Source organism: Cyclobacterium sp. SOCE241, from assembly GCF_056867545.1.
The window spans coordinates 2,422,198-2,537,540 of the sequence record NZ_CP149779.1 but is presented as its reverse complement, the minus strand read 5'-3'; the positions used below and the strand labels follow the sequence as shown (position 1 = coordinate 2,537,540).

At 37.8% G+C, this 115,343-nt stretch carries 99 protein-coding genes and 5 pseudogenes (1 of these 104 running past the window's edge); 60 read left to right on the top strand and 44 right to left on the bottom strand.

Annotation, left to right across the window (positions count from 1 at the left end):
• The 8 genes from WG932_RS12610 to WG932_RS12575 all read right to left on the bottom strand — a co-directional run.
• Positions 1–1,456 carry the 5' portion of an oligosaccharide flippase family protein gene (locus WG932_RS12610; RefSeq protein WP_483088190.1) on the bottom strand. It extends 29 nt beyond the left edge of the window, so only the first 1,456 of its 1,485 coding nucleotides appear in the window; the start codon lies at positions 1,454–1,456; the stop codon falls past the left edge of the window.
• A 63-nt stretch (positions 1,457–1,519) separates the two neighbouring features.
• Positions 1,520–1,963, bottom strand: a complete 444-nt coding sequence (locus WG932_RS12605) for a glycosyltransferase family 4 protein (protein ID WP_483088189.1) — start codon at positions 1,961–1,963, stop codon at positions 1,520–1,522.
• Between the two features lie 257 nt (positions 1,964–2,220).
• Positions 2,221–2,541 carry a hypothetical protein gene (locus WG932_RS12600; RefSeq protein ID WP_483088188.1) on the bottom strand — a complete coding sequence of 107 codons (321 nt, stop codon included), beginning with the start codon at positions 2,539–2,541 and terminating at the stop codon, positions 2,221–2,223.
• Between the two features lie 19 nt (positions 2,542–2,560).
• Complete coding sequence (locus WG932_RS12595) at positions 2,561–3,274, bottom strand: SAM-dependent methyltransferase (protein WP_149392564.1); 714 nt, start codon at positions 3,272–3,274, stop codon at positions 2,561–2,563.
• On the bottom strand, positions 3,267–4,124 hold the full coding sequence (locus WG932_RS12590) for a hypothetical protein (protein ID WP_483088187.1): 858 nt from the start codon (positions 4,122–4,124) through the stop codon (positions 3,267–3,269). The genes WG932_RS12595 and WG932_RS12590 overlap by 8 nt, the downstream gene beginning before the upstream one ends.
• Positions 4,100–5,035, bottom strand: a complete 936-nt coding sequence (locus WG932_RS12585) for a hypothetical protein (RefSeq protein ID WP_483088186.1) — start codon at positions 5,033–5,035, stop codon at positions 4,100–4,102. The genes WG932_RS12590 and WG932_RS12585 overlap by 25 nt, the downstream gene beginning before the upstream one ends.
• Positions 5,026–5,715: a hypothetical protein gene (locus WG932_RS12580; RefSeq protein WP_483088185.1), complete on the bottom strand. Its 690-nt coding sequence runs from the start codon at positions 5,713–5,715 to the stop codon at positions 5,026–5,028. Before WG932_RS12580 ends, WG932_RS12585 begins: the two co-directional genes overlap by 10 nt.
• Before the next feature lie 238 nt (positions 5,716–5,953).
• Positions 5,954–6,649 carry an NAD(P)H-binding protein gene (locus WG932_RS12575; protein WP_483088184.1) on the bottom strand — a complete coding sequence of 232 codons (696 nt, stop codon included), beginning with the start codon at positions 6,647–6,649 and terminating at the stop codon, positions 5,954–5,956.
• Between the two features lie 474 nt (positions 6,650–7,123).
• Between WG932_RS12575 and WG932_RS12570 the strand changes: the two genes are divergently transcribed.
• The 3 genes from WG932_RS12570 to WG932_RS12560 are packed head-to-tail and all read left to right on the top strand — an operon-like array spanning position 7,124 to position 8,846.
• Positions 7,124–8,284 (top strand): SulP family inorganic anion transporter, encoded by a 1,161-nt coding sequence (locus WG932_RS12570; RefSeq protein WP_483088183.1) that lies wholly within the window; start codon positions 7,124–7,126, stop codon positions 8,282–8,284.
• 23 nt (positions 8,285–8,307) lie between these two features.
• On the top strand, positions 8,308–8,568 hold the full coding sequence (locus WG932_RS12565; RefSeq protein WP_483088182.1) for a hypothetical protein: 261 nt from the start codon (positions 8,308–8,310) through the stop codon (positions 8,566–8,568).
• On the top strand, positions 8,565–8,846 hold the full coding sequence (locus WG932_RS12560) for an STAS domain-containing protein (RefSeq protein WP_483088181.1): 282 nt from the start codon (positions 8,565–8,567) through the stop codon (positions 8,844–8,846). Before WG932_RS12565 ends, WG932_RS12560 begins: the two co-directional genes overlap by 4 nt.
• Positions 8,847–9,115: 269 nt before the next feature.
• Here WG932_RS12560 and WG932_RS12555 read toward each other — a convergent pair whose 3' ends face one another.
• The 4 genes from WG932_RS12555 to WG932_RS12540 all read right to left on the bottom strand — a co-directional run bounded on the left by WG932_RS12555 (position 9,116) and on the right by WG932_RS12540 (position 15,381).
• The gene (locus WG932_RS12555) at positions 9,116–10,090 is read right to left on the bottom strand and encodes a PorP/SprF family type IX secretion system membrane protein (RefSeq protein WP_483088180.1); all 975 of its coding nucleotides are present in this window, start codon (positions 10,088–10,090) and stop codon (positions 9,116–9,118) included.
• A 3-nt stretch (positions 10,091–10,093) separates the two neighbouring features.
• Complete coding sequence (locus WG932_RS12550; RefSeq protein ID WP_483088179.1) at positions 10,094–12,496, bottom strand: T9SS type B sorting domain-containing protein; 2,403 nt, start codon at positions 12,494–12,496, stop codon at positions 10,094–10,096.
• A gap of 83 nt (positions 12,497–12,579) precedes the next feature.
• Positions 12,580–14,460 (bottom strand): hypothetical protein, encoded by a 1,881-nt coding sequence (locus WG932_RS12545; RefSeq protein WP_483088178.1) that lies wholly within the window; start codon positions 14,458–14,460, stop codon positions 12,580–12,582.
• A 426-nt stretch (positions 14,461–14,886) separates the two neighbouring features.
• Positions 14,887–15,381, bottom strand: a complete 495-nt coding sequence (locus tag WG932_RS12540) for a DUF6508 domain-containing protein (protein WP_483088177.1) — start codon at positions 15,379–15,381, stop codon at positions 14,887–14,889.
• Between the two features lie 270 nt (positions 15,382–15,651).
• Here WG932_RS12540 and ffh point away from each other — a divergent pair, with 270 nt between their 5' ends.
• On the top strand, positions 15,652–16,989 hold the full coding sequence (gene ffh / locus WG932_RS12535) for a signal recognition particle protein (RefSeq protein ID WP_149392560.1): 1,338 nt from the start codon (positions 15,652–15,654) through the stop codon (positions 16,987–16,989).
• 142 nt (positions 16,990–17,131) lie between these two features.
• Here the strand turns inward: ffh and WG932_RS12530 are convergent, their stop codons facing one another.
• Positions 17,132–18,112: a pyruvate dehydrogenase complex E1 component subunit beta gene (locus WG932_RS12530; RefSeq protein WP_014018507.1), complete on the bottom strand. Its 981-nt coding sequence runs from the start codon at positions 18,110–18,112 to the stop codon at positions 17,132–17,134.
• 300 nt (positions 18,113–18,412) lie between these two features.
• Here WG932_RS12530 and WG932_RS12525 point away from each other — a divergent pair, with 300 nt between their 5' ends.
• From WG932_RS12525 to WG932_RS12505, 5 genes and pseudogenes are all read left to right on the top strand, one after another.
• Positions 18,413–18,913, top strand: a complete 501-nt coding sequence (locus WG932_RS12525) for a metallophosphoesterase family protein (protein WP_014018506.1) — start codon at positions 18,413–18,415, stop codon at positions 18,911–18,913.
• Between the two features lie 349 nt (positions 18,914–19,262).
• Entirely contained in the window at positions 19,263–20,639 is a 1,377-nt protein-coding gene (hisS, locus tag WG932_RS12520; protein ID WP_483088176.1) for a histidine--tRNA ligase, read from the top strand.
• A gap of 126 nt (positions 20,640–20,765) precedes the next feature.
• Positions 20,766–21,097: pseudogene (locus tag WG932_RS12515) on the top strand (YbaB/EbfC family nucleoid-associated protein).
• Positions 21,097–21,504, top strand: a complete 408-nt coding sequence (locus WG932_RS12510; protein ID WP_483088175.1) for a glycosyltransferase — start codon at positions 21,097–21,099, stop codon at positions 21,502–21,504. Before WG932_RS12515 ends, WG932_RS12510 begins: the two are co-directional and overlap by 1 nt.
• Positions 21,505–21,548: 44 nt before the next feature.
• Complete coding sequence (locus WG932_RS12505; protein WP_483088174.1) at positions 21,549–22,106, top strand: glycosyltransferase family 2 protein; 558 nt, start codon at positions 21,549–21,551, stop codon at positions 22,104–22,106.
• Here WG932_RS12505 and WG932_RS12500 read toward each other — a convergent pair.
• Positions 22,103–22,321, bottom strand: a complete 219-nt coding sequence (locus WG932_RS12500) for a PspC family transcriptional regulator (protein ID WP_014018501.1) — start codon at positions 22,319–22,321, stop codon at positions 22,103–22,105. The two genes, WG932_RS12505 and WG932_RS12500, sit on opposite strands and share 4 nt — an antisense overlap.
• 69 nt (positions 22,322–22,390) lie before the next feature.
• On the opposite strand from WG932_RS12500, the gene WG932_RS12495 reads away from it, so the two are divergent.
• The 6 genes and pseudogenes from WG932_RS12495 (at position 22,391) to WG932_RS12470 (ending at position 27,290) form a co-directional block, all read left to right on the top strand.
• On the top strand, positions 22,391–22,651 hold the full coding sequence (locus WG932_RS12495; protein ID WP_483088173.1) for a hypothetical protein: 261 nt from the start codon (positions 22,391–22,393) through the stop codon (positions 22,649–22,651).
• Between the two features lie 35 nt (positions 22,652–22,686).
• On the top strand, positions 22,687–23,925 hold the full coding sequence (locus tag WG932_RS12490) for a TPR end-of-group domain-containing protein (protein WP_483088172.1): 1,239 nt from the start codon (positions 22,687–22,689) through the stop codon (positions 23,923–23,925).
• 16 nt (positions 23,926–23,941) lie between these two features.
• Positions 23,942–24,829 (top strand): ROK family protein, encoded by an 888-nt coding sequence (locus WG932_RS12485; RefSeq protein ID WP_483088171.1) that lies wholly within the window; start codon positions 23,942–23,944, stop codon positions 24,827–24,829.
• A 39-nt stretch (positions 24,830–24,868) separates the two neighbouring features.
• Positions 24,869–25,380, top strand: a pseudogene (locus WG932_RS12480) (cupin domain-containing protein).
• 765 nt (positions 25,381–26,145) lie between these two features.
• The gene (locus tag WG932_RS12475) at positions 26,146–26,586 is read left to right on the top strand and encodes a heparan-alpha-glucosaminide N-acetyltransferase domain-containing protein (protein WP_483088170.1); all 441 of its coding nucleotides are present in this window, start codon (positions 26,146–26,148) and stop codon (positions 26,584–26,586) included.
• Complete coding sequence (locus WG932_RS12470) at positions 26,583–27,290, top strand: acyltransferase family protein (protein WP_483088169.1); 708 nt, start codon at positions 26,583–26,585, stop codon at positions 27,288–27,290. Before WG932_RS12475 ends, WG932_RS12470 begins: the two co-directional genes overlap by 4 nt.
• A gap of 194 nt (positions 27,291–27,484) precedes the next feature.
• On the opposite strand, the gene WG932_RS12465 is transcribed toward WG932_RS12470, so the two are convergent.
• Both WG932_RS12465 and WG932_RS12460 read right to left on the bottom strand, forming a co-directional pair.
• Positions 27,485–27,742, bottom strand: a complete 258-nt coding sequence (locus tag WG932_RS12465) for a DUF2442 domain-containing protein (protein ID WP_483088168.1) — start codon at positions 27,740–27,742, stop codon at positions 27,485–27,487.
• A gap of 284 nt (positions 27,743–28,026) precedes the next feature.
• Complete coding sequence (locus WG932_RS12460; RefSeq protein WP_483088167.1) at positions 28,027–28,941, bottom strand: DUF5996 family protein; 915 nt, start codon at positions 28,939–28,941, stop codon at positions 28,027–28,029.
• Positions 28,942–29,669: 728 nt separating this feature from the next.
• Between WG932_RS12460 and WG932_RS12455 the strand changes: the two genes are divergently transcribed.
• The 11 genes from WG932_RS12455 to WG932_RS12405 all read left to right on the top strand — a co-directional run bounded on the left by WG932_RS12455 (position 29,670) and on the right by WG932_RS12405 (position 42,557).
• Positions 29,670–31,220, top strand: coding sequence for a sulfatase family protein (locus tag WG932_RS12455; RefSeq protein WP_483088166.1), 1,551 nt, complete (start codon positions 29,670–29,672; stop codon positions 31,218–31,220).
• Positions 31,221–31,589: 369 nt separating this feature from the next.
• Positions 31,590–33,548 carry a SusC/RagA family TonB-linked outer membrane protein gene (locus WG932_RS12450; protein WP_483088165.1) on the top strand — a complete coding sequence of 653 codons (1,959 nt, stop codon included), beginning with the start codon at positions 31,590–31,592 and terminating at the stop codon, positions 33,546–33,548.
• On the top strand, positions 33,521–34,807 hold the full coding sequence (locus WG932_RS12445) for a SusC/RagA family TonB-linked outer membrane protein (RefSeq protein WP_483088164.1): 1,287 nt from the start codon (positions 33,521–33,523) through the stop codon (positions 34,805–34,807). The genes WG932_RS12450 and WG932_RS12445 overlap by 28 nt, the downstream gene beginning before the upstream one ends.
• Positions 34,808–34,833: 26 nt before the next feature.
• Complete coding sequence (locus tag WG932_RS12440; RefSeq protein ID WP_483088163.1) at positions 34,834–36,312, top strand: RagB/SusD family nutrient uptake outer membrane protein; 1,479 nt, start codon at positions 34,834–34,836, stop codon at positions 36,310–36,312.
• Positions 36,313–36,399: 87 nt separating this feature from the next.
• On the top strand, positions 36,400–37,875 hold the full coding sequence (locus tag WG932_RS12435) for a glycoside hydrolase family protein (RefSeq protein WP_483088162.1): 1,476 nt from the start codon (positions 36,400–36,402) through the stop codon (positions 37,873–37,875).
• Positions 37,876–37,964: 89 nt separating this feature from the next.
• Complete coding sequence (locus WG932_RS12430; protein WP_483088161.1) at positions 37,965–38,909, top strand: hypothetical protein; 945 nt, start codon at positions 37,965–37,967, stop codon at positions 38,907–38,909.
• On the top strand, positions 38,906–39,109 hold the full coding sequence (locus WG932_RS12425) for a hypothetical protein (RefSeq protein WP_483088160.1): 204 nt from the start codon (positions 38,906–38,908) through the stop codon (positions 39,107–39,109). Before WG932_RS12430 ends, WG932_RS12425 begins: the two co-directional genes overlap by 4 nt.
• Before the next feature lie 349 nt (positions 39,110–39,458).
• The gene (locus WG932_RS12420) at positions 39,459–40,016 is read left to right on the top strand and encodes a fibrobacter succinogenes major paralogous domain-containing protein (protein ID WP_483088159.1); all 558 of its coding nucleotides are present in this window, start codon (positions 39,459–39,461) and stop codon (positions 40,014–40,016) included.
• Between the two features lie 324 nt (positions 40,017–40,340).
• Positions 40,341–40,880, top strand: a complete 540-nt coding sequence (locus WG932_RS12415) for a hypothetical protein (RefSeq protein WP_483088158.1) — start codon at positions 40,341–40,343, stop codon at positions 40,878–40,880.
• 20 nt (positions 40,881–40,900) lie between these two features.
• Positions 40,901–41,659 carry a hypothetical protein gene (locus tag WG932_RS12410; protein WP_483088157.1) on the top strand — a complete coding sequence of 253 codons (759 nt, stop codon included), beginning with the start codon at positions 40,901–40,903 and terminating at the stop codon, positions 41,657–41,659.
• A gap of 214 nt (positions 41,660–41,873) precedes the next feature.
• Complete coding sequence (locus WG932_RS12405) at positions 41,874–42,557, top strand: DapH/DapD/GlmU-related protein (RefSeq protein ID WP_483088156.1); 684 nt, start codon at positions 41,874–41,876, stop codon at positions 42,555–42,557.
• Between the two features lie 914 nt (positions 42,558–43,471).
• Here the strand turns inward: WG932_RS12405 and WG932_RS12400 are convergent.
• Positions 43,472–44,023 carry a helix-turn-helix domain-containing protein gene (locus WG932_RS12400; RefSeq protein ID WP_483088155.1) on the bottom strand — a complete coding sequence of 184 codons (552 nt, stop codon included), beginning with the start codon at positions 44,021–44,023 and terminating at the stop codon, positions 43,472–43,474.
• A 26-nt stretch (positions 44,024–44,049) separates the two neighbouring features.
• Complete coding sequence (locus WG932_RS12395; protein ID WP_483088154.1) at positions 44,050–44,349, bottom strand: cupin domain-containing protein; 300 nt, start codon at positions 44,347–44,349, stop codon at positions 44,050–44,052.
• A gap of 967 nt (positions 44,350–45,316) precedes the next feature.
• Between WG932_RS12395 and WG932_RS12390 the strand changes: the two genes are divergently transcribed.
• The 16 genes from WG932_RS12390 to WG932_RS12315 all read left to right on the top strand — a co-directional run bounded on the left by WG932_RS12390 (position 45,317) and on the right by WG932_RS12315 (position 64,933).
• Complete coding sequence (locus WG932_RS12390; RefSeq protein WP_483088153.1) at positions 45,317–45,490, top strand: hypothetical protein; 174 nt, start codon at positions 45,317–45,319, stop codon at positions 45,488–45,490.
• Between the two features lie 20 nt (positions 45,491–45,510).
• Positions 45,511–45,876, top strand: coding sequence for a hypothetical protein (locus WG932_RS12385; protein ID WP_483088152.1), 366 nt, complete (start codon positions 45,511–45,513; stop codon positions 45,874–45,876).
• Between the two features lie 1,333 nt (positions 45,877–47,209).
• Positions 47,210–50,383, top strand: a complete 3,174-nt coding sequence (locus tag WG932_RS12380) for a SusC/RagA family TonB-linked outer membrane protein (protein ID WP_483088151.1) — start codon at positions 47,210–47,212, stop codon at positions 50,381–50,383.
• Between the two features lie 28 nt (positions 50,384–50,411).
• The gene (locus WG932_RS12375; RefSeq protein WP_483088150.1) at positions 50,412–52,169 is read left to right on the top strand and encodes a RagB/SusD family nutrient uptake outer membrane protein; all 1,758 of its coding nucleotides are present in this window, start codon (positions 50,412–50,414) and stop codon (positions 52,167–52,169) included.
• Between the two features lie 457 nt (positions 52,170–52,626).
• On the top strand, positions 52,627–54,006 hold the full coding sequence (locus WG932_RS12370; protein ID WP_483088149.1) for a neutral/alkaline non-lysosomal ceramidase N-terminal domain-containing protein: 1,380 nt from the start codon (positions 52,627–52,629) through the stop codon (positions 54,004–54,006).
• 77 nt (positions 54,007–54,083) lie between these two features.
• On the top strand, positions 54,084–55,379 hold the full coding sequence (locus tag WG932_RS12365) for a neutral/alkaline non-lysosomal ceramidase N-terminal domain-containing protein (protein WP_483088148.1): 1,296 nt from the start codon (positions 54,084–54,086) through the stop codon (positions 55,377–55,379).
• 50 nt (positions 55,380–55,429) lie between these two features.
• Positions 55,430–56,434: a hypothetical protein gene (locus WG932_RS12360; protein WP_483088147.1), complete on the top strand. Its 1,005-nt coding sequence runs from the start codon at positions 55,430–55,432 to the stop codon at positions 56,432–56,434.
• Positions 56,410–58,086: a hypothetical protein gene (locus tag WG932_RS12355; protein ID WP_483088146.1), complete on the top strand. Its 1,677-nt coding sequence runs from the start codon at positions 56,410–56,412 to the stop codon at positions 58,084–58,086. Before WG932_RS12360 ends, WG932_RS12355 begins: the two co-directional genes overlap by 25 nt.
• Before the next feature lie 179 nt (positions 58,087–58,265).
• Positions 58,266–58,970: an amidohydrolase family protein gene (locus WG932_RS12350; protein WP_483088145.1), complete on the top strand. Its 705-nt coding sequence runs from the start codon at positions 58,266–58,268 to the stop codon at positions 58,968–58,970.
• A 90-nt stretch (positions 58,971–59,060) separates the two neighbouring features.
• Positions 59,061–59,360, top strand: a complete 300-nt coding sequence (locus WG932_RS12345) for a hypothetical protein (protein WP_483088144.1) — start codon at positions 59,061–59,063, stop codon at positions 59,358–59,360.
• 56 nt (positions 59,361–59,416) lie between these two features.
• Positions 59,417–59,845, top strand: a complete 429-nt coding sequence (locus WG932_RS12340; protein WP_483088143.1) for an amidohydrolase family protein — start codon at positions 59,417–59,419, stop codon at positions 59,843–59,845.
• A 130-nt stretch (positions 59,846–59,975) separates the two neighbouring features.
• Positions 59,976–60,446 carry a DUF4235 domain-containing protein gene (locus WG932_RS12335; RefSeq protein WP_483088142.1) on the top strand — a complete coding sequence of 157 codons (471 nt, stop codon included), beginning with the start codon at positions 59,976–59,978 and terminating at the stop codon, positions 60,444–60,446.
• 131 nt (positions 60,447–60,577) lie between these two features.
• Complete coding sequence (locus WG932_RS12330) at positions 60,578–61,870, top strand: aminopeptidase P family protein (protein ID WP_014018484.1); 1,293 nt, start codon at positions 60,578–60,580, stop codon at positions 61,868–61,870.
• 119 nt (positions 61,871–61,989) lie between these two features.
• Positions 61,990–62,352, top strand: a complete 363-nt coding sequence (locus tag WG932_RS12325) for a hypothetical protein (protein WP_483088141.1) — start codon at positions 61,990–61,992, stop codon at positions 62,350–62,352.
• 1,199 nt (positions 62,353–63,551) lie between these two features.
• Positions 63,552–64,367 (top strand): AraC family transcriptional regulator, encoded by an 816-nt coding sequence (locus WG932_RS12320; protein ID WP_483088140.1) that lies wholly within the window; start codon positions 63,552–63,554, stop codon positions 64,365–64,367.
• 71 nt (positions 64,368–64,438) lie between these two features.
• A complete protein-coding gene (locus WG932_RS12315; RefSeq protein ID WP_483088139.1) occupies positions 64,439–64,933 on the top strand; it encodes a VOC family protein in 495 nt (164 codons plus the stop codon).
• Positions 64,934–65,295: 362 nt separating this feature from the next.
• Here the strand turns inward: WG932_RS12315 and WG932_RS12310 are convergent, their stop codons facing one another.
• The 5 genes and pseudogenes from WG932_RS12310 to WG932_RS12290 form a co-directional block, all read right to left on the bottom strand.
• A complete protein-coding gene (locus tag WG932_RS12310; protein WP_483088138.1) occupies positions 65,296–66,711 on the bottom strand; it encodes an efflux transporter outer membrane subunit in 1,416 nt (471 codons plus the stop codon).
• 11 nt (positions 66,712–66,722) lie between these two features.
• A pseudogene (locus WG932_RS12305) lies at positions 66,723–69,874 on the bottom strand (efflux RND transporter permease subunit).
• Between the two features lie 17 nt (positions 69,875–69,891).
• The gene (locus tag WG932_RS12300) at positions 69,892–71,073 is read right to left on the bottom strand and encodes an efflux RND transporter periplasmic adaptor subunit (RefSeq protein WP_483088137.1); all 1,182 of its coding nucleotides are present in this window, start codon (positions 71,071–71,073) and stop codon (positions 69,892–69,894) included.
• Positions 71,070–71,702, bottom strand: a complete 633-nt coding sequence (locus WG932_RS12295; RefSeq protein WP_483088136.1) for an MATE family efflux transporter — start codon at positions 71,700–71,702, stop codon at positions 71,070–71,072. Before WG932_RS12295 ends, WG932_RS12300 begins: the two co-directional genes overlap by 4 nt.
• An 88-nt stretch (positions 71,703–71,790) precedes the next feature.
• A complete protein-coding gene (locus tag WG932_RS12290; protein ID WP_483088135.1) occupies positions 71,791–72,522 on the bottom strand; it encodes an MATE family efflux transporter in 732 nt (243 codons plus the stop codon).
• 128 nt (positions 72,523–72,650) lie between these two features.
• On the opposite strand from WG932_RS12290, the gene WG932_RS12285 reads away from it, so the two are divergent.
• The 4 genes from WG932_RS12285 (at position 72,651) to WG932_RS12270 (ending at position 75,609) form a co-directional block, all read left to right on the top strand.
• Positions 72,651–73,082 (top strand): hypothetical protein, encoded by a 432-nt coding sequence (locus tag WG932_RS12285; RefSeq protein WP_483088134.1) that lies wholly within the window; start codon positions 72,651–72,653, stop codon positions 73,080–73,082.
• 20 nt (positions 73,083–73,102) lie between these two features.
• Positions 73,103–73,543, top strand: coding sequence for a helix-turn-helix domain-containing protein (locus WG932_RS12280; protein ID WP_483088133.1), 441 nt, complete (start codon positions 73,103–73,105; stop codon positions 73,541–73,543).
• A gap of 395 nt (positions 73,544–73,938) precedes the next feature.
• The gene (locus WG932_RS12275; RefSeq protein ID WP_483088132.1) at positions 73,939–74,388 is read left to right on the top strand and encodes a lysoplasmalogenase family protein; all 450 of its coding nucleotides are present in this window, start codon (positions 73,939–73,941) and stop codon (positions 74,386–74,388) included.
• A 42-nt stretch (positions 74,389–74,430) separates the two neighbouring features.
• Entirely contained in the window at positions 74,431–75,609 is a 1,179-nt protein-coding gene (locus WG932_RS12270) for a sialidase family protein (RefSeq protein WP_483088131.1), read from the top strand.
• Between the two features lie 41 nt (positions 75,610–75,650).
• Here the strand turns inward: WG932_RS12270 and WG932_RS12265 are convergent, their stop codons facing one another.
• The 7 genes from WG932_RS12265 to WG932_RS12235 all read right to left on the bottom strand — a co-directional run bounded on the left by WG932_RS12265 (position 75,651) and on the right by WG932_RS12235 (position 83,147).
• A complete protein-coding gene (locus WG932_RS12265) occupies positions 75,651–77,318 on the bottom strand; it encodes a UvrD-helicase domain-containing protein (RefSeq protein WP_483088130.1) in 1,668 nt (555 codons plus the stop codon).
• Between the two features lie 32 nt (positions 77,319–77,350).
• The gene (locus WG932_RS12260) at positions 77,351–78,244 is read right to left on the bottom strand and encodes a hypothetical protein (RefSeq protein WP_483088129.1); all 894 of its coding nucleotides are present in this window, start codon (positions 78,242–78,244) and stop codon (positions 77,351–77,353) included.
• Between the two features lie 59 nt (positions 78,245–78,303).
• Positions 78,304–79,161, bottom strand: coding sequence for a helicase-related protein (locus WG932_RS12255; RefSeq protein ID WP_483088128.1), 858 nt, complete (start codon positions 79,159–79,161; stop codon positions 78,304–78,306).
• Positions 79,056–80,090 carry a DEAD/DEAH box helicase gene (locus WG932_RS12250; protein WP_483088127.1) on the bottom strand — a complete coding sequence of 345 codons (1,035 nt, stop codon included), beginning with the start codon at positions 80,088–80,090 and terminating at the stop codon, positions 79,056–79,058. Before WG932_RS12250 ends, WG932_RS12255 begins: the two co-directional genes overlap by 106 nt.
• Positions 80,091–80,178: 88 nt before the next feature.
• Entirely contained in the window at positions 80,179–80,508 is a 330-nt protein-coding gene (locus tag WG932_RS12245; protein WP_483088126.1) for a hypothetical protein, read from the bottom strand.
• A gap of 237 nt (positions 80,509–80,745) precedes the next feature.
• Positions 80,746–81,534 carry a hypothetical protein gene (locus WG932_RS12240; protein ID WP_483088125.1) on the bottom strand — a complete coding sequence of 263 codons (789 nt, stop codon included), beginning with the start codon at positions 81,532–81,534 and terminating at the stop codon, positions 80,746–80,748.
• Positions 81,535–81,821: 287 nt separating this feature from the next.
• Positions 81,822–83,147 (bottom strand): APC family permease, encoded by a 1,326-nt coding sequence (locus tag WG932_RS12235; protein WP_483088124.1) that lies wholly within the window; start codon positions 83,145–83,147, stop codon positions 81,822–81,824.
• Between the two features lie 318 nt (positions 83,148–83,465).
• Here WG932_RS12235 and WG932_RS12230 point away from each other — a divergent pair, with 318 nt between their 5' ends.
• Positions 83,466–84,005 (top strand): GNAT family N-acetyltransferase, encoded by a 540-nt coding sequence (locus WG932_RS12230; protein ID WP_483088123.1) that lies wholly within the window; start codon positions 83,466–83,468, stop codon positions 84,003–84,005.
• Positions 84,006–84,242: 237 nt separating this feature from the next.
• Positions 84,243–84,878: a hypothetical protein gene (locus WG932_RS12225; protein WP_483088122.1), complete on the top strand. Its 636-nt coding sequence runs from the start codon at positions 84,243–84,245 to the stop codon at positions 84,876–84,878.
• 63 nt (positions 84,879–84,941) lie between these two features.
• On the opposite strand, the gene WG932_RS12220 is transcribed toward WG932_RS12225, so the two are convergent.
• Complete coding sequence (locus WG932_RS12220) at positions 84,942–85,481, bottom strand: YfiT family bacillithiol transferase (protein ID WP_483088121.1); 540 nt, start codon at positions 85,479–85,481, stop codon at positions 84,942–84,944.
• A 270-nt stretch (positions 85,482–85,751) separates the two neighbouring features.
• Between WG932_RS12220 and WG932_RS12215 the strand changes: the two genes are divergently transcribed.
• Both WG932_RS12215 and WG932_RS12210 read left to right on the top strand, forming a co-directional pair.
• Complete coding sequence (locus tag WG932_RS12215) at positions 85,752–86,003, top strand: VF530 family protein (RefSeq protein WP_014018469.1); 252 nt, start codon at positions 85,752–85,754, stop codon at positions 86,001–86,003.
• A gap of 171 nt (positions 86,004–86,174) precedes the next feature.
• A complete protein-coding gene (locus tag WG932_RS12210) occupies positions 86,175–87,641 on the top strand; it encodes a Gfo/Idh/MocA family protein (protein WP_014018468.1) in 1,467 nt (488 codons plus the stop codon).
• A gap of 159 nt (positions 87,642–87,800) precedes the next feature.
• Here WG932_RS12210 and WG932_RS12205 read toward each other — a convergent pair whose 3' ends face one another.
• The 3 genes and pseudogenes from WG932_RS12205 to WG932_RS12195 form a co-directional block, all read right to left on the bottom strand.
• Complete coding sequence (locus WG932_RS12205) at positions 87,801–88,556, bottom strand: hypothetical protein (RefSeq protein WP_483088120.1); 756 nt, start codon at positions 88,554–88,556, stop codon at positions 87,801–87,803.
• Positions 88,442–88,879, bottom strand: coding sequence for a hypothetical protein (locus tag WG932_RS12200; protein WP_483088119.1), 438 nt, complete (start codon positions 88,877–88,879; stop codon positions 88,442–88,444). Before WG932_RS12200 ends, WG932_RS12205 begins: the two co-directional genes overlap by 115 nt.
• A pseudogene (locus WG932_RS12195) lies at positions 88,876–90,241 on the bottom strand (Gfo/Idh/MocA family protein). Before WG932_RS12195 ends, WG932_RS12200 begins: the two are co-directional and overlap by 4 nt.
• Positions 90,242–90,470: 229 nt before the next feature.
• On the opposite strand from WG932_RS12195, the gene WG932_RS12190 reads away from it, so the two are divergent.
• From WG932_RS12190 to WG932_RS12160, 7 genes and pseudogenes are all read left to right on the top strand, one after another.
• The gene (locus WG932_RS12190; protein ID WP_483088118.1) at positions 90,471–91,565 is read left to right on the top strand and encodes a sialidase family protein; all 1,095 of its coding nucleotides are present in this window, start codon (positions 90,471–90,473) and stop codon (positions 91,563–91,565) included.
• A gap of 4 nt (positions 91,566–91,569) precedes the next feature.
• A complete protein-coding gene (locus WG932_RS12185; protein ID WP_483088117.1) occupies positions 91,570–91,887 on the top strand; it encodes a hypothetical protein in 318 nt (105 codons plus the stop codon).
• Complete coding sequence (locus WG932_RS12180) at positions 91,845–92,801, top strand: FG-GAP repeat domain-containing protein (protein ID WP_483088116.1); 957 nt, start codon at positions 91,845–91,847, stop codon at positions 92,799–92,801. Before WG932_RS12185 ends, WG932_RS12180 begins: the two co-directional genes overlap by 43 nt.
• Positions 92,802–92,932: 131 nt before the next feature.
• Positions 92,933–94,528, top strand: coding sequence for a fucose isomerase (locus WG932_RS12175; RefSeq protein ID WP_483088115.1), 1,596 nt, complete (start codon positions 92,933–92,935; stop codon positions 94,526–94,528).
• Between the two features lies 1 nt (position 94,529).
• Positions 94,530–95,698, top strand: a pseudogene (locus WG932_RS12170) (sialidase family protein).
• A 60-nt stretch (positions 95,699–95,758) separates the two neighbouring features.
• The gene (locus tag WG932_RS12165; protein ID WP_483088114.1) at positions 95,759–96,691 is read left to right on the top strand and encodes a dihydrodipicolinate synthase family protein; all 933 of its coding nucleotides are present in this window, start codon (positions 95,759–95,761) and stop codon (positions 96,689–96,691) included.
• A gap of 114 nt (positions 96,692–96,805) precedes the next feature.
• Positions 96,806–98,287 (top strand): sodium:solute symporter family protein, encoded by a 1,482-nt coding sequence (locus WG932_RS12160; RefSeq protein WP_483088113.1) that lies wholly within the window; start codon positions 96,806–96,808, stop codon positions 98,285–98,287.
• Positions 98,288–98,292: 5 nt separating this feature from the next.
• Here WG932_RS12160 and WG932_RS12155 read toward each other — a convergent pair whose 3' ends face one another.
• Both WG932_RS12155 and WG932_RS12150 read right to left on the bottom strand, forming a co-directional pair.
• Positions 98,293–98,934, bottom strand: coding sequence for an MCP four helix bundle domain-containing protein (locus tag WG932_RS12155; RefSeq protein ID WP_014018459.1), 642 nt, complete (start codon positions 98,932–98,934; stop codon positions 98,293–98,295).
• Between the two features lie 297 nt (positions 98,935–99,231).
• Positions 99,232–101,349 carry an ATP-binding protein gene (locus tag WG932_RS12150; RefSeq protein WP_339677316.1) on the bottom strand — a complete coding sequence of 706 codons (2,118 nt, stop codon included), beginning with the start codon at positions 101,347–101,349 and terminating at the stop codon, positions 99,232–99,234.
• Positions 101,350–102,030: 681 nt separating this feature from the next.
• Between WG932_RS12150 and pgi the strand changes: the two genes are divergently transcribed.
• Positions 102,031–103,677: a glucose-6-phosphate isomerase gene (gene pgi, locus WG932_RS12145; RefSeq protein WP_149392525.1), complete on the top strand. Its 1,647-nt coding sequence runs from the start codon at positions 102,031–102,033 to the stop codon at positions 103,675–103,677.
• A gap of 267 nt (positions 103,678–103,944) precedes the next feature.
• Here pgi and WG932_RS12140 read toward each other — a convergent pair whose 3' ends face one another.
• Complete coding sequence (locus WG932_RS12140; protein ID WP_483088633.1) at positions 103,945–104,901, bottom strand: DegT/DnrJ/EryC1/StrS family aminotransferase; 957 nt, start codon at positions 104,899–104,901, stop codon at positions 103,945–103,947.
• 331 nt (positions 104,902–105,232) lie between these two features.
• On the opposite strand from WG932_RS12140, the gene WG932_RS12135 reads away from it, so the two are divergent.
• Positions 105,233–106,084, top strand: coding sequence for an alpha/beta hydrolase (locus tag WG932_RS12135; RefSeq protein WP_483088112.1), 852 nt, complete (start codon positions 105,233–105,235; stop codon positions 106,082–106,084).
• A gap of 152 nt (positions 106,085–106,236) precedes the next feature.
• Here WG932_RS12135 and WG932_RS12130 read toward each other — a convergent pair whose 3' ends face one another.
• Positions 106,237–106,584 (bottom strand): hypothetical protein, encoded by a 348-nt coding sequence (locus tag WG932_RS12130; RefSeq protein ID WP_483088111.1) that lies wholly within the window; start codon positions 106,582–106,584, stop codon positions 106,237–106,239.
• Between the two features lie 26 nt (positions 106,585–106,610).
• A complete protein-coding gene (locus WG932_RS12125) occupies positions 106,611–107,684 on the bottom strand; it encodes a hypothetical protein (RefSeq protein ID WP_483088110.1) in 1,074 nt (357 codons plus the stop codon).
• Positions 107,685–107,985: 301 nt separating this feature from the next.
• Between WG932_RS12125 and WG932_RS12120 the strand changes: the two genes are divergently transcribed.
• Complete coding sequence (locus tag WG932_RS12120; protein WP_149392521.1) at positions 107,986–108,657, top strand: FAD-binding oxidoreductase; 672 nt, start codon at positions 107,986–107,988, stop codon at positions 108,655–108,657.
• A 57-nt stretch (positions 108,658–108,714) separates the two neighbouring features.
• Here the strand turns inward: WG932_RS12120 and WG932_RS12115 are convergent, their stop codons facing one another.
• The 5 genes from WG932_RS12115 to WG932_RS12095 form a co-directional block, all read right to left on the bottom strand.
• On the bottom strand, positions 108,715–109,107 hold the full coding sequence (locus tag WG932_RS12115) for a DUF302 domain-containing protein (RefSeq protein WP_149392520.1): 393 nt from the start codon (positions 109,105–109,107) through the stop codon (positions 108,715–108,717).
• A 999-nt stretch (positions 109,108–110,106) separates the two neighbouring features.
• A complete protein-coding gene (trhA, locus tag WG932_RS12110; RefSeq protein ID WP_483088109.1) occupies positions 110,107–110,451 on the bottom strand; it encodes a PAQR family membrane homeostasis protein TrhA in 345 nt (114 codons plus the stop codon).
• Positions 110,448–110,753 carry a PAQR family membrane homeostasis protein TrhA gene (trhA, locus tag WG932_RS12105; RefSeq protein ID WP_483088108.1) on the bottom strand — a complete coding sequence of 102 codons (306 nt, stop codon included), beginning with the start codon at positions 110,751–110,753 and terminating at the stop codon, positions 110,448–110,450. Before trhA (WG932_RS12105) ends, trhA (WG932_RS12110) begins: the two co-directional genes overlap by 4 nt.
• 503 nt (positions 110,754–111,256) lie before the next feature.
• Positions 111,257–113,533: a hypothetical protein gene (locus WG932_RS12100; protein ID WP_483088107.1), complete on the bottom strand. Its 2,277-nt coding sequence runs from the start codon at positions 113,531–113,533 to the stop codon at positions 111,257–111,259.
• 6 nt (positions 113,534–113,539) lie between these two features.
• Positions 113,540–115,315, bottom strand: coding sequence for an SGNH/GDSL hydrolase family protein (locus WG932_RS12095; RefSeq protein WP_483088106.1), 1,776 nt, complete (start codon positions 115,313–115,315; stop codon positions 113,540–113,542).
• Positions 115,316–115,343 lie beyond the last annotated feature (28 nt).

Here is a 115,343-nt window from a genome sequence, read left to right as displayed (position 1 = left end):
TTTTTCGGAAAACCATCGCTTCAGTTTCTTGGGCAGCCTTAAAAAGGTGAATCAACAAAAGGTAAAAAGCAGTTACGATGCCACTTCTGATTAGTATATCAAGCACCACATAGGCAGATTCGGGAATTAAATAGTAGGACAAAGCCCAGCTCAGTACACCGGCCAAGAGAATTAAAAACACCCCAGTTGTAAAAGGATTGAATCCCAACCTTATCTTTATGTAAATGTACTTTACAAGATTGTAACAAAACATGGCTATAAGTGAAGCTAGTGCAGCTCCTTCAATGCCATACAGAGGAATAAGCATTAAGTTAAAAATTATAACTGCTGCACACATTAACAGCGTAGCTGTAATATTAAAAGTATAGAACCTTGAGAAAACGATTATTTCACCATTGACGGAGAAGATAACATCGGTAATTTTGCCCAATCCGATTAGAAGGACCACCCATTTTCCTTGTTCATAGATGGATCTGTTAGGAACAAAGTGGTAAAGGTTTTCGATATTGACCCATATCAAAAGGAACACCAACAAACATATTAAAAGTTGGTTTACTGCTATTTTTTTATAGAGGGCATTTATTTCTGTCAATTGATTTTTTGCAAACATTTCTGAGATAACCGGCATGGCTACCTGGGAGATTGCCCGTCTGGGCATTTCTATAACCACAGCTATGGAAAAGCCAATTGTGTAGATCGCATTGGCGTCTAACCCTATGATTGAACTGACCATAATGCTGTCAATTTTCATAATTAGCAGGGCCCCAGCAGTACCCAATAAGGTGATTAATCCATAATGAAGAAACTCCTTTTTAAAGGATTTATTAATACCCTTCCAATCCCATTCGACTTTTATTATTCCCTCTATTTTCATATAGGAAATCATACAAATCATGGCCAACATATAAACGATACCCATGCCCCATATCATGTTGGTGAAGGTATATATGGAGAAGTAATAACCAATAACCAATAAAGCCATGAAAAACCTTAAGAATACATCCCGAATTAAAGATGGGATTGCGATTTTTAAAAATGACCTGCTAAAAGCTTCGAGTAGAGAATTCATTAAAGAGAAAAAGGTGATCAGCAGAGCCACAATTAAGAAGTGGTTTACTTCAGGAGCCTTTTCTGCAAATGCGTTTATGATTGGAGTTTTGAAAACAAAAAACAGGGAAGCTACGATAAAAAAGCCTAAGGTAGCCATCACTAAACTAAAGGTAAAAAAGGCAAACTCATTTCCTTTTATTCTAGGGAAAAAGCGTGTAATACCGTGACCTATACCTAGTTGGGCAAAAGGAACTAGAAGGAGAGCTATGTCTTGCACGGTTTTAAATAGGCCAATTTGTCCAGGGCTGAGTACATATGGAAACAACCATAGTAGGTTGACATACCCCACAATTACTCCCAAATAGGAGAAAATAGTGGTGAGTACACTTTGTTTCACCCCTGCCATGTAAAGTCGACTTTATTCAATTCAAAATTATCCAAAGTTGGAGATGTTTTTCAGGTGTTAAAATTAGGTTAAAACCGCAATTAACTTTTTCTTTCTTAGGTTGTAATTAAATTTGTTTTTAACTCTTTGGGTACTAGCCTTTCGAAGCGATTCTAAATCTTTTTCTTTCAATGTGGAAATCAGGTTATGGAGTAGCGCCAAATCCTTATGAGCTAAAATAAAGCCTGTGTCACCAATTATTTTAGAAATTTCACCAACATTACTGCCAATTGGAATACAGCCACAAAGCATGGATTCTGCCAAGGCATTTGGAAAACCTTCAGAATAAGAAAGCTGTAAATAAAATTGACTTTGTCTATATACCTCCCTAATCGCTTTCTGATTTAAAGGAGGCAATAAAGTTACATTGGGCAGGGTTGTTTTAAATTCGCTGTCTCCGATAATTGTGAAAGTATAAGAAGGAAAGGCTTTAGCCATTTCCAGTACCAAATCTATTCCTTTAACCATGGCACGGTTCTTTTTGGATATTCCGGTCGCGACAGTAACAAAAGAGAAAGGAAATTTTTTCCTTTGATCATCAGTCCAAAATTCAACGTCAAACCCGTTATATATTACTTGTATTTTTGTTTGAAGGTCGGGTATTAAATGTAGTAATCCTTGATTTTTTGGTGAGTCCTTATCATAGGTGTAAGTGGATTTTACTAGAGAATAGGATACCGGAAGAATTAGTGAACAATTTTTAAAACTATAAATTGTAGCTTTTTTTAGCCATTTTTTCGGTAGTTGCCATAATCAATTTTTGGGAGGTTCATGGCATCTGTGCCCCCACATTCTATAATCACTTCTTTTTTAAAAATTTTCCCGAAGAAAACCGGAATAACCGTATGATACCCGGCAAAAAAACAAAGGTATTTGCTTGTAAGAGGTAAAAGGATCAATAATTGAATAAATTGAAAAATAAAATATACCGGCAGCAAATAAGGGTTGGCCGTAAAATTAAGGTGAATGATTTTAAAAGTAGGACGAAGCATCTCAATATCCCTTTGGATAAAAGCTGTAGGAATAGGAGAGATATAAAGGATCATATAAGGGTCAATTAATATTTTAAAAAGCAGAAAGCTTCTGTTTTACCTTGATCCATAACCTTTCTTTTAATATGGTATATTTATCCCTGTGATTGGTTTTTTTAATGGCCTGTTTCTTTTTAAATACAAAATATTGGTAATCTTTTTCTTTGTAAAAAAGGGCATAGGTATCCATTTTTTCAAGGTAGAAATCATTAGCAGATAGCTTACTTACCAATTCACCGGTGTCTAGAGGTTGATCGATCACTTGAAGTTTCTCAGGTTCATTGGTGATCATCCATTCAAGAAACCTTGGAGAGGGGATATGAATGAAAATAATAGTATCCGAATGACTATGATTTTTTATGGTTTCAAACAAAGCAAAATGGTCTTCAACGGGAATGTGTTCCAATACGTCCGGAAATACAATAGTGTCAAAAAATGTTTCTTTTTTATGAAAGTTTTTCATATCAGACACTTCAAATTTAAGGTTATCCAAACCTTTCCAAATGGAATTTGCTTGCTCAATACTTTCTGGACTTATGTCTACAGCAAGAACATCTCCTTTAGGTGTATTTTTGGCTATTAATTGACTAACAGTACCAATTCCGCAACCTACTTCCAATACCTTGTGATTCGGTTTGAGTCCAGCTTTTTTCAGTTTAGAAATAATACTCAAATGCCTTGAGTTTACTCCTGTTTTGATTTGCTGGTTGGCAAATTGATCATAAAATTGAGCAACGTCTTTAGTCATTTTCGGTTGTAAAGTCTCGTTTTGAATTCAAATTTTTATATACAGCAAATAATAATGATAAGACGACTAAATATTGAATTATCACTGAAACCATTTCCCAACGGAAATAAGAACTAGGCTCAAAGCGCATCTCTACAGTATGCTCTCCTTCCGGTAGCACTAGCCCTCTTAACAAATAATCAACTCGTAAGATCGGTGTTTCTTCCCCGTCGATAAACGCTTTCCAGCCTTTTGGGTAGTAGATTTCGGAAAAAACGACCAATCCTGCCTTTTCTACAACGGCTTTATAAATCAATGCATCTGGAGCGTAATTTTCTAGGTTAATGGTCCCGCTTCCGGTAACTATGCTTTGATTGCCATTGTCCTGCGCATTATAGGTGGCTGTTTCTTTGGTGTTTATTTTCGCCAATGTTTCTATTTCCTCCTCATTTGAACTTGTTTTGGCAATATTCTCCGGAAACCAAGCAGGACCATTGGCCTCAGGGTTTAAGAATACAGCGTTTTCAGCTCTTCCTGCCAATAGGTATTTCGTGTTAAGCATATTTAATCTTTGAATGCTCTTATAGTCAAAATTTCCTTCTTGGGCTTTTTTGACAAATCCATTGATTTCTGGAAGAAGAATGTGATCAATTAAATCACCATATCTACTCATTTTAGCACCATGGTATCCTCCGATACTATTGAAACGGTAACTCGTTCTGGCATCATTGAATGGGTTTTGAATATTTAACACACGAAAATACCCTTTGTCTGCACTTATTTTATTGTCTGCCGGTGTTGCGGCAAAATGTTGTTCACTTGGATTGTCAATAAAGCTGTCTGTATCTAAGTAACGACTATTGACTCCCAAAGGTCTATTATTAACACCAAGCCTATACCTAATAGGGCAAAGTTAATTTTTAATTTATTAAGATAGACCATGCCTAATAATATAGCTGGTATCAAAATGAAGATAGCAGACCTTAGCGCATCTGTCCTCAAAAGGCTTTTTCTATCAGATTTCAACGCTTCCATTAACCAGTCCGGATATCCGGGATTACCTGCGGAAGATTGGTAACCGGCCCAAGATGCAAAAACAATCCCAACTAGAATTAAGCCTAAACTTATACCTGTACCAATTAAGAATGGTTTCAAACTTTCTTTCTTTCCTATTCTATCAACTACATTTTCTAGACCTATGGCACCAAATAAAGGAATAACGAAAAGCGTCATTCCTAAGGCCATGGATACGGCTCTAAATTTATTGTATCCGGGTAGATAGTCGAAGATCGCATAATTAAACCAAGCAAGGTTTTTACCCCAAGAAAGCATTAGGGTTAGGACTACCATCGATAGGAATACATTTCTATAGAGTGGAGGGGAAAAGATAATAGCTAGAATAAAAAGAAAAATCATCACTGCTCCACCGTATATCGGACCTCCTGTAAATGGTTGATCTCCCCAATAGGTGGGGGCTCCATTTAGAAATTGGTTTACCTGAGCATTGTCCACACCATTGGATCGAAGGGCTTTCTCCGATGCGGAGTTTTTAGGGACTTCTCCCTGGGATGCCCCACCAAAGTAATTTGGAATAAGCAATGTAAAAGTTTCAAGCTTGCCATTAGACCAATTGAAAGCATATTCCTTGTCTAGACCAGTGTCATTTTGTTCGTCCAGAGGGAGATTTCGCTCTCCTCTAATAGAGTAGGTTCCATATTCCAATACTGAACTCAGCCGCGCGGCATGGCCCATCGCTCCAATAACAGCGGCCATTAGAAGCATAGCAGTGATTTTTGCGAAATCCGGTAATTTTTTTGTTGATAGGCCAGAACCAATTGGCCTAGGCCATAAACAATGACGAGTAGTAAGGTATAATAAGTAATTTGAAGGTGGTTGAACTTTAACTGCAGCAATACAGCGAATGCTGTCATAACGATGCCCAGTAACTTTTTGCCGCTGAATGCCAAGTGTACGCCTGCCAGTAATAATGGTACAATTCCTATGGCCCAAATTTTAGCGTTGTGGCCGGCCTCCAGACTTAAGAAATTAAAAGTATTCAGTGCAAAAGCCCAAGCTCCTATTATGGCAATATATGGTCTAACTTTAAAACAGATCAGGAGTAAGTACATAGAGACCATTCCAAAGAAAAGTGCACTTATAGGATGGGGAAGGCCGAAGGTAAATACTTTGATTAAGAAATTAGTAATGTCTCCCTTGGGATCCAAATGGATCAAATAGGCCGGCATTCCTCCAAACATTCGGTTGGTCCACAGCGCTTGTTCCCCTGTGCTTTCTCTATGGTCTAAAATTTCCTTCGCAGAACCTTCCCATTGAAGGATATCTGTTTGGAAAATCATCTTCCCTTCAAAAACAATGGGAGAAAAATAAAGTACAACGATCAGGTAAAAGGAAGAAATCGCTAAAAAATGAGGCAATACATCTGCTTTAAAATCAAACTTCATGGTCTAATCGTCTGGAATTAAGTTAGGTTTAAATTCAATACGCAAATTAACAAAAAACACCGGATAATAGTAAATGACTCATGGTCTGCTTAGGTGTAAAGTTTAATAATTAGAAAGTGATTTCTTGAAAATTCTTCATGCTTGCTCAAAAATCCTTAGTTAGAAAAGCCACTTTTTATAATTAAAGATTAGGATTGGTCAACGTGGTAACTTGAAAATCGTACCAATTTAAATGTTTTTAAGGTTTGTTTGATTTTTCAATTATGGAATAAAATTGATCCCAGTGAAAAGTTTCGTAATTCTTGCCTGCTATAAAAACATTTTTAGCCATAGATTGACCCAAGACAGAAACAGGAATTCCCCTGTATTTACGTAAACTTCCCATTAAAAACGGTTTTAGTAGTGGGAAAACTTTTAATACTATTGCTTGAGAAATTCCATACCTGTTGGTTGGGGTCAAAATCATTGAAGGTTGAAAAATACTCAATCGTTCAAATTTCAACGCTTTTAATTCATCTACCAATTCACCTTTAGCTCGCAGGTAAAAAGAACTCGACTTTGAACTTATACCAACGGAAGCCAATAACTCAAAATGCCTGACGCCTGAATTCTTACAGGCTTTCGAAAATTCTAGCACAGCTTGTTTATCAATTTTTATAAATTCCTCTTTACTAACCTTACTAGGCTCTCCTACACCCAATGTGCAAATTGCAATGGTATGACCGGGGAGGAATTCTTTATAGCTATCGGGATCGCTTACATTGATCTGATGTTGAAAAACATAGTCTTTGTTAATGCCAGAAATGGGGGTTCGCCCAAGCAAAGTTAATTGATGTAAATCCTTATGGTCCAGTAGCGATTTTAAAGCTTCCGAACCAACCGCACCACTGGCACCCAACATGACAATCGAATTTAGGTTGGTTTTTGAAGTCATGATATTTCTAAAATTATTAAATGGATTTCTTTATTTGGCATTTAAGCAATATAGTTATTTTATATCAATGGGTTATTTCGGCCTAAGGCTAGTATTCAATAATCATTTTCATTTACCCTGTTTACGTACTTTAGGCTTGGCTGGCTATGCTAGTTTCAGGCAATTTAGAATGGAGGTCTAACAAATTTTTAAAAAGATGCTGGAAATTTATTAATTTATAAGATATTCCTACGAAAGGTTGTCAGTTTTAATTAATGTTTATGATGTTGAAAATCAGGTGGTTTTACCAAATGAAAATTGCAAGCTAGGGTTACAATGTGAAAAATTTTCCTGGATGTATTCCGGGCACACTGCTGATCATTTCGGTATGAAGGATGGCCCATAATAATGCATTGCAGTGTCTGCTGGATCTTTGTGACCATTGTTACTGTAACCTAATTTGTTCTACAGTACTTTTGGGTATAAATTAAAGACATGTTGAAACAATACTTTCCCATTTTAGATTGGCTTCCGGATTACAAAAAATCCTATCTCTCAGGAGATATCGGAGCAGGATTGACTGTAGGTATCATGCTTATTCCTCAAGGAATGGCCTATGCAATGATAGCCGGATTACCGCCTGTTTTTGGACTTTACGCTTCTTTGATCCCCCAGATTGTTTATGCCTTGATGGGCACCTCCAGACAATTGGCTGTAGGTCCGGTAGCTATGGATTCCCTTTTAGTTGCCTCTGGCCTTGGTGCACTTGCCCTTTCGGGGATTGATGAATACATTGCCATGGCTGTTTTTTTGGCCCTATTTATGGGTTTAATACAATTAGGTCTGGGGCTGTTACGTATGGGGTTCCTGGTGAATTTCCTGTCAAAACCCGTTATTAGTGGATTTACCTCTGCTGCAGCCATTATTATTGGATTAAGTCAGTTAAAGCATCTTTTAGGAACTGATATTGAGGGAAGCAATCAGATCCATATATTGTTGATAAATGCCCTAGCTACACTATCTGAAACCAATTGGATTGCCTTGGCTATAGGCATCTTTGCCATTGTGGTTATAAAATCGATCAAGCATTTTAATAGCCGAATACCAGCTGCCTTGGTAGTGGTGGTTTTGGGAGTTTTGACTGTTTATTTTTTTAACTTAAATGAGCAAGGGGTTAAAATTGTTGGTGAGGTTCCAAGTGGTTTGCCATCTTTTAAATTACCTGTTTTAGGTTTTTCCAGAGTTACTGAGCTTTTGCCCATAGCCTTAACACTCTCATTGATTGCATTTATGGAAGCCATATCTGTAGCCAAAGCCATTGAGGAAAAGCATTCAGATTATAAGGTGGATTCCAATCAAGAGTTAATTGCTCTTGGAACAGCTAATGTTTTGGGGTCTTTATTTCAGTCCTATCCCACAACTGGGGGCTTTTCTAGGACAGCTGTCAATGACCAAGCAGGAGCTAAAACCGGTGTTGCTCCTGTGGTAAGTGCATTGGTAGTAGGTTTAACTTTATTGTTTTTAACACCTTTATTTTATTATTTACCCAATGCCGTATTGGCTGCTATCATTATGGTTGCTGTATTTGGGCTAATTGATATTAATTACCCGGTAGAACTTTTAGAAACAGAAGAGATGAGTTTTATCTCTTGCTAGCAACTTTCTTAATCACTCTTACTGTGGGTATCAAGGAAGGGATATTACTTGGCGTACTAATTTCATTATTGTTATTGGTGTACAGGACTTCAAGGCCTCATATCGCTGTTCTTGGAAGAATTAGAAACACGGATTATTTCAAAAACATAGCCCGGTTTCCTGAAGATACCGAAACCTATCCCAATATTTTAATTATTCGATTTGATGCTCAGTTGTACTTTGGAAATAGGGAATATTTCAAAAAGAATTACAAAATCAACTCGAACAAAAAGGGAAGGAATTGAAGTTTATTATTCTGAATGCAGAGGCCATCAATTATATTGACAGCAGTGCCATTCATATGTTGCGTCAGCTAATTCAAGAATTAAATAGTAAAGGAATTAAACTCTTGGTAGCAGGGGCCATTGGTCCTGCGCGAGATATCTTTTATAGCAGTGGTCTTATCGATGCCATAGGAAAGGATAATTTTTTCGTTCAGACCAATGAGGCATTTGAACATTGTAACCCCTCGCATGAAAAAACAGCTATTGAAGACAGAATCTCCCTTCAATCCAAAACATAAATTCGTACTAATGATAAATTGGTTGGTGGGTTACAAAAAATTTATACAGTGCTGAATTTATTTGATCTATCTCCAGCTAGGCTGGTAGGGGGTGGAGAACCTTAATTTCAAACGAATTAAAATTGCAGTAATAAGCCTCATTTCTAATTAGAAAATTAATTATAAAGCAGATATGGGACATCAATTTTTATTATACTAAAGTAATGAAGAAAGCAGAAGACTTAAATGACCAGCTGCTATTATCTTAGCCATAATGCTTTTAGAAAGAGCTAAAAATTTCTTTGGGAGGGTGAATCAAACCATTTGTTATTGATATAATATCCCAGTGAAAGCTCATGGCTATTATTGGTGTAATTGCTTTTGCTATTAAGGTTAAAGTCGTAAGCATAACCCATTCTGAGTTCTTGAGTAATAAATATATCCAATAACAAAGCAAGGGCTTTCCTATTGTTTCCAATTTCAGAAATGGAAGCCTGGTTTTTGACCAACCCTGACCTGAAGGAAGTGCCTATCCAATAATTTTCTCTTAGGAGAAACATCGCATTGATATCAAAACTTGTTGGACCATTCAGTTCTTCACGAATTAAAATTGAAGGTTTAAGGGAAACTGCATTGGATAAAGGCAATAGTGCCCCTAATTGATAATAAAAATGGTAATTGTGTGTGGCTACTGCCAGATTTTTGTTTTCTAATATGTTTTGCCCCACTAAATTATAAGCACTTACACCGGTGAAGAACTGTGGCGTATGAAAAAATATGCCAAGGTTTAAATTGGGAGTAATGGCACTTATTTTACCTTGAGGTATGCCAGGGTCACTTGGGTCATCCGGTTGATATTGACTTGCGTCAAGGCCATAAGAAGCAATACCTGAGCTCACGCCCAAGCTTAAATAACTACTATAGGACAATTGGACACTATAAGAGTAAGTAAGGAGTAAATTCTGAATATCACTTGCTCCAAATTTGTCTGAATTAATTTGTATACCAAAACCCATGGTTTGCTCTAAATTTCCAATATCTGCAGCAACAGAAAAGGTTTGTGGGGCACCTTCAAAGCCACTAAACTGACTTCTGTAAGTAGCTTGAACAAAAGGGTCTATTTTGTATCCAGCATAGGCGGGATTGATATGTAAGGGGTTAAATACATACTGACTATACTGAGGAAGTTGTTGTGCCTGAGTGGCGGTTAGTGAAAAGAAAACACTAATGGTTAAAAGAATGCGATGTAAAGTTATTGGCTTCATAATTTATTTAATCACTTGTACCCAGCCCTTGTATTGTTTCTCTTTCTTATCAAAATCTACGCCTTTAACTTGATAATAATAAGTTCCAGGCAATAAACCTTCAGCATACCAATTGTTTTGATAATCTTTAGAAGAATAAACGATGTCCCCCCAGCGGTTAAATATTACTAATTCAAGCCGTTCAAATCTATGGGCGGCCCTAATTACAAAAGTTTCATTTTTTCCATCTCCATCTGGTTTGAATACATTAGGAATAAATAGGGGAAGGATTGTTTTTACTTCAATTGATGTGTTGTTCTCTGGTAATATATCTTGTCCATCAGCACTCACCTCGGCCCTGTTTCTGATCCTTCCATCGCCAATAGCCTTGACAGTTAAGGTGATGGTTAGGGTTGCATCCACATCAAACTGAGGTACATTCCAAACCAGTAAATCATCCGCTTGCGTAAAAGTAGGTGAAGAAAGTAATCCTTCAGTATCAAACACTGCTGACTCGTAAGCTAATTGTGCAGGTAAAAAATCCACAATCCGCACATTGTCAGCTGGGTCAGGTCCGTTGTTGGTCACTGTTATTTGGTAATCAAAAGAACTACCATCATTCACTGTGGTGTTAAAGGAAGTCTTTTCTATGGCCATGTCAATCATTTTGGGCCTTACCTGTAACTCTTCACTTTGAATTGTTTGGTCATAATTTTCTACCTTAATGTTAACTTCATTCGTAAAGTTTCCATCTATGGTTGGCATTACCGACAATCCCAACTCAACCGTTTCTTCAGGTGCAAGATTACTTATTTCCCAAGTATTGGAAGGACTTAAGGCAGGACTGGCAGAAAGAAGCATCAGTTCTTCAGGTAATATCTCTGTTAGAATAATTTTGTCAAGACTAAATGTGCTGGTGTTTTTTAAGCGAACGGTATAATTTACTATATCACCCGGCAATGCCTGTGTTCTATCAATTGTTTTTGCTGCATCAATAGAAATGCCAATAACGGATAGGATTATATTGGCTTCACTGCAATTGGCAGGAACATCTTTTTGGCAAATGCTGTAACGAACGATGTAATTACCTGCTGTGATGTCTTCAGGTAATGAAATAACACCTTCTGTATCCATACTGTACCTGTTATCCAATGTAACATTATTCCCATCTTCATCTTTGATGCTTAAGACGCTAATTCTTATATCTTCAGGTAGGATTGGTTTATTTTTAAGGCTGTCATTCAATAATATTGTAGGTAGTAAGTAAGATTCATAATTAATTAGTGGCCCATAATAATCATCATTTGCTACAATAGGAGCAACTAAAACTTCAATAGTTAGCTCATTGCTTATAAAATCACCACATAATTCATCAGAGGTTGTCCTTCTAAAGCTTGTTGTTTCTAAGAGCGGCTTAGGTGAATAGTCCTTCCTTTTAGCGCCTTCAATAATTTCCCATTCCGAGCCTTCTGTTTTCTGTTCCCATATATAAGTGAATTTCCCGGAACCTCCTTGCGGTTCAGTGCCAATGATTTCTTCCGGTTTTTCCATCTGATACAACGATTGTTCAGCGGAAATCATATTATTATCAACCTGAGTATGTATCAATACTTCTACTGCTAACCTTTCATCCGAAAAACAAGTGCCATTGGATTGTGTGGCATAGTATGTCCTACCATTTTGGAGAATTGTTTCCTCGGGGAGTATTTCTTCACCAAGAGGGGAAGTATGCCATTGAATATTTGTACCCTCAACCACAAGTGATGCCAAGGTGTACTGGCCAGGGCTACAAAATTCTTGAATAGCATTGCCTTTTGGAACCTCCGGCACATCAGTCAAATTAATTGTAACAACTGTGCTTTTTTCACCTGAGCATATTCCTGTAATAGTGTATTCAAAGGTATAAGTGCCGGGGGTCAGATCATCCGATGACCAAGCGTTTTCTATTAAATTACCACTATTAGTGATTTCTTTCCAAGTACCATAATTGTCATATGGCCCGCTCAAATAATCAAATAAGTTTATTATTTCTCCTTTACAAATCTCAACTTCCTGACCTTCTCCGGCATCAGGATTTAGACTTGAGGTATCAATAGTAAATTCAAGGGTTTTGTTTACACAAGACTCAGGATTGTTATCGCTGATCTGGACATAGTATGTACCTGCATTTGCTGATAAATTAAATGATGGAAATTCCAGACGAGAATTTGTGCTTAAAATGTTTTCTGGAGCACCCTCTTTGTACCATTCAAATTCGAGGAAATCCAGGTTTTTAATTAAAAGTGCTCCATTTTCACCTTCACATAGGTTTTCAGGAATGATTTTAGGTAAATTCTCTCCTTTTACTTGTACTGAAGTGTTGGTCAGGTTCCCACAAGCATCTTCTAACTGCAGTTTATATCGGCCTGATTCAAGCCCCTTAAACAATGGATCTTCCCCATTGTCAATGATAAAAGGGAGGCCATCTTTTTCAACGATCTTATAGGTAATGGGAAGGTAGCCTTCTGCATTTACTGAAACCTCGTAGTTATCTCCGCTACATTTAAAGGTATTGATACTATTGAAGGTGCTTTTTCTTTAATCTCAAAGGTTTTTAATGTTTCCAAACAATATGTGATCTGGGGCCTATTTACCATCATGTCTTCACCCATTTTCCAGATGTTCAATGACTTTACCAATCTTAATGTTCCCGAATAATTTTGATTGATATTGGTAGCTCCATTGACCAATAAAATTGCGTTCTCATTTGTCAATGGATCTGTAGGGTTATATACTTGGCCGGTTTCAGGATGGCCCCATTCACCGGATGAAGGATCTAATTTTTGGATTCCGAATAGCGGGGATTGGCCATTGGTTGAATTGTCTTCATGTTTCAAAAAGATGTTAAAGGCCCCACAATTTTCAATAATATCAATTTGATTATCAATTACCTCAATTCCTTCAATGGTAACCTTGGTGAGATGGGTGGTTTTGCAGCTTGTATAGGAGGTGAATTCATATTCTCCTTCTGGAAGACTGTTCATATAAAACCTTCTGGGATCTACACTACTGATGTTATTGGTGACATCTAAGGGCAAAGAGCCACTAAATGAAGCCGGTGCACTTGTTAGTTCTACGGTGGTAAATTCAAAATCAAAGCTGTTCAATTGTACAGAGCCCATATCCGGCCCACAACCTTTATAAACCGTAGCCCCCGGGCCGCTTAATTTGTCTAATAGTTCTTTAGAAATACTTGCAGTATGCCCACAAGCATCTTCTAATGTAAAGGCATAATTCCCTGTAGGAATAGGCATATCAGTAGAGCCGAAAAAAATATTTTCTTCGGTAAAAGGACCTGGATATTGGGAATTAAAGATTTCAGGGTCAAATCCATCCGGAAATTCGGTAAAATTTATTGTAAATGGTGCGGTGAAATTGGAAGGTTTAATGGATAGTCTTCTTTTACCACAAGACCCTGCACCCCACAAAAGGTCATTTGAAATCGTCAACTTTCTATCAATTGAAATTCCCTCTAATGTGGAAACTTGCCCGCAATTATCTGTGATTTTCAGGTCATATGTATAGGCTTCGTCATAATAGAAAGGGAGGGTATTGAAAAATATGTTTTCTGAAGGATCACCGGTTGTGATTTCTGTATTGATTTCTTCGGTTGTCCCCATCGGTGTATGGACCACATAATTGACATATAATGGGTATGATATACTAGCTCCAACGGATTTTACTAAGTGGCCAACATTAATTTCGTTACAACTATTAAGCGTGTTTTCAAACCCTTGATAGTTTTCATCAATAAAAAACGCAGCCTTTTGAATCTCAAAAGATTGAGAAAGTCTATCTCCACATTCATCGGTAACAATTATTGTATAAGCTCCTTCCATAAGGTCTTCAAACACATTGCTTTCTTGAGCAGGTCTTTCAGAGGGACCTAATAATTCATATGAGGCAGGCGCTCCTTCATTAACAAATACTTCTATACTACCCAATTCGTTTTCACAGATTGTTTTTGAAATTACGGTAAATGACAACGGGTTATATACAGAATTTAATGTTTCCTCCACGGAAATTTCTTGAGGGCTGTCATCGATTGTAAAGTTGGCACTTAGCTTATATAAACCTGCATCTAATCCTTCGAAAAAACCATTTGCGTTGCTTGCTAGAAGCGTTTCACTTGGAAGCTGAAATAAGTTGTAGACCAAATTCCCCGCATTGTCTGAATTCTGAAGCAATGCTGTGATGCGTCCATTGCCTGAGCAGGAAGGGTCTTGCTTTTCTAAATCTATAGTGGGTTCTGTTTGTGCCATTAAATTGGAATGAAGCCCAATCGCAAGCAAAAACAAATAAATAAGGTGCACATTCTTTGAATGTGGGGTGATCATTTGATTGATTTTCATTAACACTGGTTTTACCTAGTGATGTTTTAAAGGATCGATTAAACTATTTAGTTTTTTAATTAAACTGAAAATTATTTTGCAACAGGGTTAAATTGCTTCAAATTCAACAGCTTAATTGGTTTTGTCAATTTAAAGGAAACGCATTATTTTATGCTTCCTTCTTATTCAATATTTCTAAGGTGTCTATTGAAAAGCGCGGCACCTAAATTTATTTTCGTTATAAAGTAACGCAAATAAATCTCATTTGGATTACACTGCTTTACAATATAAATATCTCTTCCAACCTATATCATTTACGCTATTAATAATTTATCAGTTGAACCTGTATTCACAATTATAAGGCCAATAATAAAAAAAATAGAGGGCGTTAAGCGTAAAAAATTTATACTATACTAAAAAAATCAATAATACTGGCGGTTAATTGGGTTAATCTACAACATCTGTATTTATATATCCGGAAACATTCGTAGTGTCTAAAGAATTTACGATAGCTTTTAATAAGGCAAGCACAAACTTGTCTTTTATCTTTGACTCAAGAAATGTCGGGCCATAAATTGTCTGAGACCTCAGCAATACTGTCATTATTTTGCCAAGGGTCACGGTATCTTGACTTCTTAATAATGAAGGGTTTTGATAAAATCTTTCAGCTTCGGACTTCCAAGAAAGCCAATCAAAGAGAGGGACTAATCTTAATTTCAATACGGCATCCAATAACTTCACATGAATTCCGTTCAAGCCGATACCACTTAAAGTAATACCACTTAAATCGTTAATTCCGTGAAATTTTTCAGTTTTATAGAAACTCATTTCCATTTCCTGAATAAGATTTACCAAGGGCATCAGTTTTCTTCCGTCAAGGCTGTTACAATGATCAGAAAAATTTCCAATTGGAATAAAAAGCGGGGTTTGGTCCTTTATCATTATTAAATAGTTTATAGTTTAAATGATAATTGTTTGATACTGTTTGAATTGAGTTTGTAAGTAACAACATTTTTTGATCAATAAAATACCCTGATCAGGGTATTTTTGTATACCAAATGCAACATTTTGTCTTTTTCCTAATGAAAAAGATAAAATTTCATGACTTATGCTATTATAAACGTCTTTTAAAGAATGTACGTATTCTTTTAAGGTATTAGATGTACTTGCTTAAAAAAATCTCTATTTTTGTTGATTCTAAACGAAAATGACATGTTCGATAATCTCAGTTTTAAATTAGATAGAGCTTTTAAAACCTTAAAAGGTACAGGGAAGATTACAGAAATAAATGTAGCTACCACTGTTAAGGAAATTCGGAGAGCCCTGATCGATGCTGATGTAAATTATAAAGTAGCCAAAGAGGTTACTGACAAAATTAAAGAGGAGGCATTAGGCAGAGATGTGTTGATAGCAGTTTCTCCGGGTCAGTTGTTGGTTAAGATTACTCAGGAAGAATTGACCCAGTTGATGGGAGGAGCTAAGGAGGAAATTAACCTTAAGGGAGACCCTTCTGTAGTGTTAATTTCTGGTTTGCAAGGTTCAGGTAAAACCACATTTTCTGGAAAATTAGGGACTTATCTTAAAAAACAAGGTCGTCAAGTATTATTGGTGGCCTGTGATATTTACCGTCCTGCTGCAATTGAGCAATTAAAAACCCTTGGTGAGCAAATTGGTATAGAGGTTTATGCCGAGCCGGGTAATCAAAATGCTTTAGAAATTGCTTCTAATGCCATTGAATATGCTAAGAAATCAGGGAAAAAGACTGTTATCGTAGATACAGCAGGTCGTTTGGCTGTAGATGAGGTAATGATGGATGAGATTTCTGCTTTGAAAGAAAGCTTGAATCCTTCAGAGACATTATTCGTAGTCGATTCAATGACCGGTCAGGATGCTGTCAATACTGCCAAAACCTTTGATGAAAGGCTGGACTTTGATGGTGTAGTACTAACCAAATTAGATGGTGACAGTAGGGGTGGGGCAGCCATTTCAATTCGTCATGTTGTTAATAAGCCAATTAAGTTTATTTCAACAGGCGAGAAGATGGAAAACCTTGACCTGTTTTACCCTGATCGTATGGCTCAGCGAATTCTGGGTATGGGTGATGTGGTTTCCTTGGTTGAAAAAGCCCAACAATCATTTGATGAGGATGAGGCCAAAAGACTTAATGCGAAAATCAGGAAAAACCAGTTTGATTTCGATGATTTTCTTTCCCAACTTGATCAAATCAAGAAGATGGGAAATATTAAAGATCTTTTGGGTATGATACCGGGTATGGGCAAAGCTATTAAAGGTTTGGATATTGATGACGAATCTTTTATTCCTATTGAAGCTATCATCCGAAGTATGACTCCGGATGAAAGAGGTAACCCATCAATAATTGACGGAAGTCGCAGGAGAAGAATCGCAAAAGGAAGTGGACGGACTATCCAAGAGGTTAATAATCTTATGAAGCAGTTTGCTGATATGAGAAAGATGATGAAACAAATGAATAAAATGGGTGGCGCTCAAAAGGCATTGGGTGCCCTAGGTGGAAATATGAGAAGAAGATAATTCTCATTAAATTATAGAAATAAAAGAGGGCTGAAAACATTGTTTTCAGCCCTCTTTTATTTCTATAATAGGTTTTTTTCATTGGTGATAAAAAAGGCAACATCCATGGATGCTACCTTTTTTATTGGAAGCCGGAATATGATTACTTCTTATAAGTAACAGATTTCACAGCATCAATTGTCCTTTTTACGTTTGGAAGCGTTGCTTCAATATAGGTAGGTGCATAGCTCAATGGAACGTCCATTGAATTTACACGTATAACCGGTGCATCAAGAAAATCAAAGGCTTGTTTTTGAATGTTGTAGGCAATGTCTGCAGACAACGCCGCAACAGGGTTTGCTTCTTCAACAATTACACATCTGTTGGTTTTCTTAACAGAGGCAATAACAGTTGGGTAGTCAATTGGTTTTACTGTTCTTAGGTCTATAACCTCAGCATGAATATTGTCTTTTGCCAATTCATCAGCTGCTTGGTAAGCTACCTTCATCATTTTACCAAAGGAGACAAGGGTAACATCATCTCCCTTTCTTTTGATTTCGGCCACCCCCAAAGGAAGCAAATATTCACCTTCAGGTACTTCACCTTTATCGCTATACATTACTTCTGATTCCATAAAAATAACAGGGTTGTTATCTCTGATGGAAGCTTTCAATAATCCTTTGGCGTCATATGGGTTGGAAGGAACAACAACTTTTAATCCTGGGGTGTTTGCAAACCAGTTTTCAAAATTAGAAGAGTGGGTAGCACCCAACTGACCAGCATTTCCAGTTGGCCCTCGGAAAACGATGGGAACACTGTATTGACCTCCCGACATGGCGAGCATTTTGGCTGCTGAATTTACCAATTGATCCATTGCTACCAATGAAAAATTAAATGTCATAAACTCTATTATAGGTCTAAGACCATTCATGGCAGCACCTACGCCTAATCCTGAAAATCCAAGTTCCGAAATAGGAGTGTCTAATACACGGTCCGGCCCAAACTCGTCCAGCATTCCTTGGCTTGCTTTGTAAGCACCGTTGTATTCAGCAACTTCTTCTCCCATAAGAAACACATTTTTATCGCGTCTCATTTCTTCGGACATTGCATCCCGAACGGCATCTCTGAATTGTATTTCTTTCATTTATATACAAAATTTTCTATCCTCGTAAAAATAGAAAGGAATCTTTCAATTAACAAGTTTGGCATCTTTTAAAGGTTGTTTTCTTATAATTAAAAATAACTGCTCACAAACTTTGATAAATTCATAAGTCGCTAAAGCATTAATTGATAGGTGGCAGATAGAGGAATAAAAATAAAAAGTGCGGTTTTTTTATTTTTATGAAATAATAATTTTATCTACAATGAATTGGGAAAGGAGGTTTGTTTTTCATTGTCAATTGTCTTTGATTTGCCCTCCAAATAAGATGAAAATTTACATTCTATGGTCAAAATAGCTTTGATTAGTGATACCCACAGCAGCCTTCCTGAAAATGCAATTCAATCATTGGAGGAAGTAGATGAAATTTGGCATGCTGGAGATGTTGGAGACCCCATGATATTGGAAAAATTACCAAAAAAACCATTATTAAGGGCAGTATTCGGGAATATCGATGACCAACACCTAAAGAGAGAACTTCCTGAAGAAGTGCTTTTCGAAAGTGGAGGAGTGAAAGTGTTTATGATTCATATCGGCGGAACACCACCACGATATGCAAAAGGAGTAAAAGCTAAAATCAAAAATCACCAACCCAACTTATTTGTATGTGGACATTCTCATATTTGCAAGGTGGTGCAAGACAAAGAATTGGGTGTGCTATATATGAATCCCGGGGCTATTGGCAATCACGGATTTCATCAAATAAAAACAATGTTGACTTTTGAATTGGATCAAACCGTCAAAAACCTCAAGGTAATTGAACTAGGAAAAAGAGGCAGGATATAAAAAAACCCGATGTTATTCGGGCTTCTTTATTTTTTTATTTGCTTGAAGAAAATTCTTTCTTAATTTCTTCTACATCTACATTTTTGAGGACAGGCTGAGCACTCAATAATTTGATTTTTGTACCCTTGCATTCTGTGCCTGTCTTTTTCTTCTTAATTTTCTTTTTAAAGTAGTAACAGCCATTGTATTGTTTGTTTTTTGTTCTCGCTTGAAATGAAGGGCAAAGGTAAGTAAAATATTAATTAAATACAGGAATTAATTAAAGAAGTTGGGTTTAGCCCCCAAATTGCCCTGATAATATCCTCCAATATACTTTTTAATTTTTTAACTTTGGCCAAAATTCCAGAGGATGAGCAAACAAAAACCAGGGATACCTAAAGGTATGCGCGATTTTGGCCCTAAAGAAATGGCCCGAAGAAACTATATTTTTAATACCATACAGGATACATTCAAATTATTTGGGTACCAGCAGTTGGAGACACCAACAATGGAAAACCTTAGTACCTTGACGGGGAAATATGGAGATGAAGGAGACCAGCTTTTGTTTAAAGTACTAAACAGTGGTGCGTTTTTAAAGAAGGTGGATTCTGAAACTTTTAAAGCCGGAGAAAGCAAAGTGTTACCTAAGATTTCAGAAAAAGGTTTGAGATATGATCTCACAGTACCATTTGCAAGGTATGTGGTCATGAATCAAAATGAAATAACTTATCCCTTTAAGCGTTTTCAAATGCAGCCCGTTTGGCGAGCTGATCGACCACAAAAAGGGCGATATAGGGAGTTCTATCAATGTGACGCAGATGTGGTGGGTACTGATAGTTTAATTTGTGAAACAGAAATTCTTTGCATGATAAAAAGGGTTTTTTCAGATTTTAAACTAAATGACTATGATATCAAGATCAACAATAGAAAGATTCTTACCGGAATTGCTGAGGTGATTGGCGCTTCCGGAAAAGAGGCCGATTTATGTGTGGCCATTGATAAATTGGATAAAATTGGATGGGAAAAGGTGAAAGTAGAATTGAAAGAGCGAAACTTTTCTGAAGATGCCATTGAAAAATTGTCACCGATCCTTTCACAAAATGAAAAAAACAATGTGGATTGGTTACAGTTTTTGAAAAAATACCTTGCGGAAAGCGAGATTGGTTTAAAGGGAATTAATGAACTTGAGGAGGTGTTTTCCTACCTAAGTAAGATGGGAGAAAACCAACATCATGTGGTGTTTGATCCTGTTTTGGCCAGAGGCCTGTCTTATTATACTGGAGCGATATTTGAAGTGAAGGTCAATGGAGTTGGGATTGGTTCTGTAAGTGGAGGAGGTAGATATGATGATCTTACTGGTGTTTTCGGCCTAAAAGGAGTTTCCGGCGTTGGTTTCTCATTTGGAGTGGATCGGCTATATGACGTGCTTGAAGAGTTAAATATCTTTCCTGATGATGAAGTAGAACGTACACAAATAATGTTAGCCTATTTTGGTGAAGAAGAAAAAGAGGCTTGCTTAGGTGTATTGGCTGCTTTAAGAAAGGAAGGCATTGCTGCTGAAATTTATCCTGATTTGGTAAAAATTAAAAAGCAGTTTAACTACGCAGGCAAAAAGGGTATTCCATATGTAGGCGTAATGGGTTCGGAGGAAATAGAGAACAATACCATTAGCTTGAAAGACATGACAAGTGGTGAACAAGAAAGTCTAAGTCTAGTAGATGTTGTTAAAAAAATAAAGAAGGTCTAAATAAATGACTTATTGCTTAACATCATTCCTTCCATTTGATGGTGGGGAAATTTACTTTGTAAAGGAGTTTAAGCTATAAATAAAATAGGTAATAAAATAATATTGATTTAAAAGAAAGGAAAGCATATGTTTGACATGATGAATATAATGAACAAGGTGAAGGAGGCTCAAGCCAAAATTAAAGCCACCCAAGCTGAATTGGTGCATTTACAAGCAGAAGGTGAAGTGGGGGCCGGTATGGTCAAGGTAATCGTAAATGGTGAAAGAAGAGTGTTAGACATAGAAATTGATTCCAGTTTGGTCAATGAAAAAGACAAGGATATGATGAAGGATCTGATTGTTGGGGCAACCAATAAGGCCTTGGAGAATATAGATGTGAAAATCAAAAAAAAATGAGTTCTGCCACCGCAGGTATGATGCCTAATATTCCGGGTATGGATTTTGGAAGCATGATGTAATGAAAGAGGCTGCTATTGTTATTTTAAATTACAATGGGGAAGCCATGCTGCAGAAATATTTGCCTCAAGTAATAAGCAATAGTGTTTATGATATTGTTGTCATAGATAATGGTAGCAATGATGGATCCATTTCTTACCTTCAAAGAGATTTTCCTGAAATAAGATTGGTATTGCTAAGTGAAAATCACGGGTACAGCAAAGGGTATAATCTAGGGTTAAAGGAATTAAAAGATGCCTATTCCTTTTACCTGCTTCTCAATTCAGATGTGGAAGTTTCAGATGGCTGGGACCAAACTCTAGTTGGCTATCTTTTACAAAATCCGAAAGTGGCAGCCTGTCAGCCCAAAGTGCTTTCTTTGAAGAAAAAAGGTTACTTTGATTATGCAGGTGCTGCAGGTGGTTTTTAGATCAGCTTGGCTATCCATTTTGTCGAGGAAGGATTCTCCATTTATTGGAAGAAGATCAAGGGCAATACGATGATTCTATTGAAGTAGACTGGGCCTCGGGGGCCTGTTTTTGTGTTAAATCAGCAGTTTTCCATGATCTTGGAGGTTTTAATCCTTTTTATTTCTCTCATATGGAGGAAATTGATCTGTGTTGGAGGATGAGGAATAAAGGTTATAAAATTCATCACTGTGGAGCAACGAGTGTTTATCACCTTGGAGGCGGCACCTTGTCTCAAGTAAACCCTTTGAAAACTTACCTTAATTTTAGAAACAGTTTATATATGCTGAAAGGTAATCTAGAGTTAATCGGTTTTATTAAAGTTTTGATTTTGCGAATGATTTTGGATGCCGGGGCTTTTATGCATCTGCTATTGACCAAGGGAGTGCCCCACAGTTGGGCAATAATAAGGGCCTATCGGGACTTTGTTATCAATCGTGATGCATTGAGATATCGCCAGTCTCAAAAGGTAAAAAAACATACTTCAGCAAAACCACTTGCTGTTTACTGCATCATATGGTCTTATTATCTCAAAGGAAAGAAAAAATATTCTGAGATGAATTAATCAAATAAAGCCGGATTATTCATTCTCCTTAAATAAGTTCTTATTTTCATTAGCATCCCAAGTGTCACATACAGAATGATGGGAGAACCCAATGTAATGAAAGAACTGTAAATAAAAAACAATCGAATGCTGTCAATAGGGAAATGAAGTTTTTCTCCTAATTTTGAGCAAACCCCGAAGGCTCGTTCTTGGAAGAATAATTTTATATTTTCCATGTTAATGACCATTTAAGCGTTCTAAGAATTAAAATTAAAGCAACTTATTGATAATAAATTGGTTAACCTATGAATATGGTAAAAAAATACATTGCCTTTTTTATCTTATGTACGACAATTGCAAGCTATTCTTGTAATGTTGTACAAGTTAAAAAAGCAGATAACCAAAAAATTTATTTAGACCCAAATAATTTAGAGCGTTTAGGTGATTCAGTAAGGTTTGATTTAACTGTAATTCTCCCAAATGCCATGCTATTAAGGAATGAAACCTACGCTTTATTTCCTTATTTCAAGTATGATAATGAAACGTATTTTTTGAGAAAAAGTTAAGGGTAAAAGGGGATACCCTTGATGTTTATTCGAGCGTGAAGTTAACAGAAAGCTATACCATGCCTTTTGTGAATGGTATGGAAAATGGCAGTTTATATGCCAAAGGAGAAGTTTCAAATAACCAAGGTGTGAGGCAGTATGAGACAGAGGAAGTTCTTGTTTCAACAGGGATAATAACTACTGCCTCTCTTTCCCAGATAGGACAATATCGCGGTCAGGAACAATATCCCGTCTTGGGTTTATGGATAGAACCCTACCAACAGGAAACCGTTGGCATGCTTTCAAAAAATAACTTTAAGGATTTGAAGGATGCTTTTTCTTCCTATAGTGGGATACCATTTACTGCCAAAGCTCCCTTTTTAAAGGTTTTGGAAGGTCCGGGCGATTGGACCTATAAATTAAAGAAATTAAAAGCTTTACCCTCATTTGGTAAAGTCCAGCGAGAGGTCTTGAACCCATTTGTCCAAAAGGCAGTTCGTGCACCCTGGGACGGTGAAGGTATATCTGATCTTCAACTTTCTATTTTAAGTAGAAGTATTCGCAAAGGACAGGTTCCTGCCGATACCTTGTCTGAAAATGATTATATTCGGGCAGTGGATATGGAACCTGGATGGAATGAAAAAGAGGAGATTTTAAGGGCCATGGTAGAAGTTTATCCAAGTGCTTTTGCTTTTAATAATCTCGGTTTTGTTTTTGCCAATAAGGCAAATAGAACCAGAAATACCAAAGACAAAAACCAGTTGCTGGAAAATGCACTTTTTGCCTTCAATCGGTCTAATGCTATTTTTGAGAACCCATATGCGGTTTATAATTTAGGGATAGTATTTTGGTTATGGGAAGATAAATTTAGTGCCTACAATAGTTTTTATCGGGCTTTTACGCTTACGGAGTTTGATGAAATTAAAAAAGTACATCAAGCAGCTTTGGGAGCAGTTTCTATATTCAATGGAGATTATAGATTGGCTGTAATCCACTTGAACAATGCTGAGAAAAGTCCGGTAAACCTTTTTAATCAGGGTTTAGCAAATGTTTTGTCAGGAGATTATTACAATGCTACAATTCAATTTGAAAATAGTGCCATACAAAATATGAGCAATGGCTTTCCTTTTTATGGCTTAGCAATAATTGCTGCCAGAAATGGTGAGGAAACAAAGCTTTATGAAAACCTTAAAAAAGCCATTACCCGAAATCAATTTTTGAGAGATCGGGCGGCCGCTGACTATGAATTTGCAGCCTACCATAATAAAGAAGGTTTCAAAGAGGTGATTAGGTGAAATGAAAAAAATTAAAATGAAACAGATTGTTGGTGTAGACATTGGAGGATCACATATTAGTGCAGGGCTTTTGGATAACCAAAGTTCAAGTATTCTGGATGAAAAGATTTCAAGAATGCCGGTGGATTCTTTAGGTACCAAACAGGAAATCTTAAATGCTTGGATCGACTGTATATTGTCTTTGAATATCAAAAAAGATGCCTGTCTAGGCATTGCAATGCCTGCCCCCTTCGATTATGATCAAGGGATTTCTTTGATTTTAGATCAGGGGAAATACAGGTCTCTTTATCAGGTTAATCTTAAAGAGGCACTTGCTCAAAGACTAAAACTTCCTGTGGAAAATATCGCCTTTATTAATGATGCTGCTGCTTTTTTACAAGGAGAGGCTTTTGTAGCCGGTTGGCCTAACCAAGAGAGGCTGATGGGAATCACCTTAGGTACAGGGCTAGGAGGTTCCTATAAGTTTGGTGATAAAGCTGAAGATGGTGCATTTTGGTCGGTGCCTTTTAAAGGAGGTATTGCAGAAGATTTAATTAGTACGTCATTTTTTGTAAGGTGGGCAAAAGAAACCTTTGACATTGAAGTGGATGGTTTGAAAATACTGCTGGCAATGCCAGAACGGAGATCGGACACTTTAAATGTTCTCAAAGAATTCGGTCAAAATTTGGCCGAACTGATGCTATTGCAAATGGAAGGAAAAGCGATCGATAAAGTTGTGATCGGAGGGAATATGGTAAAAGCCGGAGATTTATTTTTGCCTGAAGTAAAGCGAGTTTTGAGTGCCAATAAGGCCAATCCGGAAATTTTTATAAGTAAATTGGGAGAAAAAGCGGCGATGATAGGAGCCGCCAGTTTGTTTGAAAAAAAACATAAAAAAAATCATTATCTTTTGAGCATTATTTAAAAGAGCAATTTTTATTACTTTGTTTAATTATAGAATAGAATGAAAATAGAGAAAGATTTATCTAAAGCAGCTATTTTTAAAACGGTTGATGATTGGTTAGCAGCCGAAGGCTTTCAAATTATAAACCAAGACGAAACCAGACCCTGGGGTGGTTTTTTGTTATCAATGAAGACCAAATCAGCAAATTCAAGGAAAAGTTTTTTCCTGAAGTAAGCTTGTCACCAGAGCAATTAAAAAATAAACTAAGTCCAAAAATTTTGCTCGTTGGGCCCGGTAAAAGATTGTCTTGGCAATACCACCACAGAAGGGCAGAGATATGGAAGTTGGTAGAAGGAGAAGGCGGATTGATAACCAGTGACAATGATACTGAAGGAGCGTTGCAAAAAATGGCGATAGGAGAAGTGCAACGCCTAAAACAAGGTGAAAGACACAGGTTAGTAGGTTTGAACAACTGGGGAGTGGTTGCAGAAATTTGGATGCATACAGATCCTGAAAACCCATCAGATGAAGAAGATATTGTACGTGTTCAAGACGATTTTTCCAGAAAATAGAATAGTTTTTGAAGTGCATACCCAGGTTAGAAATCATGACTTCGATGATTTTCAGACCTACAAGTACTATTGATTCCTATTTGAAAAAGCCATTCAGGACCATATCCTACAGGTACTGAATGGCTTTTTCTATTTTCGGTAGTGTAGGTGATTTGAAATTACCGAATATGATTTAGTGACTTTTGAATAAGGTATTGATTAATCTTTAGTAAAGGGGTATCTATTTCCGATTTTTTAAGGGGTTCATAAAAAAGATTGAAAAGAAAGCCCATTGATTCAGATATTTTTCTTCTAGGGCCTGATTAATATCATAATAAGTGGCTATACTTTTGTTTTTTGATTGGGTTGATAGAAATTAAGGGCCGAAAACAATGGTTTTCTTGACCAAGCCATTGGCTACAGGAGCATAAACATGCTATTTATTGCTCTTTTATTCATTTTGCATATTAAACCCTCAATAAACTTAGCCTAAATTTTATGATTTGACAGATAGGAACTGTGAAGTCTATAATTGATGCTTTGATTAGCTACTCGTTTTTCCAAAGGCTGGAAAAAACACATTGATTATTAAAACTTTGTTACCTCAAAATTTAACTCGAAATATGGAATAGACAATCTATTACGTGTTGAAAGCGCTTCAAAATCAACTATTTCGTTGCTTCTTTCAATTTTACCCTAACGGTGCTATACTAAAACCTCATCAAGTTGGTTTTCTTGAATTTTATTTAGCGTTTTTCACTATTAAAAAAATAACATAGCTATACGATGACAAATACATTGGATTCCATAAAGCCCCACACAAGGTATCAATCCCTAGATGTTTTACGGGGATTGACATTGGCCTTGATGGTTATAGTAAATACTCCGGGAGATGGAAGTACCAGTTTTGGCCCTTTAACACATGCTGATTGGCATGGATTAACTTTAACAGATTTGGTATTTCCTTCTTTTTTGTTTGTAGTAGGCAATGCGATGAGCTTCAGTCTCGGTAAATTTAAATTGAAAGGGGGCAAAGCCTATTTTAGTAAAGTATTTAAGAGAACAGCCTTAATTTTTATAATTGGCCTGCTTTTGACAGCTTTCCCCTTCTTTAGAGTTAACGACAGCGGAGTGGTCCCCTATGATTTTACTAGCATTAGAATTTTAGGTGTTTTGCAGCGAATAGCTTTGTGTTATGGACTTGGTGCTACCTTGATCTATTTTTGAGTCCTAAAAAGATTCTGATTACAAGTGGTCTTATTTTACTCTCCTATTGGCTGGTAATGTTTCTTTTTGGCGTTCCGGGTATGGATCCCTTTTCCTTGGAAGGCAATGCAAGTGGTCGATTGGATCTCTGGCTTTTTTCACCTGATAACCTCTACAAGATGAATGGGTTTGCCTTTGATCCTGAAGGTCTGTTAAGTACTTTTCCTGCCATGGTCAATGTATTGTTGGGCTATTGGGTAGGTCTCCAGATACAAAAGAGAGGAGGGGACATTGAGACTGTTCTTTGGTTGGCCATGTTTGCAGTGATTTTACTTGTCCTAGGTTACCTTTGGGATTATGGTTTCCCAATTAACAAGAAGATTTGGACCAGTTCTTTTACGCTGGTTACGGTCGGATATTCCACCCTTACCTTAGCTCTATTAATGTTTTTATTGGAAGTACGGTCTGTCAAAGGTTGGGCCTACTTTTTCGAAGTCTTTGGCAAAAACCCCTTGGCTTTGTACATCTTATCAGGTGTTTTGGTAAGAATCTTGGGAATGATAAGGATTGAAGGTCAATCCATCCGAAATCTGACCTATAAAACCCTTTATGAACCGGTATTTCCCGAAGGGTGGGCAAGTTTATTGTTCTCAATTTCTTTTATGCTGATCATATGGCTGATAGGTTGGTGGATGGATAGGAACCGCTGGTATGTAAAGGTTTAGGGGGATGGTTGAGACGTGCCCGTATCTGGTCTAAGTTTGGCGAAGCGTAACTTGGACCAGTAATGCCGAATGTTTTCAACTTTCTTTAGACAGAGGAGTGAGCCTTGTGTTGACTGAAATAGCATTGCGAAAAGCTCATGAAACCTACGTGCGGTACTCTCCGCCAGAGAAATCTTGAGGGCCTGTCGACACGATTAAGGTTTAGTGAATTTCGTGTCAATCTGGCCATTATGTAAATCAGAAATTGGAAAAATCAAATCATAATCATTCCAGTTTAAATTTCCATCAATCAATGAGAAGTTGGAAAATTTATTTTCATCTAAATATTTTTTAATAGATGGATGAAGGGATTTTGATAGAAATGGTTTAAAGTCAATAAACCTCTCCTTACCATCGTTTAAAACAATCCGAATCGCATAATCCCACAAATACTTAGCAGAATCAATTTTCAACTATTTAACTCCAGACTCAGAATCTTTATAGTCAACAATTATTTTCATTTTAATTTTTAAGTAATTTTATCGAACTCAACATCTTTATGGTATACAAAATAGCTAATCCATTTTTCAACTATTTTGTCAGCATATTTTTCTAAAAAGACCTCAAAATCCTTAAGGTTTAAATACTGCTTTAAATTACAGTTTACGAATAAAACCCTCAAATCAAGAGGCAGTGCCTGTTCCGGCAGAGTAGGGAGGGGTTAACACATCTACAAAACCATCTAGCTATTCCCTCTTTACTTTTCCAAAGCATCTCGGTCCCAGTTTGAGGTATTGGCTGCTGCCTCGTAGGTGGTCTGTAAAAAATCCATTAAGGTTTTCTCCGGATCCGAAGCAGATTGTACGTCCTCATATTTAAGGAAAAACTCTCCCATTTCAGGACTGTAAAATGCTTGTTCGGGTAAAACCTTTTGCTTTGCATACGCTTCATTACCGGGATAGGCATAGGCATAAAAAACGGGCACGGGCGAATCTTTGGACCCCGGCCAGAATCCCGCACTACTTACTTCATGAGAATAGGCTTCCTGCATTACGTCGAGTGGCATGTTGGGTACGCCTCCCTGATGTAGGGGCGCAGGTCTTCCGGAAAATCGGGTTACAGCCAAATCAAAAGCACCCCAGAATAGGTGAACAGGACTGGATTTACCAATAAAGTCACTTCGAAATTTATTGAATACACCATTTGACTTGAGCATGGCTTTCCAAAGTAGGTTGGCAGCTTCAGGATCGTAGGTACTGATGGCCGTATTGCTGGCAAAAGGGATGGCCGGTTCCATTTCATTTGGACTGCCATGGATTTTTACGTTAATTCTCAAAGCGGCTAATTTCTCAAAAAGTGCTTTGTAAAAGTCAGCTACACTCATTGTTTTTAGCGCAAAGTGTTGCGTTTCAGCATTTGAAGATTTGATGTGCAGTTGATGGTGGATAAAATCCAACTCTATTTCAAAAATACCACCATCAAAACAAATGGCCTGAGTAGAATAACCTACTGGAGAGAGGTACAATGTTGTGTGCCAGGAGTGGTTTTGCCAAGGCATGGTTTTTAACCGGATTTTACCTATTATTTGTAGCCATTGGTGCATGGTTTCAACAGTCTCCTGCATTGCTGAAAAATCTAAAACCGGCCATTCAGTTGATAGGGGCTTACTCATGATGTTTTTTGGTTAAAATGTATGGGTAGGAATAGTGAAGCAAAAGAATAAAAGATCGTCAAAAGTATTTTCCTATGCTGTCAATTGAAACTCAAAATACGAAAAATAAAAGGTAAATCCATACTCAATATCTGGGTTCAACCAATTGAATTTCAGTCTTCTCCGATCTGGTCCAAGTTTAACCAAGCGTAACTTGGACCTATAATGCGGAAAGTTTTCAACTTTCATTGAGTGTTTTCGACAGGCTCAGCCACAGGTGTCTAGTCGCCCATTAATCTCCAGCAAAGCTGGGGCAATTGAAAAGATGTGTTTGTTATTCTTTCTCTCAGGGTTGGGTTTGGGCAATTGAATTCAATAGGAATGGGTTTTAGCCCATTTATAGGATTGCTTCGTTGCAGGTGGCTTTAGCCAAAATTAGAGTTAAGAAGGTTTTTTTAATAATCTGCCTTATCAAATGGATAAGGGATTTTAATTGTAGAACGGTACGGTCAGTTAATAAAAGATCCATTGCCTATTTCGAGGTGGATGAAAATGCTAGATTATTCTTTTTGTGGGAGTTCTATTTTTAGTTTTTTCGAATGGGGTAAATAATTGAGTTTTCCATTTGTTGAAGTTTTTTCATGATATAATACCAGTAGCTTGGAAGATATTATAGGTGTTTTTGTTTTAAAATCCATATTTTTATCATTCCGCAAATCGGTACTTCGACTTATTAAATGCTTAATAAAATGGAAATCTTTTCTAATTTACTTCAAAGGAGCAAAGGGTATTGCCTTTCCATTTATTTAGCTTGTTTTTTCTTATTGCTCATGAGCTATGCTCAGCTTAATGCTAAAGTGTTGAAAGCAGGGGTAGGGAATAATCATAAGGTCCTGGAGCAAATCGATACCTTAAAAAAGACACCTAACTTTATTATAATATTCTGCGACAACTTGGGCTATGGAGACATTGAGCCTTTTGGCTCAAAAGTGATCCGCACTCCGGAATTAAATCGGATGGCCAAAGAAGGCCGGAAGTTTACCCATTTTTTGGTTACTGCAGGAGTTTGTACGCCTTCTAGGGCTTCTATTATGACAGGCTGTTACTCTCAGCGGGTAGGCATGCATGTCAATCCTAGAGATGGGCTGGTTTTGCGTCCTATTTCACCTTATGGATTAAATCCTGAAGAAGTAACTATAGCAGAAGTGCTAAAAAGCGTTGGCTACAAAACAGGCCTTATAGGGAAGTGGCATTTGGGAGATCAGCCAGAATTTTTACCAAATAATCAGGGCTTTGATTATTTTTATGGCATACCTTATAGTGATGACATGACCCAAGAGGTCGGTCAGCGGATTGGGACAAAATTTAATGGATCGAATTGGCCTCCATTGCCTGTAATGGAAAATAGTAAAGTAGTGCAGGCAGGAGTTGATAGGAATTTGTTGACCAAAGACTACACTGAAAAGGCTTTGGAATTTATAGACCAAAACCAAAATACACCATTTTTTCTTTACCTGCCTCAAGCCATGCCGGGAAGTACTACCAAACCCTTTGCCAGTGAGGCTTTCAAGGGTAAAAGTAAAGGAGGGCCATGGGGCGACAGTGTAGAGGAGTTGGATTGGTCGGTTGGTCAAATAATGGATAAGCTAGAGCAGCTTGGGATAGATGAAAATACAATCGTAGTTTTCACTTCAGACAATGGTGCCCCAATGACTAGTGATCCTGAAAGTACAGTAAGAGGAACGAACATTCCTTTATCAGGTCGAGGCTATACTACTGCTGAGGGGGCGTTTAGAGTACCAACGATCTTCTGGTGGCCGGGTACAGTTCCAGCGGGAAGCGTAAGCGAGGAGATGGCGACGACTATGGATTTTCTACCGACCTTTGCCTTTCTTTCAGGAGCCAAGGTTCCCCAAGATCGGATTATTGATGGTAAAAACATTCTTCCACTGATTCTAGGAGAAAAGGATGCAAAAACCCCTCACGATGTTTTTTATTATTACTATATGGATCAACTTCAAGCCATAAGATCCGGTCAGTGGAAATTATTCCTGCCTTTAAAGGAGTTTAAGGTTCATCCGTATTTTAAAGAAGGGGAAGAGAACCAGCCACTTTTGTTTAATGTCGTGAATGATGAAACTTCTTCTCATAATTTGGCTGCTGAAAAGCCTGAGATAGTAAAAAGGTTGATGGAATTGGCAGCCATTGCCAAAAATGATTTGGGAAATAGTGGTCAGCCCGGTCTTAACCAAAGAAGCCCTGGGAAAATGGATCACCCAGCTCCAGTGCTCATGAAGTGAAGGTAATCATAGACATTTTTTCTTTGAGTTTAGCCCGAAATTGGCAATTGTTTTCCTTTAACTTGGTGGTCGAGCGTGAGGGATAATACCGACCACTTTCCTAATGTATTCAACTTCACCATGGTAGAGCTAGGTATCAGTCTCTATGTGTACTGATTTTCTTTTGGTTATGCCTATTCCTGAGAAATGCCAGAGTGTGGAATAAGAATCCTTTAACAAAATTCATAATTAGAAGGAGAAGACAATTTTCTCTTCTAAATGCTTATGTATAATTGTATTATATATGTATAAGAAAGTAGAAGCCTCTATTTTTTTGTTATGGTATCTTTGGAAGGATAAATAAAAGTATTCTAATAAAATCATTTCCCTATGAATGTAATTATACACATTCCACCTATGTGGAAAAGAGTTTTAATGTTTTTCGGGTGCATGTGTTTTCTGCTATCCAGTTATGGTCAGGAAACCAAGACCGTCAAAGGCACCGTGACAGAGAATGAAGACGAATCTATACCAGGGGTTAATGTATTAGTTAAAGGAACCTCATTGGGTACAATTACTGATATTAACGGAAGCTATAGTATCAATCTTCCGGAAGGTAGCAATACATTGGTATTTTCCTTTATAGGGTACCAAACTCAGGAGGTAGTTATAGGGAACAGTACTCAGGTGGATGTTTCATTAGTTCGTTCCTTATCTGATATGGAAGAAGTGGTGGTGATAGGTTATGGAGAACAATCTCGAGAAACATTAACCACTTCTGTTTCAAAATTGGATGATAAGGTTCTTGATAATTTAACCTTTGCCAACCCCGCTTCAGCATTACAAGGTAATATTGCAGGTCTAAGGGTACAAAGTACTTCCGGCCAACCCGGAGAAAGACCTAGGGTTGTTCTACGTGGAGGTACCTCTATAAACAATCCCAATGGATCTACCCCATTATATGTAATAGATGGGGTAATTAGAAATGATATGGATCATATTAATTCTAGGGATATTGAATCGATTCAGGTTTTAAAAGATGCTGCTGCGACCTCGATCTATGGGTCAAGAGCTTCAAATGGTGTAATTATAGTGGAGACCAAATCTGGTAAATCTGGTGAAACACAAGTTAATTACAGTTACAATCTTACTTCTTCTGATGTAGGACAACTTTATGACTTGGCAGATCCAAAAGATTTTATTTACTTTATGAGAAAGGGGATTGCGGCTAGTGGTGTAAAGTCTCCTAGTGTTTTGGGTTTTCTTACTCAAGCCAATGCAGGGGGAACAGGTAATGACTTAACCAACAATACTGCCTTTACAACCATGTACCTAACCCCAGAAAATCAATATTTACTAGACCTTCCGAAGGATGAATGGGGGGCAGTTTGGGAAACCATTCCGGATCCACTTGATCCTACCAAAGATTTGATTTTCAAGGGGATGGATTTTCAGGAAACTGTGTTTAGAAGGTCCTATACCCATGATCACAATTTATCGGTTTCAGGAGGTTCTGAAAAGGTTCGATTTAATATGGGATTAGGATACCTTAATAACCCAGGTATAGCAATCAATACCGGTTATGAAAGGGTAACGTTGAATTTAAATGGGGATGTACAGGCAAGTGAAAATCTAAACTTTTTTGCACGCTTGAATTATGCCAATGTAACAGACTCTCAGGTTCCAAGTGTTGGGGTGGTTTTCAAAAACAACATCAATACTGCGCAAACTTCCAAATATAAATTTGAAGATGGATCACTAGCTCCCGGAAGACTTTTTACCAATGGAAATCCTGCCTATTACATAAGTAGGTATGATTCAAAAAGGGAGCGTGCCAATTATATGTTTGTAGTAGGGTCAAATTGGGAGATACTTCCAGGGCTTACATTTCGACCACAATTGTCAATTGTAAATAACAGTTTTTTTAGTAGGAATTTCCTTAATTCTTACCTTAATGGTCCTTTGGTGCTAAATGAAGACCGTCAAGCCCAATCATCCCAAATCACTACTGTTGATCATCAGGCAGATGCCGTGTTGAATTATTCTACAATTTTTGGAGATGGACATAATTTCAAAGCAACAGCAGGCTATTCCTATTATAAATCTATGGAAAGAGATATTACTGCAGTTGGCAGGAATGCTGCTACAGATATTATTCCTACTTTAAATGCTTCTGCCACTCCTTGGAGTGTAGGGGGAGCGGAATCTGAGCTTTTGCTGTATGGTTATTTTGCAAGGGCCAATTATGATTTCAACCAAAAGTATTTAATGACTATAAATGCCAGGTATGATGGTGCTTCCAACTTGGGAGAAAATTACAAATGGGTTTTTTCCCAGGCGTCTCCCTAGGATGGAACATTCATAGAGAGAATTTTTGGGATATTTTTCCAGAAGACCTTTTCACCTTAAAATTAAGGGCAAGTTATGGTATCAACGGAAACATAAGTGGACTTGGTCGTTACCAGTCTCAAGGGGCTTATCAGGTTGGAGAAAGGTATTTTGGCGATGCTGCTATTTATAATTCTACTTTGGCAAATGCCGAACTTCAATGGGAAAGATCAAAGACTTTTAATTTAGGTTTTGATGTTGGGTTTCTCAGCAATAGAGTAAATGCTATTTTTGATATTTATAGAAGAGTTACAGATAATTTACTTACTGATCTTGCATTGCCTAGGTCAACGGGTTTTACAAGTATTTTAACCAACTTAGGTAGTCTTGAAAATAAAGGATTTGAAGTGGAATTGAATGCGTTTATAATCCCGGAAACTTCAAATTTCTCTTGGGCAACCTCATTAAACGCCAGCTACGTAAAGGTTGAAATACTTGAATTACCGGATAATGGAATTGAAAATAACCGAATTGGAGGAATATACATATGGGATGAGAGTTTAGGTGATTATTCATGGCAAGGGGGCCTGCAAGAAGGAAGTAGGATTGGAGATCTTTTTGCTTATGAGCAGCTAGGTATCTATGCCACGGATGAGGAAGCCTTAGCTGGACCAACTGACATGTTGGTGGTTGGGGCAGATAAGACGAAACACGGTGGAGATGTTAACTGGTTGGACGCAGATGGCAATGGAATAATTGATGATAGAGATCGTGTATTTATGGGTAATACCTTTCCTGATTGGACCGGAGGCTTTACAAACAGGTTTGGATATAAGAACTTTGGGCTTACTATTCGAATGGACTACACTTTAGGCCATATGATTTACAATGAGACTAAGGCTAGGGTTTTGGGGAATTTTTCAGGACAAAATGCTATTTCTAGTGCTGTTACTCGTTCATGGCAAAACCAGGGAGATGTTACAGATATTCCTAGATATTACTGGGCGGATCAAAACCAAAAGCAAAATTTATGGAGAGGGAATTCTCAATATTATGAAGCGGGGGATTTTTTATGTCTTCGAGAGGTTACTCTTGCTTATAATTTACCTACCAAGCCATCGAGTAAATTAGGCAATGTAAGATTGAACCTCACGGCTAATAACCTAATTTATTTTACCAAATTCACAGGTTTGAATCCAGAAGAAGGAGGGACAGATTCGGGAAGATATCCAATGCCTAGAAATATAACCTTAGGTTTACAAATTAGCCCTTCTTTCTAAAAAATAATTACTTAAATATACTGAATATGAAAGAATTACTTAGAAATCTGACATACTCCTCCTTTTTCTTATTGATGTTTTCCGCTTGTACTGAGGACCTTACATTAGATCCGATCAGCCAAATAACAAATTCCTCTTTTTGGCAGTCCCCGGAGGAGGCTGAAGGGGCATTAAATGGAATGTATGTAAGAATGAGAACTCAAGCTACCTCCAATTTATTTATTTGGGGAGAAGGGAGAAGTGAAATATGGGTTCAAAATTTTGGTTTTGATCCATCTGTAAATTTCCATGTTTTTACCAATAATTTAAGTAATGTCAATGCCGGACCTGATTGGACTACAATGTACTCTGTAGTACATGATGCCAATTTGATTTTGAAATATGTTCCCACTATTGATTTTGTGAGTGAATCAGATAAAAATGATATTCTGGCTCAGGCTTATGCCATGAGGGCTTTTATTTATTTCACGATGACAAAAACATGGGGAGACCTTATTTTGATTGAAGAACCTACTGAGGGTTTTGATCCCGAAGCAATTTATAAGGAAAGGGCTTCACAATCCGAAGTATTTACATTGATTAAAAACGATATTGAAAGTGCGATAACGCTGTTTTCTGATAATACCTTTCCAACAGGGAGAAATAAATGGTCAATGTCTGCTGTAAATGCGCTCAAAGCAGATGTGTTTTTGTGGACTGGTAAAAGATTAAATGGAGGGGAGTCAGATTTTAATACGGCATTAACCGCGATTTCCCAGATTGAAGCAAGTAACGTCGAATTATTGGAAGAATATCATAATGTTTTTGATTTCGACAACAAAGGAAACAATGAAATCATAATGGCAGTTAGGTTTGAGGAAGGAGAATCTCCCACCAGAACCGTTTATGGTGGAATTACCGCGCTTGTAGCCCCGACATATCCTTTCACTGACATGGAAACAATTGAAAAAGTTTCTCCATTTTCTGGGAAGAATGCTTATTGGCAAGTTGCACCATCTGTGGCCAATCAGTTTAGCGAATTGGACGCTAGAAAGGAAGGTAATCTTATTCAGGTATATCAGACCATAGATGGAGAGACTAGCTTTATGTACAATACTGATCTCAAATGGCCAGGAATAATTTCCGGAGGAGTGAGGGTTATGTATGATGATTATATTGTCTATAGGTATGGAGATATTGTGTTGATGAAAGCCGAAGCTAAAAATGCACTTGGTCAAGATCCTTCCGAAGAAATTAATAAAATAAGAAGACGTGCATACGGGGATAATTTTGATGAATATATTTTTACAAATGGTACTAAAGAGGAAAATGATGAAGTGATTTTACAAGAGAGATTATTTGAATTGTTGCATGAAGGCAAACGTTGGTGGGATTTGGTCAGATTTGGAAAAGCGTTTGAAAAAGTCCCACTACTTGAAGGTGGTAGTGAAGACCAATTATTATTTCCAATAGACCAAGACATTCTTAGTTTGGAACCTTTGGTGGAACAGAATCCGGGTTATTAATTGAGCTAAGCTTACTGATACGGATTTCATTTTCTAATCTAATATCAAGCTAATGATGATGAACAGGTTTAAAGAAATAATATTAGGATGAAACAAAAATATTTAAGTAAACTTCTTTTCTTAGGTTTGCCAGTTATCCTTTTTGGATTCATGGATGCTGAAAAGTCAAATTATCTACGTGAAGATATCATTCAAATGGAAGATAAAAGAGAGATCTTTTTAGACTATTATTTAATAGATAAGATGGATGGGCTCAGTTTGGTTTTACATACTCCGGTTGATGAAGGAATTGCATTTAAGTACGATTTACCATGGGAAATTTACTCTCCTGCATATGTAACCATTTTAAAGGATGAGAGCCTTTTTAAGGCTTACTACAGGTCAGGAATCAGAGGAGAAAGGAAACCATATACCAATGAAGAATGGACATGTTATGCAGAATCAAAGGATGGGATAAATTGGGAAAAGCCTGAGCTGGGATTGTTTGAATTTGAAAGTTCACGCCAAAATAACATAGTTTTGGCAAATGAAGCCCCAGTTCACCATAACTTCAGCCCATTTATCGATAAAAATCCAAATGCATTACCCGATCAAAAATACAAAGCTTTGGGTGGAACAAGTAGAGAATCAATTGGGCTAATTGCTTATACTTCCGCAGATGGCATAAATTGGAAGAAACTACAAGAAGAAGGGGTGATTAAAGGGGGAGCTTTCGATTCTCAAAATGTGGCTTTCTGGTCTGAAAGTGAAGGGCAGTATGTTTGTTATTTTCGTGTTTTTACAAAAGAAGGGAGATTCCGATCCGTCAGTAGGACAACTTCAAAGGACTTTATTCATTGGTCCGAACCTCAAGAAATGACTTATGGCGATGCGCCTTATGAACATCTTTATATTCAGCAGACCAGTCCTTACTTCAGGGCGCCACATCTTTATGTTGCAATTGGTGCAAGACTTTTGCCTAAGAGGCAGATTGGGACCCTTCAAGAGCTCACTGATTTGAAGGTCGATCCTAACCAACATAAAGGATTGGCAGAGCCTTATATAATGTCTACTCGTGGAGGTAATGCGTATGACAGGACCTTTATGGAGGCATTTATTCGCCCAGACATAGGGTTAAACAATTGGGTAGCTCGTACTAATTTCCCCGCGCTAAATGTTGTTCAAACTGGTCCAGAGGAAATGTCTGTTTATGTCAGCCAGGATTATACACAGCCAACAGCTCATCTCAGAAGGTATTCTATGCGATTGGATGGATTTTCTTCCATCCAAGGAACTTATAAAGGAGGAACGGTCATTACAAAACCATTTGTTTTTAAAGGTGACCAGCTTGAGGTGAACTTTTCAACTGCTGCTGCGGGTGAAATTAGGGTAGAAATTCAGGACGAAAAAGGTATTCCAATTTCTGGATTTACAATGGAGGAATCTCAAGCGTTAATCGGAAATGAAATTGCTAGGATTGTTACTTGGAAAGATGGTAAAAATCTTATCGATCTGGCATCCAAACCGGTTCGGTTGCATATTTACATGAAAGATGCTGACTTGTATTCTTTAAAGTTCAATTAAAAATTAAAAGCTAAGCAAAATATTTTGGCAGATTTTATTTGATTATTAAGCCGGCTGAAAACTTAATCTTAACCTACAAATTTAATTAAATGAACAAGCATAAATCCATTAGTATTTTCTTTCTGTTTAACTGTTTTGTACTCTTCAGTTTTATAGGGTTAGAAAGATACTCAACCAAGGAGATTATAGAATTGGGGAATAGGAGAGAAGTTTTTGTTGATAATTTTCTTATAGAAAATTTTGAAGGGGCCAAATTGGTTAAACATATTCCTATAGATGAAGGACCTGTCTTTTATTTTGATAAGCCGTGGGAAAGTTTTGCCCCTGCCTATATTACAGTTTTGCATGATGGAGATTTATATCGAGCTTATTATAGAGGAGGTCATGATATTGGGAATGGGAAAACTACTCAAAATACTTGTTACGCAGAATCTAAAGATGGTATAACCTGGGAAAAGCCAGGGTTGGGGATTATTGAAATAAATGGCGTCAAATCAAACAATGTTCTTCTGGATACCGAACCTGAAACCCATAATTTTAGCCCCTTCATCGACAAAAATCCAAAAGTGGCTCCTGAACATAAATACAAGGCTTTTGGAGGTAGCTCTAAAACTGGACTTATTCCCTATGCCTCTGAGGACGGTATCCATTGGAAAAAACTTCAAGAGGATGGTGTATTAAAAGATGGATATTTGGATTCTCAGAATGTCTCTTTTTGGTCGGAGAGTGAAGAAAAGTACGTTTGCTATTTTCGTTCCTGGACTGGAGGAGGTACAAGGGGTTACAGATCTGTAAGTAGGGCTGTTTCCAATGATTTTATACATTGGTCAGAGCCCGAAGAAATGACCTACGGTAACACTCCATTTGAGCATATTTACACCCAACAAACAAGTCCTTATTTTAGAGCTCCCCATATTTATGTGGCTATAGGATCCAGGTTTATACCCCATCGACAAATAATTACAGAAGAACAGCTTTCTGAATTGGATGTAGATCCAAGCCAATATAAGGGGCTTTCTGAACCCTTTTTATGACCAGTCGTGGAGGTAATACTTACGACCGTACTTTTATGGAGGCCTTCATTCGGCCAGGGATTGGATTGAATAACTGGTCTGCAAGAACCAATTATCCTGCACTTAATGTAGTTCAGACAGGATCGGATGAAATGTCGATTTATGTCAACCAGGATTATGCCCAACCCACCGGACATCGCGCAGATACTCTATGCGTTTAGACGGGTTTACTTCCATTCATGCTCCTTATAAGGGTGGGACTGTTCTTACCAAAACTTTCACCTTTTCAGGGGTGAACTTGAAGTCAATTTCTCTACCTCTGCAGGAGGAGAGATACGGATTGAAATACAGGATGAATTTGGAAATCCATTACCAGAATATAGTATGAACGAATCTTTGCCACTTATCGGGAACCAGATCGCAGGAAAAGTATCGTGGAAGAATATGCAAAGTGTTAGCCAACTTGCCTTAAAGCCTGTTCGGTTAAAATTGTACATGAAAGAAGCTAATCTTTATTCCATTCAATTTAAGTAATAGGAAAGGTAGAATAAAATTGTAAGACCAAAGAAGATGAAAAACAATCCTACATCCAAACCCATGAAAAACACATTAATTAAGGCTTTAATTGTTTTATTCGCTTTACCTGTGAATGTTATTGCTCAGCAAAAAAAGGGAGAACCATTTGAAAGCTCACAAATCGGTAAGCAGGAATGGGCAAAGAAAAATCTAGATGTTACCCATTTTAATAATGGAGATCCCCTATATGAAGCCAACACTTTTGAGGAATGGGAGCATGCAGCTATTAAAGGTTTACCAGCGTGGTGTTATTACAATAATAATCCCGAATATGGTAAAAAATACGGTAAATTATACAATTATTGGGCTTTAGTGGATCCTAGGGGACTTATCCCGGAAGGTTGGCATATTCCTACTGAGAAAGAATGGGCTGATTTAGCAGATTACCTAGGTGGAATGGAAATAGCAGGTGAGAAAATGAAATCGACAAATGAATGGAATCTAGCATTTGCAGGTGAGAATTTAAGTGGGTTTTCGGGACTCCCGGTGGCTACCGTACTCATGAAAGTGCTGGTGTTGGGGGCGGGCCATTTTATGGAGCTGGTACTATAGGGGTCTGGTGGAGTACTTCCAGGTATCTTGTGGATAATGTGTGGTCCTTTGGGCTCTCTAATCAAAATCATAAATTGGATAAAAAAGTTTTGTTAGGACGGCAGGTATATATGTCCGTTTCTTAAAAGACTAAGTGATAATAAAATTATTCAGAGTAAAAAAACACATGATTAGACTAAAATTAATTTTCTTACTATTAATTCTTTATTCTACTAATGGTATAGCTCAAGTAGAACAATTGGAAATAGCTGCCTATACTTTTTCAATACATCCAAAGGTCGGCCTCCTAGTGGGCATTCCAGAACAGGACATAAAATTGAAGAAGTGTATGGAGATTTAAAAAACACCCTTATTTTATTCCGTCAAGGGGATAAAAAACTTTGTCTTTTTACCTCCCCGCTAGGGATTGAAAGAGGGGCTTTTCACGATTATTGTGTCAATGAACTGTCAAAAAAACTTGGAATCCCTCTAGAAGCTATTGTTACCAATTCTTCACACAATCACACCATTCCTTTTCCTGATGTGAGGGATGTACCAATGCCGGAAAAAGGAAGTTCTGCGTATCTTACCTGGGAGTTGGGAAGGGAATTTAGACGAGAGTTTTCAAAAGCAGCAGATGAGGTTTCTAGTAAGCTTAAACCAGTCTCTGTGGAGTGGGGGGTTGCAGAAGAAAATAGAATTACCTACAACAGAAAGGGTGTTCGCCTAGATGGAACTACTTATTTTATGAGAGAAGAAGATGAACTCAACCTAAAAGGTGAGGGCTATCATGGGCTCATTGATCCTGATGCAGGTGTGGTTATATTCAAGGATAATGATGCCAAGCCCGTAGCTGCAATTTCTTTTTTACAGGTCATCCTGTAGCTGCTTACAGTCCTGAAAAAATGATAAGTTATGGTCAGTTTCCACAGGAAGCTTCTGAAATTCTTTCTAAGCATTTAGGTGGTATTCCAGTTGCATTTGTTCAGGGCTGTGGAGGGAATATTAACGCCAAACATATGCTTACTGGAACTATTGAACAAGCGAGGGAACTTGGGGAGCAATTAGGAGAATCTTTTATTGTTGCTGCTAATAACTTAAAACCATCAAAAAGAATAGGGTTGGAATGGAGCAGGGAACAAGTGAAAATTCCTCTATCGGAATTACCTGATGAAAAAAGTCTGAAGAAAGATTTGAAGGAAATGGACGATTTTATCAAACGGGGAAATGAAGGAGACGAAAATACGCTTGAGTGTATAGGTATGAATTTTCCTAAAGCCTTAACTCCACCTTACCGAGCAAGACTTGTGGAAATGGTAAGGCCATGGTATGTATGGGCTCTAGAACAACACCAAACCTATAATTTGGTCAATATACCCGACTATTTGCCCATAGAAATTGTGGTGGCGCGGTTTGGAGATGTAGGCTTTGTAGGATTGCCTTACGAGGCATTTGTTGAAACAGGCTTGAAAATAAAAGCCAATTCACAGCTTCCCTTTGTGCTTACATGTGGGTATACAGATGGTATTTATGGGTATATTCCTGATGCCTCTGGTGTAGACGATAGAGAATACATGTCTGGAAATTACAGGTACAGGGGTAGCTTTGGTTCTTTTATAGATTGGAAGGATAAAAAGATCATATGCCACACGAGCAATATGTAGCAAGAGAATTTATTCCTCCCTATAAGGCACCTGCTGGAGATGCTTGTGCAGACGTTGCAATTCTGAAATTGGCTGAATTTGCCAAGTAAATGAAAAACGATAAATAGAGAAGTTAAAGGTTTAATAGCTCCGGTTGATGAGGCTGGAGCTATTGCCATAAAATCAAACGAATCTTCCACATAGTAGTAAGGTAGAATTTGGTCAAAATGAAATTATGGAAAATATTCCTGAAATGAGAAATTGTGTTATTGGGAAAGATAGCGAAGTTGCTCCCAATGTAATGTTAGGCTATGTTTACAAAGGGTGGCGAGAGGCAACTACCATAGGAGGAAAGGCAAAAATTCATAGTGGGACAGTAATCTACGCAGACACGAAAATCGGTGAAAGGTTTACCAGTGGCCACAATGTTACCATTCGAGCAGAATGCACCATTGGAGACAGGGTAGTTATTTTACATGGTTGTACTTTAGAAGGGAAAATTGTCATAGGGAAAGGTGTGAAAATTATGGCTAATGTATACATCCCAAGCGGGACCACAATTGGAGAAATGGTCTTTATAGGGCCAGGAGTAAATATATTGAATGCGAAATTCCCAATGAGGGAGCCAATTGTAGCAAAAACTAAAATAGGCAACAATGTAATTATAGGAGGAGGGGTAACATTAGGTCCTGGAGTAAATATAGGTGACAATGTTTTTATTGGAGCAGGCAGTACTGTTTTAAATGATATCCCGCCAAATTCATTGGCTTATGGGGTGCCGGCTAAATTCAAACCACTTCCTGAAAAATATGGAAAAAGAAACGATCCGAAACAAATTTTTACGGGACTTGATCTTTGGGACAATTCTGGTGATGATGGATCTTGGGAAGAAGAGGAGTATTTTGGTAAAAAATGGTGAAAGAGAAATGGACATAAAATCATCACAACCAAATTTCTAATGCTTTAAAATAAAATTCACCAATAATACAATAATAAATGAATAAGGAATGAAACATTTTAAATATTTGATTCATGTGTTGTGGGTGTTTTTTAAATAATACCACCTGCAAGGGACAAGTAATGCCTATTAAAGGCAAATAATTTTGTGTAAAGAAAAAAGAAATGGCCATTTTTAAGAATGACAACTTCTATCCTACTTTTCCTTCGGTAATAAAAAATAAGAATGATGGAAAAATTATGGTGGCATTTCGTCGCGCTCCTGAATGAAAATTATTCTTGAAAAGTAATAGCAATCTATCCTAAAAATAACCTAGTTCAAGATAATTCTTTAGATAACGGGAAAACCAAGACTGAATATCTTGAGTTAATTAATTTTTTTATCAGTTGGTTATATGTTCCGTGACCTTTTTTATCCCAGTAAAGTATCAAATCTTAGGTTTTAGTTATGGCGGATTTTATGTAAATCCTAATTTGGTTGGTAGTTGATCATGGATTAATGTTTTGAAAACCCTTTTTTAACAAAAAAAATTCGATTTCTTTCTGAAAGGTATTTTGAATTTAATGTGTGTCCCAAGTTTGTGTGAAAAAAGGAATATATGAATGGTATATTAGGTTAGAATAAAGGTTTTGCAAGGAGCTTATTGGAGGTAAATCAATCTAGATAGGTAGTCATTCCAAATTTTCAAGGTTTGAAATATAGGTTATTTTGGGAATTGGGATTTTATAAGGGGAAGAACTTAAATTGTATCCTTTTTTTACAATAAAAGTTAAATTGTATCCGGATTATATTAATAAGTTCAAAATGTTTGGAAAGGTGTATTTGCTGAAGTAAAATGCGCTAAAGGAAATTAAATTCTGAAAAATATATTTTTGCTAAATAACCTCTTGTGCATTCATGATTTTTCGAAAATTAGTAGGTGTCATTTTCTTATATTTTTTAAACTGTCTGTTAAAGTTAGCCAGATTATTAAACCCACATTCATAAGCTACTTCAACGATATACTTATCTGTTTCGGATAGCATTTTACACGCATGTCCTAGGCGGACCTTGTGCAGGTATTCTACAAAAGTAATACGGTACTTCTCTTTAAAAAAATTACAAAAAGTGGTTACTGCCATATTTGCTAGTGAAGCTACTTCTGGCAATGAAATGTCTTTGTCGAAATTTTCATGAATATAAGTTTTTATTTTGTCGATCCTGTCTGAGCCATGAGGCTCAATTTGATATAAATAGCCTACACTAGCAAGTGATTCATATTCTACTGTTTGAGAAAGTATGTCAAAAATAGAAAGTAGACTAGATAAGCGTTGAATACCATTCATATCGATCATGTCTTTCATTAAAGCAATAATTTGTTTTTTACTCTTACCGTGGAGGGCTACTCCCCTTTTGGAAATTTTAAAGAAATTTTTTAAAGTTTCCATCTCTGGGATTTTAAGAAAATTATCTCCTAAAAATCTTCTTGAAAATGGATTACTATAGCCTCTGCATCATAACAAGCAAGCCCATTGACAAAATTTGATTCATTTATCCATACATGGGGGAGGTTGGGTCCCATACAAACTAGATCTCCTTCATGAAAGTATCCAATATGGTCACCTACCATCCTTCTGCCTTGGCTTTTGAGTACAAGAACCAACTCGTATTCAGGGTGATAATGCCAGGGGCAAGGGAAGTATTGCCCTTTTTCTTTAAATACCGTAAAGGATTTGTCGAAATCCTTTGGTAGTCTTACTTCGATCGATTTCATAATGTCCTCATTTTACTTAATAATATTAATTAAAGTATGATTAGATAAAAGGGATGGGCTTTATTGCTAAAAAATATACTATAAATATAAAAAAATATAATAGATGATCTTAGTCTTTATATTACTTTATTGATGCCCTCAAAATAAAAAAGTAAGGCAATAGTTTTTTTAATTACATTCGACATCTTAAGGAAACTAACCATTAATTTGGGTCAAATTATTTTGAAGTGACCTTTTTGGTTCCATTCTCAAAAATTTACTGAAAGGACACTTTTGTATTTGTTTGATTACCTAATTACAAAAAAGTATTTAAGTTGAATTTTTACTAATCAATAGGCATTCCTATCAGGGCTATATCACTACCGGAATTTTATGGCTTTCGGTATAGGTATTAATTATAGCGATTATATTCTATTAAACTAAATGGGTAAAATAATGTCTTTCTTTATTTGGACGTTACCTTTCTTAAAAGGTATCAATTTCTATTTAGTAAAATTTTATTTGTTAAATTATTGTTACAGACGTAATTTTAAAGTTTTTAAAAGGCGTTTATTTACAAATATTCTTATTTTTTAATATTGGGCTTAGGTCCAGTTTTTTGATGATTTTCCTTTTGGTGTAATTATATGCTTTGCTTCAAGGCATGCCATTAGCGCAAAGCCAATACATTGTGCTCTAATATCCCAAACTGATTATGCCTGCATAATCATAAGTAGAAAGTGCAAGTTTATCTAAGATTTTTTCTCCTTCACACAACCAACAATTGCATTCACGAATAATTAGCCACCCTTCACGAATTCTAATTCTCAGTCTATTTATTTAACAATACATTTGAATACAATTAGAATCGCATAGGTGTCACATTATAAGGTAATTATAATAAATTTTATTATAAGGATTGCTGTGTTTTGATTTTAAATAAATGATTACAAACCCCAGACTCAACAAAAACTAACTAAATATGAAAATGATCAAAATTAAAATTCTAATCCTGTTGCTACTGGTTGGAACGGTAGCTGTGAATGAAGAAGTAAATGCTCAAACTGAAAAAGATGGTACATTTTATACCTTAGCAGTGGATCCTACTTTTGGAGGTAATCGTGTCACCAATCTTACAATTCCCCCGTTGCCTTATATATAGAACGTGGTATAGCCAACTTTATGAGCGTCGGAGTCGCTGTAGGGACAGATTTAAGAAACCCTTCCTATGTAGATGAAACTTGGGTAACCTTGGGCTTGACACTTAGAGCTGTTGGTTACGCCTTCCAGGCAGTTGAAGAGTTTTCCGGTGACGATATTAGTGTTGCCGGGTTGGAACCCTATTTCGGTTTTACTTTCGGTCAATATTGGCCTTCGATTGGTCACAGTTATGGCTCATTTGTTAGTCATAGCAAACTTGGAATTGTATTGGGAACAAGATGGTACCCCGGTGATAAAAAGAATTTTGGAATCATGGCAGAATTTGCCTCAGCAGGAAATACAGGATGGGGCTCAGGAATTAACTTAGGGGTGACTTTTGGTCGTTAATGAGGCAAGTAGTATTAAAATAGCCATTATCCTCTGCTCTACCAAAGCGAATTACTTTGGTAGAGCTTAAACGAAATATGCAATTGACAAACATTTACCAGCTGAAACCGCTTCAAAATCAGCCACTGCATTGCGGTTTTCAATTTCACCTTATCAGTGCCATGTTAAAATTACCCAACAAGCTGATCTACTTGCGATGGCAATACTTCACGTGAACACGGGACAGGTTTCCACTCCGGCTATTGTCAGAAGGTGAAATCTTATTACATAATATGGGTTAAATCTTTGTTTAGAATAGGTTATTATTCAATTTTTTTTCGACTTTATTTTATAGAAATATCAACTGAACTGCCTTAACCTCATATAAAAACAAAGAAATTCATTGGCGAAGGACTGATCGCAATAAAAATAGCACTCGAATTGGACAATAAAAGTTCCGACAACTTCTAGTTGTGAGCATTAGGTAAGGAGACCGTTTGGTTTTGTTCAAAGTGGAAAAGAACGTTTGTGAGAAAAAGGTTTCATTGACGAGCCCACTTTAAATTGCCAGGCTAATCATTTAATTTCAACTTCCATTTTGTTGTTTTAGCTGCGCGAAATATGATATGCCAAGTTGTATTAAATACGAATCTATTAAGGGATTTTATGTTTTGGTTTATTGAGAGAATAGGGTGTATTTTATGTCTAAAAAAAATGAAATGAATAAATTATTTAAAAATGAGATTTATATGAAATCAAAATATTAATAGAATGCGGAAAATATGATGAATATAGGTTGAAATCTAACCAAGTCAAAAATTGTATTTTAATTATTTAATATTTAAAATATCAAATAAATTGTGATGGTGAAGCGTGGATTTTAAGGAGGGAAGTTCCAATAATTTTTAGTTTCTATTGCGCATTTTCAATAGTCGGTTTTTAACCATTTTTAACTAAGTTGTTTAAGGGATAAAGTTTATGAGTGATTTTTCTTGTATTTAATGGTATAATTATTTTTAAACTAATAATAGGTAAAAAACATATTTTCAATAAGTGTTTAATTTTATTTTTGATAGAATTAATTCAAAAATATCTTTTGTTTACCAACTAAACTGGCGGAATTCTTAGCCATTCATATAAAATAATAGAAACTTATTTTTTTAGTTTTATCAGTATTAAAAATAATTGTAATAACTTTTAAGCGTGTTTCGAAGGAAATACCTGTTAATTGTTGAAATATGGTTTAAAATTTAACGAAAAAATAACCTGCTTACTCTTCCTTTTCTTTTAAGCCTTTCAGATGATATTTGACTCAGAAAGTTTTAAAGGTAATCACAAACCAAAATTTAATGTTATGATAAAAATTCTTACCAATTTTAAAAAGCACATTGATGCTTTTTCAAAACCTAATTTCCAGCCGGGCAAGGTTAAATTGCGTGGTTTGGCATTTAGTCTAATAGCAATGTTTGCCCTCACTTTCACAGGGATTTCAAACGCTAATGCACAGAATGAGATCACCGTTACCGGTGTTGTAATGGATGCTGCTTCAAGTGAAACATTACCTGGAGTAAATATTCTTTTGAAAGGTAGCGGTATCGGTACCATTACGGATATTGATGGTAGTTATACCATAAATGTTCCCAACAATGAAGCCGTTTTGGTATACTCATTTATTGGGTTCTTAAACCAAGAAATTACGGTAGGAAACCAAACAACAATTGATGTTCGGTTAACCACAAGTGCTACAGACTTAAACGAAGTAGTAGTTGTAGGTTATGGTACCCAAAAGAAAAGTGACCTTACAGGTGCGGTAACCCGTGTGGATGCAGCTACATTTAAGAACCAACCTTTGACTCAGGTTTCTGATATGTTAGCAGGAACAGTAGCCGGTTTTTACGGTACTCAAGGTACTTCTGCTTCTGGTGGTACTTCTTTAGAGGTAAGGGGGCCTACATCTCTTACTGGAGGAACATCTCCTCTTATTGTGGTTGATGGTGTGATCTTTTATGGAGAACTATCCGATATTAACCCAAATGATATTGAGTCAATTGATATCTTAAAAGACGCGAGTTCTGCTGCAGTTTTTGGATCTAAGGCAGCTTCAGGTGTGGTAATGATCACTACGATAAAAGGTAAGTCCGGTGCTCCATCCATTAACTTCTCAGCTAAAACAGGTATCAATACATTTACGAATAAAGATTTTGGACCAAGAAATGCTGAACAATATGAAGAATTTAGAAGAGATTTCTTTAGGACTTTAGGTGTTGCTGATCGCCCGGACTATTACTGGGATGACCCTTCTAATCTTTCTGATGGGGTGACACTTGATCAATGGAGAAGTGCCAATGCCAATTCTAATACAGACAATACATTGGAGTATTTGAATAGACTTAATTTCTTTGATACAGAAATTGATCAATATTTAGCAGGAAATACTACCGATTGGTTGAAAGAAACGACACGTAACGGTGTACGTCAAGATTATGATTTGAGTATCAGTGGTGGTGACGAGAAATTCCAATACTACTGGTCTTTAGGGTATGTAGACAATCAGAACTACCTAGTTGGGGATGACTTTAGCTCCATCAGGTCTAGGCTAAACTTAGACTTTAAAGTAACCGAATGGTTGAATGTGGGTACGAACACGCAATTCTCGAATACCGATAATAGCTCTGTACCTGCTAGTACCAACTATGCTTCCATAAGCCCTTACAGTACCGTGTATGATGAAGATGGTGGCTTAAGCTGGTATCCTCACGGGTATCCTATTATTTCAAACCCTTTGATCAATGCTACTTATCAGGAGAGACTAAATAAGACCACGGGTATTTTTGCTTCTTTGTATGCCAATGTGAAATTGCCTTTTGGGATTCAATATAAATTGTCCTACCAGCCTAGATTTAATTTTCAGAAAGACTATAACTTTTGGGGTCCTGAAACACTTGTTGGAGGAAGAGACAGGTTAGATGGCTATGGTACGAGAACGGATTACTCCTTAAATGCCTGGATGGTAGATAATATTTTAACATGGAACAAAGAATTTGGCGAGCATAATTTCAATGTAACCTTGCTATATAATGCAGAGCAAACCAAAACTTTCAGTTCTTATGGTGAAAACCAAACTTTCCAACCTAACCAAGCTTTAGGATACAATGGACTTCAGTTTGGTTCAAGACCATTGGTTAGTAATGAAGATACTGAAGCTGGTGGAAATGCTTATATGGCTAGACTTAACTACACCTATTTAGATAGGTATTTGTTAACTACTTCTGTTAGAAGAGATGGTTACTCTGCTTTTGGGGCAGACAACAATGTAGCAACATTCCCTGCAGTGGCTTTGGGTTGGATTGTTTCTGAAGAACCTTTCTTCCCTCAAAATACCGCCATCAGCTTATTGAAACTAAGAGGTTCTTGGGGTGTTAACGGTAACAGAGACATTGGAATCTATTCTTCATTGGCACAAATTGGTACCAACTTGTACTATGATGGCACAAGTGTTCAACTTGGATTATATAACAATACTTTGGCCAACCAAGGCTTAAGATGGGAGAAAACTGAATCTTATAACATTGGTTTAGACTTAGGTTTGTTAGAAAATAGAATTGATATTTCTGCAGAATACTATGACATGACTACCACTGATCTGTTGATGAATAGGCAATTGCCTGAAATTACCGGATTCTCTAGTATTACTGCCAACCTGGGAGAATTACGTAACAAAGGGTTTGATGTAACCATCAATACAGTTAACGTAAACCGTCCTAATATTTTATGGAAATCCAACTTCGTATTTTCATTGAATAGAAATGAAATTGTAAGTTTATTTGGTGATACGGAAGAAGTGATCATCAATGGAGAAACTGTTACTAGACAAGTACCGGACTATACCAACGAATGGTTCCCAGGTGAGGCTATTGATGTAATTTGGGATTATAATGTACAAGGCGTTTGGCAGTTAGACGAATCTGATGAAGCCGCTGTTTACAATATGCAGCCTGGTGATTATAAATCAGAAGATGTAAATGATGATGGAGTATATGATGCCTTGGTTGATAAGCAATTTATTGGTTACACCAGACCTAGATATCGTTTGGGTTTGAGAAATGATTTTACTTTCCTAAAAGATTTTACCGCAACCATCTTCTTAAGAGCTGACCTAGGTCATCAAAGAGAATTTACTTATGCCACACATGAGTCTTCAACCTATGATAGAATCAATATCATGAACATTCCTTACTGGACTCCAACCAACGGAGAGACAGAATATGCGCGTACCTCTGAGGTTCATGGTGCATATGGAGGTGGATTGAGAGTATTTAAGCCTACAGGGTTCTTGAGAGTTCAGGATGTTTCCTTGTCTTACAATATTCCTTCTTATATCGCAGAAAAATTGCAAACAAAAAGTATCAGAGTGTTTGTGTCTGCAAGAAACTTAGCAACGTTTACAAACTGGCCAGGTTATGATCCTGAATCAGGAAACGTACCGATGCCAAAATCGTTTTCTGCAGGTATCAACCTTTCGCTTTAATGTTTAGTACCAAAAAGATTTAAATATTATGAAATATATAAAACAATATTTGTTCCTTTTTCTGGTGGGTTTATTAGCATTTTCCTGCTCAGAAGACTTACTAGAACAAAAACCAAAATCGTTTTTTGCACCCGAAAATGTTTTTATTGATGCATCCGGGTATGAAGCAGGTTTGGTTACTATGAGAAAAGCCTTAACAGAGGGCGTTACAGGTAGTAGAAGGCATTATATGGTAGGTGAGTGGTCTGCGTCAGAGGCCGGAACGCCAACCTTCCAAATGGATTGGTTTCAAACCACTCCTTTCTTTGATAGGTATTATACCTTCCTTCCTCTTTTTACAGAGTCCTTTGAATTTATCAAGAATGCCAATGTTGTAATTGGTAGAATTGATGACATTGAATGGGAGGATGAGTCTACAAGAAATGCCATCTTGGCTGAAAGTTTGTGGCACAGGGCTTTCTGGTATTATTGGTTAATCAACTCTTATGGTGATGTTCCATTTGTAGGAGAAGAAGTTAGAGGTGTAAGGTTAGATTACCAGACGCATAGCCGATGGGCAATCCTTGATAAAATTCAATCAGATTTGGAATATGCTGTACAGTGGTTGCCAGAAACTGCAGTGCCGGGTGCTATCACAAAAGGGGCAGGAAATCATTTGTTGACCAAGGTTTACCTTGCCAATTTGGAATTTGATAAAGCCATCGAATCTTCTTCAGCCATAATCAATGGAAATTATGCTTTGGTAAAGGATCGATTTGGAAGTGAAGGAGATATCGCAGAGAAAAATGTAATCTGGGATCTTCACCGTCCTGAAAACAAGAATATTGGGGCAAATACTGAAACCATTTTAGCAATGGTTGATAGATTTGAAGCTCCTGCAGGTGCACAAACAGCCGGTTTGTATACCATGAGACATTTCCATGGCTCTTGGTGGCATTCTTCTATTCGTGATAGCCAAGGTTTAAGAGGTACATTTGATAGTGGCCCTAGATATGATTCACTAGGAAGAGGAAACCCGGATATGATTTCTACTCCTTACGGATTTTATGATATTTGGGAAGAAAATGGTTTCGATTACATGACTACTCCTGACCTTAGAAGAAGTGATGTAAACTGGATTGATAAGCATGAATTGGTATATACCAATCCTGAATCTGTAGACTTCGGAAAGCCGGTTAATCCTATGTACATGACCGCTCCACAAGATTCAGTTTATAAACATTTCCCATTTATTTTCTATAAGACATATCAGCCTCAACAATCTCCTACTGCTGTACCTATGGGAGGAAATGGCGACTGGTATATATATAGACTTGCGGAAACGTACCTACTACGTGCCGAAGCTTACTATTGGAAAAACCAATTAGATGCTGCTGCTGCTGATATCAACGAAGTGAGAACAAGAGCAAATGCATTACCAATTGATGCCTCTGATGTAACCATTGAATACATCTTTGATGAGAGAGCCCGTGAGCTATTCTTAGAATCTCCTCGTCATTCAGAAATGGTTCGAGTTTCCTATATCATGGCTTCTCAAAATTTGGGAGGTTATAGCCTTGAGTCTTTTTCAGACAATAACTGGTGGTATGATAGGGTCATTGAGAAAAACATCATGTATACAATTAAGCCAATAGTGATAGGGAATACTCCTGCGATTGCCCCTTTCCACGTACTTTGGCCAATTGATAATAATGTAATAACAGCAAATACCTTAGGGACCATTAACCAAAATGAAGGTTATGTGGGTGCTGAAAACAACGTTGCTCCTTTGGAAGTCGTTGAATAATTAATGAATCCCTCTGTTTAACCAAACAGAGGGATTTTTTCTTTTATTTGAACCGAAACTTATCTTGACCCTTAGGTTTTATTATACTTGCCCTGTCTGAATAATGCATTGCACTTTTTATAAGTCCATCTGGGTGAGCAATGGAAAGTAGCCTTAAATCTCATTGTGCCTTTTGGTTAAATAATTGCTAAGGGTTCAATTAAACTTGCTCCAAAAACTACCACCAACTTACCATTGCACCTATATTCCTTTGCTTCAATCTCCAACTTTTCTTAACTTCTAGTGGTGATAATAATTTCCACGAAAAAATATGGACAGACTATTTCGAGTTTTCCTTTTGGGATAGTAAAAAGTGACTTGATAAGTAAGCAATAATTGTTTCCGGTCACTATTTCCAAACCAAAACGATTGTATACGGTAAACAATTAAACATGAAGAGTAAATTCCCAAAATCTTATTGCACAATTTTTTTGGATTAGCAATTTGGCTGTTTAGTAACCCCTCATTTTCACAACAAAGTATAAACTTTTGGAAAGCCGGAGTAGATAAAGTTGAAATCACACCACATGGCCCTATATGGATGGGAGGCTATGCTGCAAGAAATCGTCCTTCAGAGGGAATAAGACATTCGGTATGGGCAAAAGCCCTTGCCATCGAAGATCCTAATGGTAATCTTGCTGTTGTAGTGACCGCTGATTTGTTGGCTTTTAGAAAATTTTTATCTGATAATATAAGAGATCAACTGAAAGCTAAATATGGTCTCTCCAGAGAACAAATAATTCTCAACAGTTCACATACACATACCGGACCGGAGACGGACCATCCGCGATATCAATTCCAACTTAGTAAAGACGAATACAATAAAATTCAAAATTTTGCCGATCGAGTAGAGAGAGAAATAGTTGAATTGGTTGGCCAAGCCATAGCATCGCTTGAACCGGTAACTCTTTCTTCCGAAAATGGAATTACCCGATTTCAGGTCAATAGAAGAAACAATAAAGAAGCCCAAATAAACGCACAAACTGAATTAAATGGTCCCAATGATTATGCTGTACCAGTGATTAAAGTTGAAGACCCGGAAGGAAACCTTAAGGCGATTCTTTTTGGCTATGCCTGTCATCCTACCGTTTTATCAGATTATAAGATTTCAGGAGACTACGTAGGTTTTGCACAGATGGAATTGGAGAAAATTTATCCGGGAACTACAGCCTTGTTTTTTCAAGGAGCAGGCGCTGATCAAAACCCTTTGCCCAGAAGGTCAGTAGCCTTGGCCCAACAGTATGGCAAAGAATTGGCTGCAGCTGTTGAACGGGTAGTGAATGAGGACATGAAGGTATTGGAAGGAAACCTTTCCACCGCTTATTCGGAAATTGACTTGAAATTTGCCAAGGCAGTGCCCACTAGGGAAGAATTGGAAGATATCATTAGCGGTGAAACCCCCGGTTATCCCAACTACTTAAAGGAAAATGCAAAAGTGCTGGTTTCAAGATTGAACAATGGAGAACATTTAAAATCAACTTATCCTTATCCTGTTCAAGTTTGGAAATTAGGTGACCAAGCAATTTTTGCTTTAGGAGGGGAACTTCTGGTGGGGTATTCGCTTGAACTTAAAAAGATTTTTGGTCCCGATATATTTGTAATGGGCTATTCCAATGATGTGATGGGATATATTCCCACCAAGATGGTGCTCTCTGAAGGCGGATATGAAGCCAATAGATCCCCTTATTTGACTTCGCAATGGGCAGCATCAATAGAAGATGATATCCTTTATGAAGCGACCAAACTAGCGGAAAATGTAGGTATTCAAACTATAGCATACCCTCTTATATCGCCATGAAAAACTACATATCCTATTTAAGACCCCTTCAATTTCCAAGCTTCTTGCTTTTTCTTAGTTGCTTATTGATTCCAAACTTGCTAAAAGCTCAGGTGGATTCAATCGGGTGGAAAGCCAACGTAGCAAAAATCAATATTACTCCCAAAGCCCCTATGTGGATGGCCGGTTTTGCTTCAAGAACCAAGCCTTCTCAAGGAGTCATTCACCCGATCTGGTCCAAAGCCCTTGTTATTCAAGACAAAGACAAGAATACGGCTGTATTGATTACAAATGATCTTTCCGGCATGCCGAGAGACATGAGCACTCGAATAAAGAAGAAAATCAAAACAAGGTATGGCCTAAATGAGGATGCTGTATTATTGAACTTTTCCCATTCTCATTCCGGACCCGTGCTCAAAGATTATTTGTACCATGTCTACCCATTGAGTGATGACGAAATCGATAAGGTAAATACCTACTCGGATTGGCTGGAAGATCAAATTGTTGAATTGGTGGGGCAAGCCTTAAAAGGATTGATTCCTGCCAAAATTTTTACAGAGAACGGACTTACCAGGTTTCAGGTAAATCGAAGAAACAATACAGAAGCTGAATTGGGAGCCACCACCACTACCAATGGCCCGAATGATTATGCCGTTCCGGTATTAAAAGTGACTGATAGAAAAGATAACATCATGGCAGTTGCCTTTGGATATGCTTGTCATGCAACAGTCTTATCAGTAACCCAATGGTCTGGGGATTATCCGGGATTTGCACAGGTTGAATTGGAAAAAATGTACCCGGGTGCAACGGCCATGTTTTTCCAAGGGGCAGGAGCCAACCAAAATCCTTTGCCCAGGCTGTCTATTCCTTTGGCCAAGAAATACGGTAAAGAATTGGCAGTCGCGGTTGAAAATGTGCTTAACGAAGAGATGAAACCGCTGGCGTCCACATTAAAAACTACTTATGCTGAAGTAAATCTTGAATTAAATGCCCCACCTTCCAATGAGGTTTTGGAAAAAATGATCAAAGAGAGTACGGGTCATTATCAGCGATGGGCAAAGATGATGCATGAGAAAGTCAAAAACAATAAAGTAGTTCAATCCTATCCATACCCCATTCAAATTTGGAAGCTTGGTGAGCAAATGATGGTTGCCCTTGGGGGAGAACCGGTGGTAGATTATGCTGTAAAGTTAAAAACCCAATACGGCAGCAACTTATTTGTTCTGGGATATTCAAATGATGTCATGGCCTATATTCCCTCCAGGACAGTGCTTGCAGAGGGAGGTTATGAGGGAGCCACTTCTCAAATCGCTTTTGGACTTCCGGGAACGTGGAAACCCACATTAGAAACTAAAATATTTAAGTGCATCAATGACATGATGGATCAATTCTAAACTTTTTTGCTACCCTATGCTAAGAAGGTTAAGAGCAATAACTAATATTTATGAATAATAAGACTCATCGAAGGGAATTTCTTAAACAAAGTACCCTATTGGGCTTGGGATTGTATATCAATCCCATCAATTATCCTTCAAAATATTTAAGCAAAAATAATTATCCGGATACTGAACAATTGATGGATTGGTCAGACTGGGAAAAATATAGGAAAAAAGTTCATCATCCTTGCCTAACCATCAAACAGGAGAACAAAGAACTTGCCCTAAAAAATATTCAAAATCACGATTGGGCAAAGGATCATTTTGAGCGGATAGAGCAAGTGATTCAAAATCATATTGCTAAGATTACTCCTGAGTTTCTGCTTGAAATGATAGAGGAAACTACTCCCGGTGATCCACTTTGGACACCATGCCCTTCTTGCAGGGATAAGGGTTTACCGGTGCATCCACATGGATTGTGGGCTTGGGATGTTGATAAGCCTCATGAGATCCAATGTACTGCCTGTCAGCTGGTTTTTCCCAACAGTGAGTATCCTGAGGAAATAGTATTGGAGACCAAATGGGGTAAGCCTCAAAAGATTTCCTATTGTGGTGGTGAGCCTTTTGTGATTTTCAGATACAAAGAAGGAAGACCTAGTTTTACAGCAAATGTCAGGGCGCGAAGAGTTCAGTGGATTGCAGGTTTTTGCAAAACTTTGGCGGAGGGATACCTACTCACCGGAAACCTTTACTACGCCGCCAAATGTAGGGAAATACTGCTTCGTTTGGCAGAATGTTATCCTGGATGGTTGGTTCATGTGGGGTATGGGGAGTATGCTGACATGGCTCCAAAAACGGCCGCACTAAATATAATGAATTTGCCTGAACCTGAACTTTGTCCTCCTCCCAATAAACCTGATCATGCGCTTTGGACTGGATTTTGGAGTGCCGGGAGAGCTAGTGGGGTTGGTTTAGAGGCTGATTTTGTAAGAAAAGTAGTGACAGCCTATGACCTTACCTGTCAAGCAAAAAAACAGATGGATCTTCTTTGTTTTCAGAAGCTGAAAAAATAAAAATAGAAAAGGAGTTGTTGTTGGAAAGCACCCTATTGCTGGTTTGCGACAAGAAACTGAACAATAAATCTGTTAGTAACCGGACTTCCGTGGCTTTGGTAGGAATGTGTGTAGGTCATCCGGGTTTGGTTCGGTTTGGACTTGAAGGGTTCGATATGACCATTAACGGGTGGTATTTGCCTGATGGCACTACCAGTGAATCCCCTTTTTATGGTTTGATGACTTTGGGAGGTATTTGGGACATGGCTCAAGCAGGCCAGGGGTATTCAGATCCTGAAGGCTATCGGGATTCCGATGGTAAGCGAATTGAAAGGCTGGATCTATATCATGCCACCAATTATAAATCCGTTTGGGAGGCTTTTTATAATGGTCTTCAGGGGGATTTGAAATATCCTCCTTATGCGGACTCCTTCGTAAACACTACACTTGATGTAGCTTATGTAGACTTAATGGTCGCCAATTATCAGGAGAAAAAATCCTACTTGGCTTTACTGAAGGAAATGTGTGGAGATGCACTTTTATTGCATAGCGGATCTCAGAGATTCAATAGTGAATTTACTGAGAGTGAAGTGGAGCCGGTGTTGCGGCTTCCTTATGACCTTACCAAGCCCAATGGCGCTTTGTCTTTCTCCTTGTATTACAGAAAACCACAGCTGAGTCAAGAGAGTAATCCCGTGTTAAAATTCACGGATTGGTGTCCACCCAATTTACAAATTGGACATTTTAGAACAGGGGTCGATGGAAGAGAAAGTTTGGTGCTCCTGAGTGCCAGTCCTTGGGGTACTCATCATGAAAATGACAGCCTTAATCTTTATTATTGGAAAAAAGGTACAGCCTTACTATCGGATTTGGGCTACTTATGGGATCACCCTCAGAAGCCCAATAATATCAGGGCACTGGCACACAATACAGTTCTCTTGGATGAGCAAAATCAAATTAAAAAAGGGAGGGGAGGAGAAATTTTATTGTTTAAAACTTTCCCGAAGGTGAAGGTAATGGAAATGGCTTCGACCGCATATTCTCAGGCCTTGGTTTACAAACGAACCACAATCTTAGTGGACCATGGAAATGGGCAGAGTTATGTGGTAGATTTTTTTAGAGTGCAAGGTGGGGAGATTCAGGATTACGTATTCCATGCATCAACCAATGATATGGAAATTCTAGACATAGCTCCAAATCCTGATCAAGAACTGTCACTTTATGATTTTAGTGACATCAGAACGGCTAAAGGTAATAGGACTTGGAAAAGCCAATGGAAAAGTGAAACAGGTGTTTACACCAAGGCTTGGTGTTTGGGGCAAGAAGGTGAAGAAATGTTTGTGGGTACCGGATGGGGACAAAAAGATTGGAAAAATGCCGATATTGGAGCTACTATTCCTTACTTTGTTCGGAGAAAAAGGGGAAATGAGCTTCAAACTTTTGTTTCTGTCTTTGAAGGCTTTGAAAAAGGGACGTCCATTGTCAAGAATGTAGAGTTGATAGACAAGCAGGGACTTGTAAGGGTTGAGACTACTTTGGGGGTTGATTATATCATGTCCTTGCATAATAAAGGTGAGGTAAGCATTGAATCGGACAAGATCAAGTTAAGTGGACATTTTGCTGCTGCCTCGGTTCAAAACGGGGGATTGGTTTGGAAGGAAACACTTTCTTAATGCTAAAATTTTATACTTGCGACGCGCTTTAGTCGTCGGTCACGTATTAATAATACCACTTCGAAAAAACAATTTGAAAACATGAATAGAAGAAAGTTTTTTCAACCAGTGCTGTTTCTGTTTCAGGAATTGCATTGGGTGCACATCTGTCGGGCTTTAAAAGCAAAGAAAAGCCCGTTATGGAGAATGACCTGATGAAGGAGGTCATGAAATACAAAAAGATTGATTCCCATGCCCATGTCTATTTTACTTCGGATAGCCCGGAAACACAGATAGAATATGCGGATAGGTTAGGGATAGATAAATTGGTGATTTCAAGGCCAATGAGGCCAGGAAGTAAAGGTCTTCCGGAAGAGTTTATTGCCTGCAATGATTTGATTCTTAAGTCTGTAAAGAAGTATCCTGACAGGTTTATTGGTCAGCCTACGATCAATCCTACATTTGCCAAAGAATCTTTAGATGAAATTGACAGGTGTATAGATCAGGGAATGACCGGCTTAAAGCTTTACAACCATGTGAAAATAAGTGATCCCTTGTTTTATCCCATTATAGAGAAATACATAGACATGAAGATGATCATTTTGATGCATATGGGGATAGGCAAGTCTAGGGTGATATTTGATGCTAGAGAACCGGAAAATGTCTCTACACCGGAGGATTTTGTAATAGCAGCCAAAAGGTATCCTGAGGCCATGTTTCAATTGGCCCACCTTGCCGGTGGTGGAGACTGGATGGATGCCTGCAAGGCTGTCGCTCCTTTTCCAAATGTATTTGTAGATGTTTCAGGGAGTAATAATGAAGGAGATATCATTCCCTATGCCATGGAGTATATTGGCGAGGATAGGATCTTCTTTGGTTGCGACAATAGCTTTTTCAAGGTGTAGGCCATATGATGGCTGCTACCCTTACAGATAGTCAAAGAAAAAAGCTCTTCTTTGATAATTATAACAATGTACTAAAAAAGTCAGGAAACCATGTGGATAGATAGTAATGCATATATAGGACACTGGCCCTTTCGTCAGGTAAAAAATAGTAGCTGTAGGGATCTTATAGAGAGAATGGATGCCAATAATATTAGCGCTTCGGTTTTGACCAATATTAATGGAATATTTTATAAAGATACCCAAGCTGCGAACAAGGAAACTTACGAAGAGATCAGGTTTAATAGGAAATGGGAGGAGCGATTGATTCCTTTTGCAGTAATCAACCCTGTCTATTCAGGTTGGAGAGAAGATTTGCATGAGAGTATAGAAAATTTAGGAATGAAGGGGTAAGAATATTTCCAAAATACCATCGTTATGGACTTGACTTGCCGGCCTGTGTTGAATTGGTGAAAAGGTGCAGAGATCTGGAGGTGCCGGTTGGATTAACACTTAGAATGGTGGATAGCCGCCCCAGCTCATGGCTGGATATTAGCAATGAGTGGAAGCTAAGTGATGTGATGCCTATTGTTAAAGCTGTACCTGATGCCAAGTTTATGGTGCTGAATTTGTCCGGTAGCACCCACCTAGAAACTGAGGATTTGGATTTGTTTAAGAAAGGGGATGTGTTTATGGATACCTCAGGAAGAAATGTGTTGGACCTAAGGGGGTTGATGGATACTTTCGGTGAAGAAAAGTTTGGCTTTGGTACGCATTCTCCTATCCTGGACTACAAAACTGGGGCCTTAAGGATTGCCTCTTTGCGAGAAGATGAAGCAGATGCTCAAACCAGGGCGAACTTACAGTCCGGAAATATCAAAAGGTTTTTAGGGCTGTGAGAAAGTTACTGGTTTAAAAGCTACAATTGGTTTGCAGTTTACGTAATAAATCCCCCTTTGCCCAATTGAAGGGGGATTTAGATTCGTTCGGATTAACAGTTACGGTAAATGCATTAGTCTATTCATCCCGATGGGTGATACAAACTCAGCATCAAACCCCATTTCCCTAAAATTCCCCTTAGTCAAAGTTGGATTTTATGAAGAATTGGCATCTTTAAAAAAGTCAACCAATTACCCTTCAAAGTGTACCAGTGCAAAAAAATCCAAAATATCGCTTAAAATCTTAAGGGTTTGGCATGATTATTTAATGGTAGTAAGTGTAAAAAACTTATCCTATCATGAAACAACAAAACAAAGAGTATCTGCAATCTTTAGTAATTACAGGAGGAACCATCCTTGGCGCTTTTTAGTGCGGAAAGGACTGGAACAATTGTATGAGAAAAAGACAGGTGAGGAAGCTCCAAAAAACCCTTATCCGGAAAATAATTCCCTAAAAGAAGCATTGTTATGGACTGTAGCCACAGGTGTTGTAGCAAGTGTAACAAAAGTTCTGCTTCGCTATACTTTTACAGCCGGTTCCGAGAAAGTGATAGAAAATTAGATTTAAGGATATTAGCGGGAATCGGTCAAAACTATCTTGTTTTAGCAGGCAGGGCAAAAAATGCCATTTCCTTGGCTAGTTAAATTTGTGATCAAAGTATATTTTTTACCTTTGTTAAAACCCAATATTTTATGAGATACGAACCTGCCAAAGCATCCCTCTATATCAAAAATAGGGCAAAAGTTGCCAATAAATTGCCGTCCAATTCTTTAGCGGTTTTAAATTCCAATGATATCATGCCTACCAATGCAGATGGGACCATGAAGTTCAGGCAAAACAATGACCTTTTGTACCTCTGCGGAATCGATCAGGAAGAGACTATCTTGGTGATATGTCCTGACTTTCCGGATCCTGCATTGAGAGAGGTGCTTTTTATCAAACCTACCAGCGAACATATTGCCATCTGGGAGGGACATAAATTCACCATGGGAGAAGCTACTGCCCTTTCCGGCATAAGTACTATCAAATGGACGACGGATTTTGATAGTATCTTTAATACTTTGATGAACCTTAGTAAGCATGTTTTCTTAAATACAAATGAACATCTCAGGGCTGTTGTGGAGGTGGAAACTAGGACTGCTCGGTTTATTAAAGAATGTAAGGCCAGGTATCCGCTACATCAATACCATCGATTGGCCCCCATGATGCACAAGTTTAGGGCGGTAAAAGAAACGGAAGAGATTGATCAGATTCAAAAGGCCTGTGATATCACGGAGGCGGGTTTTCGAAGGGTATTGGATTTTGTAAAACCTGGGGTACTTGAATACGAAATTGAAGCGGAATACCTACACCAGTTTATAAAAAGTGGCAGCAGGGGTTTTGCTTATGAGCCCATCATTGGCTCAGGAAGAAATGCCTGTGTGCTGCATTATTTGGACAATAGTGTGACTTGTAAGGATGGGGATCTGATCCTTATGGATGTAGGTGCTGAATATGGCAACTACAATGCAGACATGACCAGAACCATTCCTGTCAATGGTCGCTTTACCAAGCGACAAAGGCAGATATATGAAGCTGTCTTAAGGGTGCAGCGACAAGCAATGGCCATGCTAAGACCGGGAGTGGATATACAATCCTACCATAAGGAAATAGGTTTGATAATGGAAGGTGAGCTCTTAAGTTTGGGCTTGATTGATCAGACGGATATAAAAAACCAGGATCCCAAAAACCCGGCATATAAAAAATATTTTATGCATGGTACTTCTCATCACTTAGGGCTGGACGTGCATGATGTAGGTACCATGTATGAACCGATTCAGGCGGGTATGGTCTTTACCGTGGAGCCGGGCATCTATGTGTTGGAAGAAGAAATAGGCATCAGGCTGGAAAACAATATTGTGATCAATGAAAAGGGCTATACCGACCTGATGGGAAATATTCCAATTGAGCCTGATGAAATAGAAAGCCTAATGAATGAAAAATAATTGTTAAACCTTCACGCTTATTTTTCATAGATGGAAAGTACCTATAAAGCCGGCCTAAAAAATGCTGTACTGACCTTAATGGCAGAGAAAAAGAAGATCTTAATTCCCAATTACTTGCCTTGCAAGAAGCCTCCAATGCTGATACCAAAAGCAGTATGGGAGACAAATATGAGACAGGTAGAGAGAGTATCAACCAAAGCAGGGATTTATTAGAAAAGCAAAAGGTTCTGTTGGATCGGGATGAGAAAATGGTAATCCAGACCTCTGTGGATCCTTCTGCTACCGTATGCCTCGGAGCCTTGGTTAAGGTTCAACTTGGCTGGCTATGGGTGGCTGCTTCCATTGGCAAGGTCATGCATGAGGGGCAGGAAGTTCAGGTGGTATCGGCTGATTCTCCCTTGGTGATTGCCTTAAAAGGTAAATGTGCAGGAGATAAGGTGGATTTTAGAGGCCGAGCCATTGAGATTCTGCAAGTAGTTTGATGTGTCGTATCGTATAAAACCCTTGAAGGCTTTTAAAGCCTTCAAGGGTAGTTAGATTCGCTCAAAGGGTGAAGACTAGAAGAACCTTTTGGGAGACTGTTGAAAGCTCGCAAAGGTGCAATGACGCTAAGGTTAGGAAATCCTCTTTTTGCGTCTCTGCGACTCTGCGCGAAATTTTTTTATGGTTCATATAAATTTTTTATCACCATCGCTCAAAGTCAAACGAGTAGAAGAACCTTTTGGGAGACTGTTAAAAGCTCGCAAAGGCGCAAAGACGCTAAGGTTAAGAAATTCCCTTATTGCATCTCTGCGACTCTGCGCGAAATTTTTTTATGGTTCATATAAATTTTTTATCACCATCGCTCAAAGTCAAACGAGTAGAAGAAGCTTATGGGATACTGTTGAAAGCTCGCAAAGGTGCTAAGATGCAAAGGTTAGGAAATCCTCTCTTTGCGACTCTGCGACTCTGCGCGAAATTTTTTTATGGTTCATATAAATTTTTTATCACCATCGCTCAAAGTCAAACGAGTAGAAGAAACTTATGGGATACTGTTGAAAGCTCGCAAAGGTGCTAAGACGCCAAGGTTAGGAAATTCCCTTATTTCATCTCTGCGACTCTGCGCGAAATTTTTTATGGTTCATATAAATTATTTATCACCATCGCTCAAAGGTAAACAAGTAAAAGAAACTTGTAATATACTGTTGAAAGTTCGAAAAGGTGCTAAGACGCCAAGGTTAGGAAATCTTCTCATTGCGTGTTTGCGACTCTGGGCGAAATTTTTTTATGGTTCATATAAATTTTTTATCACCATCGCTCAAAGGTAAACAAGTAAAAGAAACTTGTAGGATACTGTTGAAAGTTCGCAAAGGTGCAAAGACGCTAAGGTTAGGAAATTCTCTCTTTGCGACTCTGCGACTCTGCGCGAAATTTTGTATGTTTCTTATAAATTGTTTACTACGCTCGGTCCTCCTTGTTTTATTAAGGATCAATGGTAAATTTGAGTTTGTAATACAACTAGATAGTGCACAGGGGAAAATCTAAAGAGGTAATGTTATAGGGTATTAGGTGTAGCCTTATTGATATAGAGTGTTCGGTGGTAAGGTTGTATGTCAGGTGAATAAAAATCATGTTTTATCACAATAAAATTAAACCATTTTGGGCTATTCAGAGCGATTAAGCCTGTAAAATTCATTCATTAATGAACTATCAAACCTTCCAACCCCATCCGGATTTAGCCTCTCTTATATGTTGTTATTGGACTTTGGAAGTTCCTGCTGAAGGGGAAGCCAAAAGGCAACGGATTATTCCCGATGGATGCATTGAAATGGCATTTATTCTTGGAGATGATATCAAGCGGTACATTTCTCAGGATGAATTTATCCTACAACCTCGGGCAATGGTTCTTGGACAAACCGTGGACCCGTTTTTTATCGAGCCTTTGGGCCAAGTAAATACTTTTGCGATTAGATTTTATCCTTATGGCTTTGCCAATTTTGTGAAGATACCCATTAAAAATTTGGTAAATAAAGAAACACCTTTAGCTCAATTGTTTGAATGGCATGCAATTAAAGCCTTGGAACAAAGTATTATTCAGGCTAGGGATAGCCAAAATAGGATTGAAATCATAGAACAATTCCTTCTGAATAAACTGAATAATAAAGATACCATTGACCACATTGTAAAACAGACTGTCGATGCCCTGATATCCTCCAATGGAACAGAATCGATACGCGCAATTCTCAAAAAGGACTTGTCCAAAAGAAGGCAACTAGAGCGGAAGTTTAAAAAGCAAATTGGCGTTAGCCCAAAACAGTTGGGCAAAGTAATCCGCCTTCAAACAGCTATAAAAATGTTGCTAAACCAAGAGTCGGATAGTTTAACTGCCATTGCCTACCAAACTGAATATTACGACCAAGCACATTTTATCAAGGATTTTAAAGAATTTACAGGTATCAACCCCAAAGAATTTTTAGGCCATGAAAACATGACCCTTTCAAGGCTTTTTTATCAGTAAAGGTGTCGCATTTTTACAATTTTAGCTGAGGTTCCTATTTCATATTTGTATGGTGAACATACACAGAAAATATGAAATATTTAATACGCAATGGTGTGGTTTTACTTGGCTTTTGGCTGGCCGCCTGTGAGGGTCAGGACCAATCAAATACTGTAAACCGCCCCATTGATTTAAACGGAACACAAAAGAACATTCCTATGAACAGTTTTATTTCAATTTTTGAAATTCCCGCGACAGAGATTTCAAGAGCAGTTGATTTTTATCAGGCAATTTTGGACATCCACATTGTGAAGATGGAATTCCCGGAAATGCAAATGGGAATCTTCCCATACGAAGAGCAAATGGTTACGGGGGTGATTATGAAGGCAGAAGGTTACACTCCCTCGGCCTCTGGGGTGACCATCTATTTAAATGGAGGTGATGACCTACAAGTAATTCTTGATAAGGTCGAGAAAAATGGGGGAGAAATAATTGTTCCAAAATCCCTCCATGCAGATGAGAGTGGGTTTTTCGCCATCTTCCTTGATTCAGAAGGGAATAAAATGGGGCTGCATTCTCCAAACTAAGTCCGGTATGGTTTGATTACTTTGGGTGAAGTTTAGTACTCCTTTCCAAAACTTTCTCTTTACGTATGGCCCTACCCAATGTTTTAGCTATCCTGAATTTTAAATGCTTGATTGTACGATTACTCTATTGTGCATTTGGAAAAAGGGCGGCAATAGAGAATATATTATCTCTACTGCCGCCTCATTTAATAATTAAAATCAATTGATTTAACCTGAAGGATCCAATACAAAACCCATTACCTGTTATAATCGTTACAAAATCAGCAGCTTTGTTGCTGTGTGGGGTTTCAAAATCAACACTATCTAATTAAGCTCAAGAAATCTGATTATATGATCGGGAGTTTAAACAGCTTGATTGCTTTCTAATTATTTATCCATCCTCCCCCAAGGGCTCGATAAAGTTGGACCACGGCCTGCAACTCCTGTAATTTGTCGCTAACACCATTTAATTGAGCAGACAAAAGATTGTTTTTAGTGGTCAGTACATCTGTATAATTAGTGGAAGAAGAATATTCCAAAAGGGCCTCGGTAAACTCCACTGATTTTTCCAAAGCTGAAATTTGATTGGCTCTTGCTTCCTGTTTTTCTTTGGCTTTATTATAAAGAAAGAGTGCATTCGATATTTCTTCCCCTGCTTCTAGCCAAGTGGCTTTATAATCATAAAAGGCTTGTTGCTGCAATGATTCATTAATTTTTAATCGTGCCTTATTTTCTCCCTTTGCAAAAATGGGTTGTGTTAAGCCGCCAATTAAATTGTAGAATATGGAATTGTCAAAAAAACCTGTTAAAGACAAAGATGAAAGCCCACCATTAGCAGTAATGGTAAGAGAAGGATAGAAATAGGATTTTGCCACATTGACATCTTCAAAAGCACTTCTAAAAGCCAATTCAGCTTCTTGTATATCAGGCCGATTTCTGAGAAGTGAGGCCGGGAGCCCAATTTGTAAATCGGAATAGGCCTTTTGCTCAGTCAGTGAAGACCTTTCTATGGAACCGGGGGATCTGCCCAAAAGAATAGAAAGGGCATTCTCTCCTTGCTGAATACTTAATTCAATATCTGGTATACTGGCTTCTATTTCGTATCTACTTGCTTCGCTTTGAACAACAGCCGCACCATCTACAATTGCTGATCTATTAAGGTATTTCATGGTTTCTTGATCTCCAATTCTGTTTTGAAGGGTTTGCTGAGCAATGGCCAATTGTTCATCGAGTGCTAGCAAATTATAATAGGACACAGCTATATCCGAAATCAGTTGGGTTTGGATAGCTCTTGCTGCTGCTTCCGTTTGTAGGAAGGAAGCTAGGGCACTTCTTTTGCTACTTTTTAACTTACCCCAAACATCTATTTCCCAACTACTGCTTAATTGACCTAAATATGAATCTGTATTTAAGTTGATACCTTCTATATTACCAAAATTTAGTGCTGCTTGGGATGTTTTTGAATTACTTATTTGAGCAGTTCCTTCCAAACTTGGTAAAAAAGATAGCTTAGCCTGCATCAAACTTGCTTGCGCCTGATTGATGTTTTCCAGGGCTATTTTCAAATCAAGATTGTTTTCCAATCCTTCCCTAATTAGCTCTTGTAGAATAGGATCAGTAATTATTTCCTCCCATTTCAGTGAAGCAATAGTGGTGGAATCCGTTACATTTGAATCCCTATATTGTTCAGAAAACGCTGTCGCTGGTGCTTGATAGTTTTTATTTACCACGGCACAGGAATTCAATATTATAAGCGAAAAGGCTATTGGAACAATATATTTTAAAGCTCTATTTTTCATGTCCGTTTTATTTATTTGTTCAATGTTATGGCTTCTTCTTCCCCCCAATCGTCATCCGGTATACCCACAATTTTTTCTTGGAGCGTTTGGAAAATGATATAAAGTGTTGGAATAATTAAGACGCCTAAAATGGTTCCAATTAGCATCCCGCCAATGGCTCCTGTGCCTATGGCTCTATTTCCTATAGCGCCTGCACCCGATGCGATCATTAAGGGGGATAAACCGAAAATAAATGTAAATGAAGTCATCAATAAAGGCCTAAGTCTGGCTGTGGCACCATCTATTGCGGACTGTACAATGGTTTCACCTTCACGCCTCCTCTGCAGGGCAAATTCTACAATTAAAATGGCGTTTTTGGCAAGTAACCCGATAAGCATGACGAGTGTAATTTGGATGTAGATATTATTGCTGATACCAAATAGATTCGCAAATATCAACACACCTGAAAGTCCGGCTGGGACAGACAATAACACTGATAAAGGTAGTATGTAACTTTCGTATTGAGCACTCAGAAAAAGTAGATAAAAATGAAACAAAAAACAAAAATGTAAACAGTCTGACTACCTGCAGAAATTTCTTCTCTTGTCAGTCCTGAATATTCATAGCCATAACCTGTTGGCAGTGTTTCTGCAGCCACTTCTTGAATAGCGCTAATGGCATCACCAGAACTATAACCATCATTGGGAGCACCGTTTATACTAGCAGATGTAAATAAATTAAAACGTGATATACTCTGAGGGCCGTAAACTCGCTCGAGGGTAACGAACTGAGTTATAGGAGCCATTATACCATTGCTGTTTTTTACTTTGATGGCATTTAAGCTTTCAGTGTTTGTTCTAAAATTCGCATCAGCTTGATAAATGACACGGTATTGTTTTCCAAATTTGTTGAAGTTGGAAGCATAGACACCACTAAAATACCCCTGCATTACACTTAGAATGTCATCAACATTTAAGCCTGCTTGTTTGGTTTTGGCTACATCTACTACAACTTCATACTGAGGAAAGGTTGGATCTAACGTGGTGGTTGCATATTGGATCTCAGGTCTTTTGTTTAAAGCTGAAATAAAATCCTGACTCACAGCATAAAGTTCATCCACAGTTCCGCCACTCTGATCCTGTAATTGTAATTGAAATCCGTTACTTATACCGAAACCCGTTATAGTGGGTGGTGTAAAAAAGATGATACTAGCATCTTTAATGTGTGCAGTCTTTCCAAACAATCTTTTGATAATTGATTGCGCGTCTTGATCATTGCCTGATCGCTCATCCCAATCTTTCAATCTGAGGATAAGCATACCATAATTTGAACCTGCACCACTGATCATTCCACGGCCTGTAGATGTGAATACTGTTTCTATTTCTGGAATATCTGCCGTAATTTCTTGTACTTGGTTTACTACTTCAGCGGTTCTTTCCAGAGATGCTGCTGCAGGCAAGCTAATATTGGACATAATAACACCTTGATCCTCATCTGGGACAAAACCGGTTGGGGTAGTATTCAAAAGGTAAACGAACAATCCAAAAAATAGGAGGAGTGTACCAATGGCTATTGCTTTCTTTCGAATAAGGAATGAAATTGACTTTTTATACCTTAAAGTTGTCTTCTCAAAAGCTGTGTTAAATGCAATATGAAAACGTTGGATAAATCCCTTTTCGGTTTGATCATCCTGGTGTGGTTTTAACAATAAGGCGCACAAAGCCGGACTCAAAGTCAATGCATTAATTGACGATAAAATAATTGCGATAATGAGGGTAAATCCAAATTGTTGATAAAACACTCCAGAGGACCCACTGATAAAGGTTACGGGTACAAATACAGCAGCCATGACCAATGTAGTGGAAATAATAACTCCGGTAATCTCATTCATGGCATCTAAACTAGCCTTTCGTGCTGATTTATATCCACTGTCTAGCTTGGCATGCACAGCTTCTACCACCACAATGGCATCATCTACTACAACACCAATAGCCAGCAATAAGGCGAACAATGTCAATAAGTTGATGGTGAAACCAAAGAAGCTTAAGAAGAAGAAGGTGCCTACAACGGCTACCGGCACTGATATTGCTGGAATCAAAGTAGAACGCCAATCCTGGAGAAAGATAAAAACCACGAGAAATACCAACAAAAATGCTTCTATGAGTGTCTCAATTACTTTAGTAACAGAAGCATCCAAGAAATCATTGGCATTGAGCATTTCGGTATAATAGATTCCATCAGGAAAATTAACTGATGCTGCTTCTAGAGAAGCTCTAGCATTTTCAACAACTTCCTGCGCATTAGATCCAGCAGATTGTGCTATAGCAATTCCAACTCCAGGGTGTCCATTCAATAAGCTTGAAGTACTATAAGATTGCGAGCCAAGCTCAACTCTTGCGACATCTTTTAACCTTAGAATTTGACCACTTTCGGTTGTTTTTATGATGATATCTTCAAACTCTGAAACGTCTTGTAATTTACCTTTGTACTTCAAAGTGTATTGATATGCCTGATCACCTTGAAGTCCTAGTTCTCCGGGTGCAGCTTCCAGGTTTTGGTCTGCCAAGGCAAGGCTAATATCTGAAGGAACCAAACCGTAGTTGGCCATAATGTTGGCTTTTAGCCAAATACGCATGCTGTACTCTCTACTACCGAAACTAGTAGCGCTTCCTACTCCATTAATTCTTTGGAGAATGGGAATAATGTTGATATTGGCATAGTTCTGAATAAATGCTTCATCATAATCGCTATTCTCACTGTAAAGGCTAACAATCAAAACATTACTGCTTTGCTGTTTTTTAGTAGTTACACCAGATTGTGTAACTTCTGATGGCAACAGATTCGATGCAGTAGAGACGCTATTTTGAACATTTACTGCGGCAATATCTGGATCAGTTCCTAATTCAAAATAAACGCTTATACTTGCCGATCCGCTTGTTGCAGTAGATGTCATGTAGGTCATTCCTTCTACCCCATTAATGGCTTCTTCTAGTGGAATAATGACACTATTTAGCACAGCTTCTGCATTTGCTCCATCATAGGAAGCTGATACTTGAACTGTGGGCGGTGCAATATCAGGATATTGAGATATCGGCAAGGTTGTGATTCCTATGATACCCAATATCAAAATGATAATGGATATCACTGATGATAGAACAGGTTTCTTTATGAATTTTTTAAACATAATGCGTGATTTTTAAATTAATTGTCACTTATGGTAGAAACTCGTAAAGCTTCGACTTCAGAAGCATTTACCTGAACAGGTTGAATTTTCATGCCATTAGAGAGGGTATTAACTCCTTCAATAATAACCTGATCATTGGCCTTAAGTCCATCAGTCACAATATATGCTTGGCCTGATGTAGAAGGGGTAACGGTAATTTTGGTCGATTGGGCTTGAGATAAACTATCTACCACATAGGCGTATACATTTCCCTGAATTTCGTAGGTGGCAGATTGTGGTATCTGCAGTGCGTTTTCTATTGTGTTTGGAATGCGTATGGTTGCACTATTTCCTGTTCTAAGTAGATTTTCCGGATTGTCAAAAATTGCACGTACATTAAACGAACCCGTCTCTTCATCTACTTGACCGCTTATCGTTTGTATTTTACCTTTTTGATCAAACATCGTATAATCAGGTAATAATAGATGAACTTCTATCGGATTTTCCATCCGCTCTTTAGTGCTTATATCCTGGTTTTTTCGGACAATTTCAAGATGTATTTTTTCATTAATAGAAAAATAAGCGTACACTTTTTTAATATTAGATACAGTGGTCAAAGGGTCTGCTGTGCTACTACTCACCAAACTACCTAATTTATAAGGAAGTGTTCCGATATAACCAGAGACCGGAGCGGAAATTTGAGTGTAACTGTAATTGGTTTTTGCATTTGCTAAACTAGTTTGTGCTTGCTCTAGCGCTGCTTTTTTTGCCTTAAGCGTGTTTTCTGCTGAAGTAAGTTGGAAACTGCTAATGATACCTCTTTCTACCAAGGGTCTTGCTTTTTCCACTTCCAATTGAGCAGAACTTACTTCTGCTTCGGCACTGCTTATGGCGGCTTGGGTATTGCGTACCTCTTGGGCATACTGCGGCGCATTAAGCACAAAAAGTAAACGCCCCTTTTCTACATATTCCCCTTCGTCAACTAAAACTTTTTCTATAAAACCTTCGATTTTAGGTCTAATCTCAATGTTTTCAATTCCTTCAATTTGTGCTGGAAACTCACTGTAAAGGTCTACGTTTTGTGGCGTAAGGCTTAAAACCTTATATTCAGCAATTCCTTCGCTTAGATGAGCATCCTTATTGCCATTACAAGAAATGGATAGGCAACCAATAAATAGTCCAATACCCAAAATTTTTAAATTGATCGTTTTTATTTTCATGTCCATAATTGTTTATTGCTGGTAACTGATTTAAGTGGTCTTAAAATTTTGCCCGTGTAGCCTTTAACCATTAAAAATGAGATTAGGGCAGCTATACTATCACTCACTACAAAGGCTATCCATATTCCAATCAACCCATATAACTTATTTAGGAGGATTGCAATGGGAACAAACAACCCCGGGCGCAATAGTGCTAGCATTGTTGCAATTCTATTTTGTTGCAGTGCCTGAAAGTAGCGGGTCATTACTATCTGCACCATATAAAAAGGTATTGATACCGCGAATATTTGTATCGCTGTTTTAGAAATAGTGGTGATGTTTTCATTGTCGTCTATGAAAAAACTGATCAATGAAACTGTATGGGATTCTAAAATAAAAACCCCAATTATTCCAGTTACGCCTACCATTATTAATGCGTACCTGAAAGTTTCCTTTACCCTGTCACTAAGTTTTGCACCGAAATTGAAACTGATGATCGGTTGCATTCCATCTCCTGTGCCAAGTGCCGTCATCATAAAAATTACATTAAGCCCGAAAATTATTCCCATTGCTGCTACTCCTTCAATTCCTCCTGAATTGAGAAGTAAATTATTTGCAAATACATTTTGTAGGCTGTTAGCTACGTCCATTATGAATGGTGCAAAGCCGACCGAAAGAATTGGGAAAATAGTATGCTTTTGGAGTTTGATTTTTTTCCAAACTATATGCACAAGGCTATTACCACTTAAGTAGTATCGAATTAAAAAAAGCATTTGTGGATTGAGCTATGACGGTAGCTAGAGCGGCACCACTTATTCCCATATCAAATATTTTCATAAACACATAATCAAGACAAACGTTGATTAGTGAGGATAATAAGATAAGCCTTGCAGGAAAACGTGGGTTTCCTTCAGCCCGGCAAGTAAACTCCAAAGCGAGGAAAAAACTTAAAGGAAAGCCCATGATAAGGACCACAAGATATTCTGCTGCTAAATCCAATAATATTCCTTGAGCTCCAAAAGATTCCAATAGTGGTTTATAGAATATCAATCCTGCGATAGTGAAAATCACGATAGTCAGTAGGAGTCCGGCAATGGCACCCCCGAGTACATCTTCAGCCTTGTTCTTCTTTTTCTCACCTAGGTATTTGGCAATTAAAATACCTGATCCACTTCCAAAAAGTAAAATAAAGCCAAACTGAAAAAGGGAAATAGGAAACGCCATTGTCACTGCAGATAAGCCCTCAGCACCTACAAATCGACCCACAAATATGCGGTCTACAAAATTATAGAGCGCGTTGATTAAAAGCCCGAATACAGCGGGACCTATAAATACGAAAAGAAGTTTTAGTACGCTATCCTCTTCAAGCGGTTTTTCAATTTTATTAGTTTCAACCTGCAAAGCATTAGCCCTCTGCTTTCGTTTGAAACGATAAAGTACGTAGCTAAAAATTTGTTTAAAGTAATCCATTTATGCTTTTCTATCATTTATGAAAGCAAAGGTACAGGGATTGGATACCTAAATTGGAATTATAATTTGTGTAAATTAGATTATTATTTAGGTTTTTTGTATTTTAATGGCTCATTAAAACCTTGGAAATGAAAGTATATAATAATATAAACACCTATTTCCTAAATGGAGTAGAAAAAGCAAATGATTATTCTAATAGCTTTTATATCAGAAAAATAGCTAAAAACATGAAGTTTGTTGAACCAGCCGAAGAATTTTGGGAGGCCCATAAACGGGGATTTTTTGAGGTAGCTATATTACAACGCAGTACAATCAATATTCAAATTGGTAATCAAACTTTACAAGAAATGAAAAATAGTTTGGCTATTGTTTCTCCTTTTCAAGTAATTAATTACAGTGTGGCTCCACCAAATGATGATTATGGTTATATCATTTATTTTAATGCTTCGATTTTCACCAGTTTAAATCAATCTTATGGGCTTCAAAATGAATTTCCTTTTTTTAAAATACATACGATGCCTCTCTATCGGTTACCAAAAAAGATTTTAAAGATATACTAAGTATTGCGGAGGAATTATACATGGAGTCAAGAAGTACGGCCTTACATAGTTTTGAAGTAGTCAGGTCATTACTATTGATTTTGCTTTATAAGATAAAACGTTCGACCCAAGACAATAAAGGAATGGTTACTGCCAATAGAAGTGAAGCAATCATGTCCACATTCGAACAACTGATTCTTTCCGGCAACAATTATTTTTTATCTGTAAATGAATATGCCTCAAAGATGAATATTAGTCCAATATACCTTACTGAATGTGTAAAAAAGGCTACAGGAAAAAGTGCTCAGAAAATTATTATTGATTACAAGATGTTATATGCTAAAACACTTTTACACCAAATAGATAAACCCATAGCTGAAGTAGCTTATGAATTAAATTTTAATGAAGTGGCTAATTTTAATCAGTTTTTTAAACGTAATATGGGAATAACAGCTACTCAATTTCGAAGTAAGCAAAAATGAGGTAATTGTAGTCAGTATTTTATAATCTACCCCTAACTGCAATTCTTCAAATCAGTTGCTTTTTTTCATTATATAGCGGTATAGCATTTACCTTCTATGAGGCATCTCCTTTAATCAATTTTTTTAATCATAAAAACATAGTTAGTTTAGATGTGTAATTGGTTTTATTATTTGATTTACACTTCCTTTTACACATAAAAATAAAAAAATGTGGAGCATAAAATTCTGCCTATATGGCTTTTTGGTATTGTCGGCAGCTACGGCAGTCCTTGCCTTAAATACTTCAGGATTTGTGTATAAATCAGCTACAGCAGGGATTGGAGCCCTGATTATTTTGCTCCTCCAGTTTCAAAGGTTAAAACCTCCCAAGGCTGTGTGGTTGGTTTTTGTCAATCATGAAAGGCGACAACGGTTTGTTTATCAAGGGTATTGCATTGTATTTCATTGCTCACTTGGGCTATTTATGGTATGCAGCACTGAATGGTAAGCTCAACCGGAAGTTTACGGTGATTTTGCTCTCCTCATTTTTGCTGTATTTTTATTTCTTATTATGGCCAAGATTTGAAGAAACCATGTTGCTACTGGCGGTATTAATTTATTTGCTTATCTCCTGTTTGTCATTAGGAATGGCTGTAGGCATGAATGGATCGGCGATAGGCAAATGGGCCTTTGTTTTTGGGGTCTTTTTAATTCTTATTTCAGATACCATAATCTCCTTTAAAGAGTTTTTGGGTAATAATAATTATAATTACATGATATTACCCACCTATTATTTGGCCCACCTTAGCATTAGCTTTTCTTTAATAAGGGCTTATGGCAATAGTGAGAAAAACCATAGAAATTAAATGGTCACAGTAGTTTTATTTGAAAAATTAAAATATAAACCCATGAGAAGTTTTTTGTTAGTTTTTTCTATATTCTGTTCATTGTCTGTACATGCACAAAGCATACTGCCAAACAATTGGGATCCTGTGGGAGTAGCGGATGCAGTACTTTCAGGACTAGTCAAGGTGACAGCCCCTGAAGTAAAGGGAGCCCATGACGCAGAGTTTGTACTGGTAGATGATTACGCCTACATTGTGGCTGAGGTCAATGATTTGAAAGCCGGAGAAAGTGGGCATTGGACTTTTATTTATTCGACCATGTCTATCGTAAACTTAAAGACCATGTCCGTAGAAAAAATTATTCCCTTTGCCCGCAGCGAACAGCAATTCGCCAATGTCACCTTACCTGAAGGGCAATGTTGGATTCCACGAATCCTACAGAAGGACAAAAAAACCCTTCGCATCTACTTTGTCAATGAACGAGCCGGAGAAATCCCATATTCTCAGGTTTGGTACATTGACTATGATATGCGCTCCGGTGCTTTTTCCAAAAAGATTCATAAAGTAAAAATTAAAACTTCAGCCGGTAAACTTGATTTCACCACAGAGAACTTTTATAAGGATGCCAAAGCACATGGATTCAATAAAAAGCCGGTTGGATACGGCGCCTACCTTTTTGATTCCTTTAAAGAGTTTGACGGCAAAACCTATACAACCTTGAACAATTTCCCGGGAAAGCAAAATGCTCTGGCAATTGCCAATAAAAAGTTAGATACCTTTGAAATTCTTGGCCATTATAATGAACCACAATCAGCTCAATTGTCTGAATCTGCCGTTAACCGTCTTCCGGATGGCACCTGGATGGCTATTTGTAGGAGGGATGATGGAGATAAGAATTACCTCATTACCTATAGCAAAGATGGTCAGGACTGGACCGACGCCGAATCAATTCCATCCATTCCCAATGGAACCAACTCAAAACCTACTTTTGATTTTTTTGATGGGATTTATTACTTAGGCTGGCAAGAAAACACAAAGGTGGATGGAGTCTCTCGCAGCGTATTTAATATTGACGTTTCGCTAGATGGTAAAAATTGGGAAAGGAAATACAGTTTTAGAACCAACCAATCCTTTCAATATCCAAGTTTTGCAAAACACAACAATAGCATTTGGTTAATTGCTACTCAAGGTGATCATTCTGATAGCCGTAAGGAACGCATTATGTTTGGGAAGCTAGAGTAAAAATTATACTTGATCAAAACTATCCTCTTTCAAATAGCCCTTTAATACTGGCTATTTAGTGGTGGTGGTACTGGCTGCTTGAATGATACTGTCAATCGGATTGGTCTTTTTTTGAAATGCAATTCAGGCAAGACGATTAATAATTCTTCCTCAGTTTCCTCCGCTTTCCAATAAACGATAAAGTTTACTTTAACTGAGGCAAGATGGTAAGCTCCTTTTTCCAGATCCCCCAGTTGCATTTTGAATTTTTTCGAGAATTTTAAGATGGGATGGTTTTCCTGATCGAAGCAAGTGCCTTCCTTTGCCTGGAGTTCATCGCCACTTTTTAAATGGGAAGTCCTGTATTGGGTATATTTAAAAAAACTTAGCCAGACATCTTTATAGCTGAGTTGCATCACCATAATGTCCGGTTCAGGCCAATGGGTGGAGTCAGTCACTTTGATCAGGTCGTCAACAATAATATTGTCCAGAAAATCCCCTTTTAAATGAATGGACAGCTGCTGTTTGGCCCTTGTCATGGCTACATACAAAAGCCTGATGTCCTCGTCTAGTAGTCGGCTGAGGTTTTGTAAAAGCAGAAAGATGTTGTCAAACTCCTTACCTTTGGCTTTATGTATGGTCGAAACCCAGATAGTGTCTCCATTGCGGGAGATAAAATCTTCTAACTTAGACTCTTTGAGGAAAAGCTCCAGATCAGACTTGTACTTTCTTTTAGGATGGGAAGCTTCAAATTCCTTAATCAAGTTGATGCATACTTCAATTTTCGAGCTCTTTTTGTATTTCTGCCACAAAGCTTTTTTGGCATGTCTCCACAGTTGTTCATCAATTACATATACATCATCAGCTAATTCCAAATGATTGAAGAAAAAGCGAAGCTCTATAAGATTGAATAAATTAAAGCCATCATTTGTTTGAATTAATTTAGCGGGAATTTTGTATTTGAGCAATAAACCGGTGATTTGCAATGCTTCATCATTGGATCGGGTCAATACACAAGTACTTCCTTTAAGCTCCGAACTTAGGATGTCATTTACTATAGGTGAAATCAGATGTTGGCCCTGATATTTTACAAGTTTAATTTTTCCATTTTTGTCGGATATTGCATTTATTGGATTGGTTTTTAAGCGGTTTGGAAGCCTTTTGATAAATTGATTGGTGAAATCAACCAGATTCTTTTGGCTCCTGTAGTTTTCTGTCAATTCGTATTTAACGGCCTGTTTTTTATGGATAAATTGTTCCAGGTACTTAGCATTGGCGCCTCGAAATTCGAATATATTTTGGTCATCATCTCCCACAGCAATCACTCTCATTTCTTCATTTTGCTCCATCAAGGCCTTGATCAAAGCAAATTCATTGGCATCCATATCTTGGGCTTCATCTATCACCAAAACTGTCTTGGTAATTCGGTTGGCTTCCACTTCTCCCCCGGTAATTTTCTCTACTGTTTTTTTGATGATATCGGTCGATTTGTCTAAGTCTCCAATTTTTCCCTGCAAGTCAAAGCAATAGGAATGAAAGGTTTTTATCTCGATAAAATTGGCCGCATTGCCAATAAGCTTAAGAAGTCTTTGCTTGAATTCTGAGGCTGCGGCCCTAGAAAAAGTAACCATTAGCAATTGCTCATGTTTTACATCCTCCATTAGCAACAAAGAAGCCAGTTTATGAACCAAAACCCTGGTTTTTCCACTGCCGGGTCCTGCAGCTACCACGATATTATTGGATTGATTGTCTTTGATTATTTTTAATTGACGGGGGAAAGTTCACCGAAAAGTTGCCGGAATTTACTCGGGGTGATGTTCCTTTTGATTTCATTTTGTCGGCTTCCTTTAAAGTATTTGTTTAAAAATACGTTGTAATTCAATTGGAAATAATCTTCAGCAAACTGCAAGGCTTCCTTATAATCATTTAACATTCTTTTGGCATATTCTCCTACGATATGAATCTGCTGTACCTTGTTTTCATAGAATTCATTCAACTTCTGGTAGTCATCGACCTTGTACCGGATTTTATTGTCCTGTTCAATTCTCTCAATGGTTAATTGATTGTAAACCACCATAAATCCCCCTTCTATTTTTAAAGCTTCAATTCTCGATAAGTAAAAGAGGGTATCTTCGATGTCCTCAGCAGTGATAGGAACCTTAAAAAGTAGGGATGAATTTTCGTAGGCTTCTTTTAACTCCTGCACGGAAAACTCGATTAGGAGCTGTGTTTTGCTTTGCTCTACCTCAGGAACGTTAGATAGGTGCCTTGAGTGCAGAAAATTGATGATAAAGACGGCCAATTCATGTCGTTTTTTTAACTTTTCACTTAATTTATCCTTTGGCTGAATGCAAATTATATTGATGTGAGAATTGGAATAACTAAGTGCTTTTCGTTTGATCCAATTTTTAATTGCCCAGAAGTTGATGATGGTTTTGATTTTATTGAGGCTAACTTCTTTGCAGCCATTTTCTTCTGCCGCTTCATTCAAGGCTTTAATTTGAAAAGTCTTCTCTTCTTCTCCAAAGGTAGAAAGAAGGAAATTTTCAATGTGGGCATAAGCTTCTACTATTGCGAGTGGGCGGTTTTTGTTCTCTCCATTTTTTATAAAGGCAGTTAAATCTTTGGAGTCTGCCAAGATATTTTCTTCACGCAACAGGCGGATAATCTTAAAGACCTCCTCTTTAACAATTCCTAGATGGTCAGAAATATAATCTATGCGGGATTCTGCTTCTTCCTCATTTGAGTGATTTTTGCTTTTGCTCGAAAAAGCTTTTTGATTATTCGAATACCGTTTTGTTTCTGATTGTCCTGAAATTTTTCAGAAGCATTAATTTTATCGATGGCCTCTTGGGCATTTTGAGCGAGAATACTATTGGCGTATATTTTGGGTATATTTTGCCCCCTTTTGATATAACCGGCCTCCTCCAGTGCTGTTATAGCTGTTTTTACTCTAGTTTCTATTTCCCTAATATTGTCATACCAACCGGCTTTTCTGGCAATTTCCAAGGCAGAATTGGATACCGTTGACCTAAAGCGGGTGATATTTTTGATGGCCCTCCAAACCTGTTGGATTTCTTTTATACTTAACTTGGTTTGATTGAGTAAAATAAAATGTTTGCTGAGATCCTCTTCATTGAATAATACAAAGCAATCTGCTGAGATATTTTCATCCCTTCCTGCCCTGCCGGCTTCTTGTACATAATTTTCAAGTGAGTCTGAAATTTCATAATGGATCACCATTCCTACATCTTTCTTGTCTACTCCCATGCCAAATGCAGAGGTGGCCACCATTACTTGAACTGATCCATTGATAAATGCATCTTGATTTTCAGACTTTTCCTGTTTGTCCATCTTTCCATGGTATGGCTTTGCACTAAAACCATCATTGGTTAAGTGCTCAGCCAGTACATAGGCCTTGTAGGTCCTTGAAACATATATAATTGTAGGGCAATCTTTTTCTTCAATTAAACTTCTGACCGCATTGTATTTTTGTTCTTCGTCTTCTTTAGGGAAAACCTTATAATGTAAATTGGTCCTGGAAGTTTTTGACCTGAATATCTGCAGTTCCAAGGAAAGTTTTTCTTGGAAGTAACGACAAATATCCTCAATGACTTTTTGTTTGGCGGTGGCAGTGAAACAGGAAACAGGTATGGGTTCGGCCTTGTTTTTTTCTTTTGTAAGGCATGGATAAAATCCCCGATATATAGATAGTCAACCCTAAAGTCTTGTCCCCAAGAAGAAAAACAATGGGCTTCGTCGATTACAAATCGGATGATATTTCTACCCAGCAAAAGGTATTCAATGGATTTTGACCGCAGGGATTCTGGAGAGATATAAAGAATAGAAGCTGCTCCATTTTCTACCCTTTCAAAAGATTTTGCTCTTTCAATTGGGTCTAAAAGACCATTGATAGTTACGGCATCAGTAATCCCGCTCTTCTCCAAATTATCTACCTGATCTTTCATTAAAGACTGTAGTGGGGAAATCACCACGGTCAAACCCTTTGCATTTTCTCCTGACATCAAAGCAGGTACCTGAAAGGTGATGGATTTGCCCCCTCCGGTAGGAAATACAGCTAAGATTGATTTATTGTCAATTGCAGCTTTAACAGCTTTCTCTTGCAGGGGCTCTTCTCCATAGGTTCTGTATGTCTCAAAGCCAAAAAACTTTTTTAACCCCCTGTGGATGTCTAATGCCTGATTGCAATATTGACATCCGGGTAAACAAGGGTTGTTTTTCAATTGGTACAAAATACTTTCAATGTCCGGGTAATTTTTTATTACCCAAGGTGGGGTGATGGATAGTCGGCTTCTGGTATTGATTAAAGCCAAGCTATAAGCAAGTGCGGTAGGTGAGTATTCAATAAGTTTTGACAAATTAGCCTCTTGACAAATGTCATTGTAGAATTCTTTCCTTATTAGACTTTCAATTTCAGTGCTGTGGATTTGGTAATCTAGAAAAGTGAAAAAGGCTTTAAACTCCGGTTTTTCCCCAAGCAACACATAATAAATTTCCTGTAGGGATTTGCTTAGTTGTTGAAAAGCTGAGATTTCATCAAAAAAAGATCTTTGGCCTTTTTGGCATCATTCAAGGGATTATTTTTATCTTCTGTTTGAAGTTTATCGTCCTTAACGAGTGCATGATAAGGTCTTTTGGGAAAAGTAAAGGGGAGAGGAACAGGGTGTCAATGATTTTTGAAGTGTCAAAATTAATATCAGTTAGTCCTCTGCCAATGTATTTTAGATCATGCTTGATGATATTATGCCCACAGATAAACTGAGTACCTTTTAAAAATTCCATGAAGGCGTTCATGGAAGGTGAATGAAAAATCTCTCCTGTACTTTTTATACTTCCTATGTCAAGCACCTTCCGGGATTTGACAGCTGTTTCTGTATCGATGAAAGCTATTAATTTCATGATTGATTAATCGTAGAACTTAATAAAAGCTAGGTTTGCACTCCTATAGTTTTAGCTAAAGATAGGAATATTTAGTGGGTTTGGTATTGATTGCTATTCAAGAATTAAATTCTTGTCAAGTGTGGATTAGTTAATTTATAGTGCTATAAAATGGTTTTGGCAAAGAGTATGGTATGTAAAGACAAAAAAAGGCCGTGAATCAAATGAACCACGACCTTTGTATTCTTAAGTTTTTAACTATAGCTTTTCAATAACAGAATTGATTAAATCTGTTGTGGTACTGTAATCTTCATCATTTTCTTTGGCGATTTCTATTGCCTCTTTGGCTACTTTTAGAGATTTTGTGTAATCTCCGGTTTTGAAAAGTAAAGCCGCATAAGTATCCGTATTGGAATAGTTTTTATCTAGTTCAATAGAACGTATTACCCATTCCTTTGCCTCTTCCAATTTGCTCTCATCTTCTTCATTTTTGTAATAGGCCCAGGCCAAAGAGTTTAAATCACTTGAGCTGTCCCATACAAAATTAATGTCATCAATGCGGCCTGTTTGTATCATTCGATAGGGGTAAACAGAATAACTTACCAGCGCATCCGAAATATTTCCATCGACTAAATAAAGTATCAGTGGGGCAGAGCTTACATTGAAGACGTTATCAAAACCTTTTTCATCCTCCCCTATGTTTGCATGAAAGTTTAGGGCTTTTCTCCAACTATCGTGGTAGCCTTCATTTAACACTTCATCTCGATTTTCTTCATTGTCTACATTGATGGTGATAAGGTTCATCATAGACATGTCACAATCCAAGTATCGATTGATCAAGTTGATACAAGGGAAACACCATTTTCCGCTCCAGGTAATGACAAGGGTTGGCAACTCTTTGTCTAGGTCATAGATTTCATAGATATCGCCAAATTTGATGGTTTCATCATTACCTAGATCTGTAATGTTAACATCTATTTGCCCGTATAGGGGTTTTGAAACAATTATTAAAGAAAAAAACAGAAGTGTAAATGATACTCTTTTCATGGTGTTTAATTATATAAGGTGATAAAAATAGCTTTAATATGAAAAATTCTATTCGATTTGGTTTTGCCTAACACATAGAAAGAAGGATTAATTTGGGTCAAAAATATTTACCTGAAGCTTAAAAAGTAAGTTCATGGATGGGTTATTAAAGCCTGGTTTTCTCCAATAAATCAGGACTGTTTCTTTGAAAGCACAAAATACTATTTTCTATTTATTCGGAAAACAATTTTATTCAATTAATCGCTTTGAGAGAAAAAGTTTTTTCAATTAACTCTTACGTATTCACTTTAAAGATTTTGCATAGTCGCCTGTCTTTTGGCAAATCGCCAAGCTCCCAAGCCAAGGAAAGTGTAAAGCACCAGGATGGCTAGCATTTGTTCCCAGTTATTTGTCAATTCGTAATAGAGAATTAGTATACCTCCAATTCCAAGGCCAACAATAGAGAGCAAGGTGATAAAAGTAGAAGACTTGGTTTTGGCTCTTATTTTATAATTAGCAATGCCCATTAAAAATGAAACCAGTAAGAAAGTTACACTCCCAAACTCAAGGATCAATTGCAAACCACCTATTGAAATCAAAAGACTGGAAATGATTGCCATGGCTATTATGGCATTTTTGGGGATATTATTTTTTCTATGGGAGAGGATATGTGGAAAAAATCCATCTTTAGCAATGGCAGCCATTTGTCGCGAAGAGCCAAAGAGTGTTCCGCTTATCGCACTGCTAGTGGCTAGGATAGCGCCCAGAATGACAAGATTTGCCCCAATTTTACCTAAGATACTTTCTGCTCCGGCAGCAAGGGCAAACTCTTTATTTTTGATAATTTCTTCAGAAGGAATAGCAAATAAAGCTCCCATGGAGATGACAAGGTATATCACCACCGCCAAAACAATGGCGCTATAAATTGCCCTTGGGATATTCTTGTCCGGATTGTTCATTTCATTTACTGCATTGATTACCAATTGAAAGCCTTCGTAGGCGACAAAGGTAAGGGAGGCAACAATGATTATGGAAAATACATTTGCATTTTCGGCGTCTAGAGCCATGATTTCCAAAAATGTTTCCACATCTGTTGAGCCATGATAAATCAAAACAAATGAGATTATCGATAAGACGATAAGCTTGGTATACACCATAAAGTCTTCAATTTTTCCCATACCGTTTACACTCCAAACATTGATCAAGGTAAAAAGGCCAATGACGGTAATTGCGACCACTTTTCGCATGATAATATTTTCCGAAAAGTCGGTGCTACTTAGGGCGTAAGAAGAAAATGTATAAGCATACAAAGCCAGGGTACTGATGTATCCAAAGATGATAAACCAACCTATGGCAGATGCAGAAAAATTAGACCCTGGATAGGTGCGTTTGAAAAAGGAATAGGTGGCTCCTTCATCTTTATAATAAGTGCCAAGTTTTACATAGGAATAAGCAGCTAAAGCAGCTATTATACCCCCAACGGCAATTGCTATAGGGGTCAAGTTTCCAATCAATGCTACCGAAATTCCAAGGATGGTGAAAATTCCTCCGCCCACCATGCCGCCCAGGGCTATGGCGATTAATTCAACAAGACCGAGGTTTTTATTTCTATTTCTATTTCTATGTTGTGTCATTTTTTGAATGAGGCTGTAAGCCATTGAAAAAAGAATAGCTTTTCGATAAAAAGCCTAAATTTAGTAATTCCTAATAGAATTGAAAACCCATTCCATTGATTGGCTTATTATTGAGAGATTTCTGAAATAGCCAAAATCATGCTTGTGTTTTTGTTTGGAAATATGTAATTTAGTTTAGGTTAATTGTCTTTAAATTAGAAGGTTAAAGGGATTGAGTACGTGATTTTTAGATCGATATATGTACAAAAACTTGTCAGGAATAATCAACCTTTCTGTGTAAAGGAAATTGAAATCGTTTATTGTGAAGGGGTTTAGAAGATGGGGAATAGATCGTTAAATCAATCATTGACCCTAAAACCTGCTACTTTACAGGACAGGAGAAATATCTACATATGGTTGGCCCATTCTAACTTGACTAGAGATATGCTAGGGGCGCCAAATTTCCCCGAGATTCCAATTCCAACTTGGGAGGAATTTAATGAAGATTATAAAGCCTATTATTTTGATGGTTCACGTCCACTAAAAGGACAATGTTTCATAATAACATTAAATGGAGAGGAGTTGGGGCAAATAAACCATAACGAAATTGACCCTATTACCCAATCAACGGAAATTGACATTTGGATGGCAGATCTAAAATTTACCGGCAAAGGTTTTGGGGGTGAAGCATTAAGACTACTATGTGAATATTTGAACCAAAATTTTGGATGCAATACCATCTACATTGCTCCCTCTAAACGAAATCTAAAAGCAATCAGGGCCTATACCAAAGCTGGTTTTAATGAAACTAAAAATCTTCCTATTAATTTTGTTCCCGACTATGAGGATTCGGTAATAATGGTGAAAAAGCTATTGTAAGAAAAATTTGAGCAAATAGCAGCCGAAAGGTAACAAAACTGGCTAAATGCTTAAAAAGATATGGGAGCATGGTATCAGGTAAATAAGTGAGCTGGTTATCAAGCGTATAATTAACATTAATCCTCCAACGATCTTCATGCTTTTCTTTGTTGTCGGTTTAGGTATGTAATTAATAATTCATCCTCCTCTATGAAAAAGGATCTTTCTTTATTTTTCGCAATTTTTTTAATCCCTACGTTGCTAAATTCACAAACATTTACCGGTAGTTTTGATTTAGTTGTAAGGCATCATTTCCCAAATGGAAATGAGCGCATTGATACGATTTCTTATTTTTTGGGGAAAGCCAAATCAGCGATAATCATTTATGGAAAGAGAAGAGATCCTGACATGCGCATGGTATTTAATAAGCAAGATTCTACGATTACCAATCTTTTTGAAATGAATGGAAAGAAAGGAGGGTATATTTTGCCCATGGATAAAAAACATTGGCCGGGAATGCAATATGCTTTACGTTCATTTAATTCCGGTCCGCGAAAGAAACTGAATTACACCGGAAATGAAGCAACTTTAGAAGGATATTACTGCCGGGAAGTTGTAGCAGAAATTGAAGAATATGCTGCAACAATGATGCTTGCCGAGGATATTCAAATATCCATGTCCAGTGTATTAAGTTACCAAAGTGTAGGTGCGGGGAAGTCACAGGATGAATCGAGTTTGTTCGATAAATTTGGTGTCCAAATATTGCCTCTATTTATAAAATTAAAAAGCAAAGTAGGGAAAGCTGATGTGGTTATGCGGGTGGTAAATATAAAGGAATCTTTTCCTGAGGCTATTTTTGATACCGAAGGTCATACATTAATTAGTGTGGAATGATTAAGTATTATTGTAAAGGGCATTAATAACCTTCCTTTTCTGTGATGCTTAGCGTGTTTTTGGCTAATTGTATTTTCCGTTCGAAGCAATGGCATTATTTATATGGGTCAAATGATGCTTACAATGCCATGCATAATTCCCAATAGTTTCAGCTAAATTAAATATTTCTCCATGTTCAGGATGCGTGTATTCCAGCTCCAATTGTTGATCATTAAGACTTCTGAGCAGGAGTGCCCATTTTTTATGCAGTCCGCGCAAAAGGTTTAACGAATGTTCAATATTGTTGTCTAAGGAATCAGCCAATTCCGCCCATTTGTCCTCAAAATAAGGTTTTATGGTAGGAGATTTTTCTGTCAGTGCCAACTTAAATCTAATAAGGCTGTTCATATGGCTGTCACTGCAATGGTGTACCAACTGTTTAACAGTCCATCCACCTGGTCTATGTCTCCAGTTGAGTTGTTCAATTGAAATGTCCCGACATGCGTTTTCAACTTCAGTTGGGAAATCTTCGATTTGCTTGATCCACTGAGCGATTAATTCATGATTCGGGTTTTTATTGGGTAGGTATTTTCCGATTGGGAATTGGAGTTTTTTGATATCCATAGGGACTAATTATTTAAATGAGAAGCCAAAATATCCTAAGAATGCCAATGATGAAAAATTGGCTAAAGGTTGAATTTAAGCAAATAATTATCCTTTCAACAAGCTTATTGATCTGTTTTAGGATCCTTTTTAATTTCTTTTGTTATACTATCATTTTTCGTTTAATGGGTCGGCTTTCAATCACTTAATGTGAGTATATAGGCGTCTTATTCCCTTGTCATATTTAGCTTATTAATAGGAGAAAAACTTTTTATCATTATTTTTGGTACAATGGCAAATGAATTAGAAAAACAACCTAATAATCCGTTACACGGTATCCGCTTGGTAGATATTTTGGATTATTTGATCCATGAATATGGTTTTAATGAATTGGGTCAGCGGATCAATATCCGTTGTTTTACCAATAACCCCACTCTCAAATCTTCGCTAACTTTTTTAAGAAAAACGCCTTGGGCAAGGGAAAAAGTAGAGGAACTTTATATTAAGACGAAGCATCGCAACAGCAATAATGAAGACTATTGAGTTTGGTGGATCAACTGTAAGGAGAAATTTAAATATTACCGCTTATTGAAAAATTGAGTTTTTGAGTGGTCAATAAGTGTTAAAAATCAGTATTCTAATAGGGATAATAAATATAAACAGTTAGATTAATAAATTTTAAACCTAAAATAGTTCAATTCACAAAATATGACCATGAAATCATCAAAAAATGAAAATCAGGAAAATTCCAGACGTTCTTTTTTAAAGAATGCTGCGATCGCTTCCTCCATCGTATTCGTTCCTCGACATGTATTGGGTGGTGTCGGTTTTACTGCTCCAAGTGATCAGTTAAATATCGCAGCCATTGGAGCTGGTGGAAAAGGAGCCAGTGATATCAAAAACGCCTCAGTTAATGGCAGAGAGCGAGTGATCGCATTGTGTGATGTTGATTTTAATGGATCGGCAAAGCGTTCTGTTGAGAATTTTCCTAAAGCCAAGCTTTATTCGGATTACAGGGAAATGTTGGATAAAGAGAAAGACCTTGATGCTGTTACGATCTCTACTCCTGACCACGTTCACGGTCCTGCAGCTTCCTATGCCATGAATAGAGGTGTTCATGTGTATGTGCAAAAGCCGATGACCCATAACATTCAAGAAGCCCGTATGCTTACAGAAATGGCAAGGGACAAGAAGATTGTTACACAAATGGGTAACCAAGGCGGATCCAATCCATTGTTAAATATGGTTCAAGATTGGATTGATAATGATAAAATTGGTAAAGTGTCTAAAGTTCAGGTGTGGACCAATAGACCTGTATGGCCTCAGGGGATTCCTTTTCCTAAGGCTGAACCATCTAAAAAACCTGACAATTTAAATTGGGACTTATGGTTAGGCCCTGCAGAATATATTCCCTACACGCCTAATCTTCATCCATTCAACTGGAGAGGCTGGTGGGATTACGGAACAGGTGCCCTTGGAGATGTTGGTTGTCACTTGATCGATATTCCTTTCAGAACTTTAGGTTTGAAGTATCCAACCGACGCAGAAGCCAGTGTGGCGTCAATTTATACAGACATGTGGACTGCGGATTATTATCCTAAAAGTTGCCCACCTGCTTCCTTCATTACCCTTCATTTTGATGAAACGACGAAAAGTAGATCGCCTATAGAAATGACATGGAGTGACGGTGGAATTAAACCTTCTCATCCGGACATTATCCCTGCTGACAGCGATATTGGTGGTCATGATAGTGCAAATGGCGTATTAATAATTGGTGAAAAAGGAATCATTTCTACCAATATCAACGATAGTTCTCCATTGATGCCTAAGTTATACTTGAATGATGGAACCACAGAATTTGGTCCTGAAGTTGAGAAAAATGATGAGCCTGAATATGGCCATCAACGCAAATGGATCGATGCTTGTAAAGCAGGTTTCAACAGCCCGGAACATAAGGCGTTGACTTCTTCCTTTGACTATGCAGGCCCTATGACCGAAACAGTCTTGATGGGTAACCTTGCGACAAGAAGTTATATGCTTCGCAGGGAGAATGCAGAAGGAAAAGCTGAATTCTTTGGAAGGAAAAAACTACTTTGGGATGGTGAAAACATGAGGATTACTAACCTTGAAGAAGCCAACCAATTTGTTGGTAGAAATCATAGAGAAGGATTTAAAATCTAATTTTTATCCTTTTTTAAAAAATCCAAACAAAAACTCCGCCCTTTCTGTCTAAGAGGCGGAGTTTTTATGTTTTAAATCGGCTTAAAATTGTCGATAGAGTGAGAACCGATCAATTTATGTCTCTGATTGATTCAATAACCGGTAATTTCTTTTAATAAATTAAAGAACCCTTTTTTCTTGCTGAAGAAATAGACCAATCCACCGGGACGCTTTGGTAACCCTCTTCAAATCCCTCGCCTTTTTTCGGAAGTCAAAATAACCCCAAGATGCATAAGAAGATATAGATGCAATCAAATTGTTAAAGTCCTTGTCAAAGTCAAAATGGTCATCTTCATTGAATAGAATAGGCATTTTTTGATAGCCTTCTACTGCTTTGGTTTGATTTACCATTTCCACAATTTTCTCAGGTTCGGTCACACCATTTCCATGGAGTAAAATAAAATCAGCTGCTTTAACCACGTTAGGAAGAGGGATAAATTTCCCTCCATAACTAGTGCTGACATAATACCTGTAACCCTCTTTTTGGATGGCTTTTGCTCTTAAAATTAATTCATGAACCCTTTCCGGTTGGAGAATTTTGTGGCTGTACCTTACATTGCATTCATTGTTAATCTCAATAAGTACATTTTTATACTTGTGGTTATGCAGCCAATTTACAGCATTGTCTACCGCATTTATTACAGCTTTTTCGTCCTCTAGTCTTTCATCTTGTCCAAAATAAAACAAGCCTAAAATTGGAACCATTTCCAGTCTGTCAGCCTCATCAAGTATTTTCTTTAAACGAGTCATATAGGCCCCTCTCAATTCACCCTTGGCGGTAAATGCAGAATTGTGCCATGGTTGATTTTTGCTGTAGCCTTCTGGGCTGCCTCCTGTAAGTTGATGGTAAAAGAAAGCATGCCATGTGCTTTCCATTGGGACATATTTGCTACAAATTCATCGGTGTTTCTATCCGCGTCCCATTTTCCTGTGTCCGGATATTTCCAACGATCTACGGTTTCAGGATTGAGATCATCAAATACTCCTTGCACCAAGCGAGCATTCATTAGCAAGCCTTCAATGGTATGGCCTTTCCATGCTTGCCCGGAATAAGTGGCTTGACCATTAATAAAGAATTTATCTCCTTTGATTTGAACTTTGGTTTGCCCGTTTGATTGGGATACTGCAACCAACACCAAAAATCCTGTTAACAAGCAAGTAATTTCTCTAATTGGGTAGTAAATCAATTGCTTTTTCATACCTCGTTTGGTTCCGGGTGGACAAATGGCGCTCTGTACTTTCTGGTCAATAGTTGAGTGGCTTCCTCATCTCCGATGATGATTCTTTTTTCGGGTCATAAGATAAAGGTCTACCCAATTCCATTGACATATTTGCCATTATACAACTGGCAGTGGAAATATGTCCTTCTTCTATATCTGCCACCGGTTTTCCACCTTTTTCTATCGCTTGAATGAAATTTATCATATGTGCTCTGGTGGCAGGTGCAGCTTGGAGTTCGATGTCTTTTTCCTTAAGGTCCTCAGGATATTTTTCTTTTTCAAAGACTACATCTCCTGTTATTTTTTCACCTTTGCCCTGTGGAATAAACTCATACTTCATCACAGAAGCCTTTAAAGTCCCTTTGTCCCCATAGATTTTGTAGGCCCACGGATATTCAGGGTCTTGCGGAGTTCCCCAAGAACGATGGTTCCAGACGCAATCCAGATCATCATAGTGGAAAGTGGCCGTTTGGGTATCTGCAATGGTAGATTTGCCCCCTTTTTGAACATAAATTCCTCCTGTGGCAAAAACACTCTTAGGCCAACCTAAGCCAAGGGTCCAACGCACGGCATCAAACATATGCACACACATATCACCGGTAATTCCATTGCTGTATTCCATCATGGTTCTCCACCATCTTCTGTGGGGAAGGCCATCAAAGGGCCGCATTGGTCCGGGACCTACCCAAAGGTCATAATCAAAAAATCAGGGACAGGCTTGATTTCAGGACTGCCATTGGCCCTCATGTGGTAATAGCAACACATTTCTACATGTGACACTTTTCCCAATAGTCCTTTATCAACTATGTTTTTCTTGGCCTCTACTAAGTGAGGAGTGCTTCTTCTTTGTGTACCTATCTGGACAACTTTATTGTATTTTCTTGCAGCTGCTAAGATGGCTTCCCCTTCAATTACATCTACACTAATTGGTTTCTGGAGGTATACATGGGCACCTGATCGAATGGAATCAATTGCATGTAATGCATGCCAGTGGTCAGGGCTGCCCACTAAAACAATGTCTAGCTTGTTTTCATCAAGCATTTGCCGGTAATGTTTGTATTTTTTTGGGGTTTTTCTCGACTGCTGTCTTTGGCTGATAAGCTTTCCTGCTTCATCTAATAGGTGAGTATCAGGATCCGAAATGCCTATTACTTCTATATCTGCCACTTGAATGAGTCTGAATAGGTCACTTTTACCATACCATCCTGTGCCAATCAACCCAACATTGTATTTTTTATTTGGGGCGGAAAAAGTCATTGTTGGCACTCCTACAGTAGCCAAGGTGGCCATTGCTGTACTTCCTTTAATAAATTTTCTACGGTCTAACTTTAATGGGTTCATTTATTTATATGGAGTTTGTCTACATTAAAGATTCAATATATAAAAATTATACCTCAGGGGAAGTCTTTCTTTCTTGAAAATTGAATTTTAATCGAATTTTCTTTTAAAGAGTGATTTCTTATGGTAATTTTCAGGAGTAATTACAAAATCCACAAATGAACCAAATATTAATGAAACGAAACCCAAATTTATTCCTAGTTTTTTCGATTGTTTTTTGATTTGCCAAAGCTTGTATGGGCAAGATAAAGCAGCATTTTTAAACCCTCCAAAAGTAATTCCGGTATCAGATTATGAAGATTGGCACCAAATAGAAAATCGTAAATTTTCAGGAATCTCCAGTTTGGCCATTCAGGAAGATAAAGGGGAGTTTTGGGCTGTTTGGTATGCAGGAATTAGTCCTGATGAAGATGAAAACAATTATGTAGTGCTTTCCTCAAGTACCGATAAAGGGGAAACTTGGAAAGAAACCTTGGTGATAGATCCTGATGGCGGAGGCATGGTAAGGGCATTTGACCCTGAAGTATGGGTAGACCCTTCAGGTAAGGTGTGGGTGTTTTGGGCTCAAGCTGTTGATAAAGACGCCAAAATTGGTGGTGTATGGGCCATCATAGGTGAAACTTCTGTTGATGGAGGCACCAGCTGGTCTGCACCAAGAAGACTTACTGATGGTGTGATGATGTGTAAGCCGCTAATACTAAACAATGGTGATTGGGTTTTACCAGCCTCTACTTGGCGTGAGACGGATCATTCAGCCAAAATGGTGGTTTCAAAAGACCAAGGAAAAACTTGGGAAGTTGTTGGAGGTGTTCATGTACCCAAAGAATTTAGGTCCTTTGATGAGCACCATTTTGTTGAAAAAGAAGATGGTAAACTTTGGGCACTTTTAAGAACCAAATATGGTATTGGAGAAAGTTATTCAAGTGATTCAGGAAAGACATGGTCTGCCCTTGAAGAATCTTTTATAGCTCATCCTAGTGCCAGATTTTTTATAAGAAGATTACAATCCGGTAATTTGCTCTTGGTGAAACATGGACCTATATCTGTAAAAACAGGAAGAAGTCATATGATGGCTTTCATCTCTAAAGATGACGGAGCAACCTGGTCAAAAGGACTTTTGCTAGACCAAAGAATAAATGTTTCATATCCGGATGGACAACAAACGGCTGATGGTACGATTTACATTACTTATGACCGAAGTAGGACAGGGGATCAGGAGATATGGATGATCCACTTTACTGAGGATGATATACTTTATGCTTCCTATGATGAGCAAATGGTAAAAGTTTTCAATAACAGAAAAATCATAAGCAAGAAAAAGGAATAGTCAAATGATGTCAACCTATAAATGGCTTTTGTGTGGACTATTTACCATGGCATTGATGGAACCGGGTGTGGTTTTAGGCCAAAATAGCTCAAGATCAGTTTTTGACTCACCCTGGCAGCGACATACCATAGACGATTCATCCTTAGGCTCAGATGGGACAAAATTTTCTGATGTCAACAATGACGGGAAATTTGACTTGGTTACCGGCTGGGAAGAAGGGGTGTTTCTCGTATTTATTTGCACCCGGAAAACCCTCAACAAAAATGGCCTTTTATTGAATTGCCGTCCCCTGATGTTGAAGATGCCTTTGTCTCAGATTTAAATGGCGACGGTTTCATGGATTTGATTACCTTGTCTGAAGGGGAGTACCAGCGGATTACCATTCACTGGGCGCCTGCTGATTCTGATGATTATTTAAATCCCAAAAAATGGCTTTCCAAGGATATCCCTGTTACCGTAGGTAAGACAAAGTGGATGTTTGGGCGCCCCATTAACCTGGATGGAAAAAATGGTGTGGATCTGGTGGTAGGCTCCAAAGCTCCCAATGGGACTTTGGGTTGGCTAGAGGCTCCTGAAAATCCAATGACAATGGAAGACTGGAAATACCATGAAATCGCTCGACTGGGTTGGGTAATGTCCATTGAGTTATTGGACATGAATATGGATGGGGAGATGGACATTGTATTTACCGATCGAAAAGGGGATTTACGTGGTTTGAGGTGGATGGAAAACCCTGGAAAAGGAGCTTTACATGAAGAGTGGACGCATCATTTACTGGGTATCAGAGATGGAGAACCAATGTTTATGGATTATTTTGAAAGTGGCAAAAAGGAAAAGGTACTGAATTTTGTTGTGCCGGTTGTTTTGCATGGATGGGAGCACTTTGAGAAGAAGGATGGACTTTGGATAAGTCAAAAGATTGAGTTTCCGGACTTCGTTGGAGACCGCGCAAAATCAGTTACGATAGGAGATATCAATCAAGATGGATTTTTGGACCTGACTGCTACCTTTTCTCAGGCCTTAGGCAAATCCGGAGTAATTGCCATGATGAATTTTCAAACGGATAGCTCATACTTTATAGACATCAGTGGTGAAGAAGGGGTGAAATATGACTTTATTTTGCTAAAGGATATGGATGGGGATGGGGATTTGGATATCATTACCTCGGAGGAAACAGCAGCAGATGGTTCAAAGAAAGGTCTGGGGGTAATCTGGTATGAAAACCCGATCAAATAAAAAGATGACCGCTCTATTAATTTTTTGATTTTTATAGGCCTGATTATGGGGAATTCGAGTAATACTCCCAATAGTTAGTTTAAATTTATTGAAATAAGGATAAAACCAAATAACTAAAATACTTACTGATAATGAGTAAAGAGATATACCTGATTGCCAGTGGCGATTTGAGACTTTCTGCCAACCAAACTTGTTGGCCTGCACAAAAAGAAATGGAAGACAGCCTGCAAGGCGTTTTTGATAATCTAGGGGTAAATGTCATTAGAGCCCATAAGTTTGATGAAGAAAAAGGGCATGGCTTTATTGATTCTCAGAAAATGGGAATGGAAGTTTTTAGAACAATAGATCCCGAACAGCCACTAATTGTGGCAGAAAGTGTTTGGCAATTCTCTCACCATGTTTTGGCAGGATTGACCACACACAAAGGGCCTATTTTAACCATAGCCAATTGGAGTGGACAATGGCCAGGGCTTGTAGGAATGCTTAATCTCAATGGTTCTTTAACCAAAGCCGGCGTATCTTATTCTACAATTTGGAGCAAGGAATTCAATGACGAATTCTTTTTAAATGGATTTAAAGAGTGGTTAGAAACAGGTAAAATCACACATGATCTTAGTCACGTTCGGGATTTTGATAGCAAGGATGCTCCAGCTAAAGCAGTGGAAATAGGAAGTTCCTTTGCCAAGGAATTTAGAAGAAACAAAGCCATAATGGGTGTGTTTGATGAAGGTTGTATGGGTATGTTTAATGCCATTATACCTGATCATTTATTGCACAAAACAGGCTTATTTAAAGAGCGGCTAAGTCAATCGACCTTGTATGCCGCCATGCAAAATGTTTCAGCAGAGGAAGCTGAAGAGGTTTTGGAGTGGTTACTCGATAGAGGCTTAACTTTTAATTGGGGCAAAAATCCCGAGACCGAGCTAACAAGAGAACAAACCCTTGAGCAATGTAAAATGTATGTGGCTGCTTTAAGGTTAGCCGACAAATTTGGTTGTGATACCATTGGTATACAGTACCAACAAGGGCTTAATGAGTTGTGCCCGGCCAGTGATCTTGTAGAAGGTTTGTTAAACAATACCGAAAGACCTCCGGTGACTGATGAACAGGGAGTTGAAATTCTAGCCGGAAAAGCCCTCCCACATTTCAATGAAGTTGATGAATGTGCAGGATTAGATAGTTTGATTACTTATCATTTGTGGGATCAATTGGGTTTGGTTGGAGACAATACCCTCCATGATTTGAGGTATGGAGAAAATTTCACCATTGATGGAAAAGAAGAGTTTGTGTGGGTATTCTTAATTTCAGGAGCAGCACCCCCATCACACTTTTCAGGAGGATATAAAGGAGCAAGTAGTGATAGGCAACCAGCCATGTATTTTCCGCAAGGAGGAGGAAGTTTAAAAGGTGTCAGTAAACCCGGACATATCGTATGGAGTAGGGTCTTTGTGATGGACGATCAATTGCATTGTGATCTAGGTACCGGTAAAGTGGTGGAATTGCCTGAGGAAGAAACCAAGAGAAGATGGAAAATGACCACCCCTGAGTGGCCAATTATGCATGGTGTATTAGATGGTGTAAATCGAGATCAGATGATGGCCAGACATAAGGCAAACCATATTCATGTGGTTTATGCAGAGAATGAAGAGAGTGCTCTTGAAGCCTGCTATGCAAAAGCTGCAGCAATGAATGAATTAGGAATTAAAACGTCACTTTGTGGTATTTAATATGAGAAAAGTAACACTTTCAATGCTCGCAATAACTGCCGGTTTATTGTTGAATTCTTGTGGTGGGGCGAATGATAAAAAGGCCGAAACCCAAGAAGATACGCAATTGGTACCTAATGACATTACAGGGAATTATCACCTGCCTGAAAAACAAAAAGTAGGAGAAGGGGCTCTTGTCCATGCGGAACTTATTTACCCGTTGGATGACCGACCTACACCACAGGTTCATGCTTCAACTTTAGTGGAAACACCCTCAGGGATCGTCGCTGCTTTTTTCGCAGGAACTCATGAGAAAAATCCGGATGTTGGAATTTGGGTAAGTCATTTGGGAGATGGTCAATGGACCAGACCGGTAGAAGTGGCCAATGGGGTACAAAATAAAGACCTAAGGTATCCAACTTGGAACCCTGTCTTATTTCAACCCAAAGAAGGCCCACTGATGCTTTTTATAAAGTTGGACCTGATCCTAGAGGATGGTGGGGCATGCTAATGACTTCAGAGGATGATGGCAAAACCTGGTCTGAGCCAAGGAAATTAGGTGAAGATCCGGCTGTTGGCCCACTGTTAGGCCCTGTAAAAAATAAAGCTGTTCAGCTAGAAGACGGGACCATTATCGCCCCAACAAGTATTGAAAGGAAGCATGATGACGATGTCTTTTGGATGGTTCATTTTGAAATGAGTAAAGACAATGGTCAAACCTGGGAGGTAGTTGGTCCTATTAATGATGGGGTGGAATTTGATGCCATCCAACCAAGTATTTTATTTCATAAAGACGGCTCTCTTCAGATTTTATGCCGCACAAGACAAGGTGTGATATCAGAGAGTTGGTCTACGGACAATGGTCAAACCTGGTCTCCTATGAAGGCCACTTCACTTCCCAATCCAAACTCAGGAACTGATGCAGTAACCTTGGCAGATGGAAGGCAGCTTTTGATATATAACCATAGCACCAAAGAAGGTGAAGAGCCAAAGGGAAGGAATATCTTAAATTTGGCTATCTCTGATGATGGGAAAGATTGGAAACCATTCATGACCCTTGAGAACGAACCCAACGAATCCGGCTACAGTTACCCTGCCATCATCCAAAGTAAAGATGGGATGGTCCATATGACGTATACTTACGATAGAAAAACAGTGAAGTATGTCGTAGTTGATCCAAGTAAAATTTAAAGACAATAAATACTAGAATGTCGCAGGTGATAAAACCATGCCTGTATACACGATAAAGCAATGCAAAGAGATTTAAAAACAAATCCATTGAAAGGGGTAATACCTCCAATGGCTACACTTTTGTTAGATGATGATCATTTAGACAAAGCAGGAACTTGCCAATTGATTGAACACTTGATAGCCGGAGGGGTTCATGGTATTTTTATACTTGGCACTACAGGTGAATGTACCAATATTTCCTATAAGTTAAGAAGGGAATTAATTTCACTAACCTGTGAAAAAGTGGACGGTAGAGTACCTGTTTTGGTGGGGATTACCGACACTTCTCTCGAAGAAAGCTTGGCTTTAAGTAAGTTGTCTAAAGAAGCCGGTGCAGCCGCAGTGGTGGCTGCACCACCCTATTATTACGGTTTAGGAGAAAGTGAATTGATTACATATTTCAAAAAGCTTGCAGATGCTTTACCTCTTCCGTTGTATTTGTACAATATGCCTTCACATACCAAAACAATGATGAGTCAAAAAGCTGTTTTGGAACTGGCAAAGCATCCCAATGTCTATGGATTGAAAGACAGTTCAGGACAAGCGGTGTTTTTTAATGCCATGATTTATGCTTTCAGAGATCGACCTGATTTCACCTTGCTCGTTGGTCCTGAAGAAATGATGGCTTCTATGGTTTTGATGGGAGGAAATGGAGGTGTAAGTGGAGGAGCCAATATTTTCCCCAAGCTGTTTGTTGATTTATACAATGCAGCCGATAAGGGGGATTTAAAGGAAGTTGCTCGATTGCAAGAAATGGTAATGGAAATTGCTGACGAAATTTATGCCATGGGTTCCTATGGTTCAAGTTTCTTGAAAGGTTTAAAGGCTTCCATGTCCATTTTAGGTATTGGAAATGGCTATTTGGCCACACCTTTATCCGCCTTCGAAAGCGACCAAATTGAAGCTATTAAGAAAAAATTGACCGGGCTTAAGGCCTATGAAATTTACGCATAATCCCGAGTGCCAAGCAATTTCTGTTAATTCTATTTTTCTGTTATAGTAAATCGGGTAGAAATTTAAGTACTTAGCCTGTTAAAGCCTGAAATAATCATTTAAAAAATAAAAAGAATGGATTTATCCCTTATTGATTTAGTTGTTTTTTTGTCCTATATGTTTTCCATCATTTTATTTGGGGCCTCCTTTTATTTCAAAAAGCGTTCTGCAAATGACTACATTACCGGAGGGGGTAGATTACCCTCATGGGCTATAGGGATGTCCATCTTTGCTACTTTTGTGAGTAGTATCAGTTTTTTAGCATTGCCAGGAAGTGCATATTTGTCCAATTGGAGTGGGTTTGTATTTAGTTTATCCATTCCAATTGCGGCAATTTTAGCGGTTAAGTTTTTTGTTCCTTTATACAGAGGCATTAAAAACCCTTCAGCGTATTATTACCTGGAAACAAAATTTGGTGCATGGGCCAGAACTTATGCATCCATTTGTTACTTATTGACTCAATTGGCGCGAATGGGTGCTATCATGTATTTATTGGCGCTGCCAATGAACGTAATGTTTGGATGGAGTATCCCGATGATTATTGTAGTTACAGGAGTCAGTGTATTGATTTATTCCATAATGGGAGGCTTTGAAGCTGTTATTTGGACCGATGCCATTCAAGGAATAGTTCTCATTTCAGGTGCATTAGCATGCTTATTAATCATCATGTTTTCCATGCCTGAAGGGCCGGGACAAGTCTTTACCATTGGGGCAGAACATGACAAATTTAGTTTGGGGAGCTTAGGCTTTAGCCTTTCTGAAAGCACATTTTGGGTGATATTGATCTACGGATTATTTATAAATCTGCAGAATTTCGGTGTGGATCAAAACTATGTGCAACGTTACTTAAGTGCCAAATCAGACAAGGAAGCGGTAAAATCTACTTTATTGGGTAGCCTTTTATACGTTCCGGTGTCACTTCTGTTTTTCTTTATTGGTACTGCTCTTTTTGCTTATTATCAGGCAATGCCGGAATTATTACCCGAGGCCTATAGTGGTATGGATCAAGCTGATAAAGTTTTTCCATATTTTATAGTTAGTGGCTTGCCTGTGGGAATGACGGGGCTACTTATTGCTTCTATTTTTGCTGCGGGAATGAGTACAATTTCTACAAGCATCAATAGTTCTGCCACCATCATTCTAACAGATCATTATAAAAGGTACATTTCCCCGGATGTTAGCGGGAAATCTGAAATGAGAGTATTACTTTTCTCATCTTTCATTATGGGTTTATTGGCCATTATAGTAGCCATTGCCTTCAATGGGGTGGAAAGCGCCTTGGATGCATGGTGGGCTTTGTCTGCTATATTTAGCGGTGGTATACTGGGCTTGTTTTTGCTTGGGTTTATCGGTAAAAATATCAAACAAAAGTATGCTGCAATCGGCGTCGCATTAGGCGTTTTGGTGATTGCTTGGATGAGTTTGTCTCCCGTTATACTGGAAGAAGGCATGAGATTCAGAAGCACCTTTCATGCCAACCTTACCATAGTTTTTGGTACCATAGTTATATTCTTGGTAGGGTTTTTATTTTCTGCGATAGCCAATAGAAAGAACTAATCTAATCAATCTTGAATTCCTCGTGAAGAGTAGATCAACATGCTGATAATAATGAGAAGGATAAATAGGACAGCATATTCGAATTGTAACCAAATGTCTGACCTTGCTTTAATCCGATAACTCAGGTTAGTGAGTTTTTCGCCTTCGGAAAGTTGAATTTTAGAAAGCTCTCTTAAATCATTAAAAACACGTTCAAAATCTGAATTGAACCTTTGAACACTGTTTTCATAATTATTTTCAGCGGCCACTTGATTGCTGAAATAACTTTGTATCTCAAGTTTTTCTGAAACCAAATGTTTAAAGTCATTGAGGTATTTTTCCTCTTTGGGTGTTAAGTAGGTCCGTTCAAAACCGGAAATGATGGCTAAGATTTGTTCGTGATAGTCGATTACCTGATTTTTTACAGACATATACTGATCCATGGATTCTGTATTTGCTACAAGCAACCGCATTCGAAAGAGTAATTCAGTGATGTTGAAAATATAATCTTGAACAACCAAACGGTCTTCATATACAGTTACAAAAGAAGCTTCCAATTCATCTACGTTGCTTTTATCGACCAGACTTTTAGCAAATATGAGAAACAATACGAGAATTAATGCAATGGCTATTTTTGTCTTGAAAGCTAAAAATGTTTTTCGTGTCATGTTTACATTAATATTAAATATTTGCTAAAATTTTAAATTGGTACGCATAAGGCTAAAAGGAAAATCTTTTTGATACAATTTTATTAAAAAAACGTTAAACTGATTTGGAAATGATAGCCACTTTTGATTTTTCATTTGGAAAATATAATGGAAACGTCTTTTTATTATTTACTTCACTTTCTTAATATAAGTGAAATAATTTCCCAGATTGATTTTATTGATCCTTAGTATAAATTAATGGTTAATTAAAGCATTAAATTTTGATTTATCAACTAAAGGGTGCAATATTTCCATTCTTCAAACATAGGCGGAAGGAATAGTGAAAGTAAAAGTGGTTCCATTATTGGGCTTACTGCTGACCTTAATTTCGCCCCCATTTTTTACAATAAAATCTTTCGTTAATTGTAAGCCTAAGCCTGTTCCTTTCTCACCTTCCGTACCATATTGTTGTTTACCTCCCAGTTCCTTAGAAAATAAATTTTTTAAAATTTCATCAGACATTCCTATACCATTGTCCTGTATTGAAATCTCCCAAAAACCTTGCCTAGCAGCTTTTTTACTGGAAATAATTATTTTACCTCCTTTAGGGGTGAATTTTATGGCATTGTTTAATACATTTCTTAAAGCCAAACTTATTTGATCTTTGTCAGCATAACAAATTGTATTTTCTTCCAATTCGTCTACTATTTCAATATTCTTATTTTTTGAAATCGGTTCGTTTAAGCTTATGTTTTGTTCCACCAATTGATGCATGGATATGGTTGTAGGATCTGTAACGATTCCTCTCATTTGACCTTTAGCCCAATTTAATAAGTTAACAAGCGTAAAATGAACTTGTTCAACTTCATTACGCAATTGCTTGGAAACCAATAGAAATTCTTTTCGGTCTAAATTTTCATCTACCACATATTGCATCAGCCCTTTTAAACTGGTGACGGGACTTTTAAGGTCATGGCCAACTATACTGAAAATTTTATCTTTCGTTTCATTTACCTGAAACAATTGCTTAGTTATTTTTTCATTTTCTTTCTTTTGAAGCAGTAATCTTTTATTTAGTTTTTCATATTCATTTCTTTGTTTGGTAACCAGTGCCTTGGCCTTTGTTTGTACTTTTATGGATCGGATGGCAAGAATAAATGCGATCAAAAGGATGATTAAAATAATTGATACTCCGTTGCGAATATTTTGGGCAATCCTTTTTTCATTCAAGAGATCTTTCTCTTTCTGTTGTTGTAAAAGCTCCGTTTCCTTCTTGTCAAATTCATATTTGGCGCTGATTTCTTGAATTTGTTTATTGGTTTCCAAATTGACAATGCTGTCTTGATACAATTTATGCAATTTGAAATGATGTAGGGCTTGTGCATTGTCATTCATTTTTTCAAATACCTTACTCAACAATAAGTGACTTTTGTCGATATTGCTTTTGATGTCACTTTCCACAAAGATTTCAAGACTTTCTTGAATGTTTTGCTTGGCCTTATGAAGCTGGTTCATGTTTAGCTGCGCTTCACCCATACCTAGTAAATCAAAACCAATCCCGACCAGGTCCTCCCTTTCTTTGTCTACAAAATAGGCTTTTTCAAAGTTTCTATATGCGTTTTCGTTTGCTCCACGGAGGAGAAAAAGTTCACCAATATTAAAATAACTCACAGAAATTAGTTGCCTATTATTCATCTTTAAGCCTAACTCAAGTGTAGCTTCAAATTGTGACATGGCCTCTTCCAATTCCCCTCTTTCCTTATAAATTAAAGCAATGTTTATCCTGGAAGAAGCGATGCCTGTCTGGTCATTGTAAGCTTCCCTGATCTTTAGCGCTCGAGTATGATATGCCAAAGCTTTTTCAATATCTCCGAAATCCATAAACACCAAGCCCAAGTTATTCAGGGTTTTGCTTTGCTCAAGTTTCGATAGGTGTTTTTCTTTAATTTTAAGTGCCTGTAAATAATGGGTCACTGCATCTGAATAATTTCCCCTTTCGTAATCGTTAAGCCCCATGCTATTGTATATATTAGCTAAGCCTAACCAGTATTCTTCTTTTTCTGCCAAGCTTAACCCTTCCTTAAAATAACTTAAAGCTTGGGTGTATTCGCCTTTAAGGTTGTGATAAGCACCAATGTTTCTGTAAGCATCCACTTTGCCGGCAGTGTAGGATATCTGCTCACTTGCTTTCAGGCTTTTCATAGCAAGTAAATAAAGACTGTCCGGATTTCTGTGGTAATAAATCTCCCCTAAGCGATTCAATTGGTCTATAAAATTGATCGTGGGGCTAAAGTTTTCTCGATTTTCTAATGCTTGTAACTCATCTACTTGTGATTGAATGGTATCTGTTTGAGCATATAAAGAATGCGTTGCAAACATCACTGACAGAAATGCAGCAATGGAAAAAATAATTTTTAAATTAAAAAACGCAGCCAAAGGTTATTGTTTGTTTAAGTTTTAAACAGAATTAATTCATCACATCAAGTAATAAACAGTTTTTTGTGAAAATTCGGATTTGAGGAATGTGTTTTACTGAGTATATTATTATAGTGAGTTAATGTCAATAATGATCTGCTTCATAAATTGCTGACACCAAACAACAATACACATTATATCCTCATTACCTGTTTATTAACCCTGAGGTAATAGTATTGTTCTATTATTCCTTTCTAAATCTATTTATTGGTTATATTTATCTCCCTTTAGTTGGTTCTAAGGGCTTCTGTGATCCTTCAAGGAAAAGACAAAGTTATCGTTATAATATTAATTATTAAATATTATTTAATGGATTTTAAAGTTTTTAATTTCCTTTTTCTAGTAAGATTTTGTGTTGAATAAGAGACTAAACATGCCTCCTATAAGACTTTTCTTTTTAAGTTAACTTATTAAAATAGATTAAGGAAGAACTTAGTTGATTTTTTGAGTAATAATGCTATTTTGTTAGAAAATTGTTCTGATTTAGAGAAGTTTAATTTCGAAATACACTTCAGATCAATGAATGAAATTTATATTGGAAACCTACCAAAGCAATTTGAATCAATAAATCACTGAATTACTTTTTTAATTGCTTGAATTTTATTTTTAGCTTTAAGGTTCATAATTGAATTTAATGATACCATGAAAAATACTAACCCCACCTCAACTGCAGCCTGGAAAGATTTGTCCGAAGCTGCTAAAAATCCTATTGAAATAAAATCTTTGTTTAAAGAAGATCCGAATCGATTCAAAAAGTACAGTGTTCGTTTTAAAGATATTTTGCTTGACTATTCAAAAAATGGAATAGATGAGCGTATACTCTCTTCACTTTTAGCTTTGGCAAACCAGACAAGTTTGAAAGAAGCCATAGACGATATGTTTTCAGGTAAGCCCATCAATGCTACAGAAGGTAGGGCAGTATTACATACTGCATTGAGAAATAGATCCAATGATCCGGTCTATGTTGATGGAAAGGATGTTATGCCGGAAGTCAATGAAGTCTTGGAAAAAATGAAGGTTTTTTCGGAGAAAGTGTCAAAAGGCGTTTGGAAGGGATATACTGGAAAGCCTATAGAATCCCTTGTTAATATTGGTATTGGTGGTTCTGACTTGGGTCCAGTTATGGTCACAGAAGCACTTAAACCTTACCAACACCCTCATATTAAAACCTATTTTGTCTCCAATGTGGATGGCTCCCACATAACTGAGGTGCTTAAACAAGTAAATCCGGAGACAACGATGTTTTTTATCGCATCTAAAACCTTTACAACTCAGGAAACCATGACCAACGCTCATACTGCAAGGTCTTGGTTTTTGGATCAAGCTCGCAATGAAGTAGAGGTGGCCAAGCATTTTGTAGCCCTTTCTACAAATGGTAATGCTGTAAGAGAATTTGGTATCGACCTTAATAACATGTTTGAATTTTGGGATTGGGTAGGAGGAAGGTATTCCTTATGGTCTGCCATAGGTTTAACTGTTGCTTGCGCTGTTGGTTTCGATAATTTCAGGAAGTTATTGGAAGGGGCGCATGATATGGATAAACATTTTAGATCAGAATCATTTGATAAAAATTTACCGGTTTTGCTTGCACTCCTAGGAATCTGGAATACCAACTTTTTGGGAGCTACTTCTGAAACGATTCTACCTTATGACCAATACATGCACCGTTTTCCTGCTTACTTCCAACAGGGTAATATGGAAAGCAATGGTAAATACATCGATCGAGAAGGTAAAAAAGTAAATTATTCCACAGGGCCTGTTATTTGGGGAGAGCCCGGCACCAATGGTCAGCATGCTTTCTACCAATTGATCCACCAAGGTACACAAATGATACCTTGTGATTTTATCGCTCCTGCGCAAACGCACAATCCTGTAAGTGACCATCACGCTAAGTTAATGTCGAACTTTTTTGCACAAACAGAAGCATTGATGAATGGTAAATCACTAGAGGAGGTAAAGGAGGAGATGAAAAAGGAAGGTAAGTCTCCTGAAATCATCAATAAAATTGCGCCTCATCGGGTTTTTGAAGGCAACCGGCCTACCAATTCAATCCTTGTGAAGAAGATCAATCCATCTACCTTAGGTGCTTTAATAGCCATGTATGAACATAAAATTTTCGTGCAGGGTGTAATATGGAACATCTATAGTTTCGATCAATGGGGTGTCGAGTTAGGGAAGGTAATGGCCAAATCAATTTTACCGGAACTGCAATCCGATGAGGAAATAGCTTCACATGATTCTTCTACCAATGGTTTGATCAATGCCTTCAAAGATTTTCGAAAAAGTTAAGTTGATTTATGCATTCAATGAAAAACGGATTAGGTGATGGGATGTGTAATGGGTGTTGTAATCGAAGGAAAACCAGTTTTAGCATTTTATCGCTGTGATGAATTTTGAAGTGATTTCAATACGTAATACATTGTCTGTTACCTTTTTTGGGTAGAGCTTATCAAAATAAAATGAAATTAATCAAATCCTGATGCTGCTATAGTCAAGTGCATCAGGATTTTTTAATTAAAGGCTGATGAGAGCAAGGCTGATGACTCCTTATTCTGGTTATTTCCCTTCCCATTTGTTTATTGACTCTATTATTGTAGAAACTTCATTTTCGCGCAACGAGGGGTGGAGAGGAATACTTAAAATTTCTCGATGAATCCGTTCTGTTAGGGGCAATTTCCCAAAATTCATTTTTCTGTAAGCAGGCTGAAGATGTGGAGGAATAGGGTAGTGGATGGCAGTTTCTATTCCTTTTTGAGATAGATATTGAATCAGTCTCTCCCTGTTTGATACTAGTAAAGTAAACAAATGCCAAGTATGAGAAAGAAAAGGGCTCGGCTTAGATTTCAAGGGCAATGTCACGTGACATGAGTCAATTCTATCAAGATAGACACTAGCAATTTCATCTCTACGGCAATTGTTTTTGTCCAAATGGGGTAATTTAACATTCAGTACACCTGCTTGAATTTCATCCATCTTGGAATGGGTGCCAATATATTCATATTTGTGTTTTTCAGTACCCCCATAATTGGTCAAGGCCCGAATAATGTTAGCTAATTCCTGTTCGTTGGTTGTAACTGCTCCGGCATCCCCTAAGGCTCCCAAGTTTTTTGCAGGGTAAAAGCTATGGGCAGAAACATGGCCCAATGTACCGGTCCTAACTCCCTTAAACATACAGCCTACTGCTTGTGCATTGTCCTCGATTAGCTTAAGTTGATGCTTGTCTATTAGTTGCTTAATCTCTTCACTATAAGCATTTCTCCCGAAAAGATGAACCAATACCAAGGCACGGGATTTTTTTGTAATCTTTTGTTCAAGAGACCTTGCAGAGATATTGAAACTAGTAAGCTCAGGTTCCACTGCTACGGGTATTAGCCTTTGGTTTGAAATGGCAAGAAAAGTCGCAAAGAAAGTATTGGCAGGAACCAGAACTTCATCTCCCTCCTTTAAATGACCCAAGATAAGATAAGCCCGCAGAATAAGTTCTAATGCGTTGGTGCCATTTCCTAGACTTATACAATGTTGTGTACCAATATAATCTGCAAAATTTTTTCAAATTTTGCAGAAATTTCCCCATTGACATATTGACCACTCCGGCTTATTTGTAATATAGTTTCGGAAAGTTCAGGTTCAAATGCCTGATTAATGGCTTTTAAGTCTAAAAATTTTATTGGAGAATTTTCCTTCATTTTTATCAATCATGAATTAGGATACGAAAATAATTAACTAGGAAGAATAGATATCATTTATTGGAAGAAACTCGATAAAAAACCACTATTAATATTTCCTTGGATGCTAAGAATGGTCTGCAATAGTAGTTTTCACGTATATTGGAAAAAAGTACAATATGATGCGATTTTTTATTTTTGTTTTCCTCTTGGCTTGGTGTGGATCTTGTTCCTTAAGGGGAATTACTGTAACAGAAAATGTAACCTATATGGAGGAGGGTTACTTGGGTGAATTACCCGAAAAAAGCTTGAACATTTTCCGACCAAAAAAAATTAAAGAAGCCCTTCCTGTGTTGGTTTTTATTCATGGAGGTAGCTGGAGGTCAGGATCCAAGGAGAAATACAGTTTGGTTGGTAGGAGGTGGGCCCGAAGAAACATAGTTGCTGTAATTATTGATTATCCCTTGAGCCCGGAGTATAAAATTCACAGCATGGCAAAGGCTTCTGCCAAGGCATTGAATTGGGTGGATGAAAATATTGCTGATTATGGTGGAGATCCGGGAAAAATAGTAGTGTCCGGACATTCTGCCGGAGGGCACTTGGCGAGCCTGATTTCTATTCGAGAGGAGTACTTCGATAGTCTTGGGGTGGATAGCCCTATTGCTGCCGCCGTTTTAAATGATGCAGCAGGTCTTGACATGTACCATTACCTTAAAGAGAAAAATTATGCCCCCGGTACTTCTCATTTAAAAACATTTACTGACGCTCCACAGGTGTGGAAAGACACTTCTCCCATCTACTTTTTACATAAAGATATGCCTCCAATGTTTTTCATGATGGGAGGAAAAACCTATGAGAGTATTTTAGTAGGTACAGATAGGTTTATGAAAGAATACAAGAAATTTGTTTCTGAACCTAATTTCAAAATACAGAAGAATAAAAGGCACATTCCAATGATGCTCCAAATGGTCTATACACCAAGTAGAGGGTTTAAATGGGTTATTAATTATGTTAAGGCTGTAGGTGAATGATTAGGGTAAAAACTGGGATGAAATCAAGGCTTTTTCCGCTCTGTTTTTACCTACTAGTCCTCCTGTTAGTGGATCCAATGCGATACCTTAACCTGTAAAGGGAGCGTTATATTTTTCCATTAAATTTAGAATTTTACCTGCTTTAGGCAAAGTTACATAATAGAGTATCTTTTCATCGTGACCGGTAACCAAAAACCTTTCCCCCAGGGAACTCCGCCTGATATACTCATCCTGCCCATCTCATCAATAATTTCTTCAGGAAATGTCCATTTATCTACCACCTCCCAATCTTTATTCATACTTGCCAAGTAAGTGAGGTGATTGTCCTGACCATAATAGGCAAAAAGGGCATACCATAGGGCTTGTTTTTTCACAACCCATGTAAGGCTTCCTTCAGACTCTCCTAAATTAATTGCCTTTATCAAGCTTAAGTTTTGAGGATTAATTATTCGAATGCTACTGCTATCCGGCTTGTTTGGATAGTTTTTTGTCGCTACCAATCCCCCTGAAACCCTGTCATATTTGCTTATGGAATGATTGTTAATGGCAAATATATGTTGTTCAGTGGAGGCCGCTGCTTGTCGGGCATCAGGTGAAGCCCATTCTTCCGTTTTTTTTTCTTAGTTGGAAAATTTACCGGCTCGTTTGTGAATATATCAATCGTGGTGCTTTTTTCCAATTGATAAGGTGCAGCGGCTAATATTAATGTTCCGGAAGTTGAGATATTTAATCCCGCAGTAGCTTTAAAATCTACACCTTCAGTGGGGTGAAATATTTTGGAGCTTATTTTTGTGATTTTTGGGGTAGAGGGTTTCAAATGTAGCTTAAACAAGTCTGCTACCTGTCCTCCATCCTCATTTTTTGCTGTACCAACGACAAACAGTTGCTCATTCCTGTCGGAAAATAAATTCAGATTTTGATAGGACTCCCATTTAGGCTCTGACCAGTCGGCAGTAGATAGTTTTTTGACCTCTATGGAATTTTTCAGCCTTAAATCTCCTTTTCCGGCATAAAAATCCTCTGCTGGACATGAGTAAAAGTCCAGCACCCGACTGTCCCAATTGGCAACCAAAATTAAAATTTCACCCTGATAAGCAGTTATGCCCACTGCTCCAGCAGTGACCCGCTCATAATCTCCTTTTCGTTCTACAGTATAAATGGGATTGTCAAAAGGGGTTTCCGCTTCTAAGTTATAGACCTGTAGGTAGGCAAGGTTTCTTTCTTTATTGTCTTCAATGCCCACAGCCAGAAATCGATCAAATATTTGAAAGCCCCCGGCATGGCGAAGCGGAGAGTGCATTAAGGTGTCAATTGCCACTACCTTCGGTTGATCACCAAGGTGTATTTTTACCATATAACTTAGTTTGTCGGAACTTCCACTTAGATAAATTGAATGTTCTTTGTACAATTGAATGCCTTGAAGATGCCCTCCTTTGGCCTTGTAAGAAATATTATTTTTTGCTAAAAAGGAGGAAGGTTGCTGATTTAAACCTTCAAAAGCTTGCCGAAAATCTTTAAGTTTAGGTTGGCCTGTCGTGTTAATGACAAATGAAGATAAAACCATAAACCAAGGGAGGAAAGATGTATAAAGATTGGTCATTTGTGATTTATATTTTTCTTTAAAGTAAAGGCTTAGAGAGACATTCACAATTAATACGAATAGAATGTTGCAGGAAAAAAAATTTTCGCACAAAACTTCAAGTTTACCCAGAGCTAGAATCTTGTCATAAACTATTTTTAAATTTCAACCAATACAATTTCAAAGCTTTCTTGGTCTTTTTAGTGGGACCTATTCGAAAATTAAATTTTAACAAAATAATGTTAATAAGCTACTAAATTAATTTATGGTTTAAAGTTTGTGGTATGTTTTAAAGTTGTATAATTATAAAACCCAAAATCCTATGGAAAGCTATCAATTAAAAATCTTAGATAAAAGTGTAGTTACGCATGATACCTATGCTTTTAAAATTGAAAAGCCGAAAGGGTATACTTTTGTACCTGGACAAGCCACAGAATTAAGTTTACTGAAAGAAGGGTGGGAGAATGTAAAACGACCGTTTTCCTTTACAAGCCTTCCTAAAGATGATTTTTTGGAGTTTACCATTAAAACTTACGAGGACCATGAAGGGGTAACCAAAAGATTAGGAAATGTACAGGTAGGTGATAAAGTTGAAATAGGAGATGCTTGGGGTGCCATCTCATACAAAGGTGAAGGTGTGTTTTTAGCAGGAGGTGCAGGAATTACTCCTTTTATTTCAATTCTACGAGACTTGCGTCAAAAAAACGAAATAGGTAACAATCAGCTGATTTTTGCTAATAAAACCAATGATGACATTATACTTTTTGAAGAATTGAAGACCATTTTAGGTCATAAATTTCAAAATATCATTGAGAATCAGAAAGATACTGCATACGATAGAGGAAGAATTGACAAGGAATACCTTAAGGAGAATATAAACGATTTCAAGCACCAGAACTTTTACGTATGTGGTCCTGAGGGATTTATAAAAGCAGTAAATGGAGCGTTGAAAGACTTGGGCGCTAATCCTGAGGCTTTGGTTTTTGAAAAATAAATGACCATTTAAAGAGAAAAAGAAGGAGATTTCTGATTTTAGAAATCTCCTACTTTATTATTTTATAGTTTCAATAGCTTTAGCCAACTTTTCTTTTACCTCTTTGGCCAGAGGTTTGATTTCCTCTTTTCCTACCGGAACCATGGCGGCCTCAGGATCGATGGCAGAGACCTCGACTTTACCGTTTTCTAGCTCCCTGATTGTGACATTACAAGGCAACATGGCCGACATATTTGGGTCTATGGTCAACACCTTGTCTGCAAACCCAGGATTACAAGCGCCCAATATTAGGGTAGGTAAATAATCCTTGTCCAATTTCTTTTTCATGGTGGCTTGAATATCTATTTCCGTAAGCACACCAAACCCTTGCTCTTTTAGGGCTTCAGTTACCTTGTCTTTTACCCCTGAAAAAGATTGTGCTTCGAGTGTTTTATTTATATAATATTTCATAGCTAAATCATTTTATTGGTTCGATTTTAAAACTACACATAGATCGGGCCAAAGACAGTGACCTTTGTTACATATTAATGACCATTTCTAATCCGTTGACAAGGAATAAGCTTGAAAACTTTCTGAAGTTTATAATAAGCGTTAGATGATAATATCCTATTGGTCTTCTATTGCCAAGTCAAGCTTAAAAAAAGTGAAATAATCCAGTTCTATACCAAGGTCTTTACTATCCATTGCCTAGATAAAGTCCTCTTAAACTTACGTCAGGCTAAAATCAATACCATCCGGAGAAGGTAAATCTGCTATTTTTTCATAATTTTTATTGAGCACATGTAACCAGATTGGGCATTTTATATTCACTTTTTCTCTGAATGAAACATTTTCATCAGCACTTTTAGTCTTTGTTAATAAAATTTGATCTCAAGGATAATACCCGGGAAAATAGACAATAATAACGAGATTTGTGATTGTACCCTAATTACCTTTTTCCCACTTTAATGAACAGTTGAGAAATTCAGTGGATGTATTAACAGCAACTTTGAAATTATTAAGTTTTACTTGGGATCTCAATTTACCATAAAAATCATAGGTCATTATTCCATTATAGCTATATACCAAGAATTGATTTAGAAATAGGGTCGAGGTCATGAACAATTATAGGAGAACCTATATAATTGTTTAGTACCATAGCTAAAATACATAATTCAGCATTTATTTTAATTTTGAGAGTAGCTGAATCATGTTTAAGGCTGCAGCAAAAAAGGTATATTAAAGGGAAGGTAAGTATAAGTTTTATCCATACTTAACTAGTATAAAAAGTAATTAGTTGAAAGAATTGCTTAATGGATTTTTTTACCGGACTATTCAATGGAAGGATTGATAGCATAACTGAATAGAGGATAAAATTTCACCGAATACCCATGGGCCGACTTTGGTTGGTTTCGGAATTAATTTCGAGATGAATCTACGCATTTATAGTACAAGTCTTCGAGGAATCCATCAGGTAATCATAAACAGTATGGCTATAAAATGTAAAATCGTCCCAACAAAGACAAAAACATGCCAGATGGCATGGGCATAAAGCATTTTTTTATTGGCATAAAAAACAGTGCCTATGGTATATGACAAACCACCAGCTGCAATCAGGTAAATGATTTCTGTACTAAGGTTGGACACCAATGGCTTTATAAGAAGCAGCGCCATCCAGCCCATGCATAAGTACAATATGAGGGATAGTTTTTCAAACCTCCCAATAAAAAATATTTTAAATACCAATCCCAATAGGGTGATGGTCCACACGATTCCGAAATAGACCCATCCCAAGGTGCCACCCAATCCTATCAATAAAAAAAGGGGGTATAGGTGCCGGAAATCAGAAAGTAAATACTGATATGATCAATACTGCGCAAAAGGGGCTTTAGTTGTTTGGATTGAATGGCATGATAGAGAGTAGAGGAAGTATAAAGCAATAACATGGTGGCGCCAAAGATACAGCAACTGACCACATGCAAGGCAGTGCCGTTTAAAACAGAAAAAACCACCAGAAGAGATATGGCCACAATACTAAAAAGAATACCAATCAGGTGGGTGAGGGTATTGGCAAACTCTTCTTTTATTGTTTGTTTTCTATCTACCTGTCCGGCCATTGTAATTAATTAATAATAGTTGCAGTAAATATCGGGTATTTAAATTAATATTTCGGCTGGGTAGTACCTAAAATCCCCAGGCTATTTCGTTAATCATTTGGTTCTTATTAAAATAAAACCAATCAGGTTTACTCGGCTAATTTTAATATCCGGGTCGTCCTTCATAAAACCTGAAATATTCACGGATTCTAGGTGATGGGAAATTAGATTTCTCAGCGGGACTTTTGGGACAAAAAGAAAAAGGCCTCGATATGGATCGTGGCCTTTTAAAAAATTACAAGGAGTAATAAAAAAATTGTCGCTGTATTACTGATTCAAAAGTAGGCTTTTCCTGAATTATAATAGTCTTTTGAAGGTTAAGGATTCTTTACATAATAACGCAGTCTTTAATAATTAAATAACATTTCGCTAAAGGTATAATCGACAAAACAAAACGTCCATAACTTAAAATCAAAACGTCCCTCGAAAATACACATTTAATCACCATTTAAACAGCCTTTAAATCATAATCCATCTTCCTGTACTACCCCCTGAAACCTAGCTTTCCACACCTGTCCGGCAGGTAGTGAATAACTGGTGACCGTGGCATTAGATAGGTCTGCTATCTCGTTTGTGCCTGACCTATTTACACTAATTGCACCACTAGTACCATTCTTAATTATAACCTCCATGCCGTGGTCTGGTGTGTCTGGCAGGGCCGCCGCTGTACGATCGTTATAAATGACTACCATATGATCATCTTTGCCGATCACCTCAGTTCCCGGGTCTGTAGATGATCCCCGCATAGCATAGGAAAAATTTCCTATATTCTTTTGACTACTAAAGAAACCACCGTACTTACCTGTGCTAAACCGGATGTTTTGCATCTGCTTCTCTACTAGTTCAGACCACCTTACACCTACCATGCCCGCGCTAATCGCAGCATATAAGAAGCTTGGTGCATCGTCAGCCTCGTCCGTACTACCCCAGAAACTCCCGCTTATATCGATGCCTGAGATTGCGCTAATAAACGAAGCCCCGGCATTCCTACTAGCAATACCATCATTGCTAATTAATATGCCTGTAGGGTCTCCCGCTCCGTAATCGCTGGATTTTATATAACCGCCCTCAATCTGGAAAACACCTATCTTACACCCGTTGGCCACCTCTAGCGCACTAGCAAAGGCTTTCCCGTCCTGTTGCACCCTAAAAGGCGCCGTCCCTCTGTTATCGAAGCTACTCCCTGCCCATATACGCACAGCTTCCAAGTCATTTTCCAGTCCACTTATGCCAGCTACACCGCCCAAATCTGGATTACCAGCAACAAAAACACCTGTCATAATAGCCCTATCACCAACGAAAGTCTTTTTGAACTGCTGCACTACTGCATAGTTCCTAATCTCATCCGCTGCCAACTTCGCATAGGTAGCAGCACTCTTTGTGGTCTTCACCTCTCGCAGGTTCTTTTTTGTATCCTTAGCTATCTTGTCCACTTTAGTATACTGCCTGCTCTCTGATATCACAATAGAAATCGCATCAGGGTTCACTATAGGGTATTCAATGGACTGGATTCTAATGCGCTCTTCAATACCTAGACTCGAATCCTGCACAATCACGGAGTTACCAGCCCGGAAAGCACTCCTTAACCCGAACTGCCTTACATACTTCTCATCCAAATCACCCTCATAAGCGTACTTAGGGGTAGCGTTCGCTTCTGCATGTGCTATTGTTCTAGTCTTTACCTCTAGCTCAGCTGCATCTATATAGCTCTGTGGCATCTCGATACCCACAAGCGTATACTTATCACCCACAGCCGCTTTAAAAGTTTCATTCGGGGCCACATACCCGCTATCCTCTTCCACAGTGCCAAAAGTTATAACTTTCGTAGAGTGGTCATACTGCGTAATAGGAAATTCTTGCCCTGCCAAAGCCCCTGATTTAAACACGATCTTAGCCCCGCCATCCGTAATAAACTGCTCATTTAGATCAAAATCCAAAGTACTGTCTGTAACTGAAAAAAGACCGTCTACAGCTTCCACTGTGCCAGTCCTGTTTGGGAACACATCTTCAAAAGTAACCGTAGCTTCTATGTACCCGTACTTCGCCACATTAACCTGCACAGGACTATTGTCAAAGGTTATCTTACCCAATCCATCCCTATAACTTAGAGGTATATTCTTAGCCCCACCGTAGCCATACCACACAGTTCCAAACCCGGAATCAACCCTACGTCTTCTAAGCGCATAAAGACCTTTTGACCGCCCGTATTCCAAAGTAACATCCGTATCAACCCCTACTCGTGGCGTCATACTGATAGTCTTATCCGTAATCGAATACTCAAGACCAAATTCCTCTGCAACTGTAGTAAGTAACGTCCGGCAACTCATCTCATCTATAGCGAAAGTAAACGGCTCGTCAAACTCCGGTACTTCCCCAACTTTCCAAGCAGGGTCTATCTGCCTCATGTTCTCACGGATCAGCAGGCACAAGTCCAGCGGCCTGCCTGTATAACTAAAAGTAGCCCGACCAAGGTGCCGGACTATCTTATTATACAAAAGGTACGATTCCCCGTAGAAGGTGATATTATAAGTATAACTCGCATTCCTTTCCAGATCCGCAGGGTCATTTACATAGTATTTCACCCCCAAATGAAAGATGTAGTCACCTATCTGGATGTCCAGCGGCTTATTTAGCACAACCTCAGCCGTGATCTTATCCGCTCCCATCAGCTCTGAAAAGAATACGGTGTTTTCATCCACTGGGAACGACCCTATAATATTTGCACCTCTATATAGATTCATAATTAATTATCTAATACATTGAATAAATGCAGCTAATTTAGCCCCAATTTGAGCCATACCTGGTTCAGATGGGTGAACAGAATCTTCTCCTACCCACCTTCTTACATCGTCAAATCCCGGCGATGGTTCATACTCCGGGAATGGCAGCTGCTCTTTTTGTCTAAAACCAAACTCATCATCAACAGCCGCAGAGGTATCAACCACATAAATACCCTCAACCTCTCTGTTGTCGTATTCTTCAATTATCCTCTCACGAACCTCAAACATTATAGCATTTCTATACGGTACAAAAATACTCCCACTTTCTTTCGCCCCGAAAGCCCCGGTAGGGATAAGTATTGCTACATCAATAGAAGAACTATCATCCTTCACGGATGATATTAATTGATCCATATAGGTTATATATGATTCTATCTTTGACTCCAAATCTGAACCAAATGTGGCAGCCATAAAGTCATTCACTCCCATCATTACGGTTACTAGGTTAGGTTGAACTATCCCCCAAACAGACCTATATTTCGAAAAATCAAAAGAAAAACCTAAACTAGCATAAGACACCTGTACCCATGCCGAACCATCCCACTTTTCATAACGAGAATTAGCTGTGGAATAAACAACATCATTTGTGGTTGGAGACGTTTTGTACCCCGTCACAACATCAAATCCAACAGCCTGTGCCGTAGCATATAACCTATGTTCTGTATCAGCCAACGCCGCGATCCATTGCGCCGTATTACCATAATACTTTAAAGTTCCTGATGGCTGCAAGAAAGGTGAAAACGTAGTATTTGGAGTGGATCCTGTCTCTGAGAAATACATACTAAGATGCCAGCCAGAACGTCCCTCATTCATCACCTCATTGTCCCATCCTTCATTAATACCTAGACTGGTTACATTAGGAATCTTGTTAATCATAGCATCGAGGTAATAACCTGTTGTGGTATAACTGTCGCCAATCGAAAGAATTTTAAAATTACCTGTATCCTTGGTAATATCCCCCATTTTAGCTGTAACTGTCTTTGTCGATATCTTTTGAAACTCAGAATCGTACAAGTCAAAAGTAAAAGTAGCATCTGTCAAAGAATCCCTATTGATAATCGAAAACGTATTCCTATTCGTTACCCCATTTCCAGACAATCTCGTAAAATAAGTATAGGGATTCCATCTGCGCTGCAATGCTTTATGGTATAGATAGCAGTGATCTTCTAACATCAGATAAAGCTTTGATGGGACACTAAGCCTATTCTGTTCAATCAGTGCTCCTGCTTTGAAATTCTGAATCTCCTGCCCCTCTAATGCCTTCGCTACCTTTTCTTTATTTAGTGAGTAGTTTAAAATACGGAGCAACTCATATGGTGCGTATTCAGTATCTACCGTCCCCTCTTCTATTTGCAACACACTTAAATCTAAAGTATGCCACCAAAACGCCTTATAATACCTTGTGTTCACCGCTGTCGTTACCGTAGTAGAACCATAGATGTTTTGCCCTTTCACATAGGTGAAATTCTCATCATATTCCACAAAACCAATGTTTGATGCATTATTCGTCTTATAAGTAGTAGATGGCTCACATAATTGGAAGTCTACATGTCTTAAATTGTTAGGGTTTGCTATCGTATTCCCTGAACCTAGAATCAACGCCCCAGATTCCGTCTCAGCGTCCTTATTAAAGATATTCTTACCCAGTTCTTCAACCACCACAGCATATTTTTCAAAATCGGGGAGATCATCCCGGTAGACTAACTCTTCCAGGTCTAGTTCCGATTTCAAAATTGCTTTCACGAGCAGTTTGGATGGGACCACTTTTTGA

Excerpts from the sequence above, each read along its gene's own strand:
- WG932_RS12605 (WP_483088189.1), bottom strand. The coding sequence starts at position 1,963 with ATGGTTAAAGGAATAGATTTGGTACTGGAAATGGCTAAAGCCTTTCCT.
- WG932_RS12600 (WP_483088188.1), bottom strand. The coding sequence starts at position 2,541 with ATGATCCTTTATATCTCTCCTATTCCTACAGCTTTTATCCAAAGGGAT.
- WG932_RS12595 (WP_149392564.1), bottom strand. The coding sequence starts at position 3,274 with ATGACTAAAGACGTTGCTCAATTTTATGATCAATTTGCCAACCAGCAA.
- WG932_RS12585 (WP_483088186.1), bottom strand. The coding sequence starts at position 5,035 with ATGCTTCTAATGGCCGCTGTTATTGGAGCGATGGGCCATGCCGCGCGG.
- WG932_RS12580 (WP_483088185.1), bottom strand. The coding sequence starts at position 5,715 with ATGAAGTTTGATTTTAAAGCAGATGTATTGCCTCATTTTTTAGCGATT.
- WG932_RS12575 (WP_483088184.1), bottom strand. The coding sequence starts at position 6,649 with ATGACTTCAAAAACCAACCTAAATTCGATTGTCATGTTGGGTGCCAGT.
- WG932_RS12570 (WP_483088183.1), top strand. The coding sequence starts at position 7,124 with ATGTTGAAACAATACTTTCCCATTTTAGATTGGCTTCCGGATTACAAA.
- WG932_RS12555 (WP_483088180.1), bottom strand. The coding sequence starts at position 10,090 with ATGAAGCCAATAACTTTACATCGCATTCTTTTAACCATTAGTGTTTTC.
- WG932_RS12545 (WP_483088178.1), bottom strand. The coding sequence starts at position 14,460 with ATGAAAATCAATCAAATGATCACCCCACATTCAAAGAATGTGCACCTT.
- WG932_RS12540 (WP_483088177.1), bottom strand. The coding sequence starts at position 15,381 with ATGATAAAGGACCAAACCCCGCTTTTTATTCCAATTGGAAATTTTTCT.
- ffh (WP_149392560.1), top strand. The coding sequence starts at position 15,652 with ATGTTCGATAATCTCAGTTTTAAATTAGATAGAGCTTTTAAAACCTTA.
- WG932_RS12530 (WP_014018507.1), bottom strand. The coding sequence starts at position 18,112 with ATGAAAGAAATACAATTCAGAGATGCCGTTCGGGATGCAATGTCCGAA.
- WG932_RS12525 (WP_014018506.1), top strand. The coding sequence starts at position 18,413 with ATGGTCAAAATAGCTTTGATTAGTGATACCCACAGCAGCCTTCCTGAA.
- hisS (WP_483088176.1), top strand. The coding sequence starts at position 19,263 with ATGAGCAAACAAAAACCAGGGATACCTAAAGGTATGCGCGATTTTGGC.
- WG932_RS12510 (WP_483088175.1), top strand. The coding sequence starts at position 21,097 with ATGAAAGAGGCTGCTATTGTTATTTTAAATTACAATGGGGAAGCCATG.
- WG932_RS12500 (WP_014018501.1), bottom strand. The coding sequence starts at position 22,321 with ATGGAAAATATAAAATTATTCTTCCAAGAACGAGCCTTCGGGGTTTGC.
- WG932_RS12495 (WP_483088173.1), top strand. The coding sequence starts at position 22,391 with ATGAATATGGTAAAAAAATACATTGCCTTTTTTATCTTATGTACGACA.
- WG932_RS12485 (WP_483088171.1), top strand. The coding sequence starts at position 23,942 with ATGAAACAGATTGTTGGTGTAGACATTGGAGGATCACATATTAGTGCA.
- WG932_RS12475 (WP_483088170.1), top strand. The coding sequence starts at position 26,146 with ATGACAAATACATTGGATTCCATAAAGCCCCACACAAGGTATCAATCC.
- WG932_RS12460 (WP_483088167.1), bottom strand. The coding sequence starts at position 28,941 with ATGAGTAAGCCCCTATCAACTGAATGGCCGGTTTTAGATTTTTCAGCA.
- WG932_RS12455 (WP_483088166.1), top strand. The coding sequence starts at position 29,670 with ATGGAAATCTTTTCTAATTTACTTCAAAGGAGCAAAGGGTATTGCCTT.
- WG932_RS12450 (WP_483088165.1), top strand. The coding sequence starts at position 31,590 with ATGAATGTAATTATACACATTCCACCTATGTGGAAAAGAGTTTTAATG.
- WG932_RS12445 (WP_483088164.1), top strand. The coding sequence starts at position 33,521 with ATGGGTTTTTTCCCAGGCGTCTCCCTAGGATGGAACATTCATAGAGAG.
- WG932_RS12440 (WP_483088163.1), top strand. The coding sequence starts at position 34,834 with ATGAAAGAATTACTTAGAAATCTGACATACTCCTCCTTTTTCTTATTG.
- WG932_RS12435 (WP_483088162.1), top strand. The coding sequence starts at position 36,400 with ATGAAACAAAAATATTTAAGTAAACTTCTTTTCTTAGGTTTGCCAGTT.
- WG932_RS12430 (WP_483088161.1), top strand. The coding sequence starts at position 37,965 with ATGAACAAGCATAAATCCATTAGTATTTTCTTTCTGTTTAACTGTTTT.
- WG932_RS12425 (WP_483088160.1), top strand. The coding sequence starts at position 38,906 with ATGACCAGTCGTGGAGGTAATACTTACGACCGTACTTTTATGGAGGCC.
- WG932_RS12420 (WP_483088159.1), top strand. The coding sequence starts at position 39,459 with ATGAAAAACAATCCTACATCCAAACCCATGAAAAACACATTAATTAAG.
- WG932_RS12410 (WP_483088157.1), top strand. The coding sequence starts at position 40,901 with ATGATAAGTTATGGTCAGTTTCCACAGGAAGCTTCTGAAATTCTTTCT.
- WG932_RS12405 (WP_483088156.1), top strand. The coding sequence starts at position 41,874 with ATGGAAAATATTCCTGAAATGAGAAATTGTGTTATTGGGAAAGATAGC.
- WG932_RS12400 (WP_483088155.1), bottom strand. The coding sequence starts at position 44,023 with ATGGAAACTTTAAAAAATTTCTTTAAAATTTCCAAAAGGGGAGTAGCC.
- WG932_RS12395 (WP_483088154.1), bottom strand. The coding sequence starts at position 44,349 with ATGAAATCGATCGAAGTAAGACTACCAAAGGATTTCGACAAATCCTTT.
- WG932_RS12390 (WP_483088153.1), top strand. The coding sequence starts at position 45,317 with ATGATCAAAATTAAAATTCTAATCCTGTTGCTACTGGTTGGAACGGTA.
- WG932_RS12385 (WP_483088152.1), top strand. The coding sequence starts at position 45,511 with ATGAGCGTCGGAGTCGCTGTAGGGACAGATTTAAGAAACCCTTCCTAT.
- WG932_RS12380 (WP_483088151.1), top strand. The coding sequence starts at position 47,210 with ATGATAAAAATTCTTACCAATTTTAAAAAGCACATTGATGCTTTTTCA.
- WG932_RS12375 (WP_483088150.1), top strand. The coding sequence starts at position 50,412 with ATGAAATATATAAAACAATATTTGTTCCTTTTTCTGGTGGGTTTATTA.
- WG932_RS12360 (WP_483088147.1), top strand. The coding sequence starts at position 55,430 with ATGAATAATAAGACTCATCGAAGGGAATTTCTTAAACAAAGTACCCTA.
- WG932_RS12350 (WP_483088145.1), top strand. The coding sequence starts at position 58,266 with ATGGAGAATGACCTGATGAAGGAGGTCATGAAATACAAAAAGATTGAT.
- WG932_RS12345 (WP_483088144.1), top strand. The coding sequence starts at position 59,061 with ATGTGGATAGATAGTAATGCATATATAGGACACTGGCCCTTTCGTCAG.
- WG932_RS12335 (WP_483088142.1), top strand. The coding sequence starts at position 59,976 with ATGGGTGATACAAACTCAGCATCAAACCCCATTTCCCTAAAATTCCCC.
- WG932_RS12330 (WP_014018484.1), top strand. The coding sequence starts at position 60,578 with ATGAGATACGAACCTGCCAAAGCATCCCTCTATATCAAAAATAGGGCA.
- WG932_RS12320 (WP_483088140.1), top strand. The coding sequence starts at position 63,552 with ATGAACTATCAAACCTTCCAACCCCATCCGGATTTAGCCTCTCTTATA.
- WG932_RS12315 (WP_483088139.1), top strand. The coding sequence starts at position 64,439 with ATGAAATATTTAATACGCAATGGTGTGGTTTTACTTGGCTTTTGGCTG.
- WG932_RS12310 (WP_483088138.1), bottom strand. The coding sequence starts at position 66,711 with ATGAAAAATAGAGCTTTAAAATATATTGTTCCAATAGCCTTTTCGCTT.
- WG932_RS12300 (WP_483088137.1), bottom strand. The coding sequence starts at position 71,073 with ATGAAAATAAAAACGATCAATTTAAAAATTTTGGGTATTGGACTATTT.
- WG932_RS12295 (WP_483088136.1), bottom strand. The coding sequence starts at position 71,702 with ATGGACGTAGCTAACAGCCTACAAAATGTATTTGCAAATAATTTACTT.
- WG932_RS12290 (WP_483088135.1), bottom strand. The coding sequence starts at position 72,522 with ATGGATTACTTTAAACAAATTTTTAGCTACGTACTTTATCGTTTCAAA.
- WG932_RS12285 (WP_483088134.1), top strand. The coding sequence starts at position 72,651 with ATGAAAGTATATAATAATATAAACACCTATTTCCTAAATGGAGTAGAA.
- WG932_RS12280 (WP_483088133.1), top strand. The coding sequence starts at position 73,103 with ATGGAGTCAAGAAGTACGGCCTTACATAGTTTTGAAGTAGTCAGGTCA.
- WG932_RS12275 (WP_483088132.1), top strand. The coding sequence starts at position 73,939 with ATGAAAGGCGACAACGGTTTGTTTATCAAGGGTATTGCATTGTATTTC.
- WG932_RS12270 (WP_483088131.1), top strand. The coding sequence starts at position 74,431 with ATGAGAAGTTTTTTGTTAGTTTTTTCTATATTCTGTTCATTGTCTGTA.
- WG932_RS12245 (WP_483088126.1), bottom strand. The coding sequence starts at position 80,508 with ATGAAATTAATAGCTTTCATCGATACAGAAACAGCTGTCAAATCCCGG.
- WG932_RS12240 (WP_483088125.1), bottom strand. The coding sequence starts at position 81,534 with ATGAAAAGAGTATCATTTACACTTCTGTTTTTTTCTTTAATAATTGTT.
- WG932_RS12235 (WP_483088124.1), bottom strand. The coding sequence starts at position 83,147 with ATGACACAACATAGAAATAGAAATAGAAATAAAAACCTCGGTCTTGTT.
- WG932_RS12230 (WP_483088123.1), top strand. The coding sequence starts at position 83,466 with ATGGGGAATAGATCGTTAAATCAATCATTGACCCTAAAACCTGCTACT.
- WG932_RS12220 (WP_483088121.1), bottom strand. The coding sequence starts at position 85,481 with ATGGATATCAAAAAACTCCAATTCCCAATCGGAAAATACCTACCCAAT.
- WG932_RS12215 (WP_014018469.1), top strand. The coding sequence starts at position 85,752 with ATGGCAAATGAATTAGAAAAACAACCTAATAATCCGTTACACGGTATC.
- WG932_RS12210 (WP_014018468.1), top strand. The coding sequence starts at position 86,175 with ATGAAATCATCAAAAAATGAAAATCAGGAAAATTCCAGACGTTCTTTT.
- WG932_RS12205 (WP_483088120.1), bottom strand. The coding sequence starts at position 88,556 with ATGGAAAGCACATGGCATGCTTTCTTTTACCATCAACTTACAGGAGGC.
- WG932_RS12200 (WP_483088119.1), bottom strand. The coding sequence starts at position 88,879 with ATGAAAAAGCAATTGATTTACTACCCAATTAGAGAAATTACTTGCTTG.
- WG932_RS12185 (WP_483088117.1), top strand. The coding sequence starts at position 91,570 with ATGATGTCAACCTATAAATGGCTTTTGTGTGGACTATTTACCATGGCA.
- WG932_RS12175 (WP_483088115.1), top strand. The coding sequence starts at position 92,933 with ATGAGTAAAGAGATATACCTGATTGCCAGTGGCGATTTGAGACTTTCT.
- WG932_RS12165 (WP_483088114.1), top strand. The coding sequence starts at position 95,759 with ATGCAAAGAGATTTAAAAACAAATCCATTGAAAGGGGTAATACCTCCA.
- WG932_RS12160 (WP_483088113.1), top strand. The coding sequence starts at position 96,806 with ATGGATTTATCCCTTATTGATTTAGTTGTTTTTTTGTCCTATATGTTT.
- WG932_RS12155 (WP_014018459.1), bottom strand. The coding sequence starts at position 98,934 with ATGACACGAAAAACATTTTTAGCTTTCAAGACAAAAATAGCCATTGCA.
- pgi (WP_149392525.1), top strand. The coding sequence starts at position 102,031 with ATGAAAAATACTAACCCCACCTCAACTGCAGCCTGGAAAGATTTGTCC.
- WG932_RS12135 (WP_483088112.1), top strand. The coding sequence starts at position 105,233 with ATGATGCGATTTTTTATTTTTGTTTTCCTCTTGGCTTGGTGTGGATCT.
- WG932_RS12125 (WP_483088110.1), bottom strand. The coding sequence starts at position 107,684 with ATGACCAATCTTTATACATCTTTCCTCCCTTGGTTTATGGTTTTATCT.
- WG932_RS12120 (WP_149392521.1), top strand. The coding sequence starts at position 107,986 with ATGGAAAGCTATCAATTAAAAATCTTAGATAAAAGTGTAGTTACGCAT.
- WG932_RS12115 (WP_149392520.1), bottom strand. The coding sequence starts at position 109,107 with ATGAAATATTATATAAATAAAACACTCGAAGCACAATCTTTTTCAGGG.
- trhA (WP_483088108.1), bottom strand. The coding sequence starts at position 110,753 with ATGGCCGGACAGGTAGATAGAAAACAAACAATAAAAGAAGAGTTTGCC.
- WG932_RS12100 (WP_483088107.1), bottom strand. The coding sequence starts at position 113,533 with ATGAATCTATATAGAGGTGCAAATATTATAGGGTCGTTCCCAGTGGAT.